The sequence below is a fragment of the Pseudobutyrivibrio ruminis CF1b genome (genome assembly GCF_000424005.1).
In the GTDB taxonomy this organism is placed as follows: domain Bacteria; phylum Bacillota; class Clostridia; order Lachnospirales; family Lachnospiraceae; genus Pseudobutyrivibrio; species Pseudobutyrivibrio ruminis_C.
Window position 1 is genome coordinate 1 of the sequence record NZ_KE384121.1, and the last position, 83625, is coordinate 83625.

The 83625-nt window shown below is 41.2% G+C and carries 67 protein-coding genes; 9 read left to right on the plus strand and 58 right to left on the minus strand.

What is annotated here, in order from left to right:
* The 13 genes from G592_RS0114260 to nifJ all read right to left on the minus strand — a co-directional run.
* Nucleotides 1-595, minus strand: a 595-nt coding sequence (locus tag G592_RS0114260) for an IS110 family transposase (RefSeq protein ID WP_028248398.1), incomplete at its 3' end; no start/stop codon positions are given.
* A 274-nt stretch (nucleotides 596-869) separates the two neighbouring features.
* On the minus strand, nucleotides 870-1673 hold the full coding sequence (locus G592_RS0114265; RefSeq protein WP_051194947.1) for a metal ABC transporter permease: 804 nt from the start codon (nucleotides 1671-1673) through the stop codon (nucleotides 870-872).
* Nucleotides 1666-2427: a metal ABC transporter ATP-binding protein gene (locus G592_RS0114270; RefSeq protein WP_028248400.1), complete on the minus strand. Its 762-nt coding sequence runs from the start codon at nucleotides 2425-2427 to the stop codon at nucleotides 1666-1668. Before G592_RS0114270 ends, G592_RS0114265 begins: the two co-directional genes overlap by 8 nt.
* Before the next feature lie 205 nt (nucleotides 2428-2632).
* On the minus strand, nucleotides 2633-3664 hold the full coding sequence (locus G592_RS0114275; protein ID WP_028248401.1) for a metal ABC transporter substrate-binding protein: 1032 nt from the start codon (nucleotides 3662-3664) through the stop codon (nucleotides 2633-2635).
* 1 nt (nucleotide 3665) lies between these two features.
* The gene (gene yihA, locus G592_RS0114280; RefSeq protein ID WP_028248402.1) at nucleotides 3666-4286 is read right to left on the minus strand and encodes a ribosome biogenesis GTP-binding protein YihA/YsxC; all 621 of its coding nucleotides are present in this window, start codon (nucleotides 4284-4286) and stop codon (nucleotides 3666-3668) included.
* Complete coding sequence (gene clpX / locus G592_RS0114285) at nucleotides 4286-5575, minus strand: ATP-dependent Clp protease ATP-binding subunit ClpX (protein WP_028248403.1); 1290 nt, start codon at nucleotides 5573-5575, stop codon at nucleotides 4286-4288. The genes yihA and clpX overlap by 1 nt, the downstream gene beginning before the upstream one ends.
* 54 nt (nucleotides 5576-5629) lie before the next feature.
* On the minus strand, nucleotides 5630-6214 hold the full coding sequence (gene clpP, locus G592_RS0114290; protein ID WP_028248404.1) for an ATP-dependent Clp endopeptidase proteolytic subunit ClpP: 585 nt from the start codon (nucleotides 6212-6214) through the stop codon (nucleotides 5630-5632).
* A 135-nt stretch (nucleotides 6215-6349) separates the two neighbouring features.
* A complete protein-coding gene (gene tig, locus G592_RS0114295; protein WP_028248405.1) occupies nucleotides 6350-7681 on the minus strand; it encodes a trigger factor in 1332 nt (443 codons plus the stop codon).
* A gap of 92 nt (nucleotides 7682-7773) precedes the next feature.
* Complete coding sequence (gene rpiB / locus G592_RS0114300) at nucleotides 7774-8220, minus strand: ribose 5-phosphate isomerase B (protein WP_028248406.1); 447 nt, start codon at nucleotides 8218-8220, stop codon at nucleotides 7774-7776.
* Nucleotides 8217-8756 carry a YqeG family HAD IIIA-type phosphatase gene (locus tag G592_RS0114305; RefSeq protein ID WP_028248407.1) on the minus strand — a complete coding sequence of 180 codons (540 nt, stop codon included), beginning with the start codon at nucleotides 8754-8756 and terminating at the stop codon, nucleotides 8217-8219. Before G592_RS0114305 ends, rpiB begins: the two co-directional genes overlap by 4 nt.
* Before the next feature lie 80 nt (nucleotides 8757-8836).
* Entirely contained in the window at nucleotides 8837-9148 is a 312-nt protein-coding gene (locus G592_RS0114310) for a hypothetical protein (protein WP_028248408.1), read from the minus strand.
* Between the two features lie 101 nt (nucleotides 9149-9249).
* Entirely contained in the window at nucleotides 9250-9702 is a 453-nt protein-coding gene (gene nrdR, locus G592_RS0114315) for a transcriptional regulator NrdR (protein WP_028248409.1), read from the minus strand.
* Between the two features lie 134 nt (nucleotides 9703-9836).
* Entirely contained in the window at nucleotides 9837-13370 is a 3534-nt protein-coding gene (gene nifJ / locus G592_RS0114320; RefSeq protein ID WP_028248410.1) for a pyruvate:ferredoxin (flavodoxin) oxidoreductase, read from the minus strand.
* A 357-nt stretch (nucleotides 13371-13727) separates the two neighbouring features.
* Here nifJ and guaB point away from each other — a divergent pair, with 357 nt between their 5' ends.
* Complete coding sequence (guaB, locus tag G592_RS0114325; protein ID WP_028248411.1) at nucleotides 13728-15185, plus strand: IMP dehydrogenase; 1458 nt, start codon at nucleotides 13728-13730, stop codon at nucleotides 15183-15185.
* A 57-nt stretch (nucleotides 15186-15242) separates the two neighbouring features.
* Here guaB and G592_RS16675 read toward each other — a convergent pair whose 3' ends face one another.
* The 24 genes from G592_RS16675 to G592_RS0114445 form a co-directional block, all read right to left on the minus strand.
* Entirely contained in the window at nucleotides 15243-17009 is a 1767-nt protein-coding gene (locus G592_RS16675; RefSeq protein WP_051194948.1) for a methyl-accepting chemotaxis protein, read from the minus strand.
* A 176-nt stretch (nucleotides 17010-17185) separates the two neighbouring features.
* Nucleotides 17186-19999 (minus strand): glycoside hydrolase family 3 protein, encoded by a 2814-nt coding sequence (locus G592_RS0114335; RefSeq protein ID WP_028248412.1) that lies wholly within the window; start codon nucleotides 19997-19999, stop codon nucleotides 17186-17188.
* Nucleotides 20000-20090: 91 nt separating this feature from the next.
* Complete coding sequence (locus G592_RS0114340; RefSeq protein ID WP_028248413.1) at nucleotides 20091-21785, minus strand: phospho-sugar mutase; 1695 nt, start codon at nucleotides 21783-21785, stop codon at nucleotides 20091-20093.
* A gap of 114 nt (nucleotides 21786-21899) precedes the next feature.
* Nucleotides 21900-22814: an alpha/beta hydrolase gene (locus G592_RS0114345; RefSeq protein WP_330365474.1), complete on the minus strand. Its 915-nt coding sequence runs from the start codon at nucleotides 22812-22814 to the stop codon at nucleotides 21900-21902.
* A gap of 124 nt (nucleotides 22815-22938) precedes the next feature.
* Entirely contained in the window at nucleotides 22939-23739 is an 801-nt protein-coding gene (locus tag G592_RS17220) for a hypothetical protein (RefSeq protein WP_155942213.1), read from the minus strand.
* Between the two features lie 552 nt (nucleotides 23740-24291).
* Nucleotides 24292-25416: a glycosyl hydrolase family 8 gene (locus G592_RS0114355; protein ID WP_036953141.1), complete on the minus strand. Its 1125-nt coding sequence runs from the start codon at nucleotides 25414-25416 to the stop codon at nucleotides 24292-24294.
* Between the two features lie 21 nt (nucleotides 25417-25437).
* Complete coding sequence (locus G592_RS0114360; protein WP_028248417.1) at nucleotides 25438-26340, minus strand: carbohydrate ABC transporter permease; 903 nt, start codon at nucleotides 26338-26340, stop codon at nucleotides 25438-25440.
* A 66-nt stretch (nucleotides 26341-26406) separates the two neighbouring features.
* On the minus strand, nucleotides 26407-27324 hold the full coding sequence (locus tag G592_RS0114365; RefSeq protein ID WP_015548968.1) for an ABC transporter permease: 918 nt from the start codon (nucleotides 27322-27324) through the stop codon (nucleotides 26407-26409).
* Between the two features lie 102 nt (nucleotides 27325-27426).
* Nucleotides 27427-29100: a sugar ABC transporter substrate-binding protein gene (locus G592_RS0114370; protein ID WP_028248418.1), complete on the minus strand. Its 1674-nt coding sequence runs from the start codon at nucleotides 29098-29100 to the stop codon at nucleotides 27427-27429.
* 163 nt (nucleotides 29101-29263) lie between these two features.
* Nucleotides 29264-30844 (minus strand): response regulator transcription factor, encoded by a 1581-nt coding sequence (locus G592_RS0114375; RefSeq protein ID WP_028248419.1) that lies wholly within the window; start codon nucleotides 30842-30844, stop codon nucleotides 29264-29266.
* 2 nt (nucleotides 30845-30846) lie between these two features.
* Nucleotides 30847-32454, minus strand: a complete 1608-nt coding sequence (locus tag G592_RS17225; RefSeq protein ID WP_051194950.1) for a sensor histidine kinase — start codon at nucleotides 32452-32454, stop codon at nucleotides 30847-30849.
* 17 nt (nucleotides 32455-32471) lie between these two features.
* A complete protein-coding gene (locus tag G592_RS0114385; protein ID WP_028248420.1) occupies nucleotides 32472-34022 on the minus strand; it encodes a glycoside hydrolase family 43 protein in 1551 nt (516 codons plus the stop codon).
* Nucleotides 34023-34129: 107 nt separating this feature from the next.
* Complete coding sequence (locus tag G592_RS0114390) at nucleotides 34130-35833, minus strand: SGNH/GDSL hydrolase family protein (RefSeq protein ID WP_242830182.1); 1704 nt, start codon at nucleotides 35831-35833, stop codon at nucleotides 34130-34132.
* Nucleotides 35834-35845: 12 nt separating this feature from the next.
* Nucleotides 35846-37987, minus strand: coding sequence for a glycoside hydrolase family 3 protein (locus G592_RS0114395; RefSeq protein ID WP_028248422.1), 2142 nt, complete (start codon nucleotides 37985-37987; stop codon nucleotides 35846-35848).
* Entirely contained in the window at nucleotides 37959-38609 is a 651-nt protein-coding gene (locus G592_RS0114400) for a YesL family protein (protein ID WP_028248423.1), read from the minus strand. The genes G592_RS0114395 and G592_RS0114400 overlap by 29 nt, the downstream gene beginning before the upstream one ends.
* A 131-nt stretch (nucleotides 38610-38740) precedes the next feature.
* The gene (locus G592_RS0114405; protein WP_028248424.1) at nucleotides 38741-40414 is read right to left on the minus strand and encodes an extracellular solute-binding protein; all 1674 of its coding nucleotides are present in this window, start codon (nucleotides 40412-40414) and stop codon (nucleotides 38741-38743) included.
* A 175-nt stretch (nucleotides 40415-40589) separates the two neighbouring features.
* A complete protein-coding gene (locus G592_RS0114410) occupies nucleotides 40590-41558 on the minus strand; it encodes a carbohydrate ABC transporter permease (RefSeq protein ID WP_242830183.1) in 969 nt (322 codons plus the stop codon).
* 12 nt (nucleotides 41559-41570) lie between these two features.
* Nucleotides 41571-42530: an ABC transporter permease gene (locus G592_RS0114415; RefSeq protein WP_028248426.1), complete on the minus strand. Its 960-nt coding sequence runs from the start codon at nucleotides 42528-42530 to the stop codon at nucleotides 41571-41573.
* Between the two features lie 149 nt (nucleotides 42531-42679).
* A complete protein-coding gene (locus G592_RS0114420) occupies nucleotides 42680-43360 on the minus strand; it encodes a GntR family transcriptional regulator (RefSeq protein ID WP_028248427.1) in 681 nt (226 codons plus the stop codon).
* Between the two features lie 124 nt (nucleotides 43361-43484).
* The gene (locus G592_RS0114425; RefSeq protein WP_028248428.1) at nucleotides 43485-44420 is read right to left on the minus strand and encodes an alpha/beta hydrolase; all 936 of its coding nucleotides are present in this window, start codon (nucleotides 44418-44420) and stop codon (nucleotides 43485-43487) included.
* A 95-nt stretch (nucleotides 44421-44515) separates the two neighbouring features.
* A complete protein-coding gene (locus G592_RS0114430) occupies nucleotides 44516-44860 on the minus strand; it encodes a helix-turn-helix domain-containing protein (RefSeq protein ID WP_028248429.1) in 345 nt (114 codons plus the stop codon).
* Between the two features lie 84 nt (nucleotides 44861-44944).
* Nucleotides 44945-46087, minus strand: a complete 1143-nt coding sequence (locus tag G592_RS17985; protein ID WP_028248430.1) for a GGDEF domain-containing protein — start codon at nucleotides 46085-46087, stop codon at nucleotides 44945-44947.
* Between the two features lie 83 nt (nucleotides 46088-46170).
* A complete protein-coding gene (locus tag G592_RS0114440) occupies nucleotides 46171-47046 on the minus strand; it encodes an aldose 1-epimerase family protein (protein WP_028248431.1) in 876 nt (291 codons plus the stop codon).
* Between the two features lie 15 nt (nucleotides 47047-47061).
* Nucleotides 47062-48084: an HD-GYP domain-containing protein gene (locus G592_RS0114445; protein WP_028248432.1), complete on the minus strand. Its 1023-nt coding sequence runs from the start codon at nucleotides 48082-48084 to the stop codon at nucleotides 47062-47064.
* 100 nt (nucleotides 48085-48184) lie between these two features.
* Here G592_RS0114445 and G592_RS0114450 point away from each other — a divergent pair, with 100 nt between their 5' ends.
* Nucleotides 48185-48769 (plus strand): Hpt domain-containing protein, encoded by a 585-nt coding sequence (locus tag G592_RS0114450; RefSeq protein WP_028248433.1) that lies wholly within the window; start codon nucleotides 48185-48187, stop codon nucleotides 48767-48769.
* A 6-nt stretch (nucleotides 48770-48775) separates the two neighbouring features.
* On the opposite strand, the gene G592_RS0114455 is transcribed toward G592_RS0114450, so the two are convergent.
* The 11 genes from G592_RS0114455 to guaA all read right to left on the minus strand — a co-directional run bounded on the left by G592_RS0114455 (nucleotide 48776) and on the right by guaA (nucleotide 60193).
* Nucleotides 48776-50149: an ABC transporter substrate-binding protein gene (locus tag G592_RS0114455; protein ID WP_028248434.1), complete on the minus strand. Its 1374-nt coding sequence runs from the start codon at nucleotides 50147-50149 to the stop codon at nucleotides 48776-48778.
* Entirely contained in the window at nucleotides 50142-52577 is a 2436-nt protein-coding gene (locus tag G592_RS17230; RefSeq protein WP_051194951.1) for a response regulator, read from the minus strand. The genes G592_RS0114455 and G592_RS17230 overlap by 8 nt, the downstream gene beginning before the upstream one ends.
* A 99-nt stretch (nucleotides 52578-52676) precedes the next feature.
* Entirely contained in the window at nucleotides 52677-53501 is an 825-nt protein-coding gene (locus G592_RS0114465) for a deoxyribonuclease IV (RefSeq protein WP_028248435.1), read from the minus strand.
* Nucleotides 53502-53541: 40 nt separating this feature from the next.
* Nucleotides 53542-54423, minus strand: a complete 882-nt coding sequence (locus tag G592_RS0114470; RefSeq protein WP_028248436.1) for an SPL family radical SAM protein — start codon at nucleotides 54421-54423, stop codon at nucleotides 53542-53544.
* Between the two features lie 11 nt (nucleotides 54424-54434).
* A complete protein-coding gene (locus G592_RS0114475; protein WP_028248437.1) occupies nucleotides 54435-55076 on the minus strand; it encodes a hypothetical protein in 642 nt (213 codons plus the stop codon).
* Complete coding sequence (locus G592_RS16695) at nucleotides 55061-55549, minus strand: GNAT family N-acetyltransferase (protein WP_051194952.1); 489 nt, start codon at nucleotides 55547-55549, stop codon at nucleotides 55061-55063. Before G592_RS16695 ends, G592_RS0114475 begins: the two co-directional genes overlap by 16 nt.
* 4 nt (nucleotides 55550-55553) lie before the next feature.
* Nucleotides 55554-55880: a MazG nucleotide pyrophosphohydrolase domain-containing protein gene (locus G592_RS0114485; RefSeq protein WP_028248438.1), complete on the minus strand. Its 327-nt coding sequence runs from the start codon at nucleotides 55878-55880 to the stop codon at nucleotides 55554-55556.
* A gap of 62 nt (nucleotides 55881-55942) precedes the next feature.
* Entirely contained in the window at nucleotides 55943-56743 is an 801-nt protein-coding gene (locus G592_RS17235; protein WP_051194953.1) for a hypothetical protein, read from the minus strand.
* Nucleotides 56730-56888, minus strand: coding sequence for a hypothetical protein (locus G592_RS17635; protein ID WP_155942215.1), 159 nt, complete (start codon nucleotides 56886-56888; stop codon nucleotides 56730-56732). The genes G592_RS17235 and G592_RS17635 overlap by 14 nt, the downstream gene beginning before the upstream one ends.
* A gap of 411 nt (nucleotides 56889-57299) precedes the next feature.
* Complete coding sequence (locus G592_RS17895) at nucleotides 57300-58406, minus strand: GNAT family N-acetyltransferase (RefSeq protein WP_242830184.1); 1107 nt, start codon at nucleotides 58404-58406, stop codon at nucleotides 57300-57302.
* 239 nt (nucleotides 58407-58645) lie between these two features.
* Complete coding sequence (guaA, locus tag G592_RS0114510; protein WP_028248439.1) at nucleotides 58646-60193, minus strand: glutamine-hydrolyzing GMP synthase; 1548 nt, start codon at nucleotides 60191-60193, stop codon at nucleotides 58646-58648.
* 153 nt (nucleotides 60194-60346) lie between these two features.
* Here guaA and G592_RS0114515 point away from each other — a divergent pair, with 153 nt between their 5' ends.
* From G592_RS0114515 to G592_RS0114535, 5 genes are all read left to right on the plus strand, one after another.
* Complete coding sequence (locus tag G592_RS0114515; protein ID WP_028248440.1) at nucleotides 60347-60847, plus strand: hypothetical protein; 501 nt, start codon at nucleotides 60347-60349, stop codon at nucleotides 60845-60847.
* 84 nt (nucleotides 60848-60931) lie between these two features.
* Nucleotides 60932-62320, plus strand: a complete 1389-nt coding sequence (gene trkA, locus G592_RS0114520) for a Trk system potassium transporter TrkA (protein WP_028248441.1) — start codon at nucleotides 60932-60934, stop codon at nucleotides 62318-62320.
* An 8-nt stretch (nucleotides 62321-62328) separates the two neighbouring features.
* Complete coding sequence (locus G592_RS16710) at nucleotides 62329-63840, plus strand: TrkH family potassium uptake protein (protein ID WP_051194954.1); 1512 nt, start codon at nucleotides 62329-62331, stop codon at nucleotides 63838-63840.
* A 3-nt stretch (nucleotides 63841-63843) separates the two neighbouring features.
* Nucleotides 63844-64500, plus strand: a complete 657-nt coding sequence (locus G592_RS0114530) for a hypothetical protein (RefSeq protein ID WP_028248442.1) — start codon at nucleotides 63844-63846, stop codon at nucleotides 64498-64500.
* Between the two features lie 33 nt (nucleotides 64501-64533).
* Nucleotides 64534-65136, plus strand: a complete 603-nt coding sequence (locus G592_RS0114535) for an AAA family ATPase (protein ID WP_028248443.1) — start codon at nucleotides 64534-64536, stop codon at nucleotides 65134-65136.
* Nucleotides 65137-65186: 50 nt separating this feature from the next.
* On the opposite strand, the gene G592_RS0114540 is transcribed toward G592_RS0114535, so the two are convergent.
* The 6 genes from G592_RS0114540 to G592_RS0114565 form a co-directional block, all read right to left on the minus strand.
* Entirely contained in the window at nucleotides 65187-66185 is a 999-nt protein-coding gene (locus G592_RS0114540; protein ID WP_028248444.1) for an alpha/beta hydrolase, read from the minus strand.
* Between the two features lie 64 nt (nucleotides 66186-66249).
* On the minus strand, nucleotides 66250-69039 hold the full coding sequence (locus G592_RS0114545; protein WP_196801853.1) for an FAD-dependent oxidoreductase: 2790 nt from the start codon (nucleotides 69037-69039) through the stop codon (nucleotides 66250-66252).
* 61 nt (nucleotides 69040-69100) lie between these two features.
* The gene (hypB, locus tag G592_RS0114550) at nucleotides 69101-69775 is read right to left on the minus strand and encodes a hydrogenase nickel incorporation protein HypB (RefSeq protein ID WP_028248446.1); all 675 of its coding nucleotides are present in this window, start codon (nucleotides 69773-69775) and stop codon (nucleotides 69101-69103) included.
* A 308-nt stretch (nucleotides 69776-70083) separates the two neighbouring features.
* Nucleotides 70084-71349 (minus strand): serine hydroxymethyltransferase, encoded by a 1266-nt coding sequence (gene glyA / locus G592_RS0114555; protein WP_028248447.1) that lies wholly within the window; start codon nucleotides 71347-71349, stop codon nucleotides 70084-70086.
* A gap of 61 nt (nucleotides 71350-71410) precedes the next feature.
* Nucleotides 71411-74044 carry an EAL domain-containing protein gene (locus tag G592_RS0114560; RefSeq protein ID WP_051194955.1) on the minus strand — a complete coding sequence of 878 codons (2634 nt, stop codon included), beginning with the start codon at nucleotides 74042-74044 and terminating at the stop codon, nucleotides 71411-71413.
* Nucleotides 74023-75087 (minus strand): branched-chain amino acid aminotransferase, encoded by a 1065-nt coding sequence (locus tag G592_RS0114565; protein WP_028248449.1) that lies wholly within the window; start codon nucleotides 75085-75087, stop codon nucleotides 74023-74025. Before G592_RS0114565 ends, G592_RS0114560 begins: the two co-directional genes overlap by 22 nt.
* 327 nt (nucleotides 75088-75414) lie before the next feature.
* Between G592_RS0114565 and G592_RS0114570 the strand changes: the two genes are divergently transcribed.
* Both G592_RS0114570 and G592_RS0114575 read left to right on the plus strand, forming a co-directional pair.
* Entirely contained in the window at nucleotides 75415-77202 is a 1788-nt protein-coding gene (locus G592_RS0114570) for an EAL domain-containing protein (RefSeq protein WP_028248450.1), read from the plus strand.
* Between the two features lie 16 nt (nucleotides 77203-77218).
* Complete coding sequence (locus G592_RS0114575; RefSeq protein WP_028248451.1) at nucleotides 77219-77743, plus strand: flavin reductase; 525 nt, start codon at nucleotides 77219-77221, stop codon at nucleotides 77741-77743.
* Between the two features lie 46 nt (nucleotides 77744-77789).
* Here the strand turns inward: G592_RS0114575 and hisS are convergent, their stop codons facing one another.
* From hisS to G592_RS0114595, 4 genes are read right to left on the minus strand one after another with little or no spacing between them, the layout of a single operon-like run.
* Nucleotides 77790-79049 (minus strand): histidine--tRNA ligase, encoded by a 1260-nt coding sequence (hisS, locus tag G592_RS0114580; protein WP_028248452.1) that lies wholly within the window; start codon nucleotides 79047-79049, stop codon nucleotides 77790-77792.
* Nucleotides 79040-80479, minus strand: a complete 1440-nt coding sequence (gene hemZ, locus G592_RS0114585; protein WP_028248453.1) for a coproporphyrinogen dehydrogenase HemZ — start codon at nucleotides 80477-80479, stop codon at nucleotides 79040-79042. Before hemZ ends, hisS begins: the two co-directional genes overlap by 10 nt.
* Before the next feature lie 12 nt (nucleotides 80480-80491).
* Complete coding sequence (locus G592_RS0114590) at nucleotides 80492-81115, minus strand: MBL fold metallo-hydrolase (RefSeq protein WP_051194956.1); 624 nt, start codon at nucleotides 81113-81115, stop codon at nucleotides 80492-80494.
* A gap of 9 nt (nucleotides 81116-81124) precedes the next feature.
* The gene (locus tag G592_RS0114595; protein WP_028248455.1) at nucleotides 81125-83425 is read right to left on the minus strand and encodes a RelA/SpoT family protein; all 2301 of its coding nucleotides are present in this window, start codon (nucleotides 83423-83425) and stop codon (nucleotides 81125-81127) included.
* Between the last annotated feature and the right edge of the window lie 200 nt (nucleotides 83426-83625).

The following is an 83625-nucleotide window of genomic DNA, read 5'->3' on the forward strand; positions in this document are numbered from 1 at the left end:
GTCTTAAAACGAGCATGCTACTTTGTGATTCATAGTCCCCAAACACATCTTTATATTCAGGGAAATATATGGCAAACCATCTTGCAATGCGATTTTTAATCTGGGTAAGTTCCCTAATGATTCGCTTACGATTGGTTGTCAACACTCTTAAATCTGCATAAACACCATCAGGTGTATATGGAGCAGAATATCTACCTTCAATAACAAGCTTTGCTATTACCTTAGGATCTTTACAATCATTTTTACTTTGGCTGTTATCATCCAGTTCCTTGGTCTGCTTTACCGCATAAGGGTTAACCATAACCAGTAGGATGCCTCCATCCTCAAGATAAGCGCCAAGGTCAAACCAGTAATGACCAGTTGGCTCAATTCCTACTATCACATCTGACTTATTGTTTTTATTTAGTAACCACTGCATCCAATTCTTGAAGCTATCAAAACCTTCTCGACTGTTGCTAAACTTAAAAACTTTACCTAGTTCAATGCCTCTCCAATCAAAGGCTCTGGCATAATGTGTAGTACTTCCTATATCAATTCCAACTACCAAAGTTGATTCTTTTACTTGATTGATTCTCTCATTCTGCTTACAATTCATTTGTGGGTGTCTCCTTTGAACAATGATTTTTATTAACCGGCAAGTTAACAATCATTATTCTATGAGAGGCACTCATTTTTTACAAACCTGATATTTTTACCCTAACAGGAATGCTCACTCTATGTAATCATTATCATGTTATACATATTTTATCATAATCTATCATAATTTGCATATTTTATCATAAACTATCATAATTCATCATAATTTACATATTTTATCATAAACTATCATAAAAAATAAAAAGCCTCAGCCTTAGCTGAAGCTTTTATCTCTAACGGTCTTTACCATATATGTATGTTGCAAAGTAGATTACGCTTGCGATGATTACAATCATTGGGCCTGTAGCCATATCTGTGAAGTAAGATACAAATAATCCTGCCACGCCTGAGAAAATACTGAATATCATAGAAAAGTAAGTATACTCTCTAAAATTCTCAGAGATATTTCTGCTGCTGGCTGCAGGTAGGATAAGCAATGCATTAATAAGAAGGATTCCAACCCACTTAATGCTAAGCATTACTAGAAGTGCTATAAGCACCGCAAAAGCATCCTCCATAAGTCGCACCTGCATGCTTCGGCTCTTTGCCAAAGTAGCATGGATACTGATAGCTGTCAGTCTGTTGATACTTACAAACCAGAAAATAAGGATTACAGCGAACAATACTATAAGCTGAATAATCTCAGTAACTGTGATAGATAATATATCACCTACAAGTATTGCTGAGTAGTTGCTAAAGCTTCCGCCCCTTGAAAGGATTGCAAGACCAAGTGCTGTGGCGCAGCTGGCGAATACTGAGATAAGTGTATCCGATGAGCTGAGACCCTTTCTACTTATATAATTAAGAAGAAGTGCAAAGCATACACCAAAGATAATCATAGATACTGTGGTGTTGGCTATACCCATGATGACACCTGCTGCAATACCAGTCAGTGCCGAATGTCCAAGTGCATCGCTGAAATATGCCATGCGCTTTTGAACAATCATGGTACCTACCATTCCAAACAATGGAGAGATAAGAAGGATTGCTATTGTAGCTCTAATCATGAAGGCGTAGCTAAACATTTCGTTAAACATTAGCATTCACCTCCACTTCTCCTGTTGCTCCCTTGCCAAATACATTCTTGAATGCGTCTGTCTCGTACACAAGCTTTGGACGGCCTGCCGCTGTAACAGTCTTATCTATAAGGATAACATTGTCTGCATATTTATATACATAATCAAGATCATGACTTACAAGGATTATTGCAAGATCATGTGTCTCCTTCAGATACTTCATCTTTTCATAGAAGGCATCCATACCATTCTTATCAATACCAGACACTGGCTCATCTAATAACAGAAGGTTTGGTGTGTCATGAACTGCCATAGCAAGAAGCACTCGTTGTAGCTGTCCACCTGAAAGTGTACCTACAGGCTGGTCGATAAGCTCTGCCACATCAAATTCTGCCAAGGCTTCCCGGACATGCTCATGCTCTTTCTTACTGCTTAATAATATAGGCAGCTTTCCTGTAAATGACTGGAACAAATCATACACACTAAGAGGTGTAGTCCTGTCTATATTTACAGTCTGTGGCACATAGCCAATCTTAAGGCTTGGCATATTGTTATTCATTTTATTCTTGAACTGGATTTCACCTGTATAAGGCACCTCACCTAAGATAGCACGCACAAGTGTAGACTTACCTGCACCATTACGACCTACTATGGCTGTCATTTGGCCACAGTGAACGTGGAGGTTTATGTTGTCTAAGACCTGCTGGTCGCCGAAGGCTACACCCAAATTTATGAACTTAATACAGTGGAATCCACATGGAATTATCTTCCTCATATTTTGATATTTGCCCCTTGTTTTTCGAACGTATTTTCTATATCATTGGTTTATACAATGACAAATAAAAAGTAACCGCCCTGACCTGGTAAGTTGTGGCGGTTACTTTTGTAACTAAGCAATTAATCTAGGGCTAACCGTCTATCGGTAGCACCTTTTCTAAATAAATAGTAACATCACCGCTCAAAATCGTCAATCTAATCTTTTATAATACATTCTTTATATTTGCATAGTTCTTATTCAAAACTGTAATATAATCCAATCCAGAATAATCTCCGTGCACCAGCGTCTCAAGGTACACTACCTTGGCATCAGTCTGTTCCTCGATTAGCTTGCCCATGGATGAGCCGTAGTCGTACTCTGCGAATACAAGCTTTACATCATTGTCGCGGATGGCATCAAGGAATTCACTAACTTCACCTGCGCTGACCTGTCGCTCCTCATCTAAATCCATGGTAGCCACTACATTGGCGCCAATGGACTGTGCCGTATATGCAAAAGCTTCATGAAGGATGGCAACGTTTTCATTTGCCACTGCCACATCTAATCCCTGCTTGTCAATTTTCTCAAGAGCTGCTGTGTACTTTCTTACATTTTCAGCTATGGCAGACTCTTCCCTGTTAGGATTCGCATCCATTAAACCATTTGCAATGGAAATAACCTGACATTGATACAATCTATCATCCATCCAAATATGACTATTGGCGCCATGGTCATGGTGATGCTCAGACACCTCATCCGTCAGCTCCGCTGACACCTTCCCCTCAAGGGGAAGGCTTTCGCTTTCCTCTTCATGGTCATGCTCTTCATCTTCTTTAATAAGATATTCGTCCATACCAATGAATCCATCTGAATGCTCTATAGCTTCATAGGTATCTATGATTTTAAGATCAGGATAGGCTGCAATAACATCGTCCAAGTATCCTTCCATGCCGCCGCCATTTACCACTAGCACATCTGCCTTTGAAAGATTCTTCATATCCTCTGTGGTAAGAGTGTAATCATGAAGACAACCTGTGGTAGGCTGTGAAAGGTTCTGAACCCTATAGCCATCTACGCCATCAAGGATATTTATAGTAGCAAGGTACACTGGGTTGCAGCTTGTCATGACAAGTATTTCATCATCATTTGCAGTCTGTTCGTTATTTAGTTTTACATAAAAAAATGTGCCGATACTGCACACCACGGTGATGGAGATTAGCAGTAGCAGCACAAATAAATATTTAGATTTTTTCATATTAGTCTAAGTCGTCTACATCAGTCAGGCTCGCCTCATTTTCGATGACCTGATCTAAAAAGTCCTGGATAGTATCTAATCCCTGCTTAGTCTGAGATGAGAAAGGAACAATGATTGTATCCTTTCCTGCACCTAAGCCCTCGCGAAGAATCTTTATCTGCTTGTCTAGCTGGCTGCGCTTTATCTTATCAGCTTTTGTAGCGATAACAATTGGGTCGTAGCCTACATAGTCCATCCATTCGAACATCTGCTTATCATTTGCAGATGGTGCGTGACGAATGTCTACAAGCAAAAATACAGCGCGAATCATATCTGAGGTATTAAGATATGTCTCAATCATCTTACCCCAGCTTTCACGCTCTTTCTCAGATGCCTTAGCAAAGCCATAGCCCGGCAAATCAACTACGTAAATTTCGTCATTAATATTGTAGAAATTTATCGTCTGAGTTTTGCCCGGCTGTGCTGAAACTCTGGCTAAGGCCTTGCGGTTCATAACCGCGTTTATGAGTGATGACTTGCCTACATTTGACTTACCTGCGAAGGCAACCTCTGGGAGGTCGTTCTTAGGAAGCTTCGATGTAGGCCCGCACACTGTTTCAAGATTACATGAACGGATAACCATTATGCGCTCTTTTCCTTTTTGTCCTCGATGGAAACAACTGCTGCCTCATCCTCTGATTCCTTATCGATAAGGAGAAGGTTTGCGTCTACCATCTCTTTTGTTACTGTGATCTCTGTGATGCTCTCGTCAGATGGAACATGATACATGTAATCCATCATAACTGACTCAACAATGGCACGAAGACCACGGGCTCCAGTCTTTCTCTCGATTGACTTCTTTGCGATTTCGCGAAGTGCCTCATCCTCAAAGTGAAGCTTTACACCATCCATCTTAAACAATGCCTGGTACTGCTTTGTAAGAGAATTCTTAGGCTCCTTAAGAATGCGAATCATATCCTCTTCTGTAAGCTCGTTCAATGATACATTGATAGGCACACGACCGATAAACTCAGGAATGAGACCATACTTAATGAAATCCTGTGGAAGCGCCTGCTGTAAAAGCTCGTCAATCTTCTGATTGTTCTTATCCTTAACGTCTGCACCAAAACCAATAGCGCTGACATTAGTACGCTGAGAAATGATTTTCTCAAGACCTTCAAATGCACCACCGCAAATGAAGAGAATGTTCTTAGTATCGATGGCAATAGTCTCCTGCTGTGGATGCTTACGTCCGCCCTGTGGTGGAACGTTTGCAACTGTACCCTCGATAATCTTAAGAAGTGCCTGCTGAACGCCTTCACCTGAAACATCACGTGTAATAGATACGTTCTCAGACTTCTTTGTAATCTTATCTATCTCATCGATATAAACGATACCGATTTCTGCTTTCTTAATATCGAACTCTGCTGCCTGGATAAGCTTAAGGAGGATATTCTCAACATCCTCACCTACATAACCAGCCTCTGTAAGAGTAGTAGCATCAGCGATAGCAAATGGAACACCAAGTACACGAGCTAATGTCTGTGCAAGAAGTGTCTTACCTGAACCTGTAGGTCCAAGCATAAGTACGTTACTCTTCTGGAGTTCTACATCGATGTCGTCTGGATTAGCCATGATTCGCTTGTAGTGGTTGTATACTGCAACAGAAAGAACCTTCTTAGCCTCATCCTGACCGATAACATACTGGTCGAGGAATGCCTTCATATCTTCTGGCTTCTGAAGATTGATTTCGATTGAATCGTTGTCAGCTGCTGGAGCAAAATCCTCGAGCTCTTCAACAATAATCTCCTGGCAGATATCTACGCACTCATCACAGATAAATGCCCCATTAGGACCTGCAATAAGCTTGCGAACCTGGTTTTGTGTCTTGCCGCAGAAAGAGCAGCGAATTCTATCATCGTTTCTTGACATAACTACCTCTTAATTTAAATGTAAAAACAATAGCCCTATATATTTATCGGCTAATTAGTTCTTCTTTGTAATGATTTCATCAATAAGACCATAATCAAGAGCTTCCTGAGCATCGAGCCAGTGATCACGCTCTGTATCGAGACAAACCTGCTCGTAATCTTTACCTGTGTTAGCAGCAAGCATACGATTGAGCTTTTCTCTAGTCTTTAAAATGTTCTTGGCAGCGATTTCGATCTCTGTAGCCTGTCCCTTTGCGCCGCCAAGTGGCTGATGAATCATAACCTCTGCATTTGGAAGAGCAAATCTCTTACCCTTCTGACCACCTGCAAGAAGGAATGCTCCCATTGATGCAGCCATACCGATACAGATTGTAGAAACATCAGGCTTGATGTACTGCATTGTATCGTAAATAGCCATACCAGCAGTAACGCTACCGCCTGGGCTATTAATATAAAGGTGAATATCCTTGCTAGGATCTTCTGACTCTAAGAAAAGAAGCTGAGCAACTACAAGTGATGCAGTAACTTCATTAACCTCCTCACCAAGGAAAACGATACGATCCTTTAAAAGTCTTGAATAAATATCATAAGAACGCTCTCCACGAGAATTCTGTTCAATGACGTAAGGTATTGTTGCCATTAATTTGTGTCCTCCTTTAAATAGAAGCTAAGCCCGAGCTTACGCTCAGGCTATTGCTTAAGTTACTATATCATTATAGTTGTTTTAATATTTCCTGTCTCGAATTTTACAAAAAGTTAATAAATTCTTTACAGATTATTCAGCGTCTGCCTCAGCGTCTGCCTTCTTTGTAGTCTTCTTCTTTGCAGCTTCCTTAACGTTGTCCATGATAAGCTCGATAGCCTTCTCGATAGCGATATCCTTCTTCATAGACTCCTTCTCGTTCTCGCCAACAAGGTTCTTAAGCTGATCAAGCTCCATACCGTACTGCTTTGACATCTCTTCAAGCTTAGCGTCAACATCAGCGTCTGTAGCCTCAATCTTCTCAGCCTTAGCAATTGCCTCAAGTACAAGTGAAGACTGTGTACGTGAAAGTGCATCTGGGCGAACCTGCTCACGGAATGCATCCATTGTCATGCCTGTAAACTGCATATACTGCTGAAGTGAAAGACCCTGCTGTGCCATGTTGTTAGCGAAGTCGTTGATCATGTTCTCTACCTGGTAATCAAGCATAGCGTCTGGGATTTCCATCTCTGAATCCTCAACGATCTTAGCGATAGCTTCGTCTTCCTGTGCACGACGGCCTTCTGCCTTCTTATTGTTCTCAAGGCGCTCCTTAACAGATGCCTTGTACTCGTCTACTGTCTCGAACTCTGTATGATCTGAAACATACTCATCATCAAGCTTTGGAACATCCTTCTTCTTTACCTCGTGGATGTGGCACTTAAATACTGCAGCCTTTCCAGCAAGATCCTCTGCCTGGTATGTCTCTGGGAATGTAACCTCAACGTCTACATCCTCGCCAGCCTTGTGACCGATGAGCTGATCCTCGAAACCAGGAATGAATGAACCAGAACCAAGAACGAGGTCATAGTTCTCACCCTTTCCACCTTCGAATGCTACACCATCAACGAAACCTTCGAAATCGATAACAGCTGTATCGTTCTTAGCAGCCTTACCGTTCTTTGTAACCATGCGAGCATCTCTCTCGAGCTCAGCCTTGATTGAATCATTAACCTCTGTAGCTGTAACCTTAGCATCAACCTTTGTTACAGATACACCCTTGTACTTACCAAGCTTAACTTCTGGCTTAACAGCAACTGTAGCTGTGTAGATGAAGTCCTTGCCCTTCTCAAGCTGAGTAATATCAACCTGTGGCTGTGAAACGATATCAAGCTTAGACTCATCATAAGCCTGTGGATATGTTTCCTGCATAATAATATTAGCAGCGTCCTCATAGAAAATCTCTGCACCATACATCTTCTCGATCATGTGCTGAGGAACCTTGCCCTTTCTAAAGCCAGGAACAGAAATGCTGTTCTTCTGCTTGTTATATGCCTTTGTAATAGCCTTCTCGAGCTCAGCTGCGTCAACTGTGACTGTAAGCTTTGCCATGTTCTTCTCAAGATTTTCTACCTGTACGTTCATTTACTAATATTCCTCCTCTAATGTATATATCAGGTACGACCTTTAGGGTCTATTATTTGCGCATTTAAACATGCCCAAAAATTATAGCAGAACTAGTTTTTATTTTCAATAGCCGAAATCATATCGATTCTTGTCTGGTGACGTCCGCCGCCCTCAAACTCTGCTTCCAAGAAGCTTTTTACGATATCCTTTGCAAGCTCGGAACCAACGATTCTTGCTCCGAATGCAATCATGTTAGCGTTGTTGTGCTGACGGATAAGACGTGCTGTAGCTGTATCTGAACATACTCCACAGCGGATGCCCTTTACCTTATTTGCTGCAAGGGAAATACCTACACCTGTTCCACAAATAAGAACTCCAAGATCAACCTCTCCTGAAGCTACCATTCTGGCTGCCTTCTCGCCGTACTCTGGGTAGTGGCAGCTCTCTGTAGAATCTGTGCCAATGTTGATTACCTCGTGTCCAAGGCTCTCGATGTACTCCTTAATCTCAAATTTAAGTTCTGGTGCTGCGTGATCGTTTGCAATTACAATTTTCATTTTAAAGGTACCTTATTTATTTCCTTTCCATATAATTTGTAAATTCTATAGCCGAGCAAAATAATGGCCTCAAGGAATCTCTTCAATATAATCTGAGGCTCCTCTTTCCATTTTAATACTGGCTTTACCATCACTGAGCGGATGCCTGCACGATTGGCTCCCCACACATCTGTAAGAATCTGGTCTCCCACAAAGATGGTGTTAGTCACATCTGTGCCCATCTGCTCCATAGCCTTCTGATAACCTTTGGCTGATGGCTTGTTGGCTTTATAGATGTAGGTACAGTATTCTACTGCCTCTTTAAAAGTCTTTACACGAGGCTCCTTATTATTAGATAGAAGTAACGCCTGAAAACCTATCTCGTGAAGCTCTTTAAAAAATGCCTTTGCCCTGTCATCTGCAGGTGCATTGTGTGGCACCAGCGTGTTATCAACATCAAAGATGACTGCTCTGTAGCCTTCTTCATAAAGTTTTTTAAAGTCGATAGAATATGTACTATCTACATAGTCTCTTGGATATAAATTTCTTTTACTCATAGGCTCGATTTTAACATAAAAACAGGGACATGAAAACCATGCCCCTGGATAATTATTGCTTTAATGATGTGCATTTTTATTTATAATGTGAAGTTTTCCAATCCTCTGTCTTCATCTTCTGCTATCTCGTCATTTGTTTTAACGAGGTACTGGTAACGGTGGATTGCTGTGTCCTTTTCCATATTGCCAACTGCTTCGGCGATATTCTTTGCTGCTGCCTTACCTGCTGCGCTAATTGTAAGAGAAGCTGCCACATCTCTGTCTCTACTGATGACTGCCCCATCTTCCTCTGTCACTTTACTTTCAGTGATTGGTGCAGAAATCGCTGGCATCACCTTCTCTGTATTCTTTTCATAAAACCCATCAGCTGGGCGAATTCCCGAAATATTCATATAACATCTCCGTATTTATCTTTGTACCTTATATATCGGATGCAAGGATTAATACTTAACTCCCTATTGCGCTCTTCCCAAAAAGGGCTCCGCCTGGTGCATTATTTATCTAATACACGCTTAAGCTCATCCATGAATGTGTTAACATCCTTGAACTCACGGTATACAGATGCAAATCTGACATATGCAACTGGATCCACATTCTCAAGATGTTCCATAACGATTTCACCGATGCGTGTACTAGGAATCTCCTTTTCCTCCAGTGAGAAAATCTCTGTCTCGATTTCATCAACGACCTTTGAAATCTGAGATGCAGAAACCGGACGCTTTCTACATGCGATAAGAACGCCCTTCTCAATCTTAGTTCTGTCGTATGGCTCTCTATTGTTATCTTTCTTAATAACAATAAGTGGAATAGTCTCTACCTTTTCATATGTAGTGAATCTCTTTCCACACTCTGGGCAAGAACGGCGACGTCTAATACTTGTGTTGTCATCTGCAGGTCTTGAATCAATTACGCTAGTATCTTGGCTACCACAAAATGGACACTTCATATCTTCCTCCAAAAAGCAAATTTTCGAACCACAATATCTAGTGTTATTTTATCAGTTTCAGTACTATAACGCAACAAAAAAGCCGCCGCGGTAAATATACCGCGACGGCATTAAGTCAAATCATAAATTCAATTTTATGAATAAAGATCAACTAACTTCTTAAGGTGTGCGTAACGCTCCTTAGCTGTCTCCTCGTTGAGTGCAAAGAGTCTATCAGCACGCTCTGGGAATGCCTTTGTAAGACGAGCATAACGTGTCTCGTTCTTGAGGAAATCCTGATACTTGCTGTAGTCACCTTCCTTAGAAGTAAGAGTGAATGGATTCTTTCCTTCCTTCTTAAGGTCTGGGTTGAATGAGAAGAGGTTCCAGTAACCAGCCTCTACAGCCTTCTTCATCTCATCCTGGCAGTGGTTCATACCACCCTTAACACCGTGAAGCTCACATGGAGCGTATCCGATGATAAGTGAAGGTCCGTTGTAAGCTTCTGCCTCAGCAAGAACCTTAACAGCCTGAGCCATGTTTGCACCAAGTGCGATCTGAGCTACATATACATAACCGTATGACATAGCAATCTCAGAAAGAGACTTCTTAGACATCTCCTTACCTGAAGCAGCGAACTGGCAAACCTCACCGATGTTAGAAGCCTTAGAAGCCTGTCCACCAGTGTTAGAGTACATCTCTGTATCGAATACCATAACGTTAACGTTCTCACCAGAAGCAAGTACGTGATCAAGACCGCCGAATCCGATATCGTATGCCCAACCGTCACCACCGAAGATCCATACAGACTTCTTAGCGAGGTAATCCTTAAGAGCAAGTGCTGCCTTAGCATCCTCAGAACCGTTCTTCTCGAGCTCAGCTACGAGTACGTCTGTTGCTGCACCGTTCTCACGTGTTGAGTTGATTGTCTCTTCGAACTTAGCAAATGCTGCCTTAAGCTCTGCAGAACCAGCCTCAGCTGCCTTCTTAGCAGACTCGATAGCGCGCTCGCGGAGGTACTTCTGACCAACTTCCATACCTAAACCGTGCTGTGCGTTGTCCTCGAAGAGTGAGTTACACCAAGCTGGACCCTTCTTAGAATCCTTGTTAACTGTGAATGGTGATGTAGCTGCAGGACCACCCCAAATTGAAGAACATCCTGTAGCGTTTGAAATATACATATGCTCACCGAAGAGCTGTGTAATAAGTCTTGCGTATGAAGTCTCTGCACAACCTGCACATGATCCTGAGAACTCAAGGAGTGGCTGGTTGAACTGTGAGCCCTTAACTGTAAGGTCAGAGCCTGCAGCTTCCTTACGTCCAACATTAGCTACTAAGTAGTTGAATACTGGCTGCTCGTCTGCTTCGTCTGCCTGTGGAACCATTGTGATAGCACCAACTGGACATACAGTTGTACACTCACCACATCCCATACAGTCAAGTGGAGATACAGACATTGTGTACTTGTACTCAGAAGCCTTTGGCTTTGTATCAGCAAGCTTGATGTTTGCTGGAGCTGCCTTAACCTCATCCTCTGAAAGCATGTAAGGACGGATTGTAGCGTGTGAACATACGAATGCACACTGGTTACACTGGATACACTTCTCTGGATCCCATGTAGGAACTGTTACAGCTGTACCACGCTTCTCGTAAGCAGCAGCACCAAGCTCGAACTGTCCGTTTGGATTCTCTGAGAATGCAGAAACCGGAAGTGAATCTCCATCCATCTTAGAGATAGGCTCAAGGAGGTTCTTAACCATCTTAACAACCTCTGGACGACCCTCAAGTGCTGGCTTAGCAGCATCTGGAGTTGGGTTCTTCCAAGAATCTGGAACGTTTACCTTATGTACAGCATCAACACCAGCGTCGATAGCGTTGTAGTTCATGTTTACAACATCGTCACCCTTCTTGCCGTATGACTTCTTAGCAGCCTGCTTCATGTAATCAACAGCCTCATCGATAGGCATTACATCAGCGAGCTTGAAGAATGCTGACTGAAGGATTGTGTTTGTTCTCTTACCCATACCAATCTCGATAGCCTTATCGATAGCATTGATTGTGTAGAGCTGGATGTTGTTATCAGCGATATACTTCTTAGCCTCAGCGTTGAGCTTTGTCTCGAGCTCTTCGTCTGACCACTGGCAGTTGATCATGAATACTCCGCCTGGCTTAACGTCCTGAACCATCTTCATGCCCTGTGTAACGTAAGCTGGGTTGTGGCAAGCTACGAAGTCTGCCTGATTAATATAGTATGGAGACTTGATTGGGTTGTCACCAAATCTAAGGTGAGAAATAGTAACACCACCAGTCTTCTTTGAATCATACTGGAAGTATGCCTGGATGTACTTATCTGTGTGGTCACCGATGATCTTTGTAGAGTTCTTGTTAGCACCTACAGTACCATCACCGCCGAGACCCCAGAACTTGCACTCCTTAGTACCAGGAGCTGAAGTGATAGGAGCTGGCTTAACCTCTGGAAGTGAAAGGTTAGTAACATCATCAACGATACCGATTGTGAATCTAGCCTTTGGAGCATCCTTCTCAAGTTCCTTGTATACAGCGAATACTGATGAAGGAGGAGTATCCTTAGAACCAAGACCATATCTACCACCGCAGATAGTGATGTCATTGAGACCTGCCTCACGAAGTGTTGTAGCAACATCAAGGTAAAGAGGATCTGCAAGAGCACCTGGCTCCTTTGTTCTATCAAGGATAGCAATCTTCTTAACTGTCTTAGGAAGTGCAGCAAGGAATGCCTCTGAAGACCAAGGTCTGTAAAGACGTACCTTAAGTACACCAACCTTCTCGCCGTGTGCGTTGAGGTAATCAATAACCTCTTCTGCAACGTCGTTGATAGAACCCATAGCGATGATGATTCTATCAGCATCAGCAGCACCATAGTAGTTGAAAAGCTTGTAATCTGTACCAAGCTTTGCATTTACCTTGTCCATGTACTTCTGAACAACTGCTGGGAAGTTATCATAATATGTATTGCATGCTTCTCTGTGCTGGAAGAAAACGTCACCGTTCTCATGAGAACCACGCATTGTAGGATGCTCTGGATTAAGTGCACGAGCACGGAATTCGTTGATAGCATCCATGTTAACCATCTCTTTGAGATCTGCATAATCCCACTTCTCGATCTTCTGGATTTCGTGTGATGTACGGAAACCATCGAAGAAGTTAAGTACAGGTACCTTACCCTCGATAGCTGCAAGGTGAGCTACTGGAGCAAGATCCATAACTTCCTGTGGATTTGTCTCGCATAACATAGCGAAACCTGTCTGACGACAAGCGTAAACATCTGAGTGATCACCAAAGATGTTAAGTGACTGTGTAGCAACTGTACGAGCTGATACATCGAATACACAAGGAAGCTGCTCAGCAGCGATCTTGTACATATTAGGGATCATAAGAAGAAGACCCTGTGAAGCTGTGAATGTAGTTGTGAGTGCACCAGCACCAAGTGAACCGTGAACGGCACCTGCTGCACCTGCCTCAGACTCCATCTCTACAACCTTTACCTGATTTCCGAAAATATTCTCAAGGCCTGCTGCTGACCACTGGTCAACGAAATCGGCCATTGGGCTGGATGGTGTAATAGGGTAAATAGCAGCGACATCTGTAAACGCATAAGCTACGTGTGCTGCAGCCTGGTTACCATCCATAGACTGTTTTGCTCTTGGCATTTCTAATTCCTCCTTATTATATAGAGACATTTTTATAGTTACTGGAATGAACTAAATCCCCACTTGCGGATGCAAATGGAAACAAACCGGCGCTCATCCCCATAATGTCGTGATTATATGATAGAACTATTGATAAAATTATTCAATAAGACAAAATCGATTTTCTGTTTATTTTGGAGTACAAAATTGTTAAATTTCTTAGTATTATCAATTATGTGTCTATTATTATCATTAACTGCCCTGACCACTTCCAAAATTTCTCAAAATAAATCAAAATCTCTCATTGACACTGTCAGTTTTGTAACCTATAATCTATAAAAATTTAATTCGTAGTTAAAGAAAGAGAGGTTCCCCCCTATGGCATCGATTATCGGTGATGGTATTACTTTCGACGACGTCTTACTGGTTCCACAGTATTCGGAAGTTACCCCTAATCTTATTGATCTTCACACAAATCTTACAAAGAAAATTAAGTTAAATATTCCTATGATGAGTGCCGCTATGGACACTGTTACAGAGTCACGCATGGCTATCGCTATGGCTCGTCAGGGTGGTATTGGTATCATCCACAAGAACATGTCTATCGAGCAGCAGGCTGAAGAGGTAGATAAAGTAAAGCGTTCAGAGAACGGTGTTATTACTGACCCATTCTTCCTTGGACCTGACAACACACTTGCAGAAGCCAATGAGCTTATGGGCAAGTTCAGAATTTCTGGTGTACCTATCACAAAGGAAGATGGCACACTTATCGGTATCATCACTAATCGTGACCTCAAATTCGAAACAGATTTTACAAAGAAAATCAGCGAGTCTATGACTTCTGAGGGCCTTGTTACTGCAAAGGAAGGCATCTCACTTGAAGAAGCTAAAGAAATTCTTGGCAAGTCTCGTAAAGAGAAACTTCCTATTGTAGACGAGAACTTCAAGCTCAAGGGACTCATTACAATTAAAGATATTGAAAAGCAGATTAAATACCCTAACGCTGCAAAGGATGACCAGGGTCGTCTTCTCTGCGGTGCTGGTGTTGGTATTACAGGCAACATGATGGAGCGTGTTCAGGCTCTCGTAGATGCTCAGGTTGACGTTATCGTTATGGATTCAGCTCACGGCCACTCAAAGAACATCATCGAGGCTGTAAAGAAGGTTAAGGCTGCTTATCCAGACCTTCAGGTTGTTGCTGGTAACATCGCTACAGGCGAAGCTACAAAGGCTCTTATCGAGGCTGGTGCTGATGCAGTTAAGGTTGGTATCGGACCTGGTTCTATCTGTACAACACGTGTTGTTGCAGGTATCGGTGTTCCACAGATTTCAGCTATCATGGATTGCTACGCTGTTGCTAAGGAATACGGTGTGCCAATCATCGCTGATGGTGGTATCAAGTACTCTGGTGATATGACAAAGGCCCTTGCTGCTGGTGGTTCAGTATGTATGATGGGTTCAATGTTCGCAGGCTGCGATGAAGCTCCTGGTTCATTCGAGCTTTTCCAGGGTCGTAAATATAAGGTATACCGTGGCATGGGATCTCTCGCTGCTATGGAGAATGGTTCTAAGGACCGTTACTTCCAGGAAGGCGCTAAGAAGCTTGTTCCAGAGGGCGTTGAAGGACGTGTTGCTTACAAGGGAAGCCTTGAGGACGTTATCTTCCAGCTCATCGGTGGCATCCGTTCAGGTATGGGTTACTGTGGTTGCCCTACTATCCCAGAGCTTCAGGAGCGCGGCAAATTCGTTAAGATTTCTGCTGCTTCACTTAAGGAGTCACATCCACATGACATCCACATCACAAAGGAAGCTCCTAACTACTCTGTAGAAGGTTAATAAGAGAAATTATTAAAAGGTCCAGCCATAGCAGCTGGACCTCTTTTATTTCTATAATTATTCGTCGTCCTCAACGCTTGTGAAGCGCGATACCTCTTCCTGAAGTCTCTGAGAAATATCACGGTTAATCTCAGAGTCATCATGGATTGTGGTAATCGATTCAAGGATTTCTGTGGTATTTTCAGTAGCTTCAGATACCCCTTTTGTACAGTCATTGATAACCTTTGAAATATGGTCAATCTCCGATGTCATCTCATTTATTGTAGAATTAAGTACTACTGTGTTGTCATTTACGCTGTCAAGAACTGAATTGATATCTTCGGCATCCTGATAGTACTGCTTTGCTACATCTTCGAATCCATCATAATCAGCAAGCACAGTCTCACTTACATAAGTAAGCATCTCGTTAGAGTTATCTGCAAGAGCCTCAACGGCTGAAATAACCTGATTACTGATTTCCTGAATAGAATTAGCTGTTTCCTTACTGTGCTCAGCAAGCTGTCTGATTTCGTCAGCAACTACTGCAAAGCCCTTACCAGCTTCACCTGCACGGGCTGCCTCGATAGACGCATTAAGAGCCAGAAGGTTTGTCTGAGCTGCGATTGAAAGGATGTCCTCAGTAAGTGTCTGAATCTGTTCTACATTCTTACTTTCTGCAATAGAATTCTCTAAGGTATCTTTAATAGAAGAAACCATTTCGTTTGTAGATTCCTTCATCTTAACTGTCTTCTCACGAATCACATTAGCATGATCCTTGATTTCTGCTACTCGGCTTGTACCCTCATTAACCTGGTTGGATACATTGCCTACCGCATCATTTACATCACTTGCTTCTTCATTAAGTGAAAGGAGTGTATTATTAGCTGTCTCCATGCTGGCTGAAAGCTCTTCCATAACAGCAGATACGTTACTCACATCATCCTTAGAGGCATTTACAATACCAACTGTATTTTCAACAGAAGTATAAATATTTCCTGACTCATCCTTTATAGTGAAGATAATCTTCTCTAAGGTCTCTAAGAAGTTGTTGATACCTGATACAAGAACACCAACCTCATCCTTTGATTTATTATTGATTCTGTGGGCAAGATTTGCATTGCCGGCATTCATATCTGCAATCATCTTATCCAGATCTTTTGCAGATGAAATAAGTGGATTTACTGATCTTCTTACTATGATTACAGCAAATGTGGTGGCAACAATCTGCATTATAATACCAAAGACTATAGACTGCTGTACTTTTGTTTCATATTTTATGAGGTCTTCCTCATTTTCCTGCACAAGAAGCTCCAGCTTTTCACGCATGAGTCCTACATTTTCCTCGTACACTGTCACATACTCATGTGCTCCAGCAAAATAAGTGGTCATAGCATCGCTAAATTTGCCTTCATAAAAGCTTGCTTCCATCTTTTTATATTCAGCAAGAAAGCTATTGGCTGCATTACTCATTGTCTGATACTGCTCTGTAAACTCAGGGTCATTTATAGCCTCCACATGAGTCTTCAAATCAGCAACAGCCTCTGCAACAAGCTGATATTCTCCTTCGCCTACACCGATGATTGTGTCTCTTGTGGCGGTATCAGTCCAATTATCCTGGTACATATAATTCATGGTCTCAAGAATGAAAATTCTCTTAACCAGATTTTGTAAGTTAGTATTGGCATTACCAAAGTCTCGCTCTACCAACAAATAAGTCTGGGACATCATGTTGGCAGTGGTAACAGCTGACCTGAAATTGAAGCCGATAAAGGCTATACCAAACACCATTACCAAATCAAGAAGAACAATGCTGGCCATAATCTTTGCTTTCATGCTACTTTTCATGCTAAACACTCCTTAAAAAAACAGCTTGTTTATTCTCCCATGCCTAAAGTAAGCTAGCATGATTTTAGCAAAAAAAATCTCCCAATGTGTGGGAGATTTTTTAACAAATTGCGAATATATTGTGAGCAATTATATTTTGCAACACTATATATATTGCATAGCTTAATTGACACCTGTTACTCTTCACCCATTCTGGCAAACATAAGGCGGAATTCCTCTTCTCTAGACTTTTCAAGAGAGAATTTAATATCCTTTATTTCCATACCATCCTGAGCAAAATAAAGCTTTAAGAAGAAGGTCATGGCGCATCCGACGAATGGCACCTCGATAGTCTGCCACTCCTTGTCCTCACCTGTGAGAGTCACCATCTTCACAAGCTCCTTGTCCTTGAAAATGCTAAGTGGAATCTGAGCAAGGTCGCTAAGATTCTGGGCTGCACGTACTGTGAGCACAAGCTTGTAATCGCCTCTTTCCTTGAATGAAACAGTAATCATGTTGTTGCTGTTTCGAGCTGTCTTAATGTCAGCTGGATTAATCTCAGCCACACCACTTTCGTCGATACGAAGGTCTATCATCTTATCGAAATCAAGCTCGTCATCATCTACCTCTGAAGCAAGCTGAATATCAAGGTCGTTGTCTCTCTCCAGATAGCGATTCATAACAGGTTTTTCCATAATCCACTTGCAGATATTTGCAGCACAACGCTGAAGCTCAGCTCTTGTAAGTGTGCCATCAGCAAGTGCCTCTGCTGTGTTATCTTTGTTTGTATTATCCTCTGAGCTGCTTGTAACCATGTAAAGGTCGTTCTGAGCACGAACGATAGCTGCCATGTCGGAATTATTTCCGTGATATGACTTGCCGCCCTTTGCCCACCAGTCAGTCATGACGATACCATCAAAGCCCCACTCCTCACGGAGGATTCGTGTAACCAAATCGTAGCTTGATGATGTATAGTATCCGTTTACTGAACCATATGTAGTCATAACAGCATGAGCGCCTGCTTCTCTAACAGCCATCTCAAAGCCCTTGAGATAAATCTCACGGATGGCACGCTGTGAAGCCACATGCTCAACTGTGTGTCTGCCTGTCTCCTGTGTATTCATACAGAAGTGCTTGATAGTACCTGTAACGCCGTATTTGTGCATACCCTTAAGCATTGCAGATGCGTTCTTTCCGGTAACGAATGGGTCCTCGCTGAAGTATTCAAAGTTACGTCCGTTGAGAGGATGTCTGTGAATATTCATACCTGGTCCTAACAGACAGTCAATCTTGTTCTTGCGAAGCTCCATACCTTCCCAATTATAAAGCTCCTCAACAAGTTCTAAGTTCCATGCACATGCAAGACATGTACCATTTGGCATAGCAAAGGCTCTCTTACCAGAATCCATACGAATTCCTGAAGGGCCATCTGAACAGCATGCCACAGGAATGCCCTTCTCAAGGAGGGAATCAGTAACACCACCATAAGCGCCACCACATCCAGGTGTAACCTTTGGTGAGCTCATGCCCTCACCACGAACTATGCAGCAAAGCTCCTCATCAGAAAGCTGAGCCACGAAATCATTCATAGTGCATTTCTTATCTAAAACGTCAGCAAGCTTAAAAGTCTTGCCTTCTTTTTTCTTCATCTCTGTAGGAAGAGTCTCTTTTCTGAACTTCTCAGAATCTACAGTAGCTGTAGGAACATCCTCATACAGTGTCTTGAAGCTGCCGTCAGCAAGCTTTACTGGCTTGATTCTTGTGAAAGGTACCACTGGAGCCATGGCCTCTGAAAGCTGCTCGATTACCTTTAAATCCTGAAGCTTGATTTCTCCTGCTTCCACAGTAGTACGAACATTTTCGCCAACGTAAAATTCGTAAACACCTGCCTGCATAACATATGCATTTTTGTGGCTGGTGACACCGCTGTCATCAAAGCTTGAAAGCTGATAGTTCGTAATTACGAATTCTAAATCCTGGCTTTCTCCTGGTGCAAGCTCCTTTGTCTTACCAAATTCCACAAGCTCCATAGCAGGATTTCCAAGGACACCCTGATCCTTTGAAACATATACCTGAACAACCTGCTGTCCTGCCAAATCTCCAGTATTTTTAACTGTAGCCTTGATTGTGACTTTATCTCCATCATAAAGGCAGTTGCCAGCCTGAATATCAAATGTTGTATAAGACAGACCATATCCAAATGGATAAAGTACCTTATCCTGTGCAAAAGTCTCGAAATATCTGTAGCCTACGTAGATATCTTCGCGCTGAATATTTGTTTCCTTGCCACCAAAGTTTGGTGTAGAAGGATAGTCCTCAATATCCTTTGCGATTGTATCTGTAAGACGACCTGATGGATTAACATCTCCGGAAAGTACATCAACAGCACCGTAGCCACCTTCCTGACCACCCTGCCAGATGTAGAGAACTGCAGATGTGTTGTACTTCTCCATCCAGTTCATATCGATGATGTTACCAACATTTAAAAGAACGATAGTCTTCTCGAAAGTCTCTGTTACATTCTTAAGCATCTCATGCTCGTCGTCTGTAAGAAGGTAACTTCCCTGAGAAACACTGTTATCCTGGTCCTCTCCTGCAGTACGACCAATAAGCACGATAGCAAGGTCAGAAGACTCTGCAACCTTTTTGGCAAGGTCTGCTGTTACAGGCATCTCCTTTTGGAACCATGGCTCGGAAGCCCAGCCCACACCTGCATCAAATGGATTGTCCTTAATCCACTCATCATAGGTAGCCTTAAGGTCCTCATTTAAAACGAAACGCTCATCTGCTTCAAATGCCTCTCGAACACCGATTACATATTTTGTATTAACCATACCACCTGAGCCAGTACCACTCTTGTAGTAATTGAACTGGCTTCGGCCAAATAACGCTATATTACAACCAGCCTGAAGTGGAAGGACACCGTCGTTTTCCAGAAGGACAACACCCTCTGCAACAGCACGTCTTGCCACACTGGCGAACTTTTCAGTATCAAATAACTTTGAACCCATTCAATAAACCTCCAAAATAATCCATGCTGAAAGGTATTATAAACTAAAAAAGAGGGTCTTTTATATCAAAAACCCTCTTTTTTTATCAATATTATTCCACTGAATTAATTAGAGCAAAAATCTCATCTTTTATAGCTGCATTCACCTTCAATGCATTCTCACGTGAATCCTGATTTGAGTAGAAGTAAAACTTAATCTTAGGCTCTGTACCTGATGGTCTGATAGCAAACCATGAACCATTGTCCAAGAATAAGCGAATAGCATTCTGAGGTGGGATATCTTCATATCCATTGATATAATCTATTACCTTTTCAACCTTTGCGCCAGCAACCTCTGTAGGCATATTCTCGCGGAACCACTTCATCATACGTTGGATGCGCTGTGCTCCTGGAATACCCTCTAAGATGATGTTTGGCTCGTCCTCTGCGAAGAAACCATACTTAGCGTAGATTTCCTGGAGAACATCCCAAAGAGTCTTGCCTTGCTTGCGGTAGTAAGCTGCTGCCTCAGCAACCATCATACCAGCTGAGATACCGTCCTTGTCGCGGATATCCTCGCAGATAGCATAGCCAACTGACTCTTCATAACCAAATAAGTATGTATACCCGTTATCGTGAAGATAAGGGATTTTTCCACAAATGTTCTTGAAACCAGTAAGAGTTTCAAACATTTCCACACCGTAAGCCTTAGCCATGATTGTGGATAATGTAGATGTAACGATAGACTTAACCATAGCGCCCTTAGCTGGAAGTGTTCCTGCATCCTTATGTCCCTCGAGAACATAGTTTACAAGAAGGTATCCTGTCTGGTTACCGTTAAGTGGCACGTAGTTACCCTCACTGTCGCGAATCTCGATTGCGAAGCGGTCTGCATCTGGGTCAGTAGCCATAAGAAGCTCTGCGCCAAACTTGCGACCATATTCCTCTGATAATCTGAATGCCTTTGTATCCTCTGGGTTTGGATAACCTACAGTCTTGAAATCAGGGTCTGGATTCTCCTGCTCTGGAACGATTGTCCAGTTAGAGAAACCTCTGTCGTTAAGCATCTGACGGAATGGGATAGAACCGCATCCGTTAAGTGGTGTATATACAAGTGGAATTGTAAGATCAAGCTCGTCACCCTCGTGAATAGCAAGAGACTCAATCTTATCAAGATACTCTCTGTCGTACTCAGCGCCGAGAACGATAATCTTTCCTTCCTTAACGCCCTGCTCAAAGTCAGACTTCTTGATACCGTTCCACATATCAACAGCATTGATGCAATCTGTCATGCCATCTGCAATCTCAGATGAAACCTGGCATCCGTCATCCCAGTATGCCTTGTAGCCATTGTATTCCTTTGGATTGTGGCTGGCTGTGATGTTGATACCTGATACTGTGCCAAGACGGCGAATCATGTAAGCAAGCTCTGGTGTTGGGCGAAGATCTGGGAAGCAATATACCTTGATTCCGTTAGCTGCAAAAATACCAGCAGCAAGCTGTGAGAACTCCTTTGAGAAGTGACGTGGGTCATGTGCGATAACTACACCCTTCTCACAAGCCTCCTTACCCTTTGACACGATAAAATCAGCAACACCCTGTGTAGCCTTGCCAACTGTAAAGAAATTCATGCGGTTGGTTCCTGCACCAACTTTACCACGAAGACCTGCTGTACCAAAGGAAAGGTCCTGATAGAAGCGGTCCTCCTTCTCTTTCTCATCGCCAGCGATAGCCTGAAGCTCAGCCTTTAAAGGATCTGAATCAGCAAGCTTCTCTAACCACTCATTATATCTTGAATTGTAATCCATACGAATTCCTCCATTAAACTAAAAAATGCTATAGGTTTATGATTTTCATCAGAAAATCATAAACCCAATAGCATTTTAACACATATTATTTGTAATGTCTGTGAAAGGTTTGTATTATTCTTCCTCATCTATATTCTTCACAAAGCCTGTTATTATCTCGTTTATAAGCTCTGGCTCATCGGTATTTGAATTGTGACCTGCACCTCTAATCCACTCAATAGGGATACCAGATTTCTTAGTCCATGCCTTGTTGTATCTCATGGTGGAGCCTGCTCTGTCATTATCGCCACAAATCAAAAGTGCCGGGCAGGTGATGTCGTATGGCAGTCTGGCTTCAATGGCATCAGCAAGGATTTGATAACCATGCCCAACGAGCTTAGCATATCTAGGCTTGTCACCATCGTATACCATCATGATGTCATGCATCAGCTTTCGGCCATATTCAGAGGTTGCTGTAAAATTAGTTCCATCTCTTAAAAGAGCCTTCCATGGATACCATTTGTATACTGGCTCCATTCTATGAAGCAGCCACAGCTCTGGTTTTGTAATGTACTCGATTTTTAGTGGAGCTGAGTCCACAGAAATAAACCCTTTTATCTTCTCTGGGAACAGCTGATGATACATCTGCCCCAGGTATCCGCCCATAGACTGACCGATGATAACCGGGCTATCGAAGCCTTCAGTCTTTAAGATTTCATCCAACCATTTTGCCTTATCCATCAGTGAGAAAGTCATTTCAAATGGATACGAGCTGGCATGTCCCGGTGCATCCCAAACAAATATGGAATACTTATCTTTGAAATATTCCACCTGCTTATCAAACAGTCTGTGGTCAGCTGTAAGACCTGGAAGAAAAATCAGCTGAAGCTTTGATTTTGGAGCATCTTCATTTACCCAATAGTGTATTTTACCTTTTGCTGTCTCATATATTTTTTCTGTCATTATTCCCTCCACATGAAGATCATTTACCTGCTTGCGGAGTTCATTTACTCTTTCAAGTTCATCTTCTCTAGCAAATCTAACCGACATAAATTACCTCCCTCGTTTTACAATTTCTCCTGTGAATATTATTAATACTATAGCCTTTTTCTACCTAAAAAAGAAGCCATCCAGCAGCATTTATACTACTAAATAGCTCATTCTGTGTATTTTTCTATAAACAATACAGTTTTATCTTATCTTCAACTAATTTTGTGTTGATTGGAGCATCTCCAGTCTCCATCGTTATTATTAAACTCTGACCTAACATAATTCCGCCTTCTTCATAGTCATTTATCTTGCTGAAATTCTTTTTGGCGTAGTCAAAATCACTTAATAAACCCAGGTGTTCCCAGTAGATTGTCTTTCTTTTCCTAACATTTAAGACCATAAAATCAGGATACACTATATGTCTTCCTACAAGTTCCAACCTCGGCTCATATCTATAAGGAACATGATACTTATCTAATAAATCAGCTATGATTCTTTCTGATTTAGACCTAACATAACCTCCATCAGAAGTGGCAATCTTTCCTTCTCCATAATATTCATTTTGATGATCAGGATTTTCTTCCAGCCATCTTTGAATAAAGGCTTCATCAGGTTCCACAAAAGGAACGAGAAGTTCTTTTCTAGCGGGATGCATTTTTTCATATATTTTACCTATTTCATCTATATCATATCCAGAAAGAAATCTTTTTAGTCTTCCATGTAATACATTTAACTTTTTATTTACTATTTTTTCATAATCTCTTTGTGCTATCTTCTTTGCTATCTTGAATTGTTTAGTACTCACATATTTCTTTTTGCTTTTTTCTTTATCATATAGATAGTACTGATTACAGCCATTACTAGTTGAAACTATCAAGCTATAATCTGGTAAATTTTCAAGCCTTGAAATATTCTTGTTTGATTTATTGATTAGCTCTTCTAGCTCATGCAGCTGTTTTTCTAACAAATCCTTATAATTAACCACTAACTCATACTCCATTTCTTTCTACACATCTCTTTACTATTATCTTTTCAACTATCCTACGGTCAATGGAACACTTTTTATATCTACGACCGTAGAAAATAATATCTAATTTCTCGAGCTACGGTCATTTGAAGATATTTTTTCTCTATGCCGTAGTTTTCCTGCTTATTTTTAATAATTTAAGCTTTTCAGCTAAAGCATAATCATGCATATAAACAAATTCTTAGTTTATGACCGTAGTTTTCATAAATAATTTCTTTATGGCTACGGCATGAAGGTAATTTTTTACTTGGTGACCGTAGCGCAATAAAACAAAAAAGGGAATGTGGTGGTGATTTGAATAATAGGTCCACCAATTTGTGATAAATCTAAAGTGATTTTAAAATCCAAAAGATAATATAACGTTCATATTGAAATCTGTCAACAATAATACAGTAATTTATGCCTGTAACTAAGATAAAAAGGAATACTTATATCAAAGTACAACCAAAAGGCTGGCCACCGTACTAGTGTCCAGCCCTTATTATATCTAATCAAATGAAGAAGAAGTAATTACCAAATGCGGTAATTTCCGCTAAGTGCCAACATAGCGAAGAGATATAGACAATTGTCGAAGTAGCGTCTTTCGCCTGTGCGAAGAGGTGTGTTCCACAGCTCTTCTACTGCTTTAAGCGCATACTCTCCATCCGCTGCCAAACTAGCCTGAGCTATTGTGGCAGTCAAGCCTACTGGATGAAGTGCCTTTCCTTCGAGTATCGTTCCGTCAATCTCGTAAATTCCTCTGCTATCTTCGACTGGGAGGTTTGCGAAGAAAGCCTGAAGGTTGTTGGCAGTAGCTTTACACCACTGTCCAAATTCGGTGTTCTTATCGGCCCATTCATAATCAAGGCCGATATTTGCTATGGTTCTATAAGCGTCGCTGTAGAACCAGTCATGTCTACCACCGAAATGTTCATGGTCGGGATAAGGTTTACCATCATAGTAACTGTATTCTGGGGAAAGACCTGTTACTGGATGGCATGCTTTCTTGAGATATTCACGGGAAGCTTTAGCGCATTTTCTCCAAAGCTCTTTGTCTTCTTCGAAGCAGTTCTCCGCAAATAAATCATAGAAGTGTGGAAGATGATAAGATGGATCTGTAAACTCAAGTCCTGGGACGAACTTAATAAGACCATCCTCGTTCCACATATTGTGGCCTCCATACATTTCTTCATGATGGAGCACCACTCTTAAAAGCTCTTTGGCTTTCAAGCTGTAGTTATAGATGCCCTCGCCATCACCCCAACGGTGGCTTGCAAAGATAAGTGCCATTGCAAAGAATTCCTCACCATCTGGAGCTGGTCCATAAGCATTCTTCGTACCGTCTGTGGCAACTGACCAGGCAAAGTAGCCTTTGTTCTCACCTTCATCAAGGTACATGTTTGTCATTGCCCATGTCCAAAGCTGATCAAATTCCTTTTTCTTGTCCATCTGAACAGCCATCATCATTCCATAAGAAATACCTTCGGTACGAGTATCGATATTTCCTGTATCTACTAAGAATCCCATGGTGCCATCCTCAGTTGTCTCATAAAACTTGTCGACACCATAGAATATCTCGTCAAATGTCTCATTTACCCTGTGCTGAATTTCCTCAGGGGTCTTACCTATCTCTAAAAATAAATTTCTGTATGTCATAATCGTCTAGTCTAAAAAATCTTATTCCTTTACGCCACCAAGTGTAAGTCCAGTTACAAAGTATTTCTGTAAGAATGGATAAATACAGATAATTGGAAGCATTGTTACAATAGTTGCAGCTGCTCTTACAGATGTAGGAGTTACTGAACCTTCACCAGCATTCTTCATAGCTTCTGCAGATGAGCTCTGGTTTGATACTGAAGAAAGGAGTTTCATAAGCTCATACTGCAATGTTGTATACTGTGAAGCCATTCTGTTATAAAGCATTGCATCGAACCATGAGTTCCACTGACCTACAGCAACGAAGAGAGCAACAGTTGCATAAACTGGTTTACATAATGGAGAAATAATCTTTAGGAAAATAGTTGTGTAACCAGCTCCATCTAACTGTGCTGACTCCTCTAAACTGTCAGGAATACCTCTCATGTAGGTTCTGATAACAAGCATGTTAAAGGCAGATAACATTCCAGGTATTACGTAAACAGCAAAGCTGTTTGTAAGTCCAAGGGATTTAAAAAGGAGGAATGTAGGAATCAATCCACCGTTAACATACATAGTGATAACCCAAAACAGTGATACCTGCTTAGCAAACATAAAGTTCTTACGACTTACGATAAAAGCAAGTATAGCGTTTGTGACAAGAGCAAGAACTGTACCAATGAGTGTTCTTGCTACAGTGACAACAGCACCAGTAACAAGGTTGTCCTTAGATAATACTGTCTCATAGTTCTTCCAGGTAAATACTCTTGGCCAAAGATAAATGCCACCTCTAAGAGCGTCAGTACCATCATTTAATGATACTGCAAGTGTATTTAAAACTGGATAAAGTGTAATAACTACAAAGCAAATCATAAATATGCCATTGCAAATTCTAAATGCTAAATCAGCGCCTGAAATCTTCTTGCGTTTTCTAGCTTTTCCCATAGCGACCTCCTTGGTTTTTCCGGCGGTGCTTGTTAAATCTAATGTCTGATCCATGCTGCACACCTCCTAGAATAATCTTTCTTCACCGTGCTTCTTAGCAATATGGTTGAAGAATACAATAAGAATAATTGAAACCAAACTCTTAAAGATACCTGCTGCAGTACCGATTGAGTAATCGCCCTGGCTGATACCCCATTTCAAAACGTAGATATCAATTGTCTGTGATACGTTCTGTACAAGACCGTTACCAAGTAAGTACTGAATTTCGAAACCTGCGTTAAGTACGTTACCAACATTCATAAGAAGAAGAATCATAATTGTTGGCTTGATACCAGGAAGTGTTACGTGCTTGATCTTTGCCCATCTACCAGCACCATCGATAGCTGCTGCTTCATAAAGTGATGGGTCAATAGATGTGATAGCTGCTAAATATATAATTGCATTCCAGCCTGTCTCCTTCCAAACATTAGCGAAGGCTACGATTGGCCAGAAGTATTTTTCGTGTGCAAAAAAGTTGATTGGCTGTGTAATCCAACCAAAGTGTAACATTACTGTGTTGATGATACCTGTTCCTGAAAGTGCATCGTGAAGAATACCTGTAACGATGATCCAAGAAAGGAAGTGAGGTAAGTAAGAAATAGTCTGAACGACCTTCTTGCCACCCTTGAATGCCATTTCATTCAAAAGAATTGCGAATAAAATAGCCATAACAAATGTAGCTGCAAGGTTTATAACACCCATTGCCAAAGTGTTACGAATAACTCTAAGGAATGATACATCCGAAAATAATACCTTGAACTTATCTAATCCTACGAACTGTGAATGTAAAAGACCTGTTACTGGCTTATAATTCTGAAATGCCATAAGCCATCCAACAAGTGGTGCATAATGGAATACTATTCCATAAATTACGATTGCAGCTGCCCAGATAATAAGAATTCTCTGGCGCTTAAAATCGGCCATATTGAATGTTTTCTTTGTCATAATTACCTCCCAAATTACTGCTAAATCTCTAAAAATAGGTATAAAGATGGCGGGCACTATGATAATGCCCGCCAAGGGTTTATCTTTTTACCAAATTAAATCTTATTTGTACTTAGCTGCTTCTGTCATTCTTCTCTCGAGCTCTGTCTGCATCTCTGAGATGAAATCTTCTGGCTTGCACTCTTCGTATACCTTCATATACTCAGCCCAACCCTTATCAAAGTCATCAGCCATAACAACCTTTGGAAGATACTGGTGCTTAATCTCACCCATCTTTGTCCAAGCTGTACCACCTGGTGTGTCAGTTGTTAATGTGTTTGAATATGTGTACATTGGGTACCAGTCACCTGGCTTCTCTGATGTACCAAGCATTTCTACATATGTCTTAGCGCCATAAGCTTCGAAGCACTTCTTAATTGGCTCTGAAAGACCATCAAAGAATTCCTGCTCCTGTCCATCAGACTTCATAGCATTCTTGCCATCGCGGCTTGTTCCAGAATACTGTGGGAAGTATGAGTAAGAACATGTATGAGCTGCCTTGTAAGCTGTATCAGCTGCCTGCTTTCTCATCTCTGGTGTTCTGTAGTATAATCCGTCATCGCCAACCTTGTAATCTACATCCTTAACACCCCAGAATCTTAAGTCATGAATCTCCTGATCAAGAAGATCGTTAACGAACTGAAGTGCTGCATCTACATCTTTACAAGATGTTGTGATTGCAAGACCTGAAGATACGTTAAGAACTCCGCCTGAGTTGTGCCACTGGTTCTTCATACCCTTCTCAATTGTGATTGGAAGTGGAACGTACTGGCAACCCTGCTCATCAAGACCTGCTGACTTGATTGCATCCTCGCCTGTGTAAGCGAAATCCCACCACTGATCAATCATACCAAGTACACGACCAGAAGAAATCTTAGCGATGTACTCATCATATGTCTGTGTGAATGACTCTGGATCAACAATACCCTTGTGATACTCTTCGTTAAGCTTCTTGAAGTACTTAACAGCTGTATCTGTTGTATTGTAATCAATAACCTGAAGCTTCTCTGGATCTACAATAACTGATCCATCGTTTGGATATCCATCAAGGAACTCTGGTGCATTCTCTAAGCAGAAGTATCTCCAGTCATCGCAAAGGATTGTGTATGGGATATTTGCTGTAGTACCATCAGCCATTGTTGGGTTAGCTTCGTTGTACTTCTCGATAAGATCGAAGTACTCATCCATTGTCTCAACCTTTGGATAACCAGCCCACTCAAGAACTCTTGCCTGAATCCAGAATGCTTCGTCATTGTGTGTACAAGCACGTTCCTGACCATAGATGTTAGAGAACTGTGGAATCCAGTAGATATGTCCATCGCTCTGACGGAGCTGATCCCATTCCTGCTCTGTAAAGTATTCCTTAATGTTAGGATATTTATCAATGTAATCATCAAGAGCTACAAGAGCGCCAGCCTCATAAAGCTGCTTTGAACCATTACCACCTTCGATAAAGTCTGGATATTCCCCACCAGCAATAAGAGTACCAACTGCCTCTTCAGCTGTCTGGCCTGTAAGCCATGTCTCCTTTACTTTACAACCAGTCTTCTCAGCAATAATCTGCTGGATCTCGTTGTCATCATTGATTTCTGAACCAGGTACTGCAAAGAATGCTGTGAATTCTTTGATACCATCTTCGTTCACTGCTCCACCGCTTGCTGCTTGCTTACCGCATCCAGCGAACATGCTTGAGAGCATTGCAGCGCAAAGCACAGCGCTTACAATTTTCTTTTTCATAAATAACCCTCCTATTTTTTCCTGGGGCTAAAACCTCATGCCCCTTTGCTATGATATTATTCTATGTCAGAACTGTGAACAAAACATCGGATAAAGTATAGAAAAAGGGGGGAGAAAATTTATATTTTCTACCCCCTAAATTTTGACAACTTATCCGTACTGTTTAGAATTGTTTTTTATACTTGGTAGGTGTACAACCCATTGCCTCTATAAACTTATTTACAAAGTAATCCGCATCCTTATAACCTACAGATTCTGCCACTTCATAAATTTTCATATCAGTTTTGCGAAGAAGCTTGGCTGCCTCCTCAATTCTCTTTTTATTAAGATAATCCTTAAATGAGCATCCGTACTTCTTTCTGAAGAGCTGTCCCAGATAAGCTGAGTTAACATAATATTTTTCACTGAGATCTTTCAGTGTAAGGTTCGATGCGTAGTTTTTCTTAATCTCCTCTTCCACATCACCAAGAACTCCTCGTGATACGTTTTTACGAAGCTGAGCAAGATACTCGCCATAGGCGTAAGACATACGGCAAAGGTGAGTTCTTCCACCTCTTCTGATACCCTCCTCTGAAGTGGTCTCAGATATGATACGAAGAATTTCTTCCTGGTTAACTTCGCTGTCAAGCTCGCTGGCAAGATGAATAAGCTGGAATAAAAGATAATTGATGTTCAGATTCATGGTAGAACCTGTCACACCAGTCTTTTGCATTTCCTCATAGAAATCCTCTACGCATTTACGAATTTCCACATGCTCGCCTCTTTCGATGGCAGTTATCAACGCATCCAACTGCTTTTTGCAAATAATTAGTCCTGATTCACAAACCTTATACTCTTCATCATAGAAGTAAATGTTCTTCTTCTCACGGAAGCCCTGAAGAGAATGAAGCATGTTGGCAGTACCATAGGACTTTGAAATGTTTCTTATACCAGTAACTGTCTTTCCTACAAGAACTGTAATGGAAAGATTTGTGTTTGCCTCCAGGTATTCAAGGAAGCTGATAAGATATTCCTTTTCAGTAAGCTGCAGGCGTTGTCCCATACTCTCACTGTAAACAAATCCTATATCATATACCTGCTCGCTGTCTGAAATGTCACGAATACAAAAAATCGAATCATCTTTAAGATAATCACAAGCTGCTATATAAAGCTTCGCAAGCATTGCTTTTTTATCATCATCAGAAAAATCTTCTGCAGGATTCTGCTCATCAAGCTGAATCTCCACATAACACTTTTCTTCATCTATATTTGTCTTTTGAGTCACATATTCTAAATCAGTAACATCATATTTACCACTGAGAAGATGCATAAGGGTGCGTTCCATGTACGCCTTTTCCTTTAGCATTCCATCCTTGTTACGTGATGTCTTAGCCTGATTTAATTCTGATACTTTTCTAAGAATTGTAATAAGCTGTTCACTCTCAACAGGCTTCAATATATAATCGGTGCAATCAAAGCGAAGTGCCTCCTGAGCATAGCTGAACTCTGCATATCCGCTGAGAATAACAAAATAAGTGTCCTGATTTAACTCCGTTCTGATGGCCTTTAAAAGCTCAACACCAGTCATAACTGGCATTTTAATATCTGAGATAATCAAATCAACAGGATTGTTTGAAACGAAATCATATGCCTCCTTACCATTTGATGCAGTGGAAATATGATATCCTTCCTTTTCCCAATCCACTAAAAGCTGCAAGCCCTGTAAAATAAATGGCTCGTCATCTACTAATAAAACCTCTAACATTACTACAATAACCCCTTTAGATATTTCACTGGAACCATAATTTGCACAAGTGTACCTGTGCCTGGCTCCGAATCAAGGTCAAAGACAGCCTCGTCCTCAGACATCATTTTAAGTCTGAGACATGCATTAACAATACCCACTCTACCTTTTTCCTTGAGCATTTCGATATTTGCAAAACGCATCCTTCGAAGAAGATTTTTTTCTTCCTCCTCTCCCATTCCGTTTCCTGTATCCTCTATTTCAAGAGTCATAAATTCACCGTCGGTGGAAATCCTTACAAATATCCATCCTGGCGTGATTTTACTTTCTATTCCATGGATGCATGCGTTTTCTACGAACGTTACTATAGTAAGCTTTGGAATCAATAATTTCAAGCACTCAGTTTCCACATCAATATCAAATGACAGTCTGTCACCGAAGCGATATTTCTGCAATTCCAGATACGCATTTACGAATTCTATCTCTTTTTCAATAGTAACATTATCCTCATTCCACTCAGTATACTGACGCTGAAGCTTGGCAAGATGCTCCACCATTTTTGAAGTCTCAGTTTCCTGTTTCAAAAGAGAATGCATTCGTATACTTTCAAGTGCATTAAAAAGGAAATGTGGATTAATCTGACTGTGTAGTGCAAGGAGCTCTGCGTTCTTTCTTGCCACAAAGGATTCCTGTTCCTTCAGCTTATTCTGATAAACAGTGTTCAAGATGCTGCTGACATAGATAGGTAAAACCATATTTACAATAATCAGAAGAAGGAACTGATACCAGCGGCGCTTAAAGGCATTCAGGAAGGAATTATTCCCCGCTAAAACATCCACTGTAAGCATCTGATTATAGCTCTGAAACTCCTGTGAATAAGATATATCTTTAAGATCAAGCTTTAAACCATAGTCTTTATTTATATTGCTATACTTACTGTTGGACAAAATTACTCGCGAATTGTCACATACATAAGCACGATTTTCAAAATTTAAATTGGAAATACTATCAGAAATCTTTCCATAATCGATGATAACAAGCAAAATGTTTCTGGAAACCCTGTTGTAATAATTCAATCTTTGGAAATAATAGATAGTCTTTTGAATCTGGCTATCTGCAGTTTTTCTTCTGCCGAAATATAAGCCTTTATTTAAATCGGATTCTTCAACATAGGTATACCAGTCAGTGCCAACGGCCTGGTCCAAACGCTGGAACTCAGCACCATTTGTGACTGTATCATTATCTATGTATATACAAAAATTAAGACCTGACTGCCCCTCTACAAGCTTAAGGAGAGTGTCATCAAAGAAATCATGATATGCATTATAGTATTCAAGATTAGTTTTAAACTCTGTGTTTAAAAATCTATCAACATACAGGCTGCTATAAAGAGCATTGCCCAGCTTAGCAGCCTGATCTATTTGATTTTCAAAAGTGTATGTAATGGCATTTGCCTGATTCTCCATGGTATGCTCTCTTGCTGCCAACTCAGCACGATATGCTCCCGAAACAACAAGACCATCAACCAAAAGGATAGGAATGATGACAAACACAATATAGAATGCCATCAGTCTTCTCTTTGAAGTTGTTTTAGAAATAAATCTCCCAAAATAAGAATCAAATTTTGTCATTAACATCACCCAATAAATTAATTTTTCTCTAAAGTAAGCCATGCGAAATCGCAGTGGTTCTCGCTTGGTTTACCATTTGAAGAAGTGTACATTCCCACTGTACATCCTACAAACCCGCCTGCTTCTTCTGTGGTGTATGGCAATAAATCGATACCTGCTTCAAGAAGTGTGTGCTTTCCATTCTCCACAAGATAAGCATCTGCCTTCTGTGCCTTAGCCTGAAGCTCAATTGTAACAACATCTGTGCTAACCTCAGCCGATGCTGTAACAGTCTCTTCTCCCTTAACAGTCTTGCGTACCTGAAGAACCTTCTTACCACCCTTTAATACTATCTCAAGTGTAAGATGATTTGCGTGATTCTGGAAAAGAACCAAACCACCACATTCATTTTCATTTGCAGGAGTAAAATCAACTCCAGTATTTACCTTAAATGAATAATCCTTCTGACGCAATCCCAAATATGATGGATAACACATTTCCTCTGCACGCTCTGGACGAGTGAAAAGACGAAGGAATCCTGGACGCTCTGTAAGTGAGTAGATATCCTCGTTTCTCTTTTCAATACCAACAAGGCGCTGGTCTAATTCATTTGTCCAGAAGTGAAGCTCATCACTCCACTCATTTTCTGCTGCAAATGGATGCTCCTCAAAGGTCAGCTCCACATCATCCTCGAGCTTACCAATGCCTGGATTAATAACAGGCCATCCCTCTTCCCAAACAACCTTTGCAAGGAAGGTCTCACGACCGATGCTGCAGTGCTTTTCGCATGGACGTGAAGCAAGCATAACAATGTACCAGTTGCCGTTTTTATCATCGATTAAATCACCGTGACCAGCATATATTATAGGATAATCCTTACCTAAATTTCTATGAGAAAAAATAGGATTTCTTGGGCAGCCCTCGAACCATGCAAAAAGTTCCTTTGAGCGGGCTACTGAAATAGCGTGCTCTGGGCCTGTACCACCTTCAGCGTGAAGAAGATAATAATAACCGTCCTTCTTGTAAAGGTGTGGACCTTCTGGCCAGATAACGTCTTTTACGGCGCCCTTCCAGATTGCCATAGACTCACCTACGAGCTTCATTGTGTTAAGGTCTAATTCCTGTACCCAGATTTCCCAGTCGCCGTTGTAGCGAACTCCCTCTGGATTTGGTCTTGTTCCTACATAGTAGCATCTGTCATCGTCATCAAAGAAAAGTGATGGGTCGATACCAGGTGCATCCTCGCCAAGATAGTATGGCTCAGACCATGGACCTGCTGGGTCCTTTGCTGTTACTACGAAGTTGCCACCATGGCTAACATTTGTAGTAATCATATAGAATGTACCCTTGTGCTCGCGGATCGTTGGAGCAAAGATTCCTCTTGAAATCTCGCCGCTTACTGGGAGCTGGCTCTCTCTGTCTAAAACATGTCCGATCTGCTCCCAGTGTGCCAAATCCTTGCTGTGGAAAATTGGAACACCTGGTGCATAAACGAAGCTTGAGCAAACGATATAGAAATCATCCCCTACGCGGCATGCTGAAGGGTCTGGATAAAAACCTTTAAGTATTGGGTTGTGTGCAGTTACCATAATTTACCTCCCGCATGTTACAGCAACAAGCCTTAGTATTTCTCCGCTCATCTAACATGATTCGCTTGAGAAATCTAAGAGCTTGTTTCTTACATGCTATTTCTAATTTATTTAACTAATCCAAAACCAAGTATTGTAAACTTGTTTCTTATGTCATCCTTATCTACTTCAACTCGTACGTGATGTTTAGCAGTTTCGTTTTCATCTATTACGATGAGTGGGTTGCAGTGGCACCAACGGTTTACATATGGGTCAAGGTCGCGGACAAATTTGCCATCTACGTATACCTTTGCTGTGGCTGCATCAACCTCGCCTGAATCCTTCATTACGATTACGAGAGCCTTGCACTCTACATCCATTTCGAATGGCTCACTGCTGCCCTTAGCACCATCGTACATCCAGTTGTATGGGAACTCTGGCGAAAGCTTTAAATCCATATCCATCTCAACCGACTGAAGAACATCATCCGTATATACGAATCCGCCAGGTTGTACACTGACAAGGTCTGTATTGTCTTTCTTATCCACAAGGATAACATCATCAAATGTATTTCCAATTGCTGGAGCCTCATCCAAGCGTGGATTGTACTCTGCTGGAGTCTCTCCTGCAATAGCCTTAGCCATAATGTTGATAAGGCAGTCTGCCATGATTGTATGTCCAAGGTTTGTAGGATGGAACATATCATAGAAGTACTGGTGCTTTGTAAGGATTCTCTTGTCTCTGTCATAGAACTGAGGAACAACAGCATCCTTCACGCTTGCCATTGGAAGGTCATATCTAAATCCTACAGGAGCAAGTCTGTCCTGAAGGTTGTAATCATCTGAGAATACTGAGAACATCAGCATTACTGCAGGCTGGCTTGGAAGCTTTAATGCGCGTCTTACAAGACTCTCAAAGCAGTTACCCTTTGTCTCGTCTCCCTCGTCGTTGACTGCAAATTCAACTACAAGAAGATCAGGCTCTACTGCGCCATCGCGAAGCACATCTCTGTCAAAGCGAATCATACCAAGCTCTGAAGGTGTTCCGCCTACGCCGGCCTTTACAAAATGAATGTTGTCACCGCCACCCATAAGCTTCTTGAAGCCAAGGAAGGATTTACGTGCATAGCATTCTTCGTTAATAGGTGTAGCACCTGCACCCTGTGTAATAGAGCCACCGATGTAGCAGATGTTTACATCCTCTCCTGCCTTTGCCTTGTTAACAACATCCATAAGACGCTTTGTGTTTCCAAGGTTTACTAAAGAACGGTCAATCATCTCCTTGTACTCTGGTGATGCAGTATCTACTGGCTTTTCCTCAAGCTGAGGTGGTGCCTCAAAACCATCATTTAAAAAGAATCTTACAGAGAGGAATGCCTTCTCCTCTGGTGCATCTGTGTGAACACGAATCTGCCCAGGAACATCATCATCCTCTGTCCAGTCAATGTCAGAAAGGTAGATTCTCTCCTCTTTTGAATTCGTATTTACGTTAGCAATAAGGTTGGCTCCGCCACCATATAAATCCTTCTTGCCGTACATCTGGAAAACAAACTCTGCCTGCTTATCCTTATCATCCATCTCCACAGAAACGCCTACAGAATGAACTAGCTTCTTAAAGCCGTCTACTGTCTCCATAAGCTTTAAGATGTGCTCATCAGTAACATTTCCTGTGAAGGTTGCGCTGCTGATAAGTCGTCCATCACTCTGATAAAGGAAAGAAACACCCTTACCTTCCTCATCAGACTGTGTGAATAATTCCTTATCCTTAATTATATAGAAATATGGGCGATTCTTTTCTGGGTCTGTTGGTGCCTTTGCAATTTGCATTTCCATTACATTATCCTCCTAATACTCTACTTCAGTTACTTCTCCCTTTAACACCACATCAAAAATATCTACTGGCTTTCCTGTAAGTTCTGCACTTCTCGCATCTGGCTGCTGGCCTCCGATAGATACCTTAAATGTACCTGGCTCAACCACACATCTGCCCTTCTCATCAATAAGTGCAAAATCGCGGGCTGAAAGCTCAAGGCTCACTTCCTTTGATTCCCCTGGAAGAAGCTCAACCTTTGCAATCTTTCTAAGCATGCAGTTGGCAACTCTTGTGGATGCTTCAACATCCTTCACATATACCTGAACAGTCTCGTGTGCCTCATAATCCCCTGCATTCTTAACTGTTACCTTAACTGTAAATTTATCTCCAATAGCACCCTCAGTCTTGTCGATGCCAGCATTTGAATACTGAATATCTGAATAGCTGAGACCATATCCAAATGGATAAAGTGGTGTGCCCTTGAAATATCTGTATGTACGTCCCTCCATTGAGTAGTCCTCGAATGGTGGTAAATCAGCATCTGACTTGTAGAAGGTAAGTGGAAGCTTTCCTGAAGGGCTGTCCTCGCCGAAAAGTACCTCAGCGATTGCGCGTCCGCCTCTTGCTCCTGGATACCAGCACTGGATTATCGCATTTACGTTATCGTTAGCCCAGCTAAGATCCATTGCAGAACCTGCTAAAACAAGAAGTACTACTGGCTTTCCAATAGCTGTAATCTTCTCTACAAGTTCCTGCTGCAAGCCTGGAAGCTTAAGTCCCTTCTTATCTCCACTACCGAACTCGTTTCCAGCATCGCCTTCCTCTCCTTCGATTGTAGAATCAAGACCCATTGCAAGTACTACAACATCTGAGTGCTCTGCTACAGCCATAGCCTCAGCAAATGTATCTCTTGCCTCAGAAAGCACGTGCATTCTGTCCTTCCAAAGTGGAGTTCCGTCTGAATGGAATACTCTCACATCATCTCCAACGTAACGCTGGATTCCTTCAAGTACTGTAATATATTCAGAAGAAATACCTTCGTAATTTCCTACAAGAGCGATTCTTGAATTTGAGTTTGGTCCAATGACACCGATTGTCTTGATAGCATCCTTCTTAAGTGGAAGAAGTCCATCGTTCTTGAGAAGTACCATAGAGCGCTTAGCTACTTCATTTGCAAGCTCCTTGTGTTCCTTACACTCTACCATCTCGTATGGGATGTCATCATATTTGCTGCCTCTCTCTGGAAGAGTTCCAAGGCGAAGGCGAAGCTCGATTAATCTTTCAACTGACTCTGTGATTGTCTCCTCAGAAACAAGGTCTGCCTTGTATGCATAGAGAAGCTTCTCATATACACAACCGCAGTTCAAATCGCAGCCGTTATTAACTGCAAGTGCTGCAGATTCCACTTCACATGTGGTTACCTTGTGATTCTCGTGGAAATCTCTGATTGCCCAGCAGTCTGAAACTACATGGCCTTCAAAGCCCCAGTCACCTCTTAAAATATCCTTCAACAATCTCTTGCTGCCGCAGGCTGGCTCGCCGTTTACTCTGTTGTAAGCACCCATAACAGCCTCTACCTTTGCATCCTTTACAAGCCGCTTGAAGGCATAGAGATATGTATCATATAAATCCTGGTCATTTACCTTCGCATCAAAATGATGTCTGTCTGCCTCAGGACCTGAGTGAACAGCAAAATGCTTTGCACACGCTGCAGACTTTGGATTATCTAAATCATCACCCTGAAGACCTCTTACGTAAGCCATGCCAAGCTGACCTGTAAGATATGGATCCTCACCGTATGTCTCATGGCCACGGCCCCATCTTGGGTCACGGAAGATATTTACGTTTGGAGCCCAGTAAGTAAGACCCTTGTATATATCTCTGTCGCCATGCTTTGAAAACTCATTATACTTTGCTCGTCCCTCTGTAGATGTTGCATCTGCCACCTTCTGAACAAGCTCCTCATCAAATGTGGCACCAAGGCCGATTGCCTGAGGGAAAACTGTGGCATCTCCAGCTCTTGCCACTCCGTGAAGTGCCTCGTTCCACCAGCAGTACTTTGGAATACCAAGTCTGTCGATGGCCTCTGCGTGGTGAAGCATCTGCGAACACTTCTCCTCTATTGTCATCTGCGATACTAATTCCTTAGCACGCTTCATTGTTTCCTGATTCAACTATCTCTTCCTCCTTGTTTAACATTTCTAACTGTTTATTGAATTCCCTACTTATGTAATAAAGTGTGACTGTGGTGCAAAGAAGCCAGATTGCCAGGCCCCATTCGATGTACCATGCACAGATTATGTAAGGTAAAAAAGTCACGATAAAAATCAAAACCATTCTTGGGAAATTTAGAAGTGCCATTACCATGGATGCCTTGAAAAGTTCCTTCAATGTCACTTTATATCTCGCCTCAAATGGGAACATGCAGTATGCAACTGACCAAACCACAAAGGAAAGCACACCAAGGACTGCCTTTAAGAGGATTGGCATAGATGCTGCTCTGCCATAGAGCACGTTGTACCAGTCAAATGCCAGCACAAGTCCCACCAGAAGAACTATCAGCCAGGCAACTGTTACCTGTGGAAAATTATCCTTAAAGGATTTGAAATAGCTCTTTGTAACACTTGGTTCCTCGCCACGAACTATTTTCATTGATGTATAAAATTTCGCAGTATGGGCTGCGCCTATAGTGATAATTGGAATTGAGCAAAGAACTGTAAGAAGATTAAGGATGATAAAATCTGTAACCTTGCTAAGAAACTCCATTACTTCGCTGTCTGGACTAAATATTTGCATAACATTACTTCCTCCGAATACTACTTTGAGTTGGTAACATTTTACAAAAAAATCCCCACCAGCATCTACTGACAAAGTTCAGATGTTAGTGGGGTAAATTTTAGTCTTATTTTTTTAGGACTGTTTTGCTATTAGTCGATAGATGTAGCTGAACCGAACTTAGCCTCAAACTTCTCAGTTCTCTCATCCATAATAGCCTGTCCGCCTGATGCAAGGTAATCCTCGATAGCGCTGTCCCAAACCTTATCAAAATCAGCTTCCTTAGCAGCAAGTGCTGTATCGTAAACAACGTCTCTCTTTGAGCCAAGTGCCTCGCCCATACCGTTTTCAGCAACGATTTCTGGAACCTTTACGTTCTTAGCAATCTTGTTGTCTGTAGCTGCAATATCAAGTGCTCTCTGAACATCCTCTGGATCGCAGCATGGATAGCTGTGAGCCATAGAGAGAAGTGTAAGGTCCTCATCACCAAGGTTAAGACCGTTACATGTAATTGTGTAATCAATGTTGTTACCTGAGTTCATGATTGGGTCGCCTGTTGCTGCGATGCACTCGATAGCGCCATCCTCAAGAACGTTGTGTGTAACACCCTCATCACCAATCTGTAAGTACTTGATGTGCTCTGGAGCTGAGATCCAGTCAAGGTAAAGAAGTGATGCAAGTGGCTCATCGTTTGTAGATGGGAAGAAGATCTTTCTGTCACCTGCTGTAGAGTCAACATACTTAAGGTGCTTGCCCTCTGAGTTCTCGAAGCAGTCAACTGCAACGTACTTAGCATCATCGCCTACGATTCTCTTAAGGTTAGCCTGGATTGAATCCTCACCACTTCTGAAAGGATAATCCCAGTTGTGCTGGAATGCACCAACATAACCAGCCTTCATCATATCATCCTCTGTAGAATCACCAGCTGTGTAAAGAGCGAAATCCTTCCAAAGGAGGCCTTCGTTGTACCACTTGTTAAGTGTCTTCATAGCTTCCTTTGTGCCCTTCTGTGTAAGCTTTCTGTCATCAAATCCGTTGATGTAGAATTCCTTATCTGTAATCTTTGGATCCATCTGTGACTCGATAAGAAGTGCTGCTCTCCAGCCTACATCGAATGAAACAGAGAATGGAACCATCTTATCTGCATCCTTGCCAAGAAGTTCCTTAGCATTGTCGCGGAATGCGCAGATGCAATCATAGAACTCAGCCTGTGTTGTAGGCTCTTCAAGACCAAGCTTATCTAACCAGTCTTTTCTCATGAATGTGTTGATACGTCTGTTGTTAGCACGCTTTCCTTCGATAGCCCAGAGTGTTCCATCTTCATCTGATAAATCCCAGTAGATGTTTGTATCGCCAAGCCAATCCTGAAGGTTTGTAAGCTCGCTGCCATACTGATCAAGCATTGGCTTCATATCAAGAACACCGCCCATGTTAGCGTATGTCTGAATTGTTGGATATGAGTATGTAAGGCAGATATCTGGAGCTCCGCCTGAAGCAAGAAGGTTGTTAATTTCTTCCGTCTCTGTCCAACGTGGAACTGCTACGAACTCAACTTCTACGTTGTGATCCTCAAGCATTCCCTTCTTGATGTACTCTGTGTACATGTTGTCTGTTGGGTCTGTACCGCCATCGTTTCCTCTGTCGTAAACCTCAACTGTGATGTGTTTTGTCTCAGCAAATTTTCCATCAACAAGCTCTGAAACGCCAGAACCTTCTTCGATGGAAGTAGTGCCTTCTTTTGTTGCATCTGAGCTGCTTGAACCACATGCTACCATGCTAAGACCCATAGTGCATGCAAGCACTAATGCTACGATTCTTCTTTTCATCGTAATCCTCCCAATAATGTTTTTAATTTATTTTTATTCCCTTAATAAGGGGTTAAACTGCAGTCAAGGAAACTGCAGTTTAATCTGCTTTCAGCAGACAGCAATTTTAAATGAATTACATTCATTCAAAATTACTGCCGTTTACGAAATGAGTTTTTTTGATAAAAACTCATTTCTACTCCTTAACTGCTCCAAGTGTTACACCATGAATGAAATACTTCTGCAAGAATGGGTAGATGCAAAGGATTGGAATCGTTGAGAACATAACGATTGCAGCCTTAAGTGACTCAGAAAGACCAGGTGTTGAGAAGCCTTCCTGTGTAGCTACCTCTACTGAATTCATGTTGTTCAAAATGTTGTAAAGCAGTAACTGAAGAGGATAGAAATCCTTGTTCTTCATATACATCAAAGCATCTGAGTATCCGTTCCATCTTCCTACTGCGTAGAACAGAGCAAGTGTTGCGATAACTGGCTTTGAAAGTGGTAAATAAATGCTCCAGAGAATTCTGAAGAATGATGCTCCATCGATTTCTGCTGACTCTCTAAGGGAATCTGGGATTCCGTAAAAGAAGCTTCGCATGATAATCATGTTGTAAACGCTTAAGCATCCTGGAACTATAAGTACAAGTGGGTTGTCCAAAAGGTTCAAGTCCTTCATAAGTAAGTAGTTTGGAATTGTTCCTGCGTTGAAGAACATTGTAATAGTAATGATAATGTTGAAAATTGAACGTCCCTTAAGTTTGTTGAAAATAAGTGGATAAGCGCAAAGCACTGTCATTGTCAGTGAAAGGAATGTACAAATCACTGTTAAAATTACGGTCCATACAAATGACTTAATGTACTTTGGATCTCCTAAAACTGTTGAATAAGCTGATAAGTTAATTCCCTTTGGAAGCAGATATACCTCTCTTTTTACAAGGAAGTCTGTTGCTGAAAGTGAACGTGCCAAAAGGTTGATCATTGGAATGATACAAATCAAACTGATAATTATGCAGATTGAAATGAAAATGATATCTCCCACCTTTGTCTTATCAGATCTAACCATGCGGGTTGTTTCTGTCTCGTCGTCTTTGTCTTTTCTCTTAGAACGTGCAAAGCCTTTTGTACTAAATTTTCCTGCTGTCATAACTAATTCTTTTGCCATACTTCACACCTCCTACCAAATACCGCGCTCGCCAAGCTTACGTGAAAGCCAGTTTGCGAAAAGGAGGAAGATAACTCCTACAACTGACTGGAACAAACCAACGGCTGTTGTAAGTGAGAACTGAAGGCCTTTGATACCGTTCTTGTAAACGAATGTTGAAATAACCTCTGCGTTCTGCATAACCAGGTTGTTCTGTAAAGCGAATGGTCTGTCGAATGCTGAACCTAAAATATTACCAAGTGCCATAATCAAAAGAACTACGATAGTGCTCTTGATTCCTGGAAGTGTGATGTGCCACATCTTGCGGAAGCGTCCTGCTCCATCAACTGAAGCGGCCTCGTAAAGCTCTGGTGAGATACCTGCAATAGCTGCGAGGTAGATGATTGAGTTCCATCCAAAGCTCTGCCAGATTCCAAGGAAGATGTAAGTTCCTACCCATTTGTGTGGATCATTCAAAAATGGAACTGCCTCTCCGCCAAGGTTTGTAATGAACATGTTTACAAGACCATTACTTGGAGCAAAAAGCTGAATTGCCAAACCATAGATGATAACCCATGAAAGGAAATGTGGCATGTAAGCAATTGTCTGTACTGTCTTCTTGAACCACTTAACATTAAGCTCGTTAAGGATTAATGCGAAAATGATTGGGATTGGGAAACCAATAACCAAATCTAAAAGGTTCAAGCCAACTGTATTTCTCAAAGCATTTAAGAAATCTCTGTTGTGAAAGGCCTGAATAAAATACTGGAAGCCATGATTGTCTGCCCATGGCATCTCTCCTACCTTTTGCACAATACTGTACTTCTTAAAGGCAATTAATACGTACTTCATTGGAACATACTTGAAAACCAAAAGATAAATCATTGGCAATAATAGTAAAACGTAAAGCTGCCAATATCTCTTAAAGTAGGCTTTCCAGTTAGTCTTCTCAGCTACCGCTGCTGCTGAGTTTTTCGCTGCAACAACTTTCATTTCTATCCTCCACTTCATAAATTTATAAAACTAGTATACAAGTATATTAGTACGTCAGAGGGGTGAAGTCCATATTAAAAAAACAACCAAAATGACTTTAACATTTTGGTTGTTTTACACGAATTTATTCTATTGTTGACTAATTCTTGCTAAGCTGTTTCGAAATATTGCGGGAAGGTCTTAATCAGCTCTTCCTGATCCAGTCTGTATCGATTCAAATGCTTCTCAACGATTTCCTTGGCCTTCTCCTTATCCTTTTCTTTAATAGCCTCAAGCATCAGTCTGTGGTCCCCTACAATCTTCTTATCCTTAACAGTAAGCATAGAAAGTGTACGGACTCTGTCGAAATGAATCATAATCATCTGACGCATATTATGAATGGTTTCTTTCTTGGCAGTTACATAAATCATTCTGTGGAATTCGTTGTCCAGCTCGAAAATCTTCTCTGTATTGTCCTTTTCAAGGTAGAATTCCTGCAGGGCCACGTTCTCCTCCAGCTGTTTGATATCCTCCTCTGTGGCCATATCACATGCCTCTTCGATTACGGCGATATCCAGCACCTTTCTAAGAAATACAGCCTCCTCCACATACTGGGAGTTGATAAGGGAAACATAGCTACCCCTCTGTGGGTAGATTTCGATAAGAGCTGCCTTATGTAATTCCTGGATTGACTCTCTTACTGGAGTACGGCTAACGCCTAAGAATGCTGATATTTCGTTTTCACTGATAGCCTGTCCCGGCTCCAAATCTGCTGACTTAATGTTCTCAGTGATTGCTCTAAGGGCATACTCCCTCGCAGTCTCTGAGCTCAACCTCTCGATTTTTTTCATAGTTCTCCTCATTTTAAGGTTAGAATGAAAGTTTGTTATTATTCTAACAAAAAGGATTCAACTTGTATACAAGTCAAACCCTTTTTGTTAAAACTGTTTAGTTTAAGTTCTTTTAAATTGTCACTTATTTTCTTTTGTAGATGGCAAAATACTTCTCAAGCCATGCTGCTGCAAGATCAATCCAAGCCTTTGCATCCTTATTTGTCTGAATGTCATATGCATCACGACATGATGTACTCTGGTCGCAAAGAGCCATTCCATGACCACCATCCTGAAAGATGTGGAGTTCAAAAGGAATGCCTGCTTCTGCAAGGGATGTAGCATAAATGGTAGAGTGAGCAACAGGCACCAGCTCATCCTTTGATGTTGACCAGATAAATGTTGGCGGAACATCCTCATCAACAAGACGTGCAGGACTCATATCAAGAAGCTTCTCCTGATCTTCCCAATCCTCCCCTAACATAAGACGGTTTGATACTGAGAAGAATTCGAATGCACCTTCGCTGTCCTTCTTTGTTGCCTCATACATGTAGATGTAATCTGTAAGTGGGTATCCTAAAATGCAGGCTGCTGGACGAAGAACCTCTTTATCTACTCCTACGAAATCAGTGATTACAGGCTTTGACCAGTGTGTTGAATACATGGCGCAGTTGTGTGCGCCTGCTGAGAATCCACAGATTGCAATTCTCTTGGCATCTACCTGCCACTCTCCTTTGTGCTCATTAATATAAGCAAATGCCAAACCAATTTCGCGCATTGGCTGTGGATGAAGTTTGTCAGGATTGATTGCCTGGTGTGCGAAATCTGTCTCCCAATAAGGCTTTGAACCATCATATGCAATTGAATATCTGAGAACAAATGCGTTGTAGCCCTGACGAAGGAATGCCATTGCAATAGGCTCGCCTTCACGATCACTGCAGCAAAGATATGCGCCGCCTGGGCAGATGAGAACTGCAGGACGCGCTTTGCCCTGAGTCATCTCTGGTGAATCATCTAAGATATAGGTGGTAAGAGTCACATCATCTCTACCCTCAATAAGCTTAATTACTTCGCTTTTCATAATAAAACCTCCCAATTTCTAGCGTTCTTAGAATACTATACTAGAATCTTGGGAGGTTGAAAACCGATTTATTTTAGTTTTTCACGGCTAAATTTTTACTTTTTATTCTTAACCTTCTTAACGTAGTCAACTACTTCAGCCTTAGTCGCCTTGTTAAGTTTTTCGAGCTTTTTAACTACCTCGTACTCTCCGGTACCCTTGCTGGCGATGACAAAATCAACATCTCCGGCACCCTTTCCAGGAATAGTATCCTGTAGGATATCGAATGGTGAAACATCAAGTACATCGCAGATAGCCATAATCTTTTCAGCAGATGGATTAGTCTTTTTTCTCTTCCAATCGCTGATTGTGCTCTGGGCAATTCCTGTACCAGCAGAAAACTCAAGTTGAGTCATGCCCTTTTCTTCCATAATTTTGAAAATTCTTTCGCTAATTATCATCTCTCGGCCCTCCCACCACATTAATCGATATCGTTTATACGATAATTATACTCTATTACAATAATACTCACAATAAGATTTCTGTTAATTTTGTCCATTGTGATGTAATTGTTTTTGCGTATACATTAAATTATCTATATTATCTGCAAACTCCTCTCTGCTCATATTGGTACTATAATTGTAAATTGCATATCCACAGCTCAAATCAACATCTGGGTGCCATTTACGTTTATCCCTTACATTTGCCAGCTTTTCTCTGGTCTGCAGAATCAGCTCATCAAGTTCGATGGCTGAAACATTATCGGTAATTACACAGAACTCGTCGCCACCAAATCTTCCAATGGAAGCTTCTCGACCAAATAAATCCGACAATATATCTGCAGTAATTTTTATAGCTTTATCGCCCTCATCATGACCATAGGTATCATTTATCGTTTTGAAATTATCTATATCCATCATGATTGCTGCGAAATTTTTTTTGCTCTGCTGGCTTGTCTTGATTTTTTCCTCCATCTTAATATCAAGACCACGTCGATTCAAAACACCTGTAAGATAATCAACGTTTACGTCATTACTTTGGAAGAAGAAAAACAGGATTAAACAACCAAGGGAAATACCTGCGTAAGTGGAATCGATGCTGGCCAAAAAGACCTGACACAAAGCTCCGATAAGAGCAAATATAGGAAGAAACAGAATCATGTTCTTATATTCACTCATAAAATCATTTCTAAAAACAACGGTATATACCAGAAGAAGAATGATAAAGACCATGACAAGAACAGCTCTTATCATAAAGAACTGGCCACGGTAATACAGGCCATCTTCAAAGTAGAAAAACCACCCCAGTTGTAATACTGAAGACATGGTAACAAGGACAACATTTATAATGGAAAATGCCTGGAATGCAGTTCTAAAGCTGGTTCTGGCATTGCTGCTTTCCTTGTCCATCCAACAGTCCACGTAGTTCACCGCAAACAAAATATCCACTGGATCTAATATGAAAATAATGAAATAGCCTATTCGTGCCAGAATCAAAAGGGAATCTGGATTGTTCTCGCCTATTCTACCTATGGACTCTGAAAATAATAAAACGAGCGTACAAATAAGAATTGCAGAGTATTTTCTACCTTTCTGCAACCTAGAGGTTTTGTTCTGAAAAATCAAAAGAAGAATCAGAAGGAACGATGTGAAAAAATTTAGTATCACCCAACCAGGTACTTCTATCATTTTTGCCCTCTCATTGGTATAGTACTGCTAGTTTCCCATTATTTCCTTCTGATTTTAACACCATAATTTTATAAAATTGTGACTTATTTAAGGATAATATCGTAATTTACTTCGAAAGTCTCGCCAGCTAATAACGTATTTCCGTATTCTCTTTCTTCAAGCTTCTGGTTAAAGCCTACTCTATCGCAACGGCCGTACCATGGCTCGATGCATACGAATGGTGCATGCTTTCCAACTGGTGACCATACGCCAAAGAGTGGCGCTGTGAAAGCAACTGTAAGAACGTCTTTACCTGCTGGATCCACAAGTGTTACTGCATCTGACTGCTGATCCTCGATGATGAGAGCATCTCTGCTGAAGAGCTCATCTGTCATTTTAAGGATGCCGTTATCAAGCTTGAAAGTGCTCTGGTCATTGCCGAGACATCCGCTGCCATCACCTGCAATTATGTTTGCAGTGATTTCTGAATTCGTATTTCCGTTTTTTTCAAATCTTAATGTGTATGTATCAAGGTCACAGTTGAATGCTGGGTGGCCACCGATTGAGAAATACATTGTTTCCTGACCAGGATTTTCTACCTTCCATCCCACCTTAACTGTTGCATCTGTGATTTTGTAGCTAAGTGTAAGGATAAAATCGAATGGATACTTAATTTTGCTGGCTTCTGAGTCCTTTAACTGGAATTCAAGCTCATCAGTTGATTCTTTTGCCAACTCAAAATCCATGTCTCTTGCAAAGCCATGCTGACCCATTTCATATGTCTTTCCAGCATATACTGACTTCTTATCGTAGTAATTTCCAACTAATGGGAAAAGCACTGGTGATGTACGTCCCCAAAAAGCGCTGTCAGCCTGCCACATCATCTCAGTGTTATCTGACTTTCTGATAAGTGATTTGATTTCAGCTCCATGGTCTGAAACTGTAAGTTTAATTTTGTCGTTCTCGATTGTGTAGTTCATTATTCTGTCCTTTCTTTATGAATCACAGGGATTATCCCGCATGTGATACTCTTTGTCCTCATCTATCATTTTAAGCATAATATCTGCAAACTTCGGATCGAACTGGCTTCCTTTGCCCTTTTCTATCTCGCTTCGGACCACTTCCTGAGGAAGGGCTCCTCTGTAGCTTCGGTTGCTGGTCATGGCATCGTAGGCATCTGCCACAGCGATAATTCTGGCTTCCTCTGGAATGTCATCACCTGACAACCCTTGTGGATATCCCTTGCCATCATATCTTTCATGATGCCATTTTGCACCTGCTGCAAGCTCTGGCATTTCCTGAATATTGCCAAGAATCTTTCCACCAATTGAAGGGTGCTTTTTTATTCGGGCAAACTCTTCATCTACAAGCCTTCCCGGCTTATTTATTACCTCATCAGGAACTCCGATTTTACCTACATCATGAAGGAGTCCCATCATGAAAATTTTCTCCTGCCTTTTCTCGTCATAGCCATATTTTTTTGCTATTTCTTTTGAATAAATCGCCACTCTTCCGGAATGACCATTTGTGTAATTGTCTTTTGCATCGATGGCATCTGCCAGACTCTCCACGACGTGGATAAAGAGATTCTCATTTTCTCTGGTCTTCTCATATACCATGCTTTCCAGGTCTCTCTGAAGTCTTACCAGCTCCACCGCATGCTTCACCCTGAGCACCAGCACACTTGCCACAAATGGCTTTCTGATAAAGTCCATTGCACCAAGGGAAAGCCCCTTTGTCTCGGCATCCTCATCCTCGTTGGCAGTTAAAAATATTACCGGCACGTCTTTCCATCCAGAATCGCTCTTTTTCAGCTCCTTTATTACTTCAAACCCGTCCATTTCCGGCATACTGATATCCATCAGGATGAGGTCTGGCTCCGGGTTGTCTTTAGTATGTTCCAAAAGAGCTTTTCCGGATTTGAGCGCAACCACCTTAAGCCCAGCACCTGTAAGGGTATTCCAGGCTCCTTTAAGAATTATAGGGTCGTCGTCAACAACTATAATCTGTGGAATCATTTTCACCTCCAGAAGGGCAATTCCTTTATCAAATGATATCGTAAAACCGTTTATGCATCAACTTCATAGTGGTATACTCAGGACATGGAGGGATTTTACGATGAACATTAATATTCCTGGTATCGAAGTAGAAATGGCTATCAAAAACACTGGTTCTGAGGCTCTTTTCACAGAGCTTCTTGGTGATGTCTACAAGCTCATGGATGAAAAAATAAATCTTGTAGAATCCTACCTGGCTGACAAGGATATTCAAAACTACACCGTTCAGGTTCACTCTCTCAAGACCACCTGCCGCATGATTGGCGCCATGGATCTCGGTGAGGAATTCTTTAACCTTGAAAAACTTGGTAAAGAAAATGATTTGGCTCAAATTGAAGCGCTCACACCAGGCGTGTTGGACTCCTTGCGGACATTTAAACCTTACCTAGAACCGTTTGCCTCAATGGATAATACAGGCGAAAAAATCGATTTTGATTCAACCGCGTTTTCAGTTATCCTAAATAAGCTCATTGCGGCAATAGATGACTTTAATCTTGGTGTCGCCGAAGAAGCCACCAAACAGCTCTTTTCTTATGATTGTGATGAAGAGCTTTCTGGTAAGCTTGACGATTTGGATAAGCTGGTTTCTAATATCGATTATGACGAGGCAAAGGCTCTTGCAAAGCAGATTCTGGATAGTCTATAGGCTAATTTATTTCAGCTCTAAAGTTCCGTAAGCTGCTACTGCTTCATCCACTGTCATTTCTCCATTAACAACTGCGTATGCTGCTGCCCTGAACTGTTTTACAGCTGTATCCAGAATTTCTGTATCTCTAAAACTAATCGTTCTTTCCGCTGGAAAATCTGAAAGTGAAGCATACACCTCGTCCAAAGAATAATCCTGAGTAGGTGTTATCAGTCTCTTTTCCTGGGCCATAAGGTCAAGTTCCTTTTCACTTGTAAGGAATCTGATAAATTCATTTGTCATGTCGATGTTGGCTCCGTTTTTATTTACACAGAATAACAGCGACATTGAATCCATATAATAACCCCCATCATCACCGGAAGGAGCTACATAAAAGTCATACTTAAAAGGATTTACCTCGAATGCTTCTGATTTACTCTCACGCTTTTTTGTTCCAGAGACAACATCTCCAGAGCAGAGCATCATAGGCACATCTCCTTCAAAGAATCTCAGAATTACTGCATTGTAATCATCTTCAATTTCAGCAGCACATTTATTTACATCTATATAGCCCGAATCTATCAGCTCCGCTAATCTTGTTAGAGCTGCTCGCATAGTTTCTCCACAAGAAGGCTCAAGATTATTTAAATCGTCCTCAATGCTTCTGTCATCCTTTACAGCTTTTGCAAACATTGGGTATGCAAAGGCATAGCCTATTCCTGGCGTGGTTGAGGTATTGGCACCCATAATAGGTGATTCATAGCCTGCTGCCTTAAGTTTTTCGCAGGTATCCTTTAATTGGCCAAATGTGGTTGGAACCTGAAGCCCTTCCTTTTCAAAGATATCCATATTCACAAGCATTCCGTAGGATGTGGCAAATATTGGAAGGGTTTTGATTTCACCATTATTCATTTCCCATCTTAAGTCTGTTCGGATACAATCCAAGTCGATTTCAAGTTCTGGTGTTGAAAGAACCTCTGCGCTCTCGAATAGGCAATCATAACGCTCATCACCGTACATCCATGGCTGAACTACGTATATATCAGGCTGCTCCTCTCCTACAATGGCCTGCCTGATGGTGTTACTGTAGTCATCAAGATATGTGTACTGGATTTCCCCCTCTGGGTAATGACTGTAGAATCGCTCAAAGGCACTTTCTAAAGATTCAAAATTGGAGTAGGTTCCGGCCACAGACAGCTTATACTCTGTATCTGAAGGTAATTTGGGAGAAAACTCTTTGCTGGCCTTATCCTGGTTTTCATCCTGACTTTGCTCCTGAGCCTGGGTGTCGTTATTGTTCTCATTTTGACTTTGACTCTGAGACTGGCCGCAACCTGCCATGGCAAGTATCAATGTTGTTATTAATGTTGTGGATAGGATTTTATTAATGCTTTTATTCATGTTCTCTCCTTTCAGTATCAATAGCCTCTTGCTTCTGTAAATAAGCTAAAGCCTGCTCTTCTGTTTTAACTACTGCCACATTGTATCGGCCCGACAGCCGTGCCCTGATTCTCTTTAAAAATCCCACATCTTCACTCACTATGAGGATGCTTTGAATGTTCTCAGCTTTAGATTTTTCTTCGTTTGAGGCAACTTTTTTGTCGTTTTCTGTCTTGGTTTCTGTTGCTTGGGTTGCATCAGGCTGTTCCAGAAGGTCCTCTGGCAGATATGAAAGCAACATACTTTCCAGTCTGTTTGTATCAATTGGCTTTGTCAGATAATCGTCAAAGCCAGCATTTATATAGGTTTCACGCATGCCTGAAACAGCATTTGCGGTAAGACAGATTACAGGGGTTTTCTGATTTGGAGTATCCGCACACTCTTTCATTTCCTTTATGGTTTCGATACCATCTTTATCCGGCATCATATGATCCAGGAAAACCACATCGTAGAAATTCCGTTTGAAAAGGGCTATACAGGCATCACCACTATCTGCCGTATCAATCTGCATTTTCGTTTCACTTAGAAGACTTACAAATACCTTAAGGTTAATCTCGTTATCGTCCACCACAAGTATTCGTGCTCTAGGTGCCACAAACTGTACCTGATAAGCCTTTCTTTCGCTGAGGAAGTGTTTGTAGGCCAAATCAAATTCTCCAAGTGGCTCCCATTCCACTACCTTTTGTTTTAGGGCGAAAGAAAACTCGGAACCTGTGCCATATTCGCTTTCCACCTGAATTCTGCTGCCCATCATATTAAGAAAGCTCTGGGCTATAGCCATTCCCAGGCCAGTGCCTTCAATGTTTCGATTTTTCTTTTCCTCAATTCTCTCAAAGGCAGCAAATAGTTTGTCCAAATCTTCCTTCTTAATACCTATTCCAGTATCCTTCACACTGACATGAAGAAGTATGTGGTCTGGTTCATCTTGGCATTTACTGCTAGATACAGAGAAAATAACTCTTCCTTCATTTGTGTATTTAACAGCATTTGAAAGGATATTTGTGATTACCTGCTTTATTCTGATTTCATCACCGTGGAGGAGCCTTGGAATATCCTTATCCACATTAAGTTCGAAGCTAAGCCCCTTTTCCTCTGCCCTTCGCTGGACCATGTTTACAAGATCATTTAAAAGAGAAGCAATGTTGTAGTCCACATTTATGATTTCCATCCTTCCAGCTTCTATCTTTGAGAAGTCAAGGATGTCATTGATGATTCCAAGAAGGGTATTTCCGGCAGCCCTTATGTTTTCTGAGTAGCCTATGACTTTCTCATCTTCACTATCTCGCAAAATCATTTCATTCATGCCGATTATGGCATTCATAGGGGTTCTGATGTCATGGGACATGGTGGACAGGAAATAGGATTTTGCTTCATTTGCCTGATTTGCAGCCTCTGCCGCAACTGACAGCTTTCGGTTATAGTTCAAAAGCACTCCCATATTGAAATGTAGAAGAACCACCAGTCCAAAGGAGACGATTCCCAAAAGAATCCAGTCAATGGACCTGTTGACCGTCAGCTCCTTGGCTGGAATGTATGCTACAAGGAACCAGGAATCAAGGCCAGTCAGTGGAGAGTATGCTATGACACTATCCTCATTTTTAGAGTTGCGGATGTGCATAGAGCCAATGCTGGTGCGAATAGTGTCCACTACATTGTTATATTCCTGAGTGGTCATCGGATTGTAGGATTTAAAATATTCAAAAAAGTTGCTGTTTTTCAGGGATTTTCCGTGGATCATGTAGTCGCCATCCCAGTCAATAAGGGATATTTCCACCTTTTCATATTCCCCCTTCAGAAAGACCAGTTTCTGTTCCAAACGGCTTACAGGAACCACGCGAATAATAAGGCCTTGCCTCATCTCACCGGTTTCATCATCCAACACTTTTACATTGTTTAAAAAAGCGATGGACTGCACGCCGTTTAAAGGGTTGGTATATGCCCTTGTCAGGTTTACCACACCATTCACGTTACTGATTTCAAGATTGTCAAAAATATTAATGTTGGTGTATCTCACAGAGTAATCCGACGGATCTGTTGATTTGGCGGAGGTAGATATGCCCGTCATAGAACCGTCATCAATATAGATAAGATGTCCCGAAATTTCGGGAGAAATTTTTGCTTTTCGAATATAAGAAATGGCCTCCTCAATGGTCATAGGAGTCCCTGCCTCCGCAGACCTATTGATATAATTTGACCAAATATCACACAGATGCTGCTCATCCTCCAGATAGTTGGCGATGATTTGCTCTGTGGTTGTTGTCATTTTCTCAAAAGACGCAATTGAAGCACGGTTTGACTCTTCTGCCCTGTCGTTGGCATACTTCAGGATTATGAAAAGAATCAAACCCACTATCAATATATTTATGATGAAAATATATCGTTTCTTCAATCTGCGTCCCCTGTAAAAACTAAAAAGTTATACACAATAACACAGATTAAGTGTACCATTTAACTATTTTTATATTGTTAAAAAAGGATGATGAAATCTTTACCAATTCTTGACTATTGCGATTTCTTTGATATATCCCTCGTCATCATTAGGTGTTTCAAGAATGAATGGAAGATTTTGGAGAGCTGGATGTGTGGCAACGCGCTTCATTGCCTCCATTCCAATGTACCCCAGGCCCAGCTTTTCATGTCTGTCTTTGGCAGCGCCGCATTCATTTTTGCTGTCGTTGAAGTGTATGGCCTTAAGTCTTTCTAGGCCGATGATTTTATCAAACTGGGTAAGCACACCATCTAAATCATTTACGATGTCGTAGCCACCATCCCACACATGGCAGGTATCAAGGCAGACGCCAAGCTTGTCATTGAGCTCAACTCTGTCTATGATTTCTCTTAATTCTTCAAAGGTCTTACCTACTTCTGAACCTTTTCCAGCCATTGTTTCAAGCAATACTGTTGTGTTCATCTCTGGCCATAATGACTGATTCAGGCCATCTGCAATCTGCTGAATTCCCACCTCTGCACCCTGACCAGTGTGAGAACCAGGATGGAAATTGTAATACTGATTTGGCACCTGCTCCATTCTCTGCAAATCCTGCTGCAACATATCAAGTCCGTTAGCTCTGGTCTCCGGCTTTGCCGAGCAAAGATTCATTGTGTAGCTGGCGTGTGCTACAAGTGTTCCAAACTTTTCCTTTTCAAGGATTGCCTGAAGCTTTTCCACATCTGCTGGCTCAATATCCTTGGCTTTTCCACCTCTTGGGTTCCTTGTAAACCATGCGAAGGTGTTGCCGCCGAAGTCCACCATCTGACGTCCCATTGCTTCATATCCATTTGTCACTGATAAGTGACAGCCTATGTATACCATTAATTTTCCTCTTTCCTATTGGTTGAATTATGCCTGACCATTATATCAAATCCAAGGTCATTTGCTCATATTTTTCTGGCAAGTCATTCATGTAGCTAAAACAATCATTAGGCTTGTAGAGGATTTTGTTTGCTTTACTGGTATCTTCGAGAAGCTTCATAAGCCTTTGGCTGTTAGGGCTTGGCACATCGTAGGCATTGCCATAGGTATTTATGTATTTTTCTTTCAGACCAGGGAAATGCTTGTCCAGTGCCTCGTAGAAATACTCTCTGTCACCATCTCTTAAGGTCACCCCCATTCCAAAACAGATGATTCCTTTCACTCCCACACGAATACATTCCTGTAATATCGCATTTACATTTTCCTCTGTGTCGTTTATAAAAGGAAGTATTGGCGTGAGCCAGACTATTGTGGGGATGCCACGATTTTGCATCTCCTCTAACACCTGTATCCTGCGTTTCGTGTTGCAGACATTTGGCTCTATGATGGAACACAGGTTGTCATCATAGGTGGTCAGGGTCATTTGAACCACTGCCTTAGCCTTTCGATTTATTTCCTCCAGGAGGTCTATGTCTCTGAGGATTCTGTCTGACTTTGTCTGGATGGCTATTCCGAATTCATATCTGGAGATGATTTCCAGGCATTGTCTTGTAAGCTGCAGCTGCTCTTCGCAGTGCATGTATGGGTCCGACATGGCACCTGTGCCTATCATGCATCGCTTTCTTTTAGATTTAAGGGCTGCTTCCAAAAGCTCTGGGGCATTTTGCTTCACTTCGATATCCTCGAAGGCATGGGTAAACTGATAGCATTTACTTCTGCTATCACAATAAATACAGCCATGAGTACACCCACGATATATATTCATACCGCTACGCCCGCCACCATTTGCAGTTAATATCCCCTTCGCATTTACGAAATGCATCTTCCCCTCCGTTAGTTATTCCATGCGTATTCCATCATGTCTATGCCAGGCTTGCCACTCCGGATTTTCTCGATTTCTTTGGTGCAAAAATCTATAGCCTCGTTGATGAACTCATCTGACATTTCTTTTGTGAAAAAGAAAATAGGCTCTTCTTTGATTGGCTGGAAGTAGTAGTTTAGGTTGGCCATAAAATTTGGCAGATCAAAATCGCTGATTTGGTTGAGATCCTCGTTGGCAAAATCCTCCGGTATCACAACGTCATTCTCTAGCTGATACTTGTTTATCACATACTGATTTACAATCCCATAATCCTTATGCAATCGCTCTACATTGCCCTGTTTATGCGGGTTCCAGCTATGCCTAACATATACATATTGCCTGTAAAGGGCATCTTGAACCAGGTGAAGATAGTAACCCATGTACAGGTCATCAGAAAGCATCTTCTCTCCAAACTCTTGCCTGTATCTGTCAAAGTCGTAGGTCTTCTTTGTACCCTCATTAACAAAGATTTTTAAGTGGGCATTCCTTTCCTTCTCGCCTTTAATCCCTGCATCTACTAGGATGGCACCAAACTTAAGCCTGTTCGTATCAGTAAAATCTATTTTTTTTGTTAGCTCATTTGTTATCGCCAAGTGCATTATGCTTGAAGCCATTTTTTCTTCTCCAAATGATAGTATTTAAAATCGCCCTCTTGCTTGATAAATTCGAATCCCAGCTTATCGAGGATATGCTGACTCCTTGTGTTTTTTACAATGATATCAGCATTTACTTTTTCCAGTCCTAGCTCATCAAAAGCATATTGAATAGCCTGTCGCTCAGCTTCTGTTCCATAGCCCTTGCATTTGAAATCATCATTTTGCATATGGATACTGAGTTCACATTCTTTATTATCAAAATCAATTTGCTTCAGCTGAACTTCACCAATTGGCTTATCTTCAAGCATTATGGCAAACAGTATTCTTGTTGGCTCCTGTTTGGAATCAAAATATTTATCAACCTTTTCTGGGCTGTATTCAAACGGCTTGAACATTGACATATCCATAAAAATAGCATCATCATTCTGCCAACCTTTATAAAGCTCATGACAAAGCTCTCTGGTCATCTTTTGTAATCTAATCTTCTGCATGTCTCTACCATCTCTTCATGTTTGTCTCAAATTTATTCTCATATGCAACTTTAAGCTCATCTGCTGTAATCCCAAAGCATTGCATCACGTCATTGTAGTACATGAGGACATCTGCCATCTCTTCCACAAGGTGGTGTCTAAGTTCGGCATCATTGCAGGCTTTTGTCCCACCATTCTTTTTAACAATGTCTATGACTTCACCAATTTCTCCAACCATCCACAGCAGCTTATTCTTCCCCGTCTCCGGACCAATAGGCTCCCATTTATCTTTATATTTATCCTGAAGCTGTCTTTGCATTTCCTGCATCTCATTAATTGTAAAATCCGCCATTATCTTCTCCCTAAATAATAATTCAATTTTGGCAGGTTTAACTGCCAAAATTAGTATCTATGTCAAATACAATACTTCTTAATCTTGTTCTCTACACTTTTAGCATCAAATGGTTTATCCTCTGATTCCATTGATATTAAAAGGTTATCTCCCACATTATACCCATTTTGTTCATATATGGCTATTTTTTCGAAGTTTTTCCTAGCATAATCTACATCTCCAAGCATTCCCAAATGCTCCCAATAAATAGTCTTCCGCTTCCTCACATTTAATATCACAAAATCAGGATAGACTGTATATCTGCTATTAAGCTCAAGCAATGGCTCATAGCGATATGGCACATTATATTTATCCAGCAAGTCTGCAATTATCTTTTCAGATTTTGATCTAACATAAACACCTTGTGAGGTATAGTACTTACCATCGCTTGGGAATGGATTCTGATTACCTGTATGCTCTTCCAGCCATCTTTGAATATACATTTCATCTGGCTCTATAATGGGGATTATCATTTTTTTCTTGGCTTCAGGCATATCCTCATATAGCTTAGTTATTATCTCTATATCATAAGTATTTATAATTTGCTCAAGCTTAGTCTTCTGCATTTCTAAAATATTTACAGCAGCCATTTCATAATCCTTTTGAATAATTTTATTCACAAGCCTCAACTGCTTCTTGCCGGCATATTTCTTTATTCCAGTGCTTCTATCAACCAGATAATATTGTGTGCTACCGTGACTTTTAGAAACATTTACTTTAAAGTCAGGAATATCTTTTAGCTTTGCGATATTTCTATTCCCTTTTGCTATCAGATTTTCTATTTCATTCAATTGCTTTACTAAGTCCATTTTATAATTTTTCAACAGCCATTCCTCCATAATCAACTACATTTACGGGCGAAGCAAATAGATTACCTTTTTTACCCGTAAGTTTAAAAACACTAAAAAAATTTTTACGGGTATTATTTATAACTCCTGCAATATACCCGTAAATATTCCATCTTTTCACAGCATTTCCTCATTATCCTAAAGTAACCTGCTCTCAATTTACGGGTGAATTCAGCCATTCAATATACTCACCCGTAACAACTTTTATTTCTTACGGGTAAAACTTACATTGGAGTCAATCCCGCCCGTAACCCTCAAAAACAACAATTTAAATTTACGGGTGCAGAGACAGTAAATAGCAATTTACCCGTAAATCCATTCTTCAACATCAAAAAATAAATTGGAAAACTTTGGCGAAATGAAATAATCTGCCATGACAGTGATAAATTAACATCACCTTTCAAACGATAGATAGAAATATAACTCCCTGCCAATAAAATGTCAAGTCATCTGATGACTGCATCCCCACAAAATAAAAAAGAGAGCCGATTTCTCGGCTCTCTTGAAGATATCTATTCAAAATAATCCATATTTACTTTATTTCCTTTGAATACAGGAAATCATCGTCGCCACCATAATTAGTAATCTCTTTTACGAAGGAATATCCAAAGTGTTCGTATAATCCGGCGTTTTCCCAAGGTGTAGGAATATAGCTTCTTGTAAATCCCTGCTCCTTCAGATACTCATTGGCATAATCAATCAGCTTTCCGCTTATTCTGTGTCCGCGGTATTCTTCTGTCACAAACACACAGGATACCCAAGGATATAGTTCTGGCAAAGGATAATAATCCTCTTTCATAACAGATGCCATTCCGATTATATTACCGTTAGCCTTTGCTACGAACATGGTCTCCCAATCAGAAAACTCCCAGTTTCTCACAAGGTTTGCGATATGCTCCTTTACTTCAATCCATGAACAGCCCTCTATAAACTTCAATAAATCATCTGCCAACGGTGTACCTTTATCAACCTTTTGTATCTCAAAGTCCTCAGGTAAACACCATCCGAAATGCTTGGCAACAAGATTCGCTGTTTCCTCAACAGTTCTGTTTTCGTCACGCTCAAGCCAGAAGTAATCGCTGTTTTTGATAGAATTATAAGGATTGGCATTCAAAGAGCATAGAGTTTCATTACAGTTTGCCTTTGCCGCCTCAGGATTAGTAGTACTTTCTATAAATTCCTTAAAGCCCTGATGGTCTAGTCTGTTGCAATACTCATCAACTATATCAACAGGCTCTCGAAGCATGAATGCTATTCTTGATGGCTCAGTTAATGTCTTTGCCTGGTCTAGTGTCAAATGGCAATCACAAATAACAGGCCCATTCTGAGATAATCTTATAAGATCCAATAGAACAAAATCCAACTGCTCCCTTGTGTTATCAAGTAACCACTGCTTATACTCCTCTGGCTCTCTGCCAAAGAACTCATCTGCGCTTTCAAAGCTTTTATTCATGTTTGGCTGATGCTCTTTATCCGATAAAGCCTGATGAACTGGAAAATGCTCATCAATATCATAAACTGGAATACCAAACTTCTCGCCAAGTGCTTTTGAAACTGTTGTCTTGCCTCCGCAAGGTGTACCTGTAATAAAGTAAACGTTTCTTAAATACTCTTTAATTATATTGTCCTGAAATATCATTTCGATTCTCCTTATATAAATAGTTTTTTAGTTTCGAGTTGATCGAAGCATGAAACTATTCAATAAGTCTCATGCTTTTAGATATTTCTTAACTTTAAAAACATTACCATTTCATTTTCCTCCAATTTGTTATTTCATTAAAAAAGCCGTGCTACGAACTATACATTCATAGCACGACTATTTGTTTATACCACAAAACTAATCAAATGTCACGTTTTTCTCAGTATGAAGATTTTTGTTTATTCCATCTCCACTGTTCCAGGTGGCTTAGAAGTCAAATCGTACATTACGCGGTTAACGCCCTTTACCTCGTTTATGATACGACTCATAACACGCTGAAGTACTTCGAATGGGATTTCTGAAGCTTCTGCTGTCATGAAGTCTACAGTCTCAACTGCACGGAGCACTACTGCGTAATCGTAAGTACGCTCGTCGCCCATAACACCTACAGAGCGCATGTTTGAAAGGGCTGCGAAATACTGATCTGGAAGCTTTGCAAGACCAGCTTCAGCAAGCTCAGTACGATAAATATAATCAGCATCCTGAACGATGCGAACCTTCTCAGCTGTAACCTCTCCGATGATACGGATACCAAGACCTGGGCCTGGGAATGGCTGACGGAATACAAGATACTCAGGTAATCCAAGCTCAAGACCAACCTTACGAACTTCATCCTTGAAAAGGTTTCTAAGTGGCTCGATGATTTCCTTGAAATCAACATAATCTGGAAGGCCACCTACGTTGTGGTGAGACTTGATAACTACTGACTCGCCGCCAAGTCCTGACTCTACAACGTCTGGGTAGATAGTTCCCTGTGCAAGGAAATCAACAGTGCCAATCTTCTTAGCCTCTTCCTCGAATACACGGATGAATTCCTCACCGATAATCTTACGCTTCTGCTCTGGCTCCTCTACGCCAGCAAGCTTTGCGTAATAACGGTCTGCTGCGTTAACACGAATGAAGTTGATATCAAATGAACCAGCTGGACCAAATACGCCCTCAACCTCATCGCCCTCGTTCTTACGAAGAAGACCGTGATCTACAAATACGCATGTAAGCTGCTTGCCGATAGCTTTTGCAAGAAGTGCTGCAAGTACAGATGAATCAACACCACCCGAAAGTGCAAGCAATACCTTACCATCGCCAACCTGCTCACGAATCTCGCCGATAGTCTGCTCAACGAATGAATCCATGCGCCAAGTACCTGCTGTACCGCAGATATTACGAACAAAGTTAAATAAAATGTCCTTACCCTGAACAGTGTGAAGCACCTCTGGGTGGAACTGAATTGCATAAAGCTTCTTCTCCTCACAAGCTGATGCTGCAACTGGGCAGTCTGCTGTGTGGGCAATTATTTCAAAACCAGGAGCTACCTTGCTGATGTAGTCGAAGTGACTCATCCAAACGATAGTTGATTTTTCAACGCCTGCGAATAAAGTATCGCCTGCTCCATCAATATAAGTCTTAGTCTTACCATATTCACGGACTGGGGCCTTTTCAACCTTTCCTCCAAGCACATGCATCATAAGCTGTGCGCCATAGCAAAGACCAAGCACAGGTATTCCTAACTCGAAAAGCTCCTTAGTGTAAGTAGGGGCACCTTCCTCATAGCATGAATTTGGACCACCTGTAAGGATGATTCCCTTAGGATTCATTTCTTTGATTTGTTCAAGCGGGGTACGATAAGAATAGATTTCACAATAGACGTTACATTCTCTGACACGGCGGGCTACAAGCTGATTGTACTGACCGCCAAAGTCAATAACGATGACTTTTTCCTGGTTCATTAGTCGCTCCTTTGAAATTATAATTGATATTTAAATTTCCTATATAATATATGCTTTTCCCTTTTTCTTCAACAGTTAATATTAATAATTTATTCTTCGTATCCGATAACGTATATAGAAATATGTAACTATGCAGGGTTTCAGGAGCTTCATATGAGTATAAGTGTTACCAATTCCCTTTCACTAAGATTATATTATGGACAGTACTCAGCACTTGTAAAAGGTTCAACCAGAAAGGATGCCACTGTAGGCACTCTCTCTTTTGCCGATGCAAGTGCCCTTCGTAATGCTGTCAGAAGACTCCAGGACTACAAGTTTGAAGATGGGACCGAGGCTGAAATTCAGGAAAAACTCAAGGCATTCTCTGATGCTGTTAATAATACGCTGGATTCCGGGGCAAACTATGCGGGTAACAGCACATCTGTAAAGAATGCTGTATCGAAGATAAAAAATCTCAATAAAGAATACGCATCTGACTTAAAGAAAATCGGAATCACTGTGGATAAAGACGGCTCCATGTCTGTTTATGAATCTGCTTCCAAGCTATATAGTAAAGAAAAATTCTCAAAGTTCTTCGACAAAGATTCCAAGTATTTAAACGACCTTTACAGCGCTGCCCAAAGAATCACACGCCGCGTGGACGTAAGGATTTAACTTGAACTTTTGCCCCATATAGATTACATTATCATATGGGAGATTATGTAATCTCCTAATACTATTTTGGAGGCATTTTCTAAGATGTTGTTTAGTTCGTCTCAAAAAAGGGGACTTAAAATAATAATTGTAGGATGCGGTAAGGTTGGTCGCACCCTCGTTGACAGACTTTCCAAAGAAGGTCACGACATCGTTGTCATCGACCAGAAACAGGAAAGAATAGATAATCTTACAAATCTTTACGATATCATGGGCATTCAGGGAAACGGTGCCAGCTACAGCACACAGTTGGAAGCAGGTATTAAGGATGCTGATCTTATCATCGCTGTTACTAACTCTGATGAGCTTAATCTTCTCTGCTGTACAATTGCAAAGCAGGTTGGTGATTGCGCTTCTATCGCAAGAGTTAGAAACCCAGACTATTCAAAGGAAATTTCATACCTTCAGGAAAAGCTTGGTCTTGTAATGATTATTAACCCTGAGCTGGAGGCTGCAAAGGAGATTTCTTCAATCCTTTCTCTTCCATCTACATTGGAGGTTTCATCATTTGCCCACGGCCAGGCTGAAATGGTTGAGTTTAAAATCGAAGAAGGCAATGTTCTCGATGGTCTTAAGATTAAGGACCTTAGCTCAAACATCTCTAGCAAGGTGCTTGTTACAGCTGTAAAGCGTGGTTCTGAGATTGTTATCCCTACCGGTGATTTCACTCTTCAGGCTAACGATATTGTCAGCGCCGTAGGTGCCAGACGTTTCGCCCGTACATTCTTAAATGAAATCGGATTCAAAACACGTCAGGTTAAGGACTGTCTTATTGTTGGTGGAGGTAAGGCTTCATATTATCTTGCAAACCTTCTCCTTCAGGCTCGTATCAATGTCCGCATTATCGAGCGTAATAAGGAGCGTTGTGAAGAGCTTTCAGTTGCACTTCCAAAGGCTACTATTATCAACGGTGATGGTGGCGATGAAGCGTTACTTCGTGAAGAAGGCATCGAGTATGTAGAGAGCTTTGTCCCTCTTACAGGAATCGATGAAGAGAACGTTCTTCTCACACTTTATGCTAATCAGGTAAGTAATGCGAAAGTTGTAACAAAAGTCAACCGTATTAATTTTGATAATGTATTATCTCAGCTTAACCTTGGTTCTGTGGTATATCCACGCCATATTACAGCTGAATCAATCATCGCCTATGTACGTGCCAAGAGCGCATCTGGCGATGGTGATGATATCCTCACACTCTATCATATGTTTGATAGAAAGGTAGAGGCCATCGAGTTTAACATTACTGAGAAATCAAATGCTACTGGCGTTCCATTCTCAGTTTTACAGTTTAAAGACAATGTCTTAATTGCCTTTATTAATCGTAACGGTAAAATCATTATCCCAAGCGGTTCTGACACTATCGAGGTCGGAGACACAGTCATGGTTGTTACCACACATACTGGCTTTGGAACTATATTAGATACATTGAGGTAAAATAGGGCATGAATAATTCCGTCATTCGTTTTATCCTGCTTTATGTAGTGGGATTCATGGGAATATTTTTGATGCTACCGATTTTTGTAGCACTTATATATCACGAGAATGTTTGGGTAGATTACGCTGTTGTTGCGGTACCTTGCCTCATTCTCGGAATTATTAACAGTAGAATAAAACCAAAGGAAGTTTCCTTCTATCTTAAGGAAGGATTCTTCTGCACCGGAGCTTCATGGGTTATCTTATCAGTAATCGGTGCTATCCCGCTTTGGCTTACAAACGAGATTCCTCACTTTATCGATGCAGTTTTTGAAACAGTTTCAGGTTTTACCACAACTGGAGCGTCTATTTTGGATAATGTAGAGGCTTTATCACATGCCTCTCTGTTCTGGCGAAGCTTTACTCACCTTGTTGGTGGTATGGGAGTTTTAGTATTCCTTCTTACTATCATCCCTTTGGCCGGTGGTGAGGGTTCTCAGTTCAATCTTATGAAAGCAGAGTCACCTGGACCATCTGTTGGAAAGCTTGTACCTAAGCTTAAGAACACAGCACAGATGCTCTATCTTATTTACTTAGGTTTATGTGCATTGGAGATTATCCTTCTTTTAATCGCAGGAATGACTCCATTTGAGGCTATCAATACAGGAATTGCCACAGCAGGTACTGGAGGTTTTGGTATCTACTCAAGCAGTATCGGTGGCTTTAATGTGGCATGTCAGTGGATAGTTGCTATTTTCATGTTTGTATTCGGTGTAAATTTCAACTTCTACTACTATGTACTTTTCCATCATGCAAGAGATGCCTTCCGTATGGAAGAAGTTAGAATGTACGCTTTCCTTACTGGAATTTCCATTGTCATTATTACTTTAAACACATTAAGCTGCAGTGCTGGCCTTTTCGATGCACTTACAAAGGCAGCCTTCCAGGTTACCTCTATCCAGTCATCTACAGGCTTCTCTACTACTGATTTTGATATGTGGCCACAGACAAGCCGCTGCGTTTTAGTACTTCTTATGTTCATCGGTGCCTGCGCAGGATCTACAGGTGGTGGAATTAAAGTTTCCCGCTTTGTTCTTATGGGAAAGGCTGTACACAAGGAGCTTATCAGCTACATCCATCCACGTAGCATTAGAAAGACACTTATGGATGGCAAGCCAGTTACTCACGATACAGTTCGTTCAAACAACGTTTTCTTCGGTACATTTATGCTTGTGTTCTTCGTAAGCGTATTTGTTTTATCTTTTGAAAATATTGATTTTTCAACTGTATTTACATCTGTTATTGCCTGCCTTAGTAATATCGGACCTGGCCTTAGTATGGTTGGTCCTACCCGAAACTTTGCGTTTTACACAGACATATCTAAGATTATGCTTATTCTTGATATGCTTGCAGGACGATTAGAGCTCTTCCCTATTTTGATGCTCTTCCATCCAAATATCTGGCAGGACTTGTTTACCAAGCGCAAAGTAAAAAAATTAAAGCACGCTGGCAAAGTACTTAATGACGATTTTAAAAAATAATTTATGAATACAGTTTTAATGAAGATGACTGAAGCATACGATTATCAGTCATTCTACGAAAAAATTAAAGATTGTTGCATCTTAGATTGCAAATCAATAGAAGGCACACGCTGCTATCTGGACGACCTTGCCAAGGAAGTCCTGATAGATAGGCTTGTGCCTTTTGGCGCTGATGGAATTCACTTTATTGATTCCGGAAACTATCATTATCTGAGCCTACTTTGGCTCACCAAAATTCAGGAGGATTTCAATCTGATTCTCTTTGATCATCATCCTGATAACCAGCCTCCTAGCTTTGGCATGATTACCTCCTGCGGAGGATGGGTTTTAGAGGCCCAGGAGAGCCTTCCGCACCTCAAGCAGGTTTATACCTATGGTGTAGGTGAAGAAGTGCCTATTGAGCAGATTTCAAAGGATTTACCTATATATATTTCCATAGATAAGGACGTTCTTTGTACGGATGATGCCATCACCGACTGGGATCAGGGCGATATGAAACTTTCCACTATGTTGGAAATGCTTGACCAATTGTGTGCAAATCATGAAATAATTGGTGTGGATATATGCGGAGATTCAGGCGAAGACGCCCCAGTTGGCGGAAAAATCAATAATCTGACAAATGCAACACTTTTTGACTTTTTATCCGAAAATATTTTATAATAGTGGTAAGAAAATTGATTGGAGGGAACCACTATGTATCCAGTAATTACTATTTCAAGAGAATTCGGCAGCGGTGGTCATAGCATTGGGGAAGCTGTTGCTAAGCAATTGAACATTCCTTTTTATGATGGGGAAATTGTAAACAGAGTTGCTGTAGAAAGCGGCTACGCCAAGGAGCTCATCGAAACTCAGGGCGAGTATACTTCCTCAACAGCAATGTGGTTTGATATTTCTGCAGCTGGAACAATGTATTTCCAGAGCCCACAGGATGAGATATTTATTGCGCAAAAGAAAGTTATTCTCGAGTGCGCCAGCAAGGGACCTTGCGTAATCGTAGGACGTTGCGCTGACTATATTCTTCGCAAAGAAGGTATCCGTTGCATGAACGTTATGATTCATGCAGATATGGAACACCGCAAGAAACGTGTATTAGAGCGCTACGAAAATATTGAGAATGTCAGTATTGAAAAGCGCCTAGCTAAAAAAGACAAGCAGCGTAAAACATACTACAAGTATTACACTGATAAAAACTGGGGTGATTTTAGAGAGTACGACGTCATCCTTGACAGTGGCTCACTTGGAGAGGAAATGTGTGTAAAGACAATCTGTGAGCTTGCAGAAGCATTTCCAGAGTAAATAAAAATAAAAACATCTTGTAGCTTGATAGTTACAAGATGTTTTTTTTATTATTTGTTTTCGAGCCAGAAATCTACAGCTTTACTAAGCCATCCTGATGCTTTAGTACGTTTACCAAGGCCAATTCCATGTGGTAAGCCAAAGTATTTCTCGTAAACATGCTTTACGCCCTTTTCTGTAAGAGCCGCATCAAACACATCTGCATGGCGGCTGGCTGGCACCAGCACGTCCCAGCTGCCAGAATACATAAAGGTCTTTGGGTAATCCTCTTCTATATAATTCTGAACATCTAAAAGCTGACGTCCTTTTCTAATATGTCTCAAGCCAAACATATAGTAGCTTCCTCTGTTAGAAAGCCAAACTCCAAGTAAACCAATCCAAATATTCCAATATGGATGATGTAAAAAGTCATTTACGCATGTCCATGGGTACCCCAATATAATGGCTCCTGGCTTAGGAAGCTGGTAATCCATGTATCCAAATTTGTGACTAGCAAAAATACCTGCAAGATTGCCTCCTGCAGAAAAGCCTACAAGGGCATAATTATCAAAAGTGACATCAAACTTTTCTGGATTATCCTGAATAATACGAAGTGCCGCTCCTAAGTCCTCCATTGGAGCAAATGGTGCACAATCCCTGCCAGCTCTATAATCCAGAACAAATGCATTGATCCCCATCTTATTAAGCTCTGCAGCCACAGGATAGCCTTCCTCCTTTAGGCATACATGGGCATAACCACCGCCTGGAAGAACCATGGCAAATCTTTTATCCCTTGGTTCATCTGCTGGGAAATACATCAGCCTTACGTCTCTTTTATGCTTATCTTCTGCCATCTCCTGCATGGAATAAACTGGCATCTGAATATATCTACCGTTGGCTGAAAGCTCCTTTACACGGGCTCTACCGCCCTTCACGTCATTACCAATGTGTTCATAATAAAACATGCGAGCCACTGAATATACGGTAAACACAAATGTAAGTATAAGATAAACTAAAATGATAGTTCGTACAGCCTGTGCGAAACCTTCTGCAAATAAATAAAAATGCATAACATTATGCCTCCAAAATAAAAGAGTGTCACATATGTGACACTCTTAATTATATCAATATCTATTACTTACGACCACCCTTGAAAGTAACTTTTACACGCTGCTTTAATCCATTTGGAAGCACGTACTTAAGCTTATCCTCTGAAGGAGTCATCTTAGAGCACTCTGGGTGTTCTCTGTAAAGCTTGATAGCGTCGAATTCGCACTTAGTTGTACATACACCACAACCGATACACTTATTCTCATCTACTACAGAAGCACCACACTTAAGACATCTAGCTGTCTCAATCTTGATCTGCTCCTCTGTAAGCTCTACTGTCTTGTCGCGGAATGTAAGCTCTCCGTCAACAGTAGTCTTAGATACGCCTGGAATCTGACGTGGGCTGTGATCGTAATCATCAATACGAAGATCATCCTTGTTAAGCTCAACGAAATCACGACGGTTACGTCCGATTGTAAGAGAGCTGTGTGGCTGAACAAATCTGTGGATAGAGATAGCACCCTCACGACCAGCTGCGATAGCATCGATTGCAAACTTTGGTCCTGTGTACATATCACCACCTACGAAGATATCTGGCTCATCTGTCTGGTATGTAAGAGCATCAGCCTTAGGACCACGCTCGATAACAACCTTTGAGCCCTTGAAGAGATCTCCGTAAACGCTACGCTGTCCTACTGAGAAGATAACGTGCTTACACTCTACTGTGATTGTGTCATTCTCATCGTACTGTGGAGAGAAACGACCTGTCTCATCCTTAACACGAGTACACTTCTTAAGAACGATACCCTTAACAGCGCCTGCCTCGTCAACGAGAACCTCCTTTGGTCCCCATCCGCAGTTGAGCTCAACGCCCTCTGCCTCAACGATTTCGATTTCCTCTGGAGAAGCTGGCATGATGTCTCTGCTCTCAAGACAGAACATAGAAACCTTTTCATTACCAACACGTCTAGCAGAACGAGCAACGTCGATAGCAACGTTACCACCACCGATAACAACAAGGTCACCCTTGATATCGTACTTCTCGTTCTCTGAACACTCGTGAAGGAAATCAACAGCTGTAGCTGTGCCGATAGCATCATCACCTGGTACGTTTGGACGATTACCACCCTGGCAACCAATAGCTACGTAGAATGCCTTGTAGCCCTGGCTACGTAACTCGTCAAGAGTGATGTCCTTACCAACCTCAACGCCACACTTAATCTCTACACCAAGCTCCTTGATGATTTCGATTTCAGCGTCGATAACGTTGTTCTCAAGTACGAATGAAGGAATACCATAACGAAGCATTCCACCTGGATGATTGCTCTTTTCGAAGATTGTAGGCTTGTAGCCCTTAAGTGCTAAGTAGTAAGCACATGAAAGACCTGCAGGACCTGCACCAACGATAGCAACCTTCTCTGTAAATTCACCCTTCTGTGAAGGAACAATCTTCTTAGGGATGTAACGTGTCTCAGCCTTGAGATCCATCTCTGCTAAGAAACGCTTAACCTCATCGATTGCGATAGCCTCATCAACTGTACCTCTTGTACAAGCAGCCTCGCAACGTCTGTTACATACACGACCGCAGATAGCTGGGAGTGGATTGTCCTGCTTGATAAGAGCAAGAGCCTCTTTGTAACGGCCCTGAGCTGCCATACGAAGGTAACCCTGGATAGCGATGTGTGCAGGGCAGGCTGTCTTACATGGAGCTGTACCTGTCTCATAGCAGTTGATTCTGTTTGTGTCACGATAATTGTCATTCCACTCATCAGTAGACCACTTCTTCTCTGTAGGAAGTACCTGCTTTGGATACTCTACCTGCTTACCATCAGCTGTGCAAAGCTTCTGACCAAGCTTAACAGCACCTGCTGGACAGTTCTCAACACACTTACCACAAGCAACACAGTCCTCAGCTGTAACGTGAGCCACATAAGCTGAACGTGACATGTTAGGAGTGTTGAAAAGCTGTGATGTACGAAGTGCGTAACATACATTTACATTACAGTTACAGATAGCGAAAATCTTGTTCTCGCCATCGATATTTGTGATCTGGTGAACGAAGCCGTTGTCCTCAGCCTGCTTGAAAATCTCAAGAGCTTCTTCACGAGTGATGTATACACCACCCTTATTTGTCTCAACAACGTAGTCTGCCATATCACCAACTGCGATACACCAACCCTCTGGATCGTCAGCGCAGCCTTCGTCATATGTCTTTCTAGAAAGACGGCATGAACATGGTGACTTAGCATACTTTCCTTCGTATTTATCGAGCCAGTAAGAAATCTTCTCAAGTCCAATTGCTTCCTGCTCCATTGAAATAGCGTCCTCTACAGGGATAACGTGCATACCGATACCAGCGCCTCCTGGTGGTACCATGTGTGTAAGTCCCTCAAGTGGAAGACGGCTCATACGCTCAAAGAAACGTCCCATCTCAGGATGCTCGTTAAGGAAATCCTGATTCATGTTAGAAAACTCAGCAGAACCTGGAACGAACATTGGAAGAACCCACTGTTTTTCGTGAGCATCGTTCTCGTAGTTCCACTCTAAAAGACCAGTCCAGCTAGCCTTCTCTAATCTCTCTTCAAGAGTCTTCTCATCAAGACCTGTAATTGCAAGAAGCTCCTTGAAGGTCTTTGGCTTTCTGATGCCACCCATAGAAAGTGCAAGCTCTGCAATTTCCTTTGTAGGTGCAAGATTTGCAACTGCCCAGTACTCTGGATCATACTTTGTAATCTTCTGAAGACCAAGCTTAATCTTTGCACGGTCTGTGATTACCTTTCCAAGCTTTAGAATCTCAGGACGAAGGTCCTCATCCTTTAAATCGTTTACCCAATCAGGATAAAAATCTCCCAAGTTATCTGGTCCAATACCCATATTAGTTATTATCCTCCTTAACTAAAACCTTAAAAATTATTAATACTACACCTCAAAAAGACTATTCATTAACGAAAGAATTCACCTGGCCCCTCAACCAGTCAACCCATTCGTCAAAGCCATCGCCAGTTTTTGCCGAAACAAATATGACCTTAGCATTAGGATTTAGCTTGTGTATTCTTTCTTTAACAGCCTCTTTAGAGAACTCTGTGAACACCGGTAGGGTGTCGCACTTATTAATAAGCACCACATCACATACTGAAAACATCAGTGGGTACTTGAGTGGCTTGTCGTCTCCCTCTGGAACCGAGAGAATCATGGCATTCTTCGATGAACCGGTATCGAATTCTGCCGGGCAGACAAGATTTCCAACATTTTCCAGGAAAACAAGATCCAAATCCTCGGTACCAAATTCCTTAAGACCCTGACGGGTCATGTCAGCATCGAGGTGACACATGCCTCCTGTGTGTATCTGAATAGCGCGAGCGCCAGCTTTTTGAATAGTGGCAGCATCCACATCAGAATCAATATCAGCCTCCATTACACCAATGCGCATTTCGTCTTTAAGACGTGAAATTGTCTGGCATAAAGTGGTGGTCTTTCCTGAGCCTGGAGCAGACATAAGATTAACTAAAAATGTCTTCTGAGCTTTTAACTCGCCCCTAAGCTTTTCAGCGTCAGCATCGTTATCTTCAAAGATACTCTGCTTCACCTCTATTACTTTGTAGTCTTCCATTTATCCCTCCACATTATCTAGCAAGTGTGTGATAAGCCACATAAAAGTAAACTGTAATGAATATTTAGAGTTTCCTCTGTATATAAATATAACCTAATTGATAAATTATTGTCAATTAGGTTGATGTCTTTAGTCCGTATAAATTCTAGTACAAAGCGCCATTAATACACACGTGTGTATTATCTTTTAGAATGCTTCTATTCTTTTTAGGAATAATTAACAAGCATTATAATTAAAAACTGTAGAATATGTCAAATGGATAAAAAAAGGGCTGATTGCAAAAAGCAATCAACCCATATTTTTTAATTTTATACCTCAGCTTTAAACTCTGCTTCGCCTGGAAGTGGATACTTGTCTGTAAGCTCCTTAATAATAGCGCGAGCCTTATCAACACCAGCTTCCTGTTCCTTGATTACAACAGCGATAGCCTCTGCCACCTTGTCGAAATCCTCTTCCTTAAGACCACGAGTTGTAGCTGCAGGAGTACCAAGACGGATACCTGAAGTTACGAATGGTGACTTAGGATCATTTGGAATAGTGTTCTTGTTTGCTGTGATATGAGCATCATCAAGAAGCTTCTCTACAACCTTTCCTGTAAGCTCAAATGGAGTAAGGTCGATAAGCATAAGGTGATTGTCAGTACCATCAGAAACAATCTTGATTCCTCTGTTCTGTAAGCCCTTGCAAAGTGCCTGAGCATTCTTTACAATCTGCTGACCATACTCCTTGAATGATGGGTCAAGAGCCTCTTTAAAGCATACTGCCTTACCAGCAAGTACGTGCATAAGTGGACCACCCTGGATTCCTGGGAATACAGCCTTATTGAAGTTGTACTTCTCGTTTGCCTCAGCTGTGGCCATAATCATACCACCTCTAGGTCCACGAAGAGTCTTGTGTGTAGTTGTTGTAACAATATCTGCATAAGGGATTGGGCTCTCATGAACACCTGCTGCAACAAGTCCTGCAATGTGAGCCATATCTACGAAAAGGACAGCGCCAACCTTATCACAAATCTCTCTGAAACGCTTGAAATCAATCTTGCGGCAATATGCTGATGCACCTGCTATAATCATCTTAGGCTTGCACTCTACTGCAATTCTCTCAACATCATCATAATCGATTACGCCTTCGTCATTTACTCCATAAGGTACAATGTTGAAGTATGTTCCTGAGAAGTTGGCTGGTGAACCATGAGTAAGATGTCCGCCGTGATCAAGATTCATACCCATTACTGTATCGCCTGGCTTAAGAACGGCAAACTGAACTGCCATGTTAGCCTGTGCGCCTGAGTGTGGCTGAACGTTAACATAATCACATCCGAAAAGCTCTTTTGCTCTTTCTCTTGCAAGCTCTTCTACAACATCGACTTCCTGGCATCCACCATAGTAACGCTTTCCAGGGTATCCTTCTGCGTATTTGTTTGTGAGAACTGAGCCCATAGCTGACATTACAGCTGGAGATACCCAGTTTTCTGAAGCAATAAGCTCGATGTGCTCTGACTGGCGATTGAATTCCTTAACAATTGCCTCTGCGATCTCTGGATCTGTGTTTTTGATGTCCTTTAATGTGTACATTACTTTCCCTTTCTATTACTTCTAAAATAGTTCTATTGTGAACCGGTATACCGGCATTCACCTAAATATATTTCTTGCCAAATTCCTCCTTTGAAAGTGGCTTATCGAAGAAGAATCCCTGAACCAGATTAATTGGATAATCTCCAATCATGGTAATCTGTTTGTCTTCTTCAACACCCTCCACGCAAACATCCACATCCACTGAGTTTGCAAGCTCAGCAACGGTCTTTACAAACGACTGGGCAAATGTATCACCCTGCATATCCTTTGCGTAGGTTCTGTCTATCTTTATGGTATCAATTGGTAAATTCTTAATATTATTTAAAGCTGAATTTGAAGCACCAAAATTATCAAGGGCAACTCTACAACCAAGGGCACGAGCGGCATCAAGAGCTTTTACCGCCTTTGGAAGTGCACCTGGACCAAAGTCATCAGCCACCTCAAGAGTCAGATTCTTAGGATTGATAGCTGTCTGCTTAAGCACCGCATCCAACCTGTCCACAAAATCCTTCTGAACCAGCTGAACAGGCGAAATATTAACATTAATCTTGTACTCAGGATGACCAAAATCATTCCAGTGCTTGCAGGATTTAGCAGCCTCTAAAAGTACATAGTGACCAATATCTCCAATCAGATTCTGCTCCTCAGCCTCTGTAATAAATCCTGATGGCATCACAAGACCTCTGTCTTCAGAATTCCAGCGAACCAATGCCTCTGCACCGCAGCAGCTTGGCACACCGCCAACAAATTCCATTATAGGCTGATAGTAAACTACAAACTCTCTGCAGCCGTGCTTTACAGCTTTCTTTAAATCGTCCTCCAGCTCCTGTTTCTCAGCCACGATAACCTCTGCCTCTTCGTTGTAGAACTGGAAGCTATTATGACTCTTTTCCTTTGAGCCATGAAGGGCAATTGTAAGACGTGTCAAAATAGCTGAAGCATCGGAAATATTCTCAGGAGCCTTTAAGCCTCCCATACTTATTGTGCAGAAGTATTCCTTATCGTCTAAAACCCAAGGATTATCAAAAAGATTCATGATTCTCTTGATGATAATATCAAGGTTTTTAATATTTTCATGGTCTACAAGAACAGCAAACTCATCACCACCAATACGGTAGCACTTACCCTTAACATAAGAGATTTCGTCAATGCTGTGGGCAATAAACTCAAGCAAATCGTCGCCTATGCGATATCCTAATCCCTGGTTCATGGTAGTGAAATTATCAATATCAAACATCAGCACTGCAAACTCTTTTCCAAGCTTGGTGGCGATGTGATATTCCATGGCGATATCCTTCTCGCATGCCTGTCTGTTAAACAGACCTGTAAGGGTATCTGTCTGAGCCTGTTTTTCGGCCTTCTTCTGGTAGTTGCGAATATCGGTGGTATCGTAGAAAGTGATAAGTCTCACTTCTCTTGAATCTACCCATCTGATATCTGCAACACTGATATCAAACCATTTTCCAGAGCCGTTTGCAGAATAGCCATTAAGTTCTGAAAGGCTGTAGTTCTTATTAAATATAAGTTCCTCAACAGCAACGGAATCGATGGAATTATCGAACATGTCGCCGAAAGTATCATTTTTATATAGTACCTGCTTTTGCTCTGAATCCACCACTACTACACCGTAGCCTGCATTCTGCAAAATAGACTCCAATGCTGAATATGAACCAGCAAGGGAATTAGCAGTAATTTTCTTAATCAAAATAGAGTGCAAAATATTCTTGATGTCATTTGAGAATCGAATCTCATCAACAGTCCACTGTCGGTCCTGTTTAACTGAAAGGAAGCAAAGGTACATAGCCGCCTCATCATCCACATTGATAGGAAGCAGGATGGCACTCTTGATTGCATACTTTCCGAAGAAATCCATAAACGCATCTGGAAGAGCTGCATCACTGGAAATGGTGTATGGCTTACCGTTCATAAATGGAAGCTCTTTTACAGGAACTCCCTGGAATATAGGCGAAAGCTTATCATCTCCCATGTTCCATTCCAAAATCATATCTGCGGTCTGACCATCTACCGACATCTGTACAAGTGCTGTGTTAGTGCACTCAATATATTTTCCTGCGTAGGCAAGGATTTCATTAGCCACATTTGTAAAAGAATCATCTGACTCCATCAGACGTAAAATCTCAGTCATCAATTCATTTTTTATGAGCTTGTTTTCAACCTCTTTTTCCTCGCTCTGAGTCTGAGAAAGCTTCTTTTTAAGCTGCTCATTGCGAAGAATCTCTGTCACGAAATGCTTTGAAAATGTTTCAAGTAAAGCAATAGCCTTATCAAACTGAATAAGTGTAGTCTTGCGAAGTGATGCTGGAAGCTCTTTGCCTGCTGGAACCTTATCCTTATCGACAGCAAAACAAAGCCATTTGCCAACGACCTCATCCTTCTCACCTCTAAATGCAACACTTCTGTATAAAAAATAATCCTCTGTGCCAGCGCGCTCCACAATATTTTCCGGTGCACCATCCACAAAGGATTCTATCAGCTCTTTCCTGAGACTCTCTGGAAAATTGGCATCAACAAAATCCTCCTCAGGCTTTGAACCTGAGAAGGATGTAAGCTGACCACGCTTTCTGCCAATGCATATCATATACATATCATTGGCTTTACAGAATGAGTCCTGTAGAGACTGTAAGTCATCATTATTTACTTCTAATTCATTGATTAATCTACTAGTTGAGTCCATCCATACTTGTCCGGTAATCTTCCCCACTGAATGCCTGTTAAAGTATCATAAAGCTTCTGTGTAAGCTCTCCGGTTTTACCTCCATTTATTACAACAACGTCGTCATTATAACGGAGCTCACCTACTGGTGAGATGACAGCTGCTGTTCCTGTACCGAAGACCTCCTCAAGCTTGCCATCATGGCCTGCCTTCATAAGGTCATCAATTGCGAGGCGCTCTTCTCTAACCTTGTATCCCCAATCCCTAAGAAGATGAATCATAGAATCTCTGGTAACACCTGGAAGTACAGTACCTACTGTAGGTGCTGTCCAGATCTCGCCGTCGATCTTGAACATGATGTTCATTGTTCCAACTTCCTCTACATACTTTCTCTCGTTACCATCAAGCCAAAGTACCTGAGAATATCCAAGCTTCTCTGCCTTTACCTGACCTGCAATAGAACCTGCATAGTTACCACCGCACTTTGTAAAGCCAGTACCGCCTGCAACTGCTCGAACAAGTTCATTTTCTACTAAAATCTTAACTGGGTCAAGACCTGTAGCGTAATATGCTCCTACTGGACAACAAAGAATCATAAACTTGTATGACTTTGCCATATGTACACCAAGTGCTGACTCTGTAGCGAACATAAATGGACGAATATAAAGTGAAGTATCCTTCTGAGTAGGAACCCAGTCTTCCTCTACCTTAACAAGAGCCTTAATAGCTGCAACGAAATCCTCAACTGGGAATCCTGGCATACAAAGTCTCTCATTAGAATTAATCATTCTCTTGGCATTCATCTCAGGTCTGAAAAGCTGAATCTTTCCATCCTCTCTGCGATATGCCTTTAATCCTTCAAATGTCTCCTGTGCATAATGAAGAGTCATGCAAGCTGGGTCCAACTCGATTGGTCCCTCAGGGACGATTCTTGCATCATGCCAACCTATCTCTCTATCCCAATCACAGATAAACATGTAATCTGTCATGTACTTTCCGAAACCAAGGTTGTTCCAATCTGGCTTATCCTTCAATTTTTCACGTTTTTCAAATCTGATTTCCATTTTTAAGCCTCCATAACATTTGCTCACATTTTAAACTTGAGATTTATTATCTTACTTTTTTTTCGATACGTCAACACTTTAGTGCGCTAAATCATCCCTTTATTTTTACATTTTTTTCATAGTTTCTTTGCAAATAGAACTGACCTTTAATGCTATAATCCAAATAGGTTTAGATAGTGGGGCAACTATATGAATATATACACACAAGTATGCGGGCTGGTCATTATTGCTATGCTCCTATTTTTTTACATTAAACAACCAACAATGGGGCTAAGCTCTGAACGAAAATTCAGATATATTCTATTTATAATCTTAGGATGCGTTCTATTGGATATTGCATCCTGCTATTTTATTGTAAAATCCCGAAGATATGAGGAATATGTAGTAATCGCAGTTTGCAAACTATATCTGATATCCCTTCATTGCGTTGCCTTTTCTGCTTTAGGATATGCTGTCTCAGACATTTTTGAATATTTTGGTACTATAAACGAGAAATTCTTAGGTATTTGTTACCAGGTATTCTGTATTATTGGCGTTATTGTCACAGTATATCTTCCTCTTGATTATTACTATGACGGCCAGACCCTTTATACCTACGGTCCTGCAGCTATTGCCACCTATGTTTTTGTTTCAATCTATATTCTTTCAATTATTATAGCTGCCGCTTTACTAAGGAATCATTTAAAGGACAAAAAAGTATATGCTCTTAATTTATGGATGGCAGTCTGGGCTATTTCAGCTATCATTCAGTTTTTAAATCCTAAGCTGCTTATTGTCAGCTTCGCATCTTGTATCGGTGCTCTAATTATGTATTTTGAATTGGAAAATCCTCAGAGTTCACTTTCAAGACGTACCGGTCACTTTAGTTCGGCTGTAATCCATGAATATTTGGATTATTTATATCAGACTAAGCAAAACTTTTCTGCCATGAGAATTTCGTTCCAGACATCGGCAGAATCTTCTGATGAAAATAAGCTTTTACGCCAGACAATCGAGATGCTTTCAGAATTTCTATTTTCAATAGATACTGCAAAGATATTCGATACAGCTGAAGGCTATTTCCTATTAATATTTGAAAATACGGATTTCCTGGAGAGCACAAAGTACCAGATATCCACTTACTTCCAATCTATAGAAAATAGTTCGGATGTGGGAAATGCCATCACATTGATGCGACCGTTCTACACCATCATTCCTGATTGCTCTATTTCTGAAAATGCAGATGAATTGATGATGCTTTTGGCCAGCTATGTACCTACCATCAAAGGCAATTCTTCATCAAACGAGGTTGTGGTTACAGCTGAAACAATGTCAGATGTACGTCATCAGAAAGATATTGAAAAACTTGTCATTGATGCAATGGAAAACAACAGAATCGAGGTTCATTACCAGCCGATTTTCAACCTTGCAACAAACACATTCTCATCTGCAGAAGCGCTTGTTCGTATCAAGTTAATAGACGGTACATACCTGCAGCCAAACGAATTTATTCCGATTGCAGAAATAAGCGGTAGAATTATTCCTCTTTCTGATGCTATCTACAGAAGAGCTCTTTCATTTATCAAGTCTTATCATATAGAGCGAATTGGAATCAAACATATTGAGCTTAACCTGTCAGTAAAACAGGGAGAAAGCCCTACTTTTACCACTAAGCTTTTACAGATGCTGGATGATTATCAGATTAACCCAGATTTGATTAATTTGGAAATTACTGAGACAAGCTCACTTAGAAGTAAGGAAAGACTTCATGAGAACATGAGCAAACTGGAAGCTCACGGACTTTCCTTCTCACTTGACGATTTTGGTTCAGGCAGTTCAAATCTTAACTATATCATTGATATGCCTGTCACTGTTGTTAAGTTAGACAAGCTTTTATCCGAAGAGTATTTTAAGAAAAATAATAAGGCTCAGGCTATTGTTAATGCAGTCATTGAAATGGCCCATTCTATGGGAATACAGATTGTAGCCGAAGGTATTGAAACACAGGAAGAATTCGACGAGATGAAATCACTGGGTGTAGATTACATACAGGGATTCTTCTTCTCAAAACCATTACCAGAGCATGAATTTTTGAAATTTATTCAGGAACATAATCTAAAATACATGTACCAATAAGAAAGCGAGGTTTCATATGCACACATTTCAACCTTATCCAATCAACATGTTAGAATGGAATCCAATTCAAAAGGTGGCAGATGAAGGCGTTGCCATCGTCGCTGAAGCCAATGGAAAAATCAATGCTATGTCATCCCACAATGGTGGTGTTGGTCATATTTGGGGTAAAAATGTAGTATTTGCCTTCCTTCGAAATACAAGATACACGAAAGAGCTTTTGGATGACAGTGAATATTTCAGTGCCTGCTTCTTTGATATGAACGAAAAAAACAATGAGAGACTTATGAAAGTACTTGATCAGCTAAGCGGACGTAACGAGGATAAGCTGGCTGCCTGTCGCGTTGAAATTGAGCATGCAATGAATTGCCCATACATTGATGACGCAAACTTTATTATCCTCTGCAGAAAAATTGCTGCAGTGCCAATGACTGAGAATACAATCTTAGACCCTAAGATTTTGGATACAGAATATACTGAAAAGCATTTGGATGATTTCCACACAATGTATATTGGAGAAATTCTTGATATAAGAGCAAGATAAGCAAATTAAAAAGGACTGGTTTCCCAGTCCTTTTTGATTTGCCGTTCTATCGATTAAAGAACTCTACGAACTCTTCATATCCATCGTTTGTAAGCTGTTCCTTCTGGAACTTCTTATTCTTGTTCATTCTTACAACAAGTACAGTCTGTCCGTTTGCACGAGCTTCCTTAGCCTGAGACATTACCTCAGCAAGCTTCTCTGCTGGATAGCCTTTCTCTACAAGGTAAGCCACCTTCTTGCTAGCGCCTGGAACCTTGAAGCCCTGCTCCATAAGAAGAAGGATGATACGCTCAAATCCGATTGAGAATCCGCATGCAGGTGTGTTCTGACCTGTGAAGTTTCCAATCATCTTGTCGTAACGGCCGCCACCACCGCAGCTTCCGCCGAACTCTGGAATAGCAATCTCGAAGATTGTACCTGTGTAGTAGCTCATACCACGTACAAGTGTAGGGTCAAATACAAGCTCAAACTTAGCTTCCTTTGTAGCGTTAACTGCTGCTGCAATTTCACGCATCCAATCTGCAACCTCTGTATCAAGGAACTCGCCAAGCTTATCAAGAAGTACATCCATGCCAGCTGCAACATCCTTAACATTCTCAAGAACTGCAAATAACTCTACGTATTTATCGATAGACTCCTTAGAATATCCAGCCTCAAGAAGCTCTGCTGATACTCCATCAAGTCCAATCTTATCCATCTTATCAAGTGTGATGAAGATTGAATCATAATCCTCCTCAGAGAATCCTGCGTAAGCAGCCATAGCCTTTAAGATACGACGCTCGTTGATACGAATCTCGAAGTTCTTAAATCCAATTCTACCAAGTGTTGTAGTAGTAGCAAGGATAAGCTCAATCTCTGCAAGGTTGCTAGGCTCACCAAGGATATCGATATCACACTGTGTAAACTGTCTGTAACGTCCACGCTGTGGTCTGTCTGCTCTCCAAACAGAACCAATCTGAAGAGCCTTAAATGGTGATGAAAGCTCATTAGCGTGATTTGAATAGAAACGGCAAAGAGGTACTGTAAGGTCATATCTCATACCGAAATCTACAACCTGCTCCTCTGTAGTTGCCTCAGGGATGTTGAGCTTCTCACCTCTCTTCATTACCTTGAAGATAAGCTTCTCATTTTCTCCACCCTGCTTATTTGAAAGATTTCCAATAGACTCCATAGCTGGTGTCTCAATTGGTGTAAATCCAAATGAACGATATGTATCCTTAATAATAGATGTAACATAATCGCGAACTTCCATCTCGTATGGAAGAATGTCCTTCATTCCGTTAACTGGTTTCTTGTTTAAAGCCATTTCAAATCCTCTCTAAGTCTTTCACGTTTTCTTTCTATCATTTCATCAATTCGGTCCATGTAAAGCTGGACATCCTTGACATTTTCGCATCTTGTAACAGTCTTGCCATGGTCTGTAACGAACTTGCAGGCCGTGCCGCAACCAAGTGCCATTATAGTTTGTTTCTCCTCCATTATCAAGATATTATATAATCCCTCATTTCCTGGAGTAGAATAGCCTATATTCTCTAAATTAGCTGCCATATTTTTCTGGCGATATAAATAGTATGGTGCCATACCCATGCGCTTTGCAGCTTCAAGGCAGATATCCATATGCTTCTGAGAGTTATCAATAAGATAATCCTCGTAAGCTTCTCTGTCATAATTAAGGCGAGCTGAATGCTTCAGTGCCAGCGAATGGACTGTAAGATTGTCCGGAGCAAGCTTTTCCACCTCAGATAATGTGTATGCCACATCCTCGATAGTCTCACCTGGAAGACCAAGGATAAGATCCATGTTGATATTCTTAAAGCCCAGTTCTCTTGCCCATCCAAATACTCTGTGAATATCTTCCACCTTGTGGAAACGACCAATCAGATCAAGAGTCTTCTGATTCATGGTCTGTGGGTTAATGGAAATACGAGTCACCGGATGATTCTTTATAACCTGAAGCTTCTCAAGTGTAATAGAGTCAGGTCTGCCTGCCTCTATAGTATATTCCAGCAAATCACTGGTGTTGAAGTATCTATCAACCAGTGTGAGAAGTCTCTCTAAATGCTCTGCATCAAGGGATGTAGGTGTGCCACCACCGATGTAAATAGTAGTAAGGCTCTTGCCCTTGCAAGACTCTGCTGTGAAGGCCATCTCCTTCTCCAAAGCATCAATATAATCATCAAGCTTCTTTGTCCAAAGTCCAATTGGGTAAGAAGTGAATGAGCAGTAAAGACATGTACTAGGGCAAAATGGAATGCCGATGTACACTGAATAACCGTTATCGTAATCAATCTTTGAAAGAAGCTCATGCTCCTTATGGGAAACCTGAAGGCTCAGGTCAATCTTTGACTGGGATGTAAGGTAAGTCTCACGCATATAAGCTGTGACATCTGCATCGCTGGAGCCCTCTTCTATCATTCCAAGGGAAATCTTTGTAGGACGAATACCTGTGAGGGTACCCCAAGGCAAATCCTTACCTGTGCGCTCATGTAAGCTCTCATAAATAGCCAGTTTCAGGCGATTCTTTGTATCTGGACGATTCTCGTAATCAATCTGAATCTCTCTTCCATCCAGAGTCAGTATATTATTTGAATAGTTCACCTGCATCGAAAAAAGAAGCCCTGCATCCTCTGGGACAGGCTCTGTAGAAATCTTGACCTCTTCCTTTGGATAGAAGGCTTTCACAAGTGAATATATGTCGTATTCGAAATTATTTTCGTTTAACTGTATGTATATCATTAATTATTCCTATTATAAAAACATATTGTTGTTACGTTCAAACTCAACAGTTGTAGGAGCTTCATGTCCAGGATAGCAAATAGTATCACCTGGAAGCACTAAAAGCTTCTCATTGATGCTATGCACAAGCTGTGACATAGAACCACCTGGAAAATCTGTACGTCCAACCGAACCACAGAAAAGAGTATCTCCCGTAAAAACGATTCCTTCTTTTTCAAAATAGAAGCAACAGCCACCTGGTGTGTGACCTGGTGTGGCGAGGCATTTAACTGTAAGACCTGCCAACTCCACTTCCTGATTATCCTTAAGATAAACATCTGCGTGATAGGCTGTTGACTGGAAAATCATATCAGCTGAAAGATTGATATGAGGATTTTCAAGTGTCTCACGCTCACCTTCGTATGCATAAATCTTAACGCCGTATTCTGCGGCGATTTCATCGGCTGCACCTACATGATCAAAATGACCATGAGTAATTAAAATAGCAACTGGTGTAGTACCTGACTGCTCAATGCCTGCCTTGATACGCTTAGGCGATGAGCCTGGATCTATAATAATTGATTCATTTGTCTCTTCATTGATTGCCAGATAGCAGTTCATAGCGCAAACTGGCAATAATATATGCATAACTTTCATTAAATAAAACTATCCTCTAGGTCTTTCTACATCTATGATAGATTCTACCTGTTTAATCTTCTCAACAAGGGCTCTGAGCTGTTCCTTGCTCTGTGTACCAAACTTAATAGTAATGGTAGCAACACCCTGCTTGCTGGTCTTAGAGTGGATTGAATCGATGTCAATCTCACGCTCAGTAAAGATACGTGTGATATCCACAAGGAGGCCTGTACGGTTATTGCCGTAGATATTAATCTCTGTAAGATATACACCGCCACTTCTGCCGTCAGCTTCTGCTCCAGCAGCCCATTCAGCCTCAATGAGACGCTCCTTCTCAAAGTCTGGAAGGTTAATCATGTTGATACAATCGGTACGGTGGATAGAAACGCCACGACCTCTTGTAACAAAGCCTACGATTTCATCACCTGGCACTGGATTACAGCATTTAGAGAAACGTACTGAAACGTCATAAAGACCACTAACTGTGATACCATTCTTTGACTTAGGACGAATCTTCTCGGAGCCTGTATGCTCTGCCAACACTTCTTCGTCAGTCATCTTCACTGGATGATCCTTCTGCCATGCAGTGAACATTCTATTGATAACGGCACCTTCCTTGATGGCACCCTGACCAACTGCAGCCAGAGTATCTTCCCAACTGTGGAAGCCGTATTTATTCTTAATGAGCTCCTGGTATTTAGGCTTATTGATTTCACCTAAATCCACACCCTTCTGCTTTGCAGAATTGATGAGCAATTCCTTTCCCTTTGCGATATTCTCGTCCTTGGACTGGGTGCGGAACCACTGGTTGATTTTGTTCTTAGCCTGTGAAGATTTAACAATATTTAACCAGTCACGGCTAGGTCCGTTTGTATTCTGAGATGTGACAATCTCGATACGATCGCCGTTTTGAATAACATAATCGATAGGTACAAGTTTTCCGTTTACCTTTGCACCAATCATACGATTACCTACTGCCGAATGAATAGCATAGGCAAAATCGATAGGTGTAGAACCATTTGGAAGGTTCTTAACATCTCCTGATGGAGTGAAACAGAAAACTGTATCAGAAAACAGATTTAGATCTGATTTAAGCAGTGATGAGAACTCCTTATTATCGGAGATTTCCTGCTGCCACTCGAGGATTTCTCTAAGCCAAGAAAGCTTCTCTTCCTCGCCAACAACTGTGGAGCCTTCTCCACTTTCCTTATATTTCCAGTGAGCTGCGATACCGTATTCACTGGTACGATGCATTTCATATGTACGAATCTGGATTTCGAATGGCGCACCATTAGGACCGATAACTGTAGTATGCAAAGACTGATACATGTTAGGCTTTGGCATAGCTATGTAATCTTTGAAACGGCCTGGGATAGGTGTGTACATCTCGTGGATAACACCGAGGGCAGCATAACAGTCCTTGATAGAATCTACGATAATACGAACTGCGAATAAATCATAAATCTGATCGATGGTCTTATGCTGGTTGACCATCTTCTTATATATACTGAAGAAATGCTTTGCGCGGCCATAAACCTCTGCCTGAATCTCTGCAGCATCAATGTGCTTACGCACGTCATCTACTAATGAATTAATGTAATCTGTACGCTGACTCTTTCGAAGAGCAATCTTCTCCACCAAATCATAATATGCATCTGGCTCAAGATATTTAAGAGATAAATCATCAAGCTCAATTTTGACCCTGCTGATACCAAGACGCTGTGCCAATGGAGCATAAATCTCCATAGTCTCACGTGCCTTCTCCTTCTGCTTCTCAGGAATCATGTACTTTAAAGTACGCATGTTGTGAAGTCTATCGGCGAGCTTAATAAGGATGACGCGGATATCCTTTGCCATGGCAAGGAACATCTTACGGAGATTCTCTGCCTGAATCTCCACCTTATCAGCATCATAATTTAACTGACCTAACTTTGTAACGCCGTCAACAAGCTCTGCAACTTCTTCAGAGAATATCTCAGCCAATTCTTCTTTAGTGTAAATAGTATCTTCTACAACATCGTGAAGAATACCTGCTACGATAGTCTCCTTATCAAGCTCCAAATCAGCAAGAATAATAGCTACACAAAGTGGGTGAATAATATAAGGCTCACCAGATTTGCGAACCTGCCCTTCATGGGCTGTGGCTGCAACCTGATAAGCCTTTTCAATCATTGATATGTCTGTATTAGGATGATATTTCTGGACACGACAAATAAGCTCTTTGTAGAGCTCCTCAGGATCCACAAAATCAGTCGTAGCGATGACACCGCGGTTCTCCCCAGAGATTTTCTTTTCAAGCACTTCTAATTCAGACTTATTTTTCTCTGCCACGATATCACCACCTTCCTAAAAAATTTTATTAGATATTATATTATTTAGGCCTCTAAAAAGCAATATTTCTAATCCCGAAAATTCTGTGTTTCTTAAGATTTATAGTTTTATAACTTAATCTTGTAGACCGTTTAAATTTGATATTAAATCTAAATATCTCATTATTATCAAATCCTATTTTGATTACAATATTTTTATTA

Coding starts and splice junctions, on each gene's coding strand:
- G592_RS0114265 (WP_051194947.1), bottom strand. CDS start 1,673: ATGTTTAACGAAATGTTTAGCTACGCCTTCATGATTAGAGCTACAATA.
- G592_RS0114270 (WP_028248400.1), bottom strand. CDS start 2,427: ATGAGGAAGATAATTCCATGTGGATTCCACTGTATTAAGTTCATAAAT.
- G592_RS0114275 (WP_028248401.1), bottom strand. CDS start 3,664: ATGAAAAAATCTAAATATTTATTTGTGCTGCTACTGCTAATCTCCATC.
- yihA (WP_028248402.1), bottom strand. CDS start 4,286: ATGGTTATCCGTTCATGTAATCTTGAAACAGTGTGCGGGCCTACATCG.
- clpX (WP_028248403.1), bottom strand. CDS start 5,575: ATGTCAAGAAACGATGATAGAATTCGCTGCTCTTTCTGCGGCAAGACA.
- clpP (WP_028248404.1), bottom strand. CDS start 6,214: ATGGCAACAATACCTTACGTCATTGAACAGAATTCTCGTGGAGAGCGT.
- tig (WP_028248405.1), bottom strand. CDS start 7,681: ATGAACGTACAGGTAGAAAATCTTGAGAAGAACATGGCAAAGCTTACA.
- rpiB (WP_028248406.1), bottom strand. CDS start 8,220: ATGAAAATTGTAATTGCAAACGATCACGCAGCACCAGAACTTAAATTT.
- G592_RS0114305 (WP_028248407.1), bottom strand. CDS start 8,756: ATGAGTAAAAGAAATTTATATCCAAGAGACTATGTAGATAGTACATAT.
- G592_RS0114310 (WP_028248408.1), bottom strand. CDS start 9,148: ATGAATATTTCGGGAATTCGCCCAGCTGATGGGTTTTATGAAAAGAAT.
- nrdR (WP_028248409.1), bottom strand. CDS start 9,702: ATGAAGTGTCCATTTTGTGGTAGCCAAGATACTAGCGTAATTGATTCA.
- nifJ (WP_028248410.1), bottom strand. CDS start 13,370: ATGCCAAGAGCAAAACAGTCTATGGATGGTAACCAGGCTGCAGCACAC.
- guaB (WP_028248411.1), top strand. CDS start 13,728: ATGGCATCGATTATCGGTGATGGTATTACTTTCGACGACGTCTTACTG.
- G592_RS16675 (WP_051194948.1), bottom strand. CDS start 17,009: ATGAAAAGTAGCATGAAAGCAAAGATTATGGCCAGCATTGTTCTTCTT.
- G592_RS0114335 (WP_028248412.1), bottom strand. CDS start 19,999: ATGGGTTCAAAGTTATTTGATACTGAAAAGTTCGCCAGTGTGGCAAGA.
- G592_RS0114340 (WP_028248413.1), bottom strand. CDS start 21,785: ATGGATTACAATTCAAGATATAATGAGTGGTTAGAGAAGCTTGCTGAT.
- G592_RS0114345 (WP_330365474.1), bottom strand. CDS start 22,814: ATGTCGGTTAGATTTGCTAGAGAAGATGAACTTGAAAGAGTAAATGAA.
- G592_RS0114355 (WP_036953141.1), bottom strand. CDS start 25,416: ATGACATACAGAAATTTATTTTTAGAGATAGGTAAGACCCCTGAGGAA.
- G592_RS0114360 (WP_028248417.1), bottom strand. CDS start 26,340: ATGGGAAAAGCTAGAAAACGCAAGAAGATTTCAGGCGCTGATTTAGCA.
- G592_RS0114365 (WP_015548968.1), bottom strand. CDS start 27,324: ATGACAAAGAAAACATTCAATATGGCCGATTTTAAGCGCCAGAGAATT.
- G592_RS0114370 (WP_028248418.1), bottom strand. CDS start 29,100: ATGAAAAAGAAAATTGTAAGCGCTGTGCTTTGCGCTGCAATGCTCTCA.
- G592_RS0114375 (WP_028248419.1), bottom strand. CDS start 30,844: ATGTTAGAGGTTTTATTAGTAGATGACGAGCCATTTATTTTACAGGGC.
- G592_RS17225 (WP_051194950.1), bottom strand. CDS start 32,454: ATGACAAAATTTGATTCTTATTTTGGGAGATTTATTTCTAAAACAACT.
- G592_RS0114385 (WP_028248420.1), bottom strand. CDS start 34,022: ATGGTAACTGCACACAACCCAATACTTAAAGGTTTTTATCCAGACCCT.
- G592_RS0114390 (WP_242830182.1), bottom strand. CDS start 35,833: ATGGAAATGCAAATTGCAAAGGCACCAACAGACCCAGAAAAGAATCGC.
- G592_RS0114400 (WP_028248423.1), bottom strand. CDS start 38,609: ATGCAAATATTTAGTCCAGACAGCGAAGTAATGGAGTTTCTTAGCAAG.
- G592_RS0114405 (WP_028248424.1), bottom strand. CDS start 40,414: ATGAAAAGAAGAATCGTAGCATTAGTGCTTGCATGCACTATGGGTCTT.
- G592_RS0114410 (WP_242830183.1), bottom strand. CDS start 41,558: ATGGCAAAAGAATTAGTTATGACAGCAGGAAAATTTAGTACAAAAGGC.
- G592_RS0114415 (WP_028248426.1), bottom strand. CDS start 42,530: ATGAAAGTTGTTGCAGCGAAAAACTCAGCAGCAGCGGTAGCTGAGAAG.
- G592_RS0114420 (WP_028248427.1), bottom strand. CDS start 43,360: ATGAAAAAAATCGAGAGGTTGAGCTCAGAGACTGCGAGGGAGTATGCC.
- G592_RS0114425 (WP_028248428.1), bottom strand. CDS start 44,420: ATGAAAAGCGAAGTAATTAAGCTTATTGAGGGTAGAGATGATGTGACT.
- G592_RS0114430 (WP_028248429.1), bottom strand. CDS start 44,860: ATGATAATTAGCGAAAGAATTTTCAAAATTATGGAAGAAAAGGGCATG.
- G592_RS17985 (WP_028248430.1), bottom strand. CDS start 46,087: ATGATAGAAGTACCTGGTTGGGTGATACTAAATTTTTTCACATCGTTC.
- G592_RS0114440 (WP_028248431.1), bottom strand. CDS start 47,046: ATGAACTACACAATCGAGAACGACAAAATTAAACTTACAGTTTCAGAC.
- G592_RS0114445 (WP_028248432.1), bottom strand. CDS start 48,084: ATGATTCCACAGATTATAGTTGTTGACGACGACCCTATAATTCTTAAA.
- G592_RS0114450 (WP_028248433.1), top strand. CDS start 48,185: ATGAACATTAATATTCCTGGTATCGAAGTAGAAATGGCTATCAAAAAC.
- G592_RS0114455 (WP_028248434.1), bottom strand. CDS start 50,149: ATGAATAAAAGCATTAATAAAATCCTATCCACAACATTAATAACAACA.
- G592_RS0114465 (WP_028248435.1), bottom strand. CDS start 53,501: ATGGTATACATAGGCTGTCACTTATCAGTGACAAATGGATATGAAGCA.
- G592_RS0114470 (WP_028248436.1), bottom strand. CDS start 54,423: ATGCATTTCGTAAATGCGAAGGGGATATTAACTGCAAATGGTGGCGGG.
- G592_RS0114475 (WP_028248437.1), bottom strand. CDS start 55,076: ATGGCTTCAAGCATAATGCACTTGGCGATAACAAATGAGCTAACAAAA.
- G592_RS16695 (WP_051194952.1), bottom strand. CDS start 55,549: ATGCAGAAGATTAGATTACAAAAGATGACCAGAGAGCTTTGTCATGAG.
- G592_RS0114485 (WP_028248438.1), bottom strand. CDS start 55,880: ATGGCGGATTTTACAATTAATGAGATGCAGGAAATGCAAAGACAGCTT.
- G592_RS17895 (WP_242830184.1), bottom strand. CDS start 58,406: ATGATATTTCAGGACAATATAATTAAAGAGTATTTAAGAAACGTTTAC.
- guaA (WP_028248439.1), bottom strand. CDS start 60,193: ATGAACCAGGAAAAAGTCATCGTTATTGACTTTGGCGGTCAGTACAAT.
- G592_RS0114515 (WP_028248440.1), top strand. CDS start 60,347: ATGAGTATAAGTGTTACCAATTCCCTTTCACTAAGATTATATTATGGA.
- trkA (WP_028248441.1), top strand. CDS start 60,932: ATGTTGTTTAGTTCGTCTCAAAAAAGGGGACTTAAAATAATAATTGTA.
- G592_RS16710 (WP_051194954.1), top strand. CDS start 62,329: ATGAATAATTCCGTCATTCGTTTTATCCTGCTTTATGTAGTGGGATTC.
- G592_RS0114530 (WP_028248442.1), top strand. CDS start 63,844: ATGAATACAGTTTTAATGAAGATGACTGAAGCATACGATTATCAGTCA.
- G592_RS0114535 (WP_028248443.1), top strand. CDS start 64,534: ATGTATCCAGTAATTACTATTTCAAGAGAATTCGGCAGCGGTGGTCAT.
- G592_RS0114540 (WP_028248444.1), bottom strand. CDS start 66,185: ATGCATTTTTATTTATTTGCAGAAGGTTTCGCACAGGCTGTACGAACT.
- G592_RS0114545 (WP_196801853.1), bottom strand. CDS start 69,039: ATGGGTATTGGACCAGATAACTTGGGAGATTTTTATCCTGATTGGGTA.
- hypB (WP_028248446.1), bottom strand. CDS start 69,775: ATGGAAGACTACAAAGTAATAGAGGTGAAGCAGAGTATCTTTGAAGAT.
- glyA (WP_028248447.1), bottom strand. CDS start 71,349: ATGTACACATTAAAGGACATCAAAAACACAGATCCAGAGATCGCAGAG.
- G592_RS0114560 (WP_051194955.1), bottom strand. CDS start 74,044: ATGGACTCAACTAGTAGATTAATCAATGAATTAGAAGTAAATAATGAT.
- G592_RS0114565 (WP_028248449.1), bottom strand. CDS start 75,087: ATGGAAATCAGATTTGAAAAACGTGAAAAATTGAAGGATAAGCCAGAT.
- G592_RS0114575 (WP_028248451.1), top strand. CDS start 77,219: ATGCACACATTTCAACCTTATCCAATCAACATGTTAGAATGGAATCCA.
- hisS (WP_028248452.1), bottom strand. CDS start 79,049: ATGGCTTTAAACAAGAAACCAGTTAACGGAATGAAGGACATTCTTCCA.
- hemZ (WP_028248453.1), bottom strand. CDS start 80,479: ATGATATACATACAGTTAAACGAAAATAATTTCGAATACGACATATAT.
- G592_RS0114590 (WP_051194956.1), bottom strand. CDS start 81,115: ATGAAAGTTATGCATATATTATTGCCAGTTTGCGCTATGAACTGCTAT.